At 71.0% G+C, this 113,223-nt stretch carries 103 protein-coding genes, 4 tRNA genes, 1 rRNA gene and 2 pseudogenes; 49 read left to right on the top strand and 61 right to left on the bottom strand.

Annotated elements, in window-relative coordinates:
• Nucleotides 1-514 precede the first annotated feature (514 nt).
• The 6 genes and pseudogenes from G011_RS0123760 to acs form a co-directional block, all read right to left on the bottom strand.
• Complete coding sequence (locus tag G011_RS0123760) at nt 515-988, bottom strand: histidine phosphatase family protein (RefSeq protein WP_019610647.1); 474 nt, start codon at nt 986-988, stop codon at nt 515-517.
• Nucleotides 989-1,189: 201 nt separating this feature from the next.
• Complete coding sequence (locus tag G011_RS0123750) at nt 1,190-3,610, bottom strand: sodium-translocating pyrophosphatase (RefSeq protein ID WP_019610646.1); 2,421 nt, start codon at nt 3,608-3,610, stop codon at nt 1,190-1,192.
• 607 nt (nt 3,611-4,217) lie between these two features.
• Nucleotides 4,218-4,751 (bottom strand): DUF309 domain-containing protein, encoded by a 534-nt coding sequence (locus tag G011_RS32665; RefSeq protein WP_231391574.1) that lies wholly within the window; start codon nt 4,749-4,751, stop codon nt 4,218-4,220.
• Nucleotides 4,752-4,847: 96 nt separating this feature from the next.
• Nucleotides 4,848-5,597: pseudogene (locus G011_RS32660) on the bottom strand (alpha/beta fold hydrolase); the annotation flags it as partial.
• Nucleotides 5,598-5,711: 114 nt separating this feature from the next.
• Nucleotides 5,712-6,188, bottom strand: a complete 477-nt coding sequence (locus G011_RS0123740; RefSeq protein WP_019610644.1) for a phage holin family protein — start codon at nt 6,186-6,188, stop codon at nt 5,712-5,714.
• A gap of 238 nt (nt 6,189-6,426) precedes the next feature.
• A complete protein-coding gene (acs, locus tag G011_RS0123735) occupies nt 6,427-8,394 on the bottom strand; it encodes an acetate--CoA ligase (protein WP_019610643.1) in 1,968 nt (655 codons plus the stop codon).
• Nucleotides 8,395-8,636: 242 nt separating this feature from the next.
• Between acs and G011_RS0123730 the strand changes: the two genes are divergently transcribed.
• The 5 genes from G011_RS0123730 (at nt 8,637) to G011_RS0123710 (ending at nt 14,561) form a co-directional block, all read left to right on the top strand.
• Nucleotides 8,637-9,449, top strand: coding sequence for a hypothetical protein (locus tag G011_RS0123730; RefSeq protein ID WP_026338589.1), 813 nt, complete (start codon nt 8,637-8,639; stop codon nt 9,447-9,449).
• A 1,058-nt stretch (nt 9,450-10,507) separates the two neighbouring features.
• Nucleotides 10,508-11,827 (top strand): septum site-determining protein Ssd, encoded by a 1,320-nt coding sequence (gene ssd, locus G011_RS0123725; RefSeq protein ID WP_019610641.1) that lies wholly within the window; start codon nt 10,508-10,510, stop codon nt 11,825-11,827.
• Nucleotides 11,824-12,975, top strand: coding sequence for a TadA family conjugal transfer-associated ATPase (locus G011_RS0123720; RefSeq protein WP_019610640.1), 1,152 nt, complete (start codon nt 11,824-11,826; stop codon nt 12,973-12,975). Before ssd ends, G011_RS0123720 begins: the two co-directional genes overlap by 4 nt.
• On the top strand, nt 12,960-13,640 hold the full coding sequence (locus tag G011_RS0123715) for a type II secretion system F family protein (RefSeq protein WP_019610639.1): 681 nt from the start codon (nt 12,960-12,962) through the stop codon (nt 13,638-13,640). The genes G011_RS0123720 and G011_RS0123715 overlap by 16 nt, the downstream gene beginning before the upstream one ends.
• Nucleotides 13,641-13,850: 210 nt before the next feature.
• A complete protein-coding gene (locus G011_RS0123710; RefSeq protein WP_019610638.1) occupies nt 13,851-14,561 on the top strand; it encodes a type II secretion system F family protein in 711 nt (236 codons plus the stop codon).
• A gap of 56 nt (nt 14,562-14,617) precedes the next feature.
• Here G011_RS0123710 and G011_RS0123705 read toward each other — a convergent pair whose 3' ends face one another.
• From G011_RS0123705 to G011_RS0123685, 5 genes are all read right to left on the bottom strand, one after another.
• The gene (locus G011_RS0123705) at nt 14,618-14,809 is read right to left on the bottom strand and encodes a hypothetical protein (RefSeq protein ID WP_019610637.1); all 192 of its coding nucleotides are present in this window, start codon (nt 14,807-14,809) and stop codon (nt 14,618-14,620) included.
• A gap of 461 nt (nt 14,810-15,270) precedes the next feature.
• On the bottom strand, nt 15,271-15,627 hold the full coding sequence (locus G011_RS0123700) for an Rv3654c family TadE-like protein (RefSeq protein ID WP_019610636.1): 357 nt from the start codon (nt 15,625-15,627) through the stop codon (nt 15,271-15,273).
• Between the two features lie 5 nt (nt 15,628-15,632).
• Nucleotides 15,633-15,983, bottom strand: coding sequence for a TadE family type IV pilus minor pilin (locus G011_RS0123695; RefSeq protein WP_081643025.1), 351 nt, complete (start codon nt 15,981-15,983; stop codon nt 15,633-15,635).
• Nucleotides 15,961-16,098 (bottom strand): DUF4244 domain-containing protein, encoded by a 138-nt coding sequence (locus G011_RS0123690; protein ID WP_071623111.1) that lies wholly within the window; start codon nt 16,096-16,098, stop codon nt 15,961-15,963. The genes G011_RS0123695 and G011_RS0123690 overlap by 23 nt, the downstream gene beginning before the upstream one ends.
• Before the next feature lie 227 nt (nt 16,099-16,325).
• Nucleotides 16,326-18,620, bottom strand: coding sequence for a DEAD/DEAH box helicase (locus G011_RS0123685; RefSeq protein WP_196808537.1), 2,295 nt, complete (start codon nt 18,618-18,620; stop codon nt 16,326-16,328).
• Between the two features lie 233 nt (nt 18,621-18,853).
• On the opposite strand from G011_RS0123685, the gene G011_RS0123680 reads away from it, so the two are divergent.
• Nucleotides 18,854-19,201 (top strand): STAS domain-containing protein, encoded by a 348-nt coding sequence (locus G011_RS0123680; RefSeq protein ID WP_013156307.1) that lies wholly within the window; start codon nt 18,854-18,856, stop codon nt 19,199-19,201.
• Nucleotides 19,202-19,214: 13 nt separating this feature from the next.
• Nucleotides 19,215-19,763: an ATP-binding protein gene (locus G011_RS0123675; RefSeq protein WP_019610632.1), complete on the top strand. Its 549-nt coding sequence runs from the start codon at nt 19,215-19,217 to the stop codon at nt 19,761-19,763.
• A gap of 306 nt (nt 19,764-20,069) precedes the next feature.
• Here G011_RS0123675 and G011_RS0123670 read toward each other — a convergent pair whose 3' ends face one another.
• The 3 genes from G011_RS0123670 to nth form a co-directional block, all read right to left on the bottom strand.
• Nucleotides 20,070-21,248 (bottom strand): MarP family serine protease, encoded by a 1,179-nt coding sequence (locus G011_RS0123670; RefSeq protein WP_019610631.1) that lies wholly within the window; start codon nt 21,246-21,248, stop codon nt 20,070-20,072.
• A 21-nt stretch (nt 21,249-21,269) separates the two neighbouring features.
• The gene (locus G011_RS0123665) at nt 21,270-21,923 is read right to left on the bottom strand and encodes a CoA pyrophosphatase (protein WP_019610630.1); all 654 of its coding nucleotides are present in this window, start codon (nt 21,921-21,923) and stop codon (nt 21,270-21,272) included.
• A gap of 368 nt (nt 21,924-22,291) precedes the next feature.
• Entirely contained in the window at nt 22,292-23,038 is a 747-nt protein-coding gene (gene nth / locus G011_RS0123660) for an endonuclease III (protein WP_013156303.1), read from the bottom strand.
• A 301-nt stretch (nt 23,039-23,339) separates the two neighbouring features.
• On the opposite strand from nth, the gene G011_RS0123655 reads away from it, so the two are divergent.
• Nucleotides 23,340-24,014, top strand: a complete 675-nt coding sequence (locus tag G011_RS0123655; protein ID WP_174545788.1) for a Crp/Fnr family transcriptional regulator — start codon at nt 23,340-23,342, stop codon at nt 24,012-24,014.
• Between the two features lie 206 nt (nt 24,015-24,220).
• Here the strand turns inward: G011_RS0123655 and G011_RS0123650 are convergent, their stop codons facing one another.
• From G011_RS0123650 to G011_RS31355, 4 genes are all read right to left on the bottom strand, one after another.
• On the bottom strand, nt 24,221-25,027 hold the full coding sequence (locus G011_RS0123650) for an MBL fold metallo-hydrolase (protein ID WP_019610629.1): 807 nt from the start codon (nt 25,025-25,027) through the stop codon (nt 24,221-24,223).
• 81 nt (nt 25,028-25,108) lie between these two features.
• Nucleotides 25,109-26,002: an NUDIX hydrolase gene (locus G011_RS0123645; protein ID WP_019610628.1), complete on the bottom strand. Its 894-nt coding sequence runs from the start codon at nt 26,000-26,002 to the stop codon at nt 25,109-25,111.
• 71 nt (nt 26,003-26,073) lie between these two features.
• The gene (locus tag G011_RS0123640) at nt 26,074-26,535 is read right to left on the bottom strand and encodes a RidA family protein (protein ID WP_019610627.1); all 462 of its coding nucleotides are present in this window, start codon (nt 26,533-26,535) and stop codon (nt 26,074-26,076) included.
• A complete protein-coding gene (locus tag G011_RS31355; protein ID WP_013156298.1) occupies nt 26,535-26,708 on the bottom strand; it encodes a DUF4177 domain-containing protein in 174 nt (57 codons plus the stop codon). The genes G011_RS0123640 and G011_RS31355 overlap by 1 nt, the downstream gene beginning before the upstream one ends.
• Nucleotides 26,709-26,859: 151 nt before the next feature.
• Between G011_RS31355 and G011_RS0123630 the strand changes: the two genes are divergently transcribed.
• Nucleotides 26,860-27,906, top strand: a complete 1,047-nt coding sequence (locus G011_RS0123630; protein WP_019610626.1) for an ArsA-related P-loop ATPase — start codon at nt 26,860-26,862, stop codon at nt 27,904-27,906.
• The gene (locus G011_RS0123625; RefSeq protein ID WP_013156296.1) at nt 27,903-29,048 is read left to right on the top strand and encodes an ArsA family ATPase; all 1,146 of its coding nucleotides are present in this window, start codon (nt 27,903-27,905) and stop codon (nt 29,046-29,048) included. The genes G011_RS0123630 and G011_RS0123625 overlap by 4 nt, the downstream gene beginning before the upstream one ends.
• Nucleotides 29,049-29,062: 14 nt before the next feature.
• On the opposite strand, the gene G011_RS0123620 is transcribed toward G011_RS0123625, so the two are convergent.
• Nucleotides 29,063-29,386, bottom strand: coding sequence for a WhiB family transcriptional regulator (locus G011_RS0123620; RefSeq protein WP_019610625.1), 324 nt, complete (start codon nt 29,384-29,386; stop codon nt 29,063-29,065).
• A gap of 439 nt (nt 29,387-29,825) precedes the next feature.
• Between G011_RS0123620 and G011_RS0123615 the strand changes: the two genes are divergently transcribed.
• Nucleotides 29,826-32,195, top strand: coding sequence for a penicillin-binding protein (locus tag G011_RS0123615; RefSeq protein ID WP_026338587.1), 2,370 nt, complete (start codon nt 29,826-29,828; stop codon nt 32,193-32,195).
• A gap of 108 nt (nt 32,196-32,303) precedes the next feature.
• Here the strand turns inward: G011_RS0123615 and G011_RS0123610 are convergent, their stop codons facing one another.
• Nucleotides 32,304-32,759: a GatB/YqeY domain-containing protein gene (locus G011_RS0123610; protein ID WP_013156293.1), complete on the bottom strand. Its 456-nt coding sequence runs from the start codon at nt 32,757-32,759 to the stop codon at nt 32,304-32,306.
• A gap of 159 nt (nt 32,760-32,918) precedes the next feature.
• Here G011_RS0123610 and G011_RS0123605 point away from each other — a divergent pair, with 159 nt between their 5' ends.
• On the top strand, nt 32,919-33,839 hold the full coding sequence (locus G011_RS0123605) for a metallophosphoesterase (protein ID WP_013156292.1): 921 nt from the start codon (nt 32,919-32,921) through the stop codon (nt 33,837-33,839).
• Nucleotides 33,840-33,912: 73 nt separating this feature from the next.
• Nucleotides 33,913-33,986, top strand: a tRNA-Pro gene (locus tag G011_RS0123600).
• Nucleotides 33,987-34,212: 226 nt separating this feature from the next.
• Here the strand turns inward: G011_RS0123600 and G011_RS0123595 are convergent.
• A complete protein-coding gene (locus G011_RS0123595; RefSeq protein WP_019610624.1) occupies nt 34,213-35,754 on the bottom strand; it encodes a serine hydrolase in 1,542 nt (513 codons plus the stop codon).
• A gap of 253 nt (nt 35,755-36,007) precedes the next feature.
• Nucleotides 36,008-36,526: a lytic polysaccharide monooxygenase auxiliary activity family 9 protein gene (locus G011_RS0123590; RefSeq protein WP_019610623.1), complete on the bottom strand. Its 519-nt coding sequence runs from the start codon at nt 36,524-36,526 to the stop codon at nt 36,008-36,010.
• 546 nt (nt 36,527-37,072) lie between these two features.
• Here G011_RS0123590 and G011_RS0123585 point away from each other — a divergent pair.
• Both G011_RS0123585 and G011_RS0123580 read left to right on the top strand, forming a co-directional pair.
• On the top strand, nt 37,073-38,128 hold the full coding sequence (locus G011_RS0123585) for a DUF4037 domain-containing protein (protein ID WP_019610622.1): 1,056 nt from the start codon (nt 37,073-37,075) through the stop codon (nt 38,126-38,128).
• Between the two features lie 200 nt (nt 38,129-38,328).
• On the top strand, nt 38,329-39,186 hold the full coding sequence (locus tag G011_RS0123580; RefSeq protein WP_020722864.1) for an oxygenase MpaB family protein: 858 nt from the start codon (nt 38,329-38,331) through the stop codon (nt 39,184-39,186).
• Between the two features lie 9 nt (nt 39,187-39,195).
• On the opposite strand, the gene G011_RS0123575 is transcribed toward G011_RS0123580, so the two are convergent.
• Both G011_RS0123575 and G011_RS32195 read right to left on the bottom strand, forming a co-directional pair.
• Nucleotides 39,196-42,186 carry a BTAD domain-containing putative transcriptional regulator gene (locus G011_RS0123575; protein WP_231391572.1) on the bottom strand — a complete coding sequence of 997 codons (2,991 nt, stop codon included), beginning with the start codon at nt 42,184-42,186 and terminating at the stop codon, nt 39,196-39,198.
• Between the two features lie 132 nt (nt 42,187-42,318).
• Nucleotides 42,319-42,495, bottom strand: a complete 177-nt coding sequence (locus tag G011_RS32195; protein ID WP_019610619.1) for a hypothetical protein — start codon at nt 42,493-42,495, stop codon at nt 42,319-42,321.
• An 864-nt stretch (nt 42,496-43,359) separates the two neighbouring features.
• On the opposite strand from G011_RS32195, the gene G011_RS0123565 reads away from it, so the two are divergent.
• From G011_RS0123565 to G011_RS0123555, 3 genes are all read left to right on the top strand, one after another.
• Complete coding sequence (locus G011_RS0123565) at nt 43,360-43,872, top strand: NUDIX hydrolase (RefSeq protein WP_036553010.1); 513 nt, start codon at nt 43,360-43,362, stop codon at nt 43,870-43,872.
• A gap of 193 nt (nt 43,873-44,065) precedes the next feature.
• On the top strand, nt 44,066-44,485 hold the full coding sequence (locus tag G011_RS0123560; RefSeq protein ID WP_019610617.1) for a hypothetical protein: 420 nt from the start codon (nt 44,066-44,068) through the stop codon (nt 44,483-44,485).
• Between the two features lie 87 nt (nt 44,486-44,572).
• Complete coding sequence (locus tag G011_RS0123555; RefSeq protein WP_019610616.1) at nt 44,573-45,376, top strand: DUF2786 domain-containing protein; 804 nt, start codon at nt 44,573-44,575, stop codon at nt 45,374-45,376.
• Between the two features lie 212 nt (nt 45,377-45,588).
• On the opposite strand, the gene dnaN is transcribed toward G011_RS0123555, so the two are convergent.
• Both dnaN and G011_RS0123545 read right to left on the bottom strand, forming a co-directional pair.
• Complete coding sequence (gene dnaN / locus G011_RS0123550) at nt 45,589-46,731, bottom strand: DNA polymerase III subunit beta (protein ID WP_019610615.1); 1,143 nt, start codon at nt 46,729-46,731, stop codon at nt 45,589-45,591.
• Between the two features lie 260 nt (nt 46,732-46,991).
• Complete coding sequence (locus G011_RS0123545; protein ID WP_019610614.1) at nt 46,992-47,450, bottom strand: hotdog fold domain-containing protein; 459 nt, start codon at nt 47,448-47,450, stop codon at nt 46,992-46,994.
• Nucleotides 47,451-47,594: 144 nt separating this feature from the next.
• On the opposite strand from G011_RS0123545, the gene G011_RS0123540 reads away from it, so the two are divergent.
• Nucleotides 47,595-47,683 (top strand) — tRNA-Ser (locus G011_RS0123540).
• 123 nt (nt 47,684-47,806) lie between these two features.
• Here G011_RS0123540 and G011_RS30195 read toward each other — a convergent pair.
• From G011_RS30195 to G011_RS32655, 10 genes are all read right to left on the bottom strand, one after another.
• A complete protein-coding gene (locus G011_RS30195) occupies nt 47,807-49,006 on the bottom strand; it encodes a tyrosine-type recombinase/integrase (RefSeq protein WP_019610613.1) in 1,200 nt (399 codons plus the stop codon).
• Between the two features lie 22 nt (nt 49,007-49,028).
• Entirely contained in the window at nt 49,029-49,238 is a 210-nt protein-coding gene (locus tag G011_RS0123530; RefSeq protein ID WP_019610612.1) for an AlpA family transcriptional regulator, read from the bottom strand.
• Nucleotides 49,235-50,941 carry a replication initiator gene (locus G011_RS0123525; RefSeq protein WP_026338586.1) on the bottom strand — a complete coding sequence of 569 codons (1,707 nt, stop codon included), beginning with the start codon at nt 50,939-50,941 and terminating at the stop codon, nt 49,235-49,237. Before G011_RS0123525 ends, G011_RS0123530 begins: the two co-directional genes overlap by 4 nt.
• 235 nt (nt 50,942-51,176) lie before the next feature.
• On the bottom strand, nt 51,177-51,308 hold the full coding sequence (locus G011_RS32815; protein WP_255342155.1) for a hypothetical protein: 132 nt from the start codon (nt 51,306-51,308) through the stop codon (nt 51,177-51,179).
• Between the two features lie 505 nt (nt 51,309-51,813).
• Nucleotides 51,814-53,250 (bottom strand): FtsK/SpoIIIE domain-containing protein, encoded by a 1,437-nt coding sequence (locus G011_RS0123515; protein WP_019610609.1) that lies wholly within the window; start codon nt 53,248-53,250, stop codon nt 51,814-51,816.
• A complete protein-coding gene (locus tag G011_RS0123510) occupies nt 53,247-53,501 on the bottom strand; it encodes a hypothetical protein (RefSeq protein WP_019610608.1) in 255 nt (84 codons plus the stop codon). The genes G011_RS0123515 and G011_RS0123510 overlap by 4 nt, the downstream gene beginning before the upstream one ends.
• A 95-nt stretch (nt 53,502-53,596) precedes the next feature.
• Nucleotides 53,597-54,007, bottom strand: coding sequence for a hypothetical protein (locus G011_RS0123505; RefSeq protein ID WP_026338585.1), 411 nt, complete (start codon nt 54,005-54,007; stop codon nt 53,597-53,599).
• Between the two features lie 116 nt (nt 54,008-54,123).
• Nucleotides 54,124-54,864 carry a GntR family transcriptional regulator gene (locus G011_RS0123500; RefSeq protein WP_017568165.1) on the bottom strand — a complete coding sequence of 247 codons (741 nt, stop codon included), beginning with the start codon at nt 54,862-54,864 and terminating at the stop codon, nt 54,124-54,126.
• A gap of 225 nt (nt 54,865-55,089) precedes the next feature.
• Nucleotides 55,090-55,521 (bottom strand): hypothetical protein, encoded by a 432-nt coding sequence (locus G011_RS0123495; protein ID WP_019610606.1) that lies wholly within the window; start codon nt 55,519-55,521, stop codon nt 55,090-55,092.
• Nucleotides 55,518-55,841, bottom strand: a complete 324-nt coding sequence (locus tag G011_RS32655; protein ID WP_231391571.1) for a hypothetical protein — start codon at nt 55,839-55,841, stop codon at nt 55,518-55,520. Before G011_RS32655 ends, G011_RS0123495 begins: the two co-directional genes overlap by 4 nt.
• A 414-nt stretch (nt 55,842-56,255) precedes the next feature.
• On the opposite strand from G011_RS32655, the gene G011_RS0123485 reads away from it, so the two are divergent.
• From G011_RS0123485 to G011_RS0123475, 3 genes are all read left to right on the top strand, one after another.
• Nucleotides 56,256-57,668, top strand: coding sequence for a helix-turn-helix domain-containing protein (locus G011_RS0123485; RefSeq protein ID WP_019610604.1), 1,413 nt, complete (start codon nt 56,256-56,258; stop codon nt 57,666-57,668).
• The gene (locus G011_RS0123480) at nt 57,661-58,209 is read left to right on the top strand and encodes a flavoprotein (protein WP_019610603.1); all 549 of its coding nucleotides are present in this window, start codon (nt 57,661-57,663) and stop codon (nt 58,207-58,209) included. Before G011_RS0123485 ends, G011_RS0123480 begins: the two co-directional genes overlap by 8 nt.
• Before the next feature lie 116 nt (nt 58,210-58,325).
• Nucleotides 58,326-58,712, top strand: coding sequence for an NUDIX domain-containing protein (locus G011_RS0123475; RefSeq protein WP_231391570.1), 387 nt, complete (start codon nt 58,326-58,328; stop codon nt 58,710-58,712).
• 24 nt (nt 58,713-58,736) lie between these two features.
• Here the strand turns inward: G011_RS0123475 and G011_RS31350 are convergent, their stop codons facing one another.
• Nucleotides 58,737-60,503: an ATP-binding protein gene (locus G011_RS31350; protein WP_081643026.1), complete on the bottom strand. Its 1,767-nt coding sequence runs from the start codon at nt 60,501-60,503 to the stop codon at nt 58,737-58,739.
• The gene (locus tag G011_RS31880; RefSeq protein ID WP_155979827.1) at nt 60,503-61,726 is read right to left on the bottom strand and encodes a hypothetical protein; all 1,224 of its coding nucleotides are present in this window, start codon (nt 61,724-61,726) and stop codon (nt 60,503-60,505) included. The genes G011_RS31350 and G011_RS31880 overlap by 1 nt, the downstream gene beginning before the upstream one ends.
• A 964-nt stretch (nt 61,727-62,690) precedes the next feature.
• Here G011_RS31880 and G011_RS0123470 point away from each other — a divergent pair.
• Nucleotides 62,691-62,936: a hypothetical protein gene (locus G011_RS0123470; protein ID WP_019610601.1), complete on the top strand. Its 246-nt coding sequence runs from the start codon at nt 62,691-62,693 to the stop codon at nt 62,934-62,936.
• A gap of 544 nt (nt 62,937-63,480) precedes the next feature.
• On the opposite strand, the gene G011_RS31345 is transcribed toward G011_RS0123470, so the two are convergent.
• Nucleotides 63,481-63,708 (bottom strand): hypothetical protein, encoded by a 228-nt coding sequence (locus G011_RS31345; protein ID WP_081643024.1) that lies wholly within the window; start codon nt 63,706-63,708, stop codon nt 63,481-63,483.
• A 2-nt stretch (nt 63,709-63,710) separates the two neighbouring features.
• A complete protein-coding gene (locus G011_RS30185; protein ID WP_019610599.1) occupies nt 63,711-64,016 on the bottom strand; it encodes a hypothetical protein in 306 nt (101 codons plus the stop codon).
• A gap of 208 nt (nt 64,017-64,224) precedes the next feature.
• Between G011_RS30185 and G011_RS0123460 the strand changes: the two genes are divergently transcribed.
• From G011_RS0123460 to G011_RS0123450, 3 genes are all read left to right on the top strand, one after another.
• A complete protein-coding gene (locus tag G011_RS0123460) occupies nt 64,225-64,470 on the top strand; it encodes a winged helix-turn-helix domain-containing protein (protein WP_026338583.1) in 246 nt (81 codons plus the stop codon).
• Nucleotides 64,471-64,497: 27 nt separating this feature from the next.
• Nucleotides 64,498-64,701 carry a hypothetical protein gene (locus tag G011_RS0123455; RefSeq protein WP_019610597.1) on the top strand — a complete coding sequence of 68 codons (204 nt, stop codon included), beginning with the start codon at nt 64,498-64,500 and terminating at the stop codon, nt 64,699-64,701.
• Nucleotides 64,702-64,776: 75 nt separating this feature from the next.
• Nucleotides 64,777-65,151: a VOC family protein gene (locus tag G011_RS0123450; protein WP_019610596.1), complete on the top strand. Its 375-nt coding sequence runs from the start codon at nt 64,777-64,779 to the stop codon at nt 65,149-65,151.
• Nucleotides 65,152-65,203: 52 nt separating this feature from the next.
• Here the strand turns inward: G011_RS0123450 and G011_RS0123445 are convergent, their stop codons facing one another.
• The 3 genes from G011_RS0123445 to G011_RS31340 all read right to left on the bottom strand — a co-directional run bounded on the left by G011_RS0123445 (nt 65,204) and on the right by G011_RS31340 (nt 69,372).
• Entirely contained in the window at nt 65,204-66,130 is a 927-nt protein-coding gene (locus tag G011_RS0123445) for a universal stress protein (protein ID WP_013156264.1), read from the bottom strand.
• A 148-nt stretch (nt 66,131-66,278) separates the two neighbouring features.
• Nucleotides 66,279-67,187 (bottom strand): universal stress protein, encoded by a 909-nt coding sequence (locus G011_RS0123440; protein ID WP_019610594.1) that lies wholly within the window; start codon nt 67,185-67,187, stop codon nt 66,279-66,281.
• A 94-nt stretch (nt 67,188-67,281) separates the two neighbouring features.
• Nucleotides 67,282-69,372, bottom strand: coding sequence for a MinD/ParA family protein (locus G011_RS31340; RefSeq protein WP_081643023.1), 2,091 nt, complete (start codon nt 69,370-69,372; stop codon nt 67,282-67,284).
• Nucleotides 69,373-69,552: 180 nt separating this feature from the next.
• Between G011_RS31340 and G011_RS0123430 the strand changes: the two genes are divergently transcribed.
• Nucleotides 69,553-70,527 (top strand): NAD(P)H-quinone oxidoreductase, encoded by a 975-nt coding sequence (locus G011_RS0123430; RefSeq protein WP_019610592.1) that lies wholly within the window; start codon nt 69,553-69,555, stop codon nt 70,525-70,527.
• A gap of 33 nt (nt 70,528-70,560) precedes the next feature.
• Nucleotides 70,561-71,106, top strand: coding sequence for a bacterial proteasome activator family protein (locus tag G011_RS0123425; protein WP_013156260.1), 546 nt, complete (start codon nt 70,561-70,563; stop codon nt 71,104-71,106).
• A 129-nt stretch (nt 71,107-71,235) separates the two neighbouring features.
• On the opposite strand, the gene serS is transcribed toward G011_RS0123425, so the two are convergent.
• Nucleotides 71,236-72,507 (bottom strand): serine--tRNA ligase, encoded by a 1,272-nt coding sequence (gene serS / locus G011_RS0123420; RefSeq protein WP_019610591.1) that lies wholly within the window; start codon nt 72,505-72,507, stop codon nt 71,236-71,238.
• Nucleotides 72,508-72,612: 105 nt separating this feature from the next.
• On the opposite strand from serS, the gene G011_RS0123415 reads away from it, so the two are divergent.
• The gene (locus tag G011_RS0123415; protein ID WP_019610590.1) at nt 72,613-72,792 is read left to right on the top strand and encodes a hypothetical protein; all 180 of its coding nucleotides are present in this window, start codon (nt 72,613-72,615) and stop codon (nt 72,790-72,792) included.
• Nucleotides 72,793-72,937: 145 nt separating this feature from the next.
• Here the strand turns inward: G011_RS0123415 and pheA are convergent, their stop codons facing one another.
• The 7 genes from pheA to G011_RS0123380 all read right to left on the bottom strand — a co-directional run bounded on the left by pheA (nt 72,938) and on the right by G011_RS0123380 (nt 79,704).
• Nucleotides 72,938-73,885, bottom strand: a complete 948-nt coding sequence (gene pheA / locus G011_RS0123410; protein ID WP_013156257.1) for a prephenate dehydratase — start codon at nt 73,883-73,885, stop codon at nt 72,938-72,940.
• A gap of 101 nt (nt 73,886-73,986) precedes the next feature.
• Entirely contained in the window at nt 73,987-75,210 is a 1,224-nt protein-coding gene (locus tag G011_RS0123405) for a DUF4446 family protein (RefSeq protein ID WP_231391569.1), read from the bottom strand.
• A gap of 36 nt (nt 75,211-75,246) precedes the next feature.
• Nucleotides 75,247-76,095, bottom strand: a complete 849-nt coding sequence (locus G011_RS0123400) for a glycosyltransferase (RefSeq protein WP_019610588.1) — start codon at nt 76,093-76,095, stop codon at nt 75,247-75,249.
• A gap of 11 nt (nt 76,096-76,106) precedes the next feature.
• On the bottom strand, nt 76,107-76,463 hold the full coding sequence (locus G011_RS0123395) for an STAS domain-containing protein (RefSeq protein ID WP_013156254.1): 357 nt from the start codon (nt 76,461-76,463) through the stop codon (nt 76,107-76,109).
• Between the two features lie 109 nt (nt 76,464-76,572).
• On the bottom strand, nt 76,573-77,187 hold the full coding sequence (locus G011_RS0123390) for an ATP-binding protein (RefSeq protein ID WP_019610586.1): 615 nt from the start codon (nt 77,185-77,187) through the stop codon (nt 76,573-76,575).
• A 124-nt stretch (nt 77,188-77,311) separates the two neighbouring features.
• Nucleotides 77,312-79,297, bottom strand: a complete 1,986-nt coding sequence (locus tag G011_RS0123385; protein ID WP_020722863.1) for a PAS domain S-box protein — start codon at nt 79,295-79,297, stop codon at nt 77,312-77,314.
• Between the two features lie 74 nt (nt 79,298-79,371).
• The gene (locus G011_RS0123380) at nt 79,372-79,704 is read right to left on the bottom strand and encodes a rhodanese-like domain-containing protein (RefSeq protein ID WP_013156251.1); all 333 of its coding nucleotides are present in this window, start codon (nt 79,702-79,704) and stop codon (nt 79,372-79,374) included.
• A gap of 78 nt (nt 79,705-79,782) precedes the next feature.
• Here G011_RS0123380 and G011_RS0123375 point away from each other — a divergent pair, with 78 nt between their 5' ends.
• Nucleotides 79,783-80,316: an SSI family serine proteinase inhibitor gene (locus G011_RS0123375; RefSeq protein ID WP_019610585.1), complete on the top strand. Its 534-nt coding sequence runs from the start codon at nt 79,783-79,785 to the stop codon at nt 80,314-80,316.
• 261 nt (nt 80,317-80,577) lie between these two features.
• On the opposite strand, the gene G011_RS0123370 is transcribed toward G011_RS0123375, so the two are convergent.
• Nucleotides 80,578-81,201, bottom strand: coding sequence for a TenA family protein (locus tag G011_RS0123370; protein WP_019610584.1), 624 nt, complete (start codon nt 81,199-81,201; stop codon nt 80,578-80,580).
• A gap of 350 nt (nt 81,202-81,551) precedes the next feature.
• Here G011_RS0123370 and G011_RS0123365 point away from each other — a divergent pair, with 350 nt between their 5' ends.
• The 9 genes from G011_RS0123365 (at nt 81,552) to G011_RS0123325 (ending at nt 93,486) form a co-directional block, all read left to right on the top strand.
• Nucleotides 81,552-83,972, top strand: coding sequence for a glycoside hydrolase family 3 N-terminal domain-containing protein (locus tag G011_RS0123365; RefSeq protein WP_019610583.1), 2,421 nt, complete (start codon nt 81,552-81,554; stop codon nt 83,970-83,972).
• A 135-nt stretch (nt 83,973-84,107) separates the two neighbouring features.
• The gene (locus tag G011_RS0123360; RefSeq protein ID WP_019610582.1) at nt 84,108-85,223 is read left to right on the top strand and encodes a Gfo/Idh/MocA family protein; all 1,116 of its coding nucleotides are present in this window, start codon (nt 84,108-84,110) and stop codon (nt 85,221-85,223) included.
• Nucleotides 85,224-85,299: 76 nt separating this feature from the next.
• Nucleotides 85,300-86,301 carry an ABC transporter permease gene (locus tag G011_RS0123355; protein WP_019610581.1) on the top strand — a complete coding sequence of 334 codons (1,002 nt, stop codon included), beginning with the start codon at nt 85,300-85,302 and terminating at the stop codon, nt 86,299-86,301.
• Between the two features lie 3 nt (nt 86,302-86,304).
• Nucleotides 86,305-87,483, top strand: coding sequence for an ABC transporter permease (locus G011_RS0123350; protein WP_019610580.1), 1,179 nt, complete (start codon nt 86,305-86,307; stop codon nt 87,481-87,483).
• A gap of 5 nt (nt 87,484-87,488) precedes the next feature.
• Complete coding sequence (locus G011_RS0123345) at nt 87,489-88,574, top strand: ABC transporter ATP-binding protein (protein ID WP_019610579.1); 1,086 nt, start codon at nt 87,489-87,491, stop codon at nt 88,572-88,574.
• Nucleotides 88,564-89,721 (top strand): ABC transporter ATP-binding protein, encoded by a 1,158-nt coding sequence (locus G011_RS0123340; RefSeq protein ID WP_019610578.1) that lies wholly within the window; start codon nt 88,564-88,566, stop codon nt 89,719-89,721. The genes G011_RS0123345 and G011_RS0123340 overlap by 11 nt, the downstream gene beginning before the upstream one ends.
• A 65-nt stretch (nt 89,722-89,786) precedes the next feature.
• A complete protein-coding gene (locus tag G011_RS0123335) occupies nt 89,787-91,673 on the top strand; it encodes an ABC transporter substrate-binding protein (RefSeq protein WP_026338581.1) in 1,887 nt (628 codons plus the stop codon).
• Between the two features lie 50 nt (nt 91,674-91,723).
• Nucleotides 91,724-92,746, top strand: coding sequence for a PmoA family protein (locus G011_RS0123330; protein WP_019610576.1), 1,023 nt, complete (start codon nt 91,724-91,726; stop codon nt 92,744-92,746).
• Nucleotides 92,743-93,486, top strand: a complete 744-nt coding sequence (locus G011_RS0123325) for a cupin domain-containing protein (protein ID WP_019610575.1) — start codon at nt 92,743-92,745, stop codon at nt 93,484-93,486. Before G011_RS0123330 ends, G011_RS0123325 begins: the two co-directional genes overlap by 4 nt.
• A gap of 539 nt (nt 93,487-94,025) precedes the next feature.
• Here the strand turns inward: G011_RS0123325 and G011_RS0123320 are convergent.
• Nucleotides 94,026-94,108, bottom strand: a tRNA-Leu gene (locus G011_RS0123320).
• A 235-nt stretch (nt 94,109-94,343) separates the two neighbouring features.
• On the opposite strand from G011_RS0123320, the gene G011_RS0123315 reads away from it, so the two are divergent.
• From G011_RS0123315 to G011_RS0123280, 8 genes are all read left to right on the top strand, one after another.
• Nucleotides 94,344-95,105, top strand: coding sequence for a DUF3662 and FHA domain-containing protein (locus G011_RS0123315; RefSeq protein ID WP_026338580.1), 762 nt, complete (start codon nt 94,344-94,346; stop codon nt 95,103-95,105).
• A gap of 209 nt (nt 95,106-95,314) precedes the next feature.
• Nucleotides 95,315-95,869, top strand: coding sequence for an FHA domain-containing protein (locus G011_RS0123310; protein WP_026338579.1), 555 nt, complete (start codon nt 95,315-95,317; stop codon nt 95,867-95,869).
• The gene (locus G011_RS0123305; RefSeq protein WP_019610573.1) at nt 95,866-97,215 is read left to right on the top strand and encodes a Stp1/IreP family PP2C-type Ser/Thr phosphatase; all 1,350 of its coding nucleotides are present in this window, start codon (nt 95,866-95,868) and stop codon (nt 97,213-97,215) included. Before G011_RS0123310 ends, G011_RS0123305 begins: the two co-directional genes overlap by 4 nt.
• Before the next feature lie 6 nt (nt 97,216-97,221).
• Nucleotides 97,222-98,634 carry an FtsW/RodA/SpoVE family cell cycle protein gene (locus G011_RS0123300; RefSeq protein ID WP_019610572.1) on the top strand — a complete coding sequence of 471 codons (1,413 nt, stop codon included), beginning with the start codon at nt 97,222-97,224 and terminating at the stop codon, nt 98,632-98,634.
• Nucleotides 98,631-100,085 carry a penicillin-binding protein 2 gene (locus G011_RS0123295; RefSeq protein ID WP_019610571.1) on the top strand — a complete coding sequence of 485 codons (1,455 nt, stop codon included), beginning with the start codon at nt 98,631-98,633 and terminating at the stop codon, nt 100,083-100,085. The genes G011_RS0123300 and G011_RS0123295 overlap by 4 nt, the downstream gene beginning before the upstream one ends.
• Nucleotides 100,085-101,593 (top strand): serine/threonine-protein kinase, encoded by a 1,509-nt coding sequence (locus G011_RS0123290; protein WP_026338578.1) that lies wholly within the window; start codon nt 100,085-100,087, stop codon nt 101,591-101,593. Before G011_RS0123295 ends, G011_RS0123290 begins: the two co-directional genes overlap by 1 nt.
• Nucleotides 101,594-101,671: 78 nt before the next feature.
• Complete coding sequence (gene pknB / locus G011_RS0123285) at nt 101,672-103,510, top strand: Stk1 family PASTA domain-containing Ser/Thr kinase (RefSeq protein ID WP_019610570.1); 1,839 nt, start codon at nt 101,672-101,674, stop codon at nt 103,508-103,510.
• A gap of 374 nt (nt 103,511-103,884) precedes the next feature.
• Nucleotides 103,885-104,139: a cell division protein CrgA gene (locus G011_RS0123280; protein WP_013156232.1), complete on the top strand. Its 255-nt coding sequence runs from the start codon at nt 103,885-103,887 to the stop codon at nt 104,137-104,139.
• A 290-nt stretch (nt 104,140-104,429) separates the two neighbouring features.
• On the opposite strand, the gene G011_RS0123275 is transcribed toward G011_RS0123280, so the two are convergent.
• Both G011_RS0123275 and G011_RS0123270 read right to left on the bottom strand, forming a co-directional pair.
• Nucleotides 104,430-105,350: a rhomboid family intramembrane serine protease gene (locus G011_RS0123275; protein WP_231391567.1), complete on the bottom strand. Its 921-nt coding sequence runs from the start codon at nt 105,348-105,350 to the stop codon at nt 104,430-104,432.
• A 37-nt stretch (nt 105,351-105,387) separates the two neighbouring features.
• On the bottom strand, nt 105,388-105,912 hold the full coding sequence (locus G011_RS0123270) for a peptidylprolyl isomerase (protein WP_013156230.1): 525 nt from the start codon (nt 105,910-105,912) through the stop codon (nt 105,388-105,390).
• 405 nt (nt 105,913-106,317) lie between these two features.
• Between G011_RS0123270 and G011_RS0123265 the strand changes: the two genes are divergently transcribed.
• On the top strand, nt 106,318-106,950 hold the full coding sequence (locus G011_RS0123265) for a hypothetical protein (RefSeq protein ID WP_026338576.1): 633 nt from the start codon (nt 106,318-106,320) through the stop codon (nt 106,948-106,950).
• A 248-nt stretch (nt 106,951-107,198) separates the two neighbouring features.
• Here the strand turns inward: G011_RS0123265 and G011_RS0123260 are convergent, their stop codons facing one another.
• The 5 genes and pseudogenes from G011_RS0123260 to G011_RS0123240 form a co-directional block, all read right to left on the bottom strand.
• The gene (locus tag G011_RS0123260) at nt 107,199-107,840 is read right to left on the bottom strand and encodes a DUF1707 and DUF4870 domain-containing protein (RefSeq protein ID WP_019610566.1); all 642 of its coding nucleotides are present in this window, start codon (nt 107,838-107,840) and stop codon (nt 107,199-107,201) included.
• Nucleotides 107,841-108,202: 362 nt separating this feature from the next.
• Nucleotides 108,203-108,523, bottom strand: a pseudogene (locus G011_RS32650) (WhiB family transcriptional regulator); the annotation flags it as partial.
• Between the two features lie 892 nt (nt 108,524-109,415).
• Nucleotides 109,416-109,488: transfer RNA gene (locus G011_RS0123250), tRNA-Ala, on the bottom strand.
• A gap of 260 nt (nt 109,489-109,748) precedes the next feature.
• Nucleotides 109,749-109,871, bottom strand: coding sequence for a DLW-39 family protein (locus G011_RS32645; RefSeq protein ID WP_014912962.1), 123 nt, complete (start codon nt 109,869-109,871; stop codon nt 109,749-109,751).
• A 183-nt stretch (nt 109,872-110,054) separates the two neighbouring features.
• Entirely contained in the window at nt 110,055-110,912 is an 858-nt protein-coding gene (locus G011_RS0123240) for a helix-turn-helix transcriptional regulator (RefSeq protein ID WP_081643022.1), read from the bottom strand.
• 773 nt (nt 110,913-111,685) lie between these two features.
• Here G011_RS0123240 and G011_RS0123235 point away from each other — a divergent pair.
• Complete coding sequence (locus tag G011_RS0123235; protein ID WP_013156224.1) at nt 111,686-111,994, top strand: hypothetical protein; 309 nt, start codon at nt 111,686-111,688, stop codon at nt 111,992-111,994.
• A gap of 965 nt (nt 111,995-112,959) precedes the next feature.
• Here the strand turns inward: G011_RS0123235 and rrf are convergent.
• Nucleotides 112,960-113,075 (bottom strand): 5S ribosomal RNA (gene rrf, locus G011_RS0123220).
• Nucleotides 113,076-113,223 lie beyond the last annotated feature (148 nt).

Raw genomic sequence — 113,223 nt, 5'->3', positions numbered from 1 at the left:
TGACCAACCGGGTTACCCCGGCTAATCAAAGGAACCTCCGCACACGAACCGGATGGTTCTGTGTGACGGGGCCAAAACAAACATGGCTTAAAGAAAATCAAACACGCGCTGTTGAGTTCTCAAGAAACAACCGCTCTTCGCTTACAAGCTGCTGTGAGCTTTTCCGCCGAAGGCGTTGTGCGTTTCCGCTTTGTTGTGTCTTTACTTTATCAGGTGTTCCGCGCCCCGCCAAATCGGCGGTTCGGGGTGTTTCTGATCGGGGTAAAGCCCGTTTCCTGTTTCGCTTCCGTGTTTCCTTGGAAGCGCCCTCCGAGCCTACCCGCACCGAAGCAGTGCTCGGAACGGTGATTCGGAGGAAGGAGGGGTATCCGGCACGCCCGCAGAAAATCGCGTTCGTTTCGCTCGGAAGGGTGTCGCAGCCCCTCGCGGCCCTGGGCCGTTCGGTGGCGACTCGGAGTACATTACCCGCGGGCCGGGGGTCTGGCAACTCGAAGTTGGCGTGTCGCGGGTCACACTAGTTCAGCAGTGTGCCGGAACCCGTTCCCGGGGCGGCGTAGAGCCACTCCACCTCCAGCTCGACGGCCGCGACCGTGGCCGGCGGATAGGCAACCGGGTTCCCCAGGAAGGCACCGGCCAGCTGGGCCACCGTCGGGTTGTGCGCGACGACCAGGAGCGTCCCCGCGTCGGGATCCACCTGGTTCACCAGCTCCAGGAGTGTGTCCACCCCCGCCGAGTACGCCGCCTCGGAGTAGTCCACCTCCGGGCGGGCGCCCGCTTCCATGGCCCCGAGCACACCGTCCAGCGTCTGCCGCGTTCGCCTGGCCGCGGAGCAGATGACGTGGTCGGGCACGTACCCCCGCTCGGCGAGCAGGCGGCCGACCGCCTCGGCCTGGCTCCGGCCCCGGTCGGTGAGACCGCGTTCGAAGTCCTCGAACCCGTTCTCGGCCTGGGCGTGCCGCATCAGCAGCAGCCTCCGCGCGCCGCTCACGGGGAGACCGCCGTCGCGACGACGGAGAGGGCCACGATGAACGCCACCATGGCACCCACGATGACGAACAGTCCCTTCATCCCGGACACCGGGAACCACCCCTTCGCTCGCTCGGCTGTGTTCCCAGGTTAGGCCCCCCTCCAACACGGGCGCGGCCGCCCGGGGGCTACCCGGGCGGCCGCGCAGGTCGGTGCTCCCTACCTACTTCCCCTCTCCGGCGCGGGCCTCCTCCTTGCGGTCGTCGGCGCCGTCCGCGGAGTCCCCGCCGACACCGCCGTCCCCGGCAGGGGAGACCTCACCCTTCGGCGAGGCCCCGCCTCCGGTCTCCGGGGCGCCCTTGGGCGCGGACCGGCCGCCGGTCTCGGCGAGGTCGGTCTCGGTGCCTCCTCCGCGGCGCTTGGACCACAGGATCGCGCCGACGAGCACGGCGACGGCCGCCACCGCGATCCCCGCCCGCAGGACGACGTTGTCGGCGTAGATCACCACGCTGGGCGCCACGATCAGGGCGACGAGGTTCATCACCTTGAGCAGGGGGTTGATGGCGGGGCCAGCGGTGTCCTTGAAGGGGTCGCCGACCGTGTCTCCGATGACCGTGGCGGCGTGGGCCTCCGAGCCCTTGCCGCCGTGGTGGCCGTCCTCGACGAGCTTCTTGGCGTTGTCCCAGGCCCCGCCCGAGTTGGACAGGAAGACGGCCATGAGCACGCCCGCGGCGATGGCGCCGCCCAGGAACGCGCCCAGCGGGGCGTAGCCGAGGGCGAAGCCGACCGCGATCGGCGCGAGGACGGCCAGCAGGCCCGGGGTGACCAGCTCCCGCAGCGAGTCCTTGGTGCAGATGTCGACCACGCGCGCGTACTCGGGCTTCTCCGTGCCGTCCATGATCCCCGGACGGGTGCGGAACTGGTCGCGCACCTCCATGACCACGCGGCCCGCCGCCCGGCCGACCGCCATGATGGCGAGCCCGGAGAAGAAGAACACCACGCTGGCGCCGATGATGACGCCGACGAGCACGTCGGGCTGGTCCAGTGAGAGCGAGAACGCCTCGTCGGCGTCGCCGAGCTGGGCCTGCACCGAGGTCCGGAAGGCGCCGAAGAGCGCGGTCGCGGCCAGGACCGCGGTCGCGATCGCGATGCCCTTGGTGATGGCCTTGGTGGTGTTGCCGACGGCGTCGAGCCCGGTGAGGATCTCCGCGCCCGGGCCCTCCACGTCGCCGGACATCTCCGCGATGCCCTGGGCGTTGTCGGAGACGGGTCCGAAGGTGTCCATCGCCACGATGATGCCGACGGTGGTGAGGAGGCCGGTTCCGGCGAGGGCGACGGCGAACAGGCTCAGGGTGATGGAGCCGCCGCCGAGCAGGAACGCGGCGTAGACGGCTCCGGCGATGAGGAGGGCGGAGTAGACGGCCGACTCCAGGCCGACGGAGATGCCGGAGAGGATGACGGTCGCCGCGCCGGTCTCGGAGCTGTCGCCGATCTCGCGGACGGGGCGCCGGTCGGTCTCGGTGAAGTAGCCGGTGAGCAGCTGGATGGCGGCGGCGAGCACGAGGCCGATGAGGACCGCCGCGACCGCGAGGATCCTCGGGTCCGGGTTGGTCCCGGCCTCCTCGATCTCGGCCAGGACCTGCGGGCTGACGCCGGAGAGCTGGTCGAAGCTGGAGGGCAGGTACCAGAAGGCGGTGCCGACGACGAGCACGGCGGAGATCGCCGCGGAGATGAAGAACCCGCGGTTGATCGCCGACATCGCCGTCTTGTCCCTGGCGCGGGGGGCGACCAGGAAGATGCCGACGATGGCGGTGAGCACGCCGATCATGGGGACGAGGAGCGGGAACACCAGTCCCTCGGTGCCGAAGGCGACGCGGCCGAGGATCAGCGAGGCGACGAGCACGACCGCGTAGGACTCGAACAGGTCCGCGGCCATGCCGGCGCAGTCACCCACGTTGTCGCCGACGTTGTCGGCGATGGTGGCGGCGTTGCGGGGGTCATCCTCGGGGATGCCCTGCTCGACCTTGCCGACGAGGTCGGCGCCGACGTCGGCGGCCTTGGTGAAGATGCCGCCACCCACGCGCATGAACATGGCGAGGAGGGCCGCGCCGAAGCCGAAGCCCTCCAGGACGATGGGGGCGTCGCCCCGGTAGAGGAGGACGACGACGGCCGCGCCGAACAGGCCGAGGCCGACGGTGATCATGCCCGCCACTCCGCCGGTCCGGAAGGCGATGCGCATGGCGGTGCGGTTGGAGGCCTCGTCACCGCCCCGGGCGGCCGCGGCGACCCGGACGTTGCCGCGCACGGCGAGCCACATGCCGATGAATCCGGTCGCCGCCGACAGCAGGGCGCCGAGGGCGAAGAAGACCGACCGGCCGATCGCGATGGCCCACGAGTCGGCGGGGAGCAGGAGCAGCAGGAGCGGGATGAGGACGACGAAGACCGCGAGGGTGCGGAACTGTCGTTTGAGGTAGGCCGCCGCTCCTTCCTGCACCGCGAGCGCGATGCCGCGCATTCGCTCTGTGCCCTGCCCTGCGGCGAGGACCTCACGTACCAGCACGCCCGCGACGGCGAGTGCCAGAAGGGCCACCACCATGACGATGATGACGAGGGTGAAGTCGGTGCCTGCCAGTGATAGGGCCATGCCGCCTTCAGCGGCGAGGTTGAGCCCAGACAATCCGTCCTCCTTGAGACGGGCACGACCTTTTCGGCCCCGTCCACGGGAGAACGCGCGGAACGGCTCGCCCTGTGGGCGCCGGTCCTCGCGGTCGTGGACGTACCGCCGTCCGGAAGGAGCCTGAGCTGGCTCGACGGCACGCTTGGCGGGGTCGAAGCGGTGCCACCTTTGGTTGTGGTGCGTACCGCCCGTGCCACGTGTTCACGGGCGGTGATCCGGGGAGTCTACGCACGGCGGCAAAGAAAGGTGAGAGCCGAACCCGCCATTCCTCAAGAAAATCCGAAGATGTGATCTTCCGGTGATCTCAAGAAAAGGATAAATGCCTTTTTCGGTGATATGCAGCTTATATAAGATCTCATAATGACGTAATACGATGTTAACGTTAAAGCGTGCATAAGCCCACAAAAAGGGAATCGGCCCCGCAGGCCACACAGACCTCACTGGTCACAGGAAGCGCTGGTGCCACGGGGCCCTCCGCGGGGTCCGTCACCGGTCCGCGGCGGGAGTCGAGGGCGCGTGCGCCGACGACCGGAGAACACCTGCCGCGTCGGCCGGAGGACACGCTTCCCGGCGGCTACCCGCCGAGCAGGCGCATCCCCGAAGGGTCGATCCCGTCACCCGGACGGGCGCGCCCGGCGTCGAGGTCGTCGGCCAGGGCGCGGGCGAACGCCGCCACCCCCGCCACATCCACCCCGTGGGGGGCGTCCGGTCCGAACGGCTCCACGCGGTCCGCGCCCCGCCTCAGCAGACGTGCCGCGCCGACCATGTTGCCGCGCTGCGCGTGGGTGACCCCCACGGCCGTCTGGGCGAGGCCGCGCCACAGTTCCCGCTCGGGGTCGGGCGCGGACTTCCACACGGCTTCGAGGACTTCGTGGGCGGTGAAAGCGTACCCCTGGTCGAGCAGCCGCTGGGCCTCCTCCAGACCTTCCTCCGCGGAGAACTCCGCGTCGTCGGGGACCCGCTCCACCTCGCCCCGGCTCCCGTGCGGCATCGGGCGCCCGTACCGGTCCCGGGGGCGCTGGTTCTGCGCCTGCCCGGTCTCGTTGCGGTCCCGCCCGCCTTCTCGGCCCCCGGACTCCCGGTGCCCGTCCGCGGTCTCCGTCGCCATCAGTGCCTCACCGCCGTTCCCCCTCGCCTGCGAGGACTCCGTCCGCCTCACCGCCGAGACCTCCGCGAGCCACTCGACGAGCGCGCGGGAGACCTCCTCCGGTCGTTCCTCGTGCGGGAAGTGTCCCGCGCCGTGGACCTGCCTCCAACGGTAGGGCCCCGTCACCACGCCCCGTGAGGCGCGTGCCGGTCCGGGCGGGCACACCGGGTCGAGGGTCCCGTGGAGCTGGAGGACGGGGACGCGCACGGGAGCACGGCGCATCCGCGCGTTGTAGCGGAGTCCGTCCGTGCGCCACCGCGACCGGAAGATCCAGCGGTGGCTCTCCAGGGAGCAGTGGGAGACCTTGGGGATGGCGAAGGCGCGGCGGTAGTGCTCCTCGGCCCCGGTGTCGGGCCAGCCGGGGCCCGACCACGCCCGGAGCAGGTCGCCCACGCGTTCGCACCCGTCGCTCAGGAGCCGGTGCTCGGGGAGGATCGGCAGCTGGGCCCGGAGCATGTGGCGGACGCCGGGACCGCCGGAGGCCAGGACGCGGGCCGCTCGCAGCGGGTGCGGCGACGACACCGCGGCCAGGGCGCGCACGGTACCGGGGTGGTAGGCGGTCATCGTCCAGGCGACGAGGCCGCCCAGGCCGTGCCCGACCACGGCCGCGTCCCGTGAGCCGAGGGCGCGGACCAGTCCGGCGGCGTCCTGGGCGAGGGTGACGAGGTCGTAGCCGCGGGGGGTCTTGTCGCTGGCGCCGTAGCCGCGCAGGTCTGCGGCGACCGCGCGGTAACCGGCGTCGGCGAGCGCGGTCAGTTGGGCGCGCCAGGCCCACCAGAACTGGGGGAAGCCGTGGAGGAGGAGCACCAGCGGCCCGTCACCGGCCTCGGCGACGTGGAACCGGGCCCCCGCCGCGCTGACGGTCCTGTGGGTCCAGGGGCCGTCGACGTAGGCGGCCGAGTCGTCCAACAACGCGCGGGCCTACCGGGCCGCGGGAGCGGACGCCTCGGCGGTCTCGACGGCGTTCGAGGGCGGGCGGATGTCGCCGCGCAGGATGCCGGCGAAGCGCGAGGTGGTCAGCGCGGTGCGCTGGAGGCCCTCCCGCTTGCGCAGGGTGGCGATCGCGTACAGCGCGACGGCCGCGGCGAGCAGCAGGTAGACGAGGGTGACGATGCCGAAGCTGGCCCAGCCGGGGAGCCCGGCGACCTCGTACAGGACGAAGGCCCCGGTCACCGAGAGGAGGATGACGAAGATGTGGGCGAGGACCCCGACCACCGCGAAACCGGCCACGCCCTTGCCGATCTTGGCCGCATCGGCCTTGGCCTCCAGCTTGGCCAGCTTGATCTCCAGGCTGACCAGACGGGAGATGTTGCCCGTGGCGTCTGAGACCAGTTCGCTGATCGAACGGTCGGTGTCCCTGGTGGCGCCAGGTTCACCGGTACCCGGCTTCTCCGCCATCGTGGAGGTTCCCTTCTCTCGGTCCGAACGCACGGATGATCCTCCGCATCCTCGCACATACCCGGTCTCGGACGTCTCTCACGGCACGCACAACGGCGCCGCCGCCTTCGGTCACACGGGCGGCGGGCGCGGGTCCCCGGACCGGGGAAGGCGGGGGAAGAGAGGGGAGACAGCGAACGGCGCCCCGGACCGGGGCGCCGTTCACCGGTGGGCGAGGGGCCCCGCGCGGGCCCCCGGCTCAGTCCTCCTTGGCGGAGGGCAGCTGCTTGGCGATGACCTCCATGATCGAGGAGTCGGTGAGCGTGGAGGTGTCGCCGACGGCCCGGTTCTCGGCGATGTCGCGCAGCAGGCGCCGCATGATCTTGCCCGAGCGGGTCTTGGGCAGCTCGGGCACCGCCAGGAGGCGGGCGGGCTTGGCGATCGGGCCGAGCGAGGTGCCGACGTGGTTGCGCAGTTCCTGGACCAGGTCCTCGGGGACCTCCTCCTCGCCGCCGCGCAGGATCACGAAGCCGACGATGGCCTGACCGGTGACCTTGTCCGTGGCGCCGACGACCGCGGCCTCCGCCACGCGCGGGTGGGAGACCAGCGCGGACTCGACCTCGGTGGTGGAGATGTTGTGGCCGGAGACGAGCATGACGTCGTCCACGCGGCCCAGCAGCCACAGGTCGCCGTCCGCGTCCTTCTTGGCGCCGTCACCGGGGAAGTACAGGCCCTCGAAGCGCGACCAGTAGGTGTCCTTGTAGCGCTGGGGGTCGCCCCAGATCCCGCGGAGCATGGACGGCCACGGCTCCCGGATGACGATGAAGCCGCCCTCGCCGTCGGGGACGGACTCGCCCCGCTCGTCCACGACGTCGGCGACGACGCCGGGGATGGCGCGCATGGCCGCGCCGGGCTTGCCGGAGGTCACGCCCGGCAGGGGGCTGACCATGACGGCGCCGGTCTCGGTCTGCCACCAGGTGTCCACGACCGGAGTGCGGTCGCCGCCGATGTTCTTGCGGTACCAGACGTAGGCCTCGGGGTTGATGGGCTCGCCCACCGAGCCGATGACGCGCAGGCTGGACAGGTCGAACTTGGCGGGGATGTCGTCGCCCCACTTCATGAAGGTGCGGATCGCCGTGGGGGCCATGTAGGCGATGGTGACCTTGTACTTCTCGATGATCTCCCAGAAGCGGCCCTTGTGCGGGGTGTCCGGGGTGCCCTCGTACAGGACGGTGGTGGCCGCGTTGGCGAGCGGGCCGTAGACGATGTAGGAGTGGCCGGTGACCCAGCCGATGTCGGCGGCGCACCAGTAGACGTCGGTCTCGGGCTTGAGGTCGAAGACCGCCCAGTGGGTGTAGGCGACCTGGGTGAGGTAGCCGCCGGTGGTGTGCAGGATGCCCTTGGGCTTGGCCGTGGTGCCGCTGGTGTACATGATGTACAGCGGGTCCTCGGCGTCGTGCGCCTCGGGCGTGTGCTCGGTGCTCTGGGACTCCACGACGTCGTGCCACCACACGTCGCGGTCGGTCCACTCGACGTCCTGGCCGGTGCGCCGGACGACGAGGACGTTCTCGACCGCGGGGCGGTCGGCGACGGCGGCGTCCACGGCGGGCTTGAGGGCGCTGGCCTTGCCGCGGCGGTAACCGCCGTCGGCGGTGACCACGAGCTTGGCCTGGCTGTCGTCGAGGCGCTGGCCCAGGGCGTCCACGGAGAAGCCGCCGAACACGACCATGTGGACGGCGCCGAGCCGGGCGCAGGCGAGCATGGCCACGACGGTCTCGGGGATCATCGGCATGTAGATGGCGACGCGGTCGCCCTTGCGCACGCCGAGTCCGGTCATGGCGTTGGCCGCCTGGGAGACCAGGTCCTTGAGCTCGGCGTAGGTGATGGTGCGGGTGTCGCCGGGCTCGCCCTCCCAGTGGTAGGCGACCCGGTCGCCGAGGCCGTTGGCCACGTGGCGGTCCACGCAGTTGACGGAGGCGTTGATCTTCCCCCCGACGAACCACTTGGCGAAGGGCGGGTTCCACTCCAGGGCGGTGTCCCAGGGCTGTTCCCACTGGAGCCTGCGGGCCTGCTCCTCCCAGAAGCCGAGACGGTCCTCGTCGGCCCTGGCGTAGGCGTCGGCCTTGACGTTGGCGTCGGCGGCGAGCGCCTCCGGGGGAGGGAAGCTGCGCGTCTCGTGGAGAAGGTTGGACAGTGTCTCCTGGCTCGCGGGAGTGCTGTCGGCCACTGTGATTCTCCTTACGTAGGCTGGTTCACACCCAATTAATCATGTCGTGCGATACCCCGTGAACAGGCGGGGTGGCGTCCAGCGGCGGGGAAGGCCGGGCGCGCGACGAACGGGCGGCGAACGGTCGCCCTGCCGCGACGAGCGGTCGCGGGGACCGGTTCGCGCGCTGTCGTCGGCGCGGGCCGCCGACCCGGCCCGCCGGTGTGGGCCGCCCGGGTTACCGGCGCGTAGTGTTGTTTTCCGTGAGCGAACCGACTTCTTCCCCCGTGTCCGACCCGCTGGCCCGGATCGCCGAGCTGCCCGGTGTGGCCGACGCGGTCGCCGAGACGCGGACCCTGGTCGACCGTCTGTTGGGCCACCGCGTGCTGCGCCGCCGCAGCAGCGACGTGTCCATGGAGTCCGCGCTGCGCGGCGCGGTCGCGTCGGCGGCGCTGGAGGGCGCCGAGGTCTCGATGGAGGAGATCCGCGAGGGGCACGTGTACGACACGCGCGTCAAGGGCGCGCTGCGGGTGTCCGGAGAGCTGGGGAGCCTGGTGGACACCTGGCCGAGGGCGCCGCGCCAGGCCCTGGCCCGGCTGCACACGCTGGCCGCGGCGGACGCGGTGTCCGCGGACGCGCTGGGCCGTCCCCGCAGGACCGGGGAACGCGTCGAGGACCCCCTGGGGCTGGGCCCGGCACCGGCTCCGGAGGCGGCGATGGCCCGACTGGAGGGGCTGTACTCGCTGCTGGGCGCGCGCACGTCGGTGCCCGCGCTGGTGATGTCGGCCCTGGTGCACGGGGAGCTGATGGCGGTCCGGCCGTTCGGGTGGGGCGACGGCCTGGTGGCGCGCGCGGCCGAACGGTTGACGCTGGTGGAGCGGGGTCTGGACCCCAAGTCGCTGGTGCCCTCCGAGCTCGGCCACCGGACGCTGCGGGACGAGTACGCGCCGGCGCTGCGCGGCTACATGGGCGGCACCCCGGAGGGCGTCGCCGGGTGGGTGGCCTACTGCTGCCGCGCGGTCCGCGCGGGGGCGCAGGACTCGCTGGCCACCTGTGAGGCCCTCAAGCGCGGCTGAGCGCGGGGCGCCGGCTTCCGGGCCGGAGGTCTCGAAAGCGCCCGGGGGTGCGCGAGGCGCACGGACGGGCCGGAGGCCTCGGTGGTACGCGGGGGTGTGCGAGGCGCACGGAGAAGCCGGGAAAGGGCAACAACTTTTGACGGTCGGCAACTGTGCGCGACCGAAATGTTGAACACTAATCGGTTATTTACCGACCGGTAGGTTCAGGAAGAGTATCGGTTCGATCACGCTTGCCGGTTCCACAAGGGGGCGGGGGCGGCACGGCCCTTGCGTGCGCACAGGACGAACGGCGCCCCGTCCTGTCTCCCGGGGCGCCGCCTCCGACACGTTCCGCCGGGTTAGCAGGCGTCCATTTCCCTAGTCTGATCAGGCAGGACATCAGCCTGTCCGATCTAGACGGGCCTCACGGGGCCAAGTGGCGCGTGGGTTCCCGGTTGTCGTGTCGGGGTGGTTCTCAGCCACCGACTGCTTTCTTTCTACGCCGATGTTCCGGCGACGAAAAGGCGGTTGACCCGAATTTTTGCCCTTGATTCCAGAACCGATACGGAACTCTGCGTGGTAACGTCTGTCCCGTCGTTCCCAAGAGGGCGGGCCACCCGCTTCGCACCTCCACCGTACGCGCCCCATTTCGCGTTCCGGTGGTATCCCTCTTCGCCGAATGGCGTCCGTGTGCCTTCCGGTGGTCGCGAGAGCACGTCTCTTCGCCGACCCTCACCAGAGAGCGGATCCGGTCCTCACCCCCCGGGACCGGCAGCCCCGCGTGGCGGCCTTCTCCCCCTGTGAAGGCGAGTCCCCGCGTCCGCTCATCTCGCCTGTCGGGCGGGGGTGCGTATCCGCCCCCGTATACGCATCCCGCCCGCCAGGTGAACCGGACCGCGAACGGACCCGAACCCGGCTGATCCGGGCCGTCGCCGCACCGGAGCGCCCACCTGCGCGACGCCCGGCCTCCCCGCGCCGATCCGAGCCCCGCCGACGTTGTCCACAGCTCCGAATCGGGGCTTCCGCCGTCGTGCCCGGTCGGCGAAGGTCGAGGAAAGCCCCTCGACCCGGGAGGTCCCATGGACGACCAGCACCGGCCCCTGCTCGCGACCGCCGACCCCCTCCTCCTCGACGACCTCCTCAGGCTGGCCACCGCCGCCTCCACCGAGGTCACCGTCGCCCACACGCTCGACCGGGCGCTGAGCCTGTGGCCGCGCGCCCCGCTCGTCGTGGTCGGCACCGACCTGCGCGCGCTCCTGCGGGCCGCCGACCCTCCGCCGGGCCGCCACGTGGTCGTGACCCGGGATCCCCGGGAGGCCGCCGTCGGCGGGGACCCGTCGGGGGAGGGGGAAGCGCCGCCGGTCGCCGCGGTGCCCCGGCCGCGCGTCCCCCCGGAGCGGTACCGACCGGTCGCCCACGCGCAGGGCTCCCCTCCGGACGGTCCGGAGGAGGCGTACCGGCCGGGCCCCGCCGCGGAGCACCCGACCTCGGACATGCGCGTGGCCGGGCACCGGTCGGGCGTTCCCCTGGAGGCCCCGGCTCCGGACGTCGCCGGGGAGGGGTCCCCGCGGGGGTTCCGGGAGGCACGCGTGCTCCTGCTGCCCCGGGACGAGGCGCTGCTGGTCGACCTGCTCGCGAGGGCGTCCTCCCCCGGCCGGGCTCCGGCGCCCACGGTGTCGGTGGTCGGCGGCCGGGGCGGTGCCGGGGCCAGCCTGCTCGCGGTGGCCCTCGCCCTGGCCGGTGAGCGCGCCGGGCGCTCCACCGCCCTGCTGGACGCCGACCCGTTCGGATGCGGCCCCGACGTCTACCTCGGGTGCGACCGGGGTCCCTCCCCCGGTCCCGAGCGGTGGACCGGCTGGGGCGACCTGCTGCGCAGGCGCGGCCGGGTGCGCTGGCGCGACCTGCGCGCCGGACTGCCGGGGACCTCCCGGGTGTCGGTGCTGACCTGGACGCGCGGCCGGGAGCCGACCGGCCCCCTGCCGGTGGGTGCCGTGCGCGCGGTCCTGTCCTCGGCCAGGGACGGTACCGACCTGGTGGTGGCCGACCTGCCGCGCTCCTTCGACCCGGCCACCACGGTGTTCTTGAACCGGTCCGACCTGGTGCTGCTGGTCGTCCCGGCGGACGTGCCCTCGGTGGTGGCGGCGACCAGGACGGTCGCCCGGCTGCGTGAGGAGACGCGGACCGTGCGGCTGGTGGTGCGCGGCGCCCGGGGCGAACTGAGCGCGGACGTGGTGTCCAGGGCCTTGAAGGTGGACCTGGGCGCGGACCTGCCGTCCGAGCCGGGGCTGGCCCGGTCGCTGGCCGCGGGGGACGTGCCCGCCCGCCACCCCCGTTCGCCCCTGGCCCGGTACGCCGACCGGGTCGTTGCGGGCCTGCCCGCACTGGAGGAGGTCCGGTGAGCCCCCTGGTGGAGGCCGTGCGCAACCGCCTGGTGGCGTCCGGGGTGCCGGTGAGCCCGTCGAGCGTCGCGGCGGCGCTGCGCGCCGAGGGAGGTCTGCTGGGCGACACCGAGGTGCTGTCCATGACCCGCCGTCTGGCCGCCGACCTGTCCGGGGCCGGGCCGCTGGAGGAGCTCATGACGTCGGGGGTCACCGACATCCTCGTCAACGGTCCCGACGAGGTGTGGGTGGACGACGGCGGAGGCCTGCGCCGGGCCGGGGTGCGCTTCGAGTCGGCGGACGCGGTACGCCGACTGGCCCAGCGGCTGGCGGCGCAGGCGGGGAGACGGTTGGACGCGGCCGTGCCCTACGTGGACGCCCGGCTCCCCAACGGCGCGCGGCTGCACGCGGTGCTGCCGCCGGTGGCGCCCGCCGGGGCGTGCGTGTCGCTGCGGCTGCCTCCCCGGCGGGTGTTCACCCTGGAGCGGTTGGCCCGGAGGGGGACGGTCACCCCGTGCGGGGCCGAGCTGCTGCGGTCCCTGGTGTCCTCGCGGGTGCCGTTCCTGGTCAGCGGGGGCACCGGCACGGGCAAGACCACGCTGCTGTCGTGCCTGCTCTCCCTGGTGGACCCGGGGGAGCGGATCGTCCTGGCCGAGGACTCCCCCGAGCTGCGGCCCGAGCATCCGCACGTGGTGCGCCTCCAGACCCGGCCGCCCAACATCGAGGGCAGCGGCGAGGTGTCGCTGGAGACCCTGGTCCGACAGGCGCTGCGGATGCGTCCGGACCGGCTGGTGGTCGGCGAGGCGCGCGGGCCGGAGATCGTGTCCTTGCTGGGCGCTCTGAACACCGGGCACGAGGGCGGCGCGGGGACCCTGCACGCCAACGGCGCAGGCGACGTGCCCGCCCGGGTGGAGGCGCTGGGGTGCGCGGCCGGACTGGACCGGGCCGCCGTGCACAGCCAGCTGGCCGCCACCAGGGTCATGGTCGTGCACCTGGTCCGGGACTCCGGCGGGCGGCGCCTGGCCGAGCTGCGGGTGCTCAGACGCGGTTCGGACGGGCTGGTGGACGCGGTGCCGGCGGTGTCCTTCGGTCCCGACGGCAGCCGCCGGGAACACGCGGGAGCGGACGAGGTGGCCGCCCGGTTGGGCGGGGGGTGGCGCCGGTGGTGACCGCGCTGGCGGCCTGTTCGGGAGGCCTGGTGCTGCTGTGCCTGGTTCCCGGGGCGCGGCGCAGCCGGTTGGCGTCCCTCCTTCCCCGGTCCCGGCGGCCGGTGCCGTGGTCCGTGGACTGGCGGGCGCTGGCGGCCCGTGCCGGTGAGGGCGCCCGGCGCCGCGCCGCGGTGGTGGTGCTGTGCCGGGTGCTGGCCGCCGAACTGCGCGCCGGGCAGCCGCCGGAGGAGGCCCTGCGGATCTCCGCCGCCGAGGCGGGCCCGCTGGTGGGTGCCCCGACCGACGCGGCGTCGTTGCGCCGCGAGGCCGAGCGCGAACCGGACCTGTGGGCACTGGCCTACCTGGCGGTGTGCTGGGAGGTGGCCGCGGACACCGGGGCGGGTCTGGCCGAGGTGGTGGACGCCCTGGCCGCGAACCTCACCGAGCAGGAGGAGCAGCGCACGGAGGCCGCCGCGCGCACCACCGGTCCGCGCACCACCGCGATCGTGCTGGCCGCCCTGCCCGCCGTCGGACTGCTGTTGTCCTCGGGCCTGGGCGGATCGCCGCTGGTGTTCCTGTTCACCACGCCGCTGGGGTTGGCCTGCCTGGTGGGCGGGGTGGCCCTGGACGCTCTCGGGACCTGGTGGACGCTGCGCATGGTGCGTTCGGCGACCGCCTTTCCCTGACAGGGCCAGGGCAACGGGACTCGGACGGCAGACCCCGTCCGAGAAGCTGGCCGGAGGCCCGTCAGGGGGCCTCGGCCGGGAATCCGGCCCGGCTTCGGGTCCAGGGCCTGGGCGTCGGCCGTCGAGCCGGCCCCGGCGAGGGACGGCTGGCCACGGTCGGCATCGCTCCGGCCGCGGTGGCGGAGCGCGAGGAAGGAAGAGGGAGGACGGATGTTCCTGACGGTCGCCGCGGTTCTGGGAGCCGCGTGTGTGTGGGTACTGCTGGGCGGGGGGACGGCGCGCGAACTGCGTCCGCCCTCCCGTGCTCCGGCCGGGCCGGGGCTGCCTGTCCGGCTGCTGGGGCCGACCCTGGCGGGGGCGTTCGCGCTGACCGTCGCGGTGGCCCTGTTCGGCGCGGTCGGGGGCCTCATCGTGGCCGGGGTGTGCGCCGCCCTGTGGGTACGCGCCCGCAGGAGCGCCGGTTCCCGTTCTCAACGGCTGCCGGTGACCGCCGACCTGCCCGTGGTGATCGGTCTGCTCGCCTCGGGCATCCGCGCCGGGGCGACGGTGCCCGCCTGCCTCACTGCGGTGTCCCGGGCGACGCGGGGAAGGCTGGGGGAGGAACTGGCCGCGGTGGCCGAACAACTGCGCCTGGGCGCCGCTCCCGCCGAGGCGTGGCGGCGCCCGGCGCTGCCCGAGCCCCTCGTCCCGGTGGGGCGCGACCTGGCCCGGGCCGCCGACACCGGGGCACCGGTGGCCGACCTCCTGGACCGGCACGCGGTCGATCTGCGCCGGACCCTGCGGGCCCGGGGAACAGCACGGGTGGAGCGGCTGGGCGTGCTGGTGGTGGCGCCCCTGGGTCTGTGCTTCCTGCCAGCGTTCGTGCTGATCGGCATCGTGCCGATGGCCGCCGAGCTGCTGTCCCGGGCCCTGGACGGTTGAGGTCCCGGGCCCGGTCGCGTGTGCGGCGGCGCGGTGACGCGGTGACGCGGTGACGGTCAGGGTTGCTCGTCCCGGGAGCCGCGCCGCCGCTGGCCCTCGTAGGGGACGGGGAAGCGGGGCCAGCCCACGGACAGGCGCAGCACCGGCACCACGACGCACAGCAGCGCCAGGATTCCGGTCGAGACGTTGCCGACGATCCGCAACGCCGTACCGGTCGGGGTCGGGGCGGCGGCCGTGCGGTACACCACCGGTTCACTGAGGGGCGAGGGCGCGTCCGTCGCGTCGCGTGGGCTCTCCCGCTCGGGGCGGGACGGTTCCGGGGAGGCGGGGACCGGTGACGGTTCGGCGCACCGCTCGGGACCGGCGGAAGGGGCCGTTCGGCCGGAGTTCCCGAGGGCTCCGAAGCCGACGGGTTCGTCGGAGCGGAGGGGGTCATCGGAGCGCGCGGCCTCGGTGGGCCCGTTGGGGGAGGCCGAATCCTCTACACCGGTAGCGCCCGTTCTGTCTTGAGGTCCAAGGGCGTGGGTGAGACCGGCGGAACCAGGGGCGTGCGCGGAGTTCTCGGGAGTGATGGAAACACCGGAGTGGTCGACACCGAGGGGATCTGTGATCTGTGGCGCGGGCGAGGCGGGGCAGGGCGGTGCGCCCCCGGGCTGGGCGGGGGCTCCCAGCAGGAGGGCGCACATCAGCACGGAGACGGGGGCAGGACTCATTCCACTTCCTCGGAGGAGACGGCGGCCGGTCCGGCCAGGGAGCGCGCCCGGACAGGCCGTTCGATGAGGGACGAGGAGACCGCGACCACCACCTCGACGGTGGAGCCGGTGAGGACGCAGGATTCGAGGGAGGCGCGGTTGGCCTCGGCGGTGTCGCGGGCCTGCGCGCAGGCCCGCTCCGTTCCGTGGACGGCCCCGGCGGCGGCAGCGAGTGCGGCCAGGTCGGCCGCGGTGGTGGCGCGGTCGCGGTCGAGCCGCGCCGCGGAGGTCGCGAGGACGGCGAGGGTGACGAACCAGAGCAGCGCCCCCAGGGCGACCCACCAGACGGTGGCGGAACCGGAGTCGGAGCGCACCGGGGTCAACTCCCGGGTTCGAGGGGGACGGCGGCACTGCCGTCCACCGGCAGGGAGACCCCCGGACCGAACAGGAGTCGGGCCCGTACGGTGACGCGGGCCATGCCCCCGTCCTCGGACAGGTGCACGTCCGCTCCGTCGGGAGCGGCGGTCAGCGCCAGGGAGCGGGCACGGTCGTGGGCTTCGCCGCGGGCCAGCGCCCGGGCGCCCACGCGCGCCGCGTCGGCACAGGAGAGCTGGGCCGACGCGGCCTGGACGGCACCGAGGGCCACGGCCAGGACGAGCAGCAGGGAGGGCAGCACCATCGCCGCCTCCGCGGTGGCCGAGCCCCGGTCAAAAACCCGAGCCGAGCGCATTGACCACGAGATCGGTGAGGACGTCCTCGACCGCACCGCTGGTGAGCACGGCGTAGAGGACCCCGGCGAAGGCGACCGCCGCGATGGTGCAGAAGGCGTATTCGGAGGTCGTCATCCCGGCGTCCGCCGGGGACGGCGCGGCGGTGGGAGGGGACACGGGAGGGGACGTGGGCACGGGAGCGGACATGGCGGCCTTCCTGGTGGGGGGCCGTCTGCTGCGGCCCTCTTCCTCCAGGTTCGGCGGGCCGGAGCCGACGCGAAAGCCCCTTCCTCAGCCTGTGGATAACTCCCTCCGCGCCCCCGCGCTTCGTCCACAGGCTGTGGACGGCCTCGTCCCGGCCGTCAGTCCTCGCCGTCCGCGAGGACCTCGTCGAGCAGGCGCAGCGCACCGGCCTTGCTCAACGGCTCGTTGCCGTTACCGCACTTGGGCGACTGGATGCATGACGGGCAGCCCTGGTCGCACTCGCAGTCGGCGATGGCCGCGCGGGTCGCGGACAGCCACTCGCGCGCCGCCGCGTACCCCCGTTCGGCGAAGCCCGCGCCGCCCTCGTACCCGTCGTAGACGAACACCGTCAGCCTGCCGGTGTCGCCGTGCATGGACGTGGACACCCCTCCGATGTCCCAGCGGTCGCAGGTCGCCAGCAGCGGCAGCAGCCCGATCGCGGCGTGCTCGGCGGCGTGGGCGGCGCCCAGCAGCCCCACGTCCTCCCGGCGCAGCCGCTCCTCGCCCTCGGCGGGCAGCGTCCACCACACCGCGCGGGTGTCGAGGGTGCGCTCGGGCAGGTCCAGCGACTGCTCCCCCAGGACCGAACCGGTGCGCACGTCCCTGCGCAGGAACCCGACCACCTGGCGCACCACCTGCACCTCGCCGAAGTACACGGTGGCCCCGCTCGACCACTCCTCCTGGCGCAGCACCGACCGGACCGTGATGTCGGTGGTGTCGCGCGCCCAGGTGCTGTAGGGCGGCTCCGCCGGGTGGACCAGGGCGACGCCCTCGTCGAGGTCGAGGTCGTCGACCAGGTACGTGTACCCCTGGTGCAGGTACACCGCGCCGGGGTGGACGGTGCCGTGGGCGGCGGGCTCGTTGACCTCGCCGAGCAGCTGGCCGCTCCCGGTATCGACGATCTGCACGGGAGGCCCGCCCGACCCGCGGATATCGGCCAGGTCGCTGGCCCGTTCGTTACTCGTCCAGAACCAGCCCCGTGGACGCCTTCGCAGCAGGCGGCGTTCGACGAGTTCGGCGAGCCGCTCCTCGGTCGTCGCTCCGAAGAGGTCGAAGTCGTCCTTGGTGATCGGCAGCTCCTGGGCCGCCGCGCACAGGTGCGGCCCCAGGATGTGCGGGTTTTCCGGATCGAGGACGGTCGCTTCTACGGACCGGCCGAAAATGGCCTCCGGGTGGTGTGCCAGGTAGGTGTCCAAAGGGTCGTCACGGGCGATGAACACCGCCAGCGCGTCCTCCCCGCGCCGTCCGGCACGGCCCGCCTGCTGCCACAGTGACGCGAGGGTTCCCGGCCACCCGGCGATGAGCACCGCGTCCAGACCACTGATGTCCACCCCCAGTTCCAGGGCGTTGGTGCTGGCCAGGCCGAGGATCTCCCCCGAGCGCAGGGCCTCCTCCAGCTCCCGGCGCTCCGAGGCCAGGTATCCGCCCCGGTAGGCGGCCACCCTCCCGGCCAGGGCGTGGTCGCCGCGCTCGGCCAGCAGGCGCTGAGTGGTCAGCGCGACCACCTCCGCACCCTGCCGGGAGCGGACGAACACCAGGGTGCGCACACCGTCGCGGACCAGGTCGGCGAGCATCTCGGCGGCCTGCGAGGGCGCCGTCCTGCGGATCGGCGCTCCGTGCTCGCCGGTCAGGTCGGTCAACTCCGGCTCCACCAGTGCCACGGACATCCCCGGACGCGGGGAACCGTCCCGGCTGACCGCCGTGACGGGCACGCCGGTCAGCCGGGTGGCGCTCTCGGCGGGGCTGCCGGAGGTGGCCGAGGCGAGCACGAACACCGGACGCGACCGGTAGCGGGCGCACACGCGGCGCAGCCGACGCAGGATCTGCGCGACGTGCGAGCCGAAAACCCCCCGGTATCGGTGCGCCTCGTCGATCACCACGTAACGCAGCCGACGCAGGAAGCGCGCCCACGCACCGTGGCGGGGCAGGATGCCGTGGTGCAGCATGTCCGGGTTGGTGAGCACGTAGTTGCCGTGCTCGCGCACCCAGGAGCGCTCCTCGGTCGGTGTGTCGCCGTCATAGACGGCTGTCCGCATTCCCGGCAGGGAGAGGTCCGTTATCCACCGCAGCTGGTCCTGGGCGAGCGCCTTGGTCGGAGAGAGGTAGAGCACGGTTCCGCCCGCGTCAATCGCGTCCACAGCGGGTAGGAGGAAGGCGAGTGACTTCCCCGAGGCGGTACCCGTGGCTATGATCACATCACGGCCCGAACGTGCGAGGTCGGCGGCTTCGGCCTGGTGGGACCACGGTCCCGTGATCCCCCTGTCGGCGAGCCGTTCGACCAGGTGGGGCGCGGTCCACACCGGCCACTCCCCGCTCACCCCGTCGTTGCGGGCCACGTGCTCGATGTGGGTCACCTGTGGGTACCGGGTATCGTCACGCCACACACCGGGAAGCACGGGCTCCGGTCGCCTCATCCGAGACCCCTCCTCACTGGTACGCGTTCGAGGCCCGCAGGCGCCTCTCACCCAAGGGTGGAGCACTGGGACATTGGTTTCAGTGTGACATCCGAGGGAACAGTGGCGCGGTGTCACGGTTTTTCTGTGCATCACAGGAAGACGCACTCGACACGCGTGGTTGAATGCGTGCTGGTGGGGTAACGCCCGGCAGAGATCATTCGCGTTTTTCGCGGTTCGGCGCTGGAGGACTAGTGGACTTGAAGCTTGATCATTACACCGAGGGCGACACCGAGATCGTCGTCGTTGAGGGTGAGATCGATGTCTATACCGCGCCCCGGCTCCGCGAGCTGCTGATCGACCTGGTCAACAAGGGCAACTTCCACCTCGTGGTCAACATGGAGAAGGTGGAGTTCCTGGACTCGACGGGCCTCGGTGTGCTCGTGGGCGGGCTCAAGCGCGTCCGGGCCCACGACGGGACCCTCGACCTGGTCTGCACCCAGGAGCGCATCCTGAAGATCTTCCGGATCACCGGTCTGACCAAGGTCTTCGGCATCCACGACTCGGTGCAGGAAGCCATCGACAAGCGTTCCGCGAAGTAGCCCCGAGCGAGCGATGGCAACCATCACGCTCACGATCAGCGCGCTCCCCGCTCACGTGCGCACGGCGCGGCTCATGGCCGCCACCGTCGCACGGCGGGCGGGTATCGCCGCCTCAGCGATCGACGAGATCAGGCTGGCGGTCGGTGAGGCGTGTTCCCGGGCGGTGGCGGCACACAAGCTGCACTGCCCCACACAGCCGATCCTGCTCCAGTTGATCGACGGCAGCGGGCCTGATCCGACGTCGGAGTCCCGCACCGACGCCACGAGCAGCATCCTGCGCGCCAACGGGAGCGCGACGCAACGTTTCGAGGTCGTCGTCTCCGACCGTGCCCCGGCCAAGGACACGGAGGAGCCCACCAACCCGTCCCTGCTCGACGGGCTCTTCCTGGACGGTGAGGACACCCCTCCCGGCGGGATCTCCGGGTTCTCCCCGGGGCTGGGCCTGGCGGTCATCACGGGTCTGGCCGACGAGGTGAAGATCGACCCCAGCGACCGGGGGACCGTGGTGCGGATGAGCTGGCCGCTGGCCACGGAGCCCTCGCCCGACCCGAGTTCCAACTAGGGTCGGCCGGGCCGGTATCCGAACGCTCACGAGGGCGCCTCCCCGCGGGGAGGCGCCCTCGGTGTGTCACGGGCCGCCCGTCACGCCGGGAGACCCGGCGCGGCCGCGAGGCCTGCGCCGACACAGGCGCGGGTTCCGGGTGGATGCGGGACCGCGGGGCGTACGCCGACGCGGGCGCGGGGCCCGGAGCGAAGGCGGGCAGCACGGTGCCGACCGTGCCCCTGGGCCCCCTGTACATCCAGTCAACCGCCTCCCGCGCGCCCCCGAAAGCCCCGGATCCGGCCTGTGGACAACGCAGCCACGCGATCAGTCGCAGGCCTGGGAGGAGACCTGCTCGTTGTTCTCCAGGCCGCTCTGGGCGTTCTCCGCGACCTCGTCGGCGGTGAGCACGTAGCCCGTCTCGGGCTCGTTCGTGGCGGCGGCGAAGACCACCCCGTACACGGTGCCGTCCGGCGACAGCAGCGGGCCGCCGGAGTTGCCCGGGCGCACCACGGCGCGCACCTGGTAGATCTCCCGGCTCACCTGCTGGGAGTGGTAGAAGTCCGGCCCCTGCGCCGTCTGGCGGGCACGGACGCGCGCCGGGACGGCCGTGAAGCCGCTGTTGCGCGGGAAGCCCGCCACGACCGCGTCACCGCCCTGCGGGGCCTCGTGGGTGAACTCCAGCGGTTCCAGGTCCAGGCCCGGCACGTGCAGCACGGCCAGGTCCTGCTGGGCGTCGAAGAGCACCAGCGTGGCGTCGAGCTGGTAGCCCTCCCGGGTGACCACCCGCAGGTCGTCGGTGACCCCGGCGACCACGTGCGCGTTGGTCATGATCCGGTCCTCCCCGTAGGCGAAGCCGGTCCCCTCCACGCGGCGCTGGCACGAGGGCGCGGTGCCCAGCACCTTCACCACGCTGCGGCTCGACTCGATCAGTTCCGGGGTGGTGAGCACGTCGGGGTCCGGCGGCGCCACCTCGGCCAGCTCACCGGTGCCCAGGCCGCTGAACACCTGCGGGAAGGCGCTCTGGTCCACGATCCGGCGGAACGTGGAGAACCCGCTGTGGGCGGCCTCGGGCATCAGCGTGTCCACCGAGTGGAGGATGCGCGAGTCCCTGACCTGGCCCGCGACGAACGGCAGCGCCGAGTTGGCCACCGTGCTGCCGATGAACCAGGCCACGAGCAGCACCGAGAGCCCGCTGATCAGGGCGCCGCCGATGGCGTCCAGGACCCGCGCCGAGTCCCACGTCACCTTGTTGCGGACGAAGGTGCCCAGGTAGGAGAGCAGGAACTGGCCGAGCGCCGCGGACAGGAACACCACGGCGATCGCCAGCAGCGCCTGCCTGCCGGGGTCCTCCACCCACGCCTGGATGGGTGCCGGGGCCGTCAGGGCGGCGAGGACACCCCCTCCGACGAAGCCCGCGAAGCTGAAGACACCGACGATGAAACCCTGTCGGTACCCCGTCACCGCGAACAGCAGCAGCAGGACGACCAGGATCACGTCGAGCACATTGCCCTCCAAGAGTGAGCGCTAACCGACCGGCCGCAGGCCCTGCGGGGTTGCTTCGAACACTTCGGTGAGACCCTCGTCGCGCCAGGGAAGTTCCCAGCCGCCCAGGGCGAGCAGGCTGTCGATCACCGCGCCGGTGAAGCCCCACACGAGCATCCCCTCCACCCGGAAGCCGGGCCCCCAGCGGGGCCCGCCCCCGTAGCGCACCTTGACCCGGTTGGCCGGGTCGGCGAGGTCGGCGACGGGCACGCGGGAGACCGCGGCGACCTCGCCCAGGTCGGTCGGCCGCACCTCGCTGGGCTCGCGCCACCAGCCCAGGACGGGCGCCACCCGGAAGTCGCTGAAGCTCAGGTACAGCTCGGGGAGGCGGCCGACGACGTCGACCCCCTCGGGGAGGAGGCCGGTCTCCTCGGCGGCCTCGCGCAGCGCCGCGGCCTCCGGGGAGGCGTCGGAGGGCTCGATCCGGCCGCCGGGGAAGGCGGGCTGTCCGGCGTGGCGGCGCAGCCCCTCGCTGCGCTGGATGAGGAGGAGGTCGGGGCCCCTGGGCCCCTCTCCGAAGAGGATGAGGACGGCGGACTCGCGCCCTCCCTCGGCGGGCGGCCGCATGGGCGGCGGCACGGTCATCGTCTCGGCGGCGTCCGCGAGCGCGGCCAGCCAGAGCGGGATCGAGTTCATGCGGGGAACCTGTTCCGGGAGTCGTCGCGCCGTCGGTGGGTCGAAGGGGCCGTGCGCCGGGCTCCTCGCGGGGCCGCGGGGCCCGCGCCCGGGGGAGCGCCGCGCGAGGGAGCGCGTCGTTCCCGGGGAGTCGTCACGTCGTCGGACCTCCCCCGGCGCCGGCGGGCGGGGGTACCGCCGTCACACGGGGCGCCGCGAACCGGGACGCCCGCGACGGGGACGATGTGCGCACACTCACGTGATCAGGGTACAAACCTCCGGCGCCTGCTCCCGATGCGCGCCCGGCCGCCCCTGTGCGACCGGGCGCCGGGACGGGGCGCCCGCCCGGGTCCGCACCCCGCACACGCGGGCGGCCGGCCCCGTGGGTCTCAGGAGAAGGAGCGCATCCGCAGCAGCTTGGTCGCGGTTGCGGTGTCCGTGGGCCCCTCGCCGAAGGAGGGGCACAGACGGGCCAGGCCGCAGGCCCCGCACGCGGGCTTGCGGGAGTGGCAGACCCGGCGGCCGTGCCAGATGACGCGGTGGGAGAGCATCGTCCAGTCCCGGCGCGGGAAGAGCGCGCCGATCTCGTGCTCGACCTTGACCGGGTCCTCCTCGTCGGTCCACCCGAAACGACGGACGAGCCGCCCGAAATGGGTGTCAACAGTGATACCGGGCACATCAAAGGCGTTACCGAGCAGTACGTTTGCGGTCTTTCGCCCTACACCGGGTAGTTTGACCAGGTCGGAGAGTTTCCTCGGAACCTCTCCACCGTGCCGTTCGCACAGTTCCTGCCCGAGCCCGATGAGGCTGTTGGCCTTGGCCCGGAAGAAGCCGGTCGAGCGGATCATCTCCTCCAACTCCTCCCGCCGCGCCGAGGCGTAGCCCTCCGCGTCGGGGTAACGGGCGAAGAGGGCGGGGGTGACCTGGTTGACCCGCTTGTCCGTGCACTGGGCGGACAGGATCGTCGCGACCAGCAGTTCCAGGGGGGTCGTGAAGTTCAGTTCGCAGTGGGCGTCCGGGTACAGCTCGATGAGTTCCCGGTACATCCTGCGGGCGCGGCGGACCAGCGCGAGCCGGCTCTCACCGGTGGGCGTGGTCGTCGGCTCGGTCGCGTCTGGTGTGTCACGGGGCATCATCACAGGGTAGGCGTCCCGGTGACGGGGCGGACCGCGGCCCGGCGGCCGTGCTCGCGCGGCCGTCGCGAGCGGGTCCGCGCCACCGTCGGCGGACGGGGCTATGTAACCAATGTCCGGTGGCGCGGCGCGGACAGCCCTGGTACAGAACTGATGACGGCTAGGATCGCAGGGGCTGACGTCGGCTGTTGTGGGCAGTTGTCTCTCGGCGGACAAGCCGGGATCACGACCTGGTTTCACACCCGGGTGCGATATACGTCACACTGTTGGCGGTCAGGTTTTAGGAGGACGTGTGGTGGACGAGATCAACGAGGTGCTGCGGAAGGCCCCTCTGTTCGAGGCGCTGGACGAGGAGGACACGGCCGCACTCCGCTCCTCGGTGAACGAGGTGCGTCTCGGCCGCGGCCAGACCCTGTTCAGCGAGGGCGACGAGGGCGACCGCCTGTACGTCATCCTCAGCGGGAAGGTGAAGCTGACCCGCACGGCCGTGGACGGCCGCGAGAACCTGCTCGGGGTGCTCGGCCCCAGCGAGATGTTCGGCGAGCTGTCGCTGTTCGACCCGCGCCCGCGCACCGCGAGCGCCGTCGCGGTCACCGACTCGGTGCTCGCGGGACTGGGCCACGACGACCTGCGCCCGTTCCTGTCCAGCCGCCCGCAGGTGTCGCTCCAGCTGCTCAAGGCGCTGGCCGCCCGCCTGCGCCGGACCAACGACGTGATGGCCGACCTCGTCTTCACCGACGTGCCCGGCCGCGTCGCCAAGGCTCTGCTGGAGCTGGCCGACAAGTTCGGCAAGGAGGGCGAGGACGGACTGCACGTCCACCACGACCTCACCCAGGAGGAGCTCGCCCAGCTGGTCGGCGCCTCCCGTGAGACGGTCAACAAGGCCCTCGCCGAGTTCGCCCTGCGCGGCTGGCTGCGGATCGAGGCCAAGGCCGTCGTCCTGCTCGACGTCGAGCGGATGCGCCGTCGCGCCCGCTAGACCGTGCCCCTCGGGCGGGGACTCCCGGGGGCGCTGACGTTCGCGCCCCGCGCCGGGGCTCCCCGGGCCTGAACGCTGTGTGGCCGCTCCCCCCTGCGGGGTGGGCGGCCACAGCCGTGTCCGGAGCCGTCCGCGCCCGATTCCCGGTGCCCCTGGGTCCGGGGGGCCGCCGCGCCCCGGACCCGGGTCGGGGGAGCGCTCGCCGACTAGGTCTCGACACCCTCGGGGAGTTCGCCGCGCGCCGAGAGGTAGCGCAGCTGGGCGCGCACCGACGAGGCGGCCGCGAACCGGATCTGCTCGGTGACGTCGGGGTAGACGCGGTCGACGATCTGCTCGACCCCCGTCGCCCCCGCGCGCACCGCGTCCAGGACCTGCCCCAGGCGCGACTCGCGGTGGTCGACGTAGGAGTCCAGCACCGTCGCCGGGGCCGTGATGATCGGGCCGTGGCCGGGCAGCAGGGTGCGCACGTCGTGCTCGCGCACGAGGGAGCGCAGCCGGTACAGCGACTCCATGTAGGGGCCCAGCCCGTCGTCGCCGTCGATCACCGTGGTGCCGTGGCCCAGGACGGTGTCGCCGGTCAGGATGGTGTTGTCCGCCTCCACCATCAGGCAGACGGAGTCCTCGGTGTGGCCGGGGGTGGCGATCACCCGTACCCGAAGGCCGTCGGCCTCCAGGACCTCTCCGTCGGACAGGCCGCGTCCGCCGACCCTGGTCCCCGGATCGACCGCGTGCACGGGGGCGCCGGTCAGCTCCGAGAAGTACCGGGCGCCCTCCCCGTGGTCGGGGTGGCGGTGGGTCACCACGGCCATCAGCACCTGGGCGCCCTGCTCCTGCACGGTCCGCGCCACGCGCTCCAGGTGGCGCTCGTCGTGGGGGCCGGGGTCGACGACCACGACCCCGCGCGCGCCCGGCTCCCGCAGGATCCAGGTGTTGGTGCCCTCCAGCGTCATCGGGCCGGGATTGGGGCACAGCACGCAGCTGGCGCGCAGTGTCCCGGAACCGTCGATCCTCATCGCACCTCGCTTCGCTCGCCGAACCGGACCGGGGAGCGGCCGGGGCCTCCGGCACGCGCGGCCCCGCTGCCCGGCGGCCCCTCAGGGAGTCGCGTCGGGTTTCGGGAGGGGGTAGTCCACCCCGTTCGGCGCGACGACGCGCAACTGGCCGCCGACCTCCCGGACAACCGGCTCAATGGGGACGATATCCCGTCGGGCCTCCCGTACTCCCCGGAGGGTCCGGCAGTCCGCGAGTTCGGCGCAGTTCACGACCGTGGGCGGCAGCATCGGCATCCGGCCCGCCTCCCACTCGCCGTGGACGGCGGCGGGGTCGGTCCACCGGGTGAGGTCGGCCTCGCCGCCCACGTCGCGCGAGGCCTGCCCCGGAGGCAACTCGGCCGCGAAGAACCAGGTGTCGTAGCGGCGCGGCTCGGCCCTCGGGGTGATCCAGCGCGACCACGCGCGCAGCCACTCCGAGCGGAGCACGAGGCCGCGCCGGGCCAGGACCCCGGTGAAGGAGTGGGAGCGGTCGATCAGTCCCAGCCGGTCCCGCTCCCACTCCTCGGAGGAGGTGTCGAGGGTGATGGCCTCCCCACCCGCACGCCCGGGTTCGCCGGCCAGCAGGACGCCGGTCTCCTCGAAGGTCTCGCGGACCGCGGCGCACACCAGCGCCCGGGCCATGCGCACGTCGGTGCCCAGCGTGCGCGCCCACTCCTCGGGGCCGGGGCCGGTCCAGGGCAGGTCGCCGTCGGCGTCGCGCGCGTCCACCCCGCCGCCGGGGAAGACGTAGGCGCCCGGGGCGAACCCCATGGAGCGGACCCTGCGCATGAGCAGGACCTCCATGGGGCCGTCCGCGCCCCCGTCCCGGACACCGCCGCGGGGACGCAGGAGCATGACCGTGGCGGCCGGGCGGGGCTCGACGGCGCCGCCCGGCGCGGAGCCGCCCGGCGCCGCGCCCCCGTTCCCGGTGCCTTCGCCTGCCGGGACGTCGCGCATCGGCGTACCCTCCTCCTCGGGGACAGAGCGCCGCGAAACGGGGGTCACCGCACCGGAAGAGGGCGACCCGCTCAGCGGACCTCGACGATCATCTCAACCTCGACCGGCGCGTCCAACGGCAGGGCGGCCACGCCCACGGCGGCACGCGCGTGCACACCGGCGTCGCCGAAGATCTCGGCCAGCAGGTCGCTGGCCCCGTTCACCACGCCGGGCTGTCCCGTGAAGTCGGGGGTGCTGGCCACGAAGCCGCCCACCTTGACCACGCGGACCACGCCGGACAGCTCGCCGATCTCGGCGCGCACCGCGGCCACCGCGTTCAGCGCGCACCGCGCGGCCAGCTCCTTGGCCGTCTCCGGGGTGACCTCGGCGCCGACCTTGCCCGTGGTGGGGAGCTTCCCGTCCACGAACGGCAGCTGGCCGGACACGTAGACGTGGTCGCCGCTGCGCACCGCGGGCGTGTACGACGCGACCGGCGCGGCCACCTCGGGCAGGGTCAGACCCAGCTCGGCGATCCGCTCCTCGGGGGTGGCCATCACAGCTCCCGCTTCATGTACGCGACGTACTGCTGGTTGCGGGGGTCGGTGCCCTCCGGCAGCGGAGCGGGCACGACGGAGACGAGCTCCCAGCCGTCGGCGCCCCAGTTGTCCAGGATCTGCTTGGTGGCGTGCGACAGCAGCGCCACCGTCTGGTACTCCCACTTGCTCATGCGTCCCTCACCCTTGCTCGCTCACCGGCGGACCGCCCCACGGCGGGGCGCCGCACGTCAACGCCGCCACCTTACTCATCCGCGTGCCCTCCCGCGCCCACCGCGGCACCGCTCCCGACCCCGCTTGGAACGCCCGCATAGACTGCCTGGAGTGAGCGAGAGCGAGCACGGACCGAAGCCTCCGGGGGAGGCCTGCGCGGGAGCACGACTGCACATCGTCACCGGCAAGGGCGGGACCGGCAAGACCACGGCCGCCGCCGCGCTGGCGCTGGCGCTGGCCTCCGGCGGCGCGAGAGTGCTCCTGGTCGAGGTGGAGGGCCGCCAGGGCGTCGCCACCCTCCTCGGCAGCCCGCCGCTGCCCTACGAGGAGCGGGAGATGATGGCCGCGCCCGGCGGCGGCAGCGTGAGCGTGCTGGCGGCCGACGCCGAGGCGGCACTGCTGGAGTACCTGGAGATGTTCTACGGGATGCGCCGGGCGGGCCAGGCGCTGAACCGGCTGGGCGCCGTGGACTTCGCCACCACCATCGCCCCCGGGCTGCGCGACGTCCTGCTCACCGGCAAGGCCACCGAGGCGGTGCGGCGCCGCCGGGGCGGCCGCCGCAGGTCCGCCGAGAGCGCGCCGACGGCCCCCTTCCACTACGACGCGGTGGTGATGGACGCGCCGCCCACCGGCCGGATCGCCCAGTTCCTCAACGTGAACTCCGAAGTGGCCGGGCTGGCCCGCGTGGGGCCGATCCGCAACCACGCCGACCGGGTCATGGAGGTCATCCGCTCGGGGCAGACCCGGGTGCACTTCGTGTCTCTGCTGGAGGAGATGCCCGTCCAGGAGACCCGGGACGGGATCGCCGAGGTCGGGGGGCTGGGGCTCAACGTGGGCGCGGTGCTGGTGAACATGGTGCGGCGACCGCTGCTGGACGAGGCCGACCTGGCCGCCGCGGCGGAGGGGGAGACGGACCTGGAAGCGCTGGCCGCCGGGCTGAAGGAGGCGCGTCTGGAGGACGCGCGGGAACTCGCGGCGGCACTGGCCGGAGAACTGCGCGCCCACGCCCTGCGGGTGCGGCTGGAGCGCCGGATGCGTTCGGACCTGGAGGGGCTGGGCCGCCCGCTGCTGGAGCTGCCGCTGCTGGAGGGCGGTGTGGACCGCGCCGCGCTGGACTCCCTGGCGCGGCGGCTGGTCGGGCAGGGGGTGCGGTTGTGAGCGCGGCGGTGGGGGCCGGACGCCTGGACGTGGACGCCCTCGTGGACGACCCCGGTACGCGGATCATCGTGTGCTGCGGCGCGGGCGGGGTCGGCAAGACCACGACGGCCGCGGCGCTGGGGCTGCGCGCCGCCGAACGCGGGCGGCGGGCCGTGGTGATCACCGTGGACCCGGCGCGGCGGCTGGCCCAGTCCCTCGGGCTGGAGTCGTTGGACGACACACCGCGGCCGGTCCCGCTGCCGGAGGGGTCGGGCGGCAGCCTGCACGCGATGATGCTCGACATGAAGCGGACCTTCGACGAGGTCGTCAGGGAGCACGCGGACCCCGAGCGGGCCCGGCAGATCCTGGCCAACCCCTTCTACCAGACCCTCTCCACGAGCTTCTCGGGCACGCAGGAGTACATGGCCATGGAGAAGCTGGGCCAGCTGCGCCAGTCGGGGGACTGGGACCTGATCGTGGTGGACACCCCGCCCAGCCGGTCCGCGCTGGACTTCCTGGACGCGCCCAAGCGGCTCGGCCGCTTCCTGGACGGGCGGCTGATCCGCTTCCTGAGCGCCCCGGCCAGCACGGGGGCCTTCCGGCTGCTCGGCGCCGGATTCAACCTGGTGACCTCGGCGATCAGCAAGGTCGTGGGAGCCCAGCTCCTCGACGACCTGCGGTCCTTCGTCGCCGCGTTCGACACGGTGTTCGGCGGTTTCCAGAAGCGCGCGGAGCGCACCTACCGGTTGCTCCAGGCTCCGGGGACGGCCTTCGTGGTGGTGGCCGTGCCGGACACGGACGCGATGCGCGAGGCGGCCTACTTCGTGGAGCGGCTGGCCACCGACGCCATGCCGCTGGCCGGGCTGGTGGTCAACCGGACGCATCCGCTGCCCGAGGGGGCGGGCGGGTCCCTGGACGTGCGCGAGGCGGTCGCCGCCGCGGAGGCGCTGGAGCGCTCGGGCACGCGGACGCCGGCCTCGGCGGCCCTGCGGCTGCACGCGGAGAGGGTCCGCACGCGCGGGCGCGAGGTCCGGCTGCGGGACGCCCTGCTGGCGGAGCACGGCGGCGTGCGCGTGGCCGAGGTGGCCGCCCTGCCGGAGGACGTGCACGACCTGGCGGGGCTGCGCGACGTCGGCGAGGAGCTGGCGGGCCGGGGCCGGTAGGGCGCTGTCAGCGCTCAGGCCGCAGAGGTGCGCTCGGCGTGCTCGGCCGCGTAGCTGGCGAGGTCGACGTCACCCTCCCTGCGGGCCTCCTCCAGGAGCGGACCCCAGCTGGTGACGCCGGGGTGCTTGCGCAGCAGGGCGCGGCGCTCGCGTTCGGTCATGCCGCCCCAGACGCCGAACTCGACCCGGTTGTCGAGGGCGTCGGTCAGGCAGTCGGTGCGTACCGGGCACTCCTGGCAGATGAGTTTGGCGCGGTGCTGCGCCGCGCCCTGGACGAACAGCGCGTCGGGGTCCACCCGCCGGCACAGCGCCCTGGTCGTCCACTGGTCGGTCCACATGCCTCTACTCCCCTGTGCGCACCCGGTCCCCGCGCCAGCGGATCCGGTGTCCGGGGCACGCGCGTGCCCCGGCCGGAGGGGAACACCGTGGGCTCCCGCTGCCGCGTGGGGTGCGGTGGTCGACGCCCACCCCTGTTGCCTAGAAGTTACGGATTCGTTCGCCGCGCCAACAGAACCTGATGGACCCCCCTCACGTCTCACCAATATGGCCCGCTCGGGCCATTGCGTGGGGGTCTGGTGGCTCTCCGCATCGGACGGGGTGGGCGTGCCGCGCCGCCGAACCGGTCAGTGCCCGGCCGGCGATAGGCATGAAAAGATGGCATGGGGGCACAGCCCGCGGTACGCGGGTCATTTCCGCGCGTTCGCGCACTATCCGTTCCACATCGGACCACTTCGCACGTACGTGGTCACCTAGTCTGATGGGGTGGGTCAGGGGACATTGCTTCAAAGAATCAGCCAACTGGTCGGCGTCGGCGTCGTCGCTGGACTCCTCGTCGCCGCTCTCGCGCTCCCCGCCGTCGGGGGACTGGGCATCACGGCGCGCAACGTGGCCAGCGGCTTCCTGGAGATGCCCAGCAATCTGGAGACTCCGCCGCCTCCTCAGAGATCGACGATCTATGACAGCGAGGGCGGCGTCATCGCGGAGATCTTCGACCAGAACCGCGAACTCGTCGAGATCGAGGACGTCTCGCCGGTCATGATCGACGCGATCCTCGCCATCGAGGACGCCCACTTCTACGAGCACGGCGGCATGGACGTGTCGGGCACGCTGCGCGCCGCGCTCCGCACACTCAGCGGCGACACCCAGGGCGCGTCCTCCATCACCCAGCAGTACGTCAAGAACGTCCAGATCGAGGCGGCCACCACCCAGGAGGAGCTGGAGGAGGCCTCCGAGACGACGATCGCCCGCAAGATCCGGGAGCTGCGCTACGCCGTCGCCCTGGAACAGCGGATGACCAAGGACGAGATCCTCGAGGGCTACCTCAACATCGCCTACTTCAGCGACGGCGCCTACGGGGTCGAGTCCGCCGCGCAGCACTTCTTCCAGGTGCCCGCCAGCGACCTGGAGCTGCACCAGGCCGCCACCATCGCGGGCCTGGTGCGCTACCCCTACCTCTACAATCCCCGCTTCTTCCCCGAGCAGACCACCGACCGCCGCAACGTCGTGCTCGACCGCATGGTGGCCACCGGCGCGATCACCGAGGCGGAGGCCGAGGAGGCCAAGCAGGTCCCGATGGAGGTGGAGATCTCCACCCCGCCCAACGGCTGCGTGCCCAGCGACCAGCCGTTCTTCTGCGACTACGTGGTCCAGGAGATCGAGAAGGACGAGCGCTTCGGCCAGAACGAGACCGAGCGGGCGCGCTGGCTGCGCACCGCCGGACTCCAGATCCACACCACGCTCGACCCGCAGACCCAGGTGTCGGCGCAGGAGGCCGTGGACGAGTGGGTCCCGCGCGAGAACGAGTCCCGCAAGGTGGCCGCCGAGGTGGTCATCCAGCCGGGCACCGGCCACATCCTGGGCATGGTGCAGAGCCGCAACTACGGACCCGACGAGAGCAAGCTCGGCGAGACCTCCATCAACTTCGCCACCGACGCGGACCGGGGCGGCAGCAGCGGCTTCCAGGCGGGTTCCACGTTCAAGGCGTTCACCCTGGCGGCGGCGCTGGCCGAGGGGATGCCGTTCGGCACCTCGTTCAACTCACCGGCCAGCGTGACCGTCTCCGGGCAGCGCAGCTGTAACGGCGGCACCCTGAGTCCCTGGTCCCCCAGCAACTCCGGCGACACCAACTCCAACACCACGCACAACATGATGACCGGGACGAGGGCCTCGTCCAACACCTACTTCGCCCAGCTCCAGGCGCGGGTGGGCTTCTGCGACGTGATGGAGATGGCCGAGGACCTGGGGCTGCGGCGCGCGGACGGCACGCTGTTCACCGAGAACGAGCGCTCGCTGGCCAACAGCAGCTTCACGCTGGGCAGCGAGGAGGTCTCCCCGCTGCGCGTGGCCAACGCCTACTCGGTCTTCGCCTCGGGCGGGATCCTGTGCGAGCCGCAGGCCATCACCAAGATCATCGACCAGCACGCGCACGAGACGATCGAGATCGAGCCCGAGTGCGAGCGGGTGATCGACGAGGAGGTGGCCGACGGGGTCAGCTACCTGCTGGAGCAGCCCTTCAACGGCGGCACCGCGGCCTCCCTGGGCATCGGCCGTCCGGCGGCGGGCAAGACCGGTACCACCGACGGCTCGGCCGCGGCCTGGTTCGCCGGGTTCACCCCGCAGATGGCCGGTGCGGTCTTCGTCGGCGACCCGCGCGGCCCGCAGCAGTACCCGCTGCGCAACGTCACCATTGGCGACCGGTACTACGGGGTGGTGTACGGGGCGACGATCCCGGGCCCGATCTGGCAGGAGACCATGCGCGGCGCCCACGAGGGCCTGGACGTCGAGCAGCTGCCGTCGCCGCCGTCGCAGTTCGGCTCCACGTCGGCTCCGCGCACGGAGGAGGAGGCCAGCCCGGCCAGCGACGACGGCGGCGTGCCGGACGTGATCGGCCAGTCCGAGCAGGAGGCGGTGAGCGTCCTGGAGGCCGCGGGCTACACGGTGAACGTGTCCGCGACCCGGGTCCGCTCCCCCGAGCCCGAGGGCACTGTGGCCGCGGTCAACCCGGACCCGGGGACGCGGCTGCCGGAGGGGGCCACGGTCAACGTGTTCCTCAGCAGCGGCGGCGGGACCGCCAGCGGGCCGGAGGACGACGAGGACTGGTTCCCGGTCGCGCCCGCGTCGAACTCCCCCGGCCGGGAGGACGACTGAGGCCCGACACGTGAGAGGGGCGGCGGTGCGTACACCGCCGCCCCTTCGCGTTCCCCGCCGTTTCCGGGTGGCGCGCAGTCGGGCCGGGCCCGGTCTGACCGGGTCAGGTCATCCGGCGAGCTGGCGCTTGACCTCGGCGGCCACGCGGGCGCCCTCGGCCCGGCCGGCGATCTTGGGGTTGACGACCTTCATGACCTGGCCCATGGCGCGGGGGCCCTCGGCTCCGGTCTCGGTGACGGCCTCGGCCACCAGCGACGACAGCTCCTCGTCGGTGAGCTGCTTGGGCAGGTAGTCGGAGATGACCTCGCTCTCGGCCCGCTCGGCCGCGGCCTGCTCGGGCCGGTCACCCTTGTCGAACGCCTCGGCGGCCTCGCGGCGCTTCTTGGCCTCCCGGGTGAGCAGACGGGTGATCTCGTCGTCTCCGAGGGAACGCGAGGTGCTGCCGGCGGCCTCCTCGGTGGAGATGGCGGCCAGGACCATGCGCAGGGTGCCGGTACGCACCTTGTCGCGCGCCTTGATGGCGGTGGTCAGGTCGTTCTTGAGGCGGGCTTTGAGTTCGGACATGAGCCGATCCTACGGCGGGCCGCCACGGGGTCACCAACGGTTTGCGCGCGCGGACGCCGCGCGGACGCGGCTCACACCGGCCCGGCGGCCCGCGACGGGGGATTCGCGCACGCGTGCTCCGTGGATCTGCGACGATCTCTGTGACGACGAAGGAGGGCGATGGGCGCCGACAACAGACGAATCCTGCGCCGGGTGGGGCGCGCGGCCGCGATCACGGGCGCCGTCGGAGCGGCGGGACTGGTCTACGCCTCGGTCATCGAGCGCAACTGGTTCCGGCTGCGCCGCTACGAGCTGCCCCTGCTGCCCCCGGGCAGCCCGCGGCTGCGGATCCTGCACCTGTCCGACGCGCACCTGACACCCGACCGGAAGATGCTCATCGAGTGGATCCGGGGGCTGGAGGCCCACGAGCCGGACCTCGTGGTCAACACGGGCGACTCGCTGGCGCACCCGGACGCGGTGGGGCCGTTCACGAAGGCCCTGGGGCCCCTGCTGGACCGGCCGGGCGCGTTCGTGTACGGGTCCAACGACCTGTTCTCGCCGCAGCCGAAGAACCCGGCCCGCTACCTGTGGCGGACCAGCAAGAACGACTACAACAAGCGCCGGACCCCGGACCTGCCCTGGCGCGAGCTGGGCGAGGCCATGTCCGCGTCCGGGTGGCTGGACCTGAACAACCGCAGGGGCGGGCTGAAGGCGGGCGGACTCGACGTCGCCCTGGCCGGGGTGCACGACTCGCACATCAAGCTGGACAGGTACGAGGAGGTCGCCGGACCGGCCGACCCGTCGGCGGACCTGCGTCTGGGCGTGCTGCACTCGCCGGAGCCGTCCAACCTGGACCGGTTCGCGGCCGACGGCTACCAGCTGCTCCTGGCCGGGCACACGCACGGCGGCCAGCTGTGCCTGCCGTTCTACGGGACCCTGGTCACCAACTGCGGGATCGACCGCAGGCGGGCCTGGGGGCTGCACGAGTACGGGGACGCGTGGCTGCACGTGTCCGGCGGCCTGGGCACCTCCCCGTACGCCCCGGTGCGGTTCTGCTGCCGCCCGGAGGCCTCCCTGCTGGACCTCGTGGCCTCCTCCTGACCCCCCTCGGCGCTCCGATCGGAAATCGTGCACGAGCACTCCCGGGCGTCCGCTAGACTTGTGGACGTTGCTTCGGGGTGTAGCGCAGCTTGGCAGCGCGCTTCGTTCGGGACGAAGAGGTCGTGGGTTCAAATCCCGCCACCCCGACAAAGGAACGGGTGTCCACGCAGGTGGGCACCCGTTCTTCGTTTTCGCGGGTCCGGGGCTTCCCCCTGCCGCTCCGCACCCTCGGAGCGCACGGCCGGAACCGTCGGCTTGTCGGCTTCCGTGCGTCACCGGTGCGTCGGAAGCTATCCGCCCGGTTCGCGCGGCGAGCGCCTTCGGCCCTCCGGTCCCCACGACCCGGCCGGGCCGACCGCCGCCCCGGCCTCCGCTAGACCGAGGCCAGCAGGACCAGGAGGACCGCGCTCCCCGCGGCGACGGGAGCCGCCAGCGACCACCGGACCCACGGCCGTGCGCCTCTCGCGGTCGGGAGTAGTGGCCACCGGTACGCCCCCACCAGGACGGCGGCGGTCAGGAGGAGCACACCCGCGACCCACGCCCACGGGGTCACCAGATGCCAGAATCCGGCGAGGAACGCGTACGTGAGCGCCGCGGCGCCGCCGACCCAGTGGGACACCAGTCCCAGGCGGTCGGTGGGACGGCGCCACCAGCGGCCGGGGCGCCGCCGTGAGGCGAACCCCAGGGCGAGGAGACCGGGGGTGAGAGCGAGCAGGACCGTCGCGGTCGCGTAGATCCTCTCGCCCGCCGCGTTGTCGGGGCTCGGTTCGTCGACGCCGAGCAGGCGGATGCCGATGTCCTCGCTGAACCGGTGCGTGTTGGACAGGACCACGGCTCCCCGGTCACCGGTGTAGCCGATCCACGCCGTGTGGCCGTTGGTCGTGGCGTTGCCGCCGTGGCCGGTGATCGGCACCCCTCCCAGCGTCTCCACGTACCAGCCGAGGCCCTGTTCGCGGCGCTCGACGTCCCCCGGCGCCACGGGACGAACGGCCGCGGCCCCCGGGGCGGTGCCCTCCATCACCGACGCCAGGAGCAGGCCGAGGTCGCCCGCGGTCGTGACCAGCCCTCCCGACGGACCGGAGGCCTCCGAGCCCTCCGGGACGAGGGGACGCCCGAGATCGGCGTTGTGCACCTCGAAGGGGGCGCCGTCACCGGTGGTCCGGATCGCGCTGTCCTCCATCCCCAACGGGTCGAGGATCCGTTCCCGGACGAGCTGGGCGTAACTGGTCCCGGCGTGCGCCGCCAGGGCGTGCCCGAGCAGGTCGATCCCGGTGTTGGAGTAGTGGTTGCCGCCTCGCAGCGCGGGATCGACCCGCACGTCCTCCGCCACGGTCCGCAGGAACTCCTCGACCGAGCCGGGCGGGTCCGGGTGGCGTTTGGCCGCGAACTGCCACAACGTCTGGAGCAGGCTGGTCTCCTCCCTGGAGAGGCCCGCGGTGTGCGTCGCCAGCTCCTCCACCGTGACGTCGGCGAGTACGGGATCGGCGAAGTCGACGCCTTCCAGGAGATCGCCGACCCGGGCGTGCGGAGCGAGTTCACCGCGGTCCACCATGTCGGCGAGCAGCATGCCGGGCAGCACCTTGGCGACCGACGCGGAGCCGAACCGAGTGTGTTCCCCCACCGGTTCCCGGTCGGCCCCGGTGCTGCCCAGCCCCGCCGTGCGCACGCGGAGTCCCCCGTCTCCGTCCGTCTCCACGAGCGCGACCGACAGGCCGTGGTACCCCGTGGTGTCGGTGATCCCCCCGCGCACGCGCTCGACCAGCTCCGTGTCCCCGTCGGACTCCGCGCCGAGCTCGTAGGGGCGCGGAGCGACGGCGGCCGCGCCGACGGTGACGAGGACGGCGGTCAGTGCCGTGATCGCCCACCGCCACGGTCCGCGCGGACGGTGTCGGGCAGAGGGGTCGGACGCAGTCACTCGGGTCTCCTCGTCTCCGGCCGGGTCGTCGGTGATCCGGGCTCGCCCGAACCTACGGCCGCGGACCACGGCGGAGCACTACGGGTGGGCCCCGTTCCGGAGGTGGGGCGGGGCCCACCCCGACCAGCACGAAGGCCGGTCCCACGGGACCGGCCTTCGTCGTGTCCGGGGGCGGACAGGGGCCTTGCGGGCCGGGAACGCCGCGACCCCGGCCCGGGTGCGGGGGACCGGGCCGGGGGAGGCGTCGGGCTGCCTAGCGGATGTTCACGTCCACGCAGGCGTAGAAGGCGTTGCCGGTGTCGGCGACGTTCCAGCGGGCCAGGATCGTGTGGCGGCCGTTGTAGCCGGACAGGTCCACGTTGTGCTGGACGGTCGAGTCCGGCCGCGCCCCGCCGTCGTCGAAGTTGGCGACGCGGTGTCCGCCGATGAAGTACTCCCAGTTGGCGGTGGCGTGCGTGACGGTCAGGGTCCAGGTGAAGTTCACCGAGGTGCCGACCTGGGTGACGTGCCAGCCGTGGTTGTCGTCGTCGAGCTCGGAGAACCGGGAGTTGCCGCCGGAACAGCTCATCAGGCCCTTGGGGCCCTCCACGCTCTGCGGCTCCCACTGGATGCCGCCGCACTCGACCATGCCCGCGGCGCACTGCGCCTGGCGGCTCATGGGCGCCGAGACGTAGCCGTGCGCGCTGGCCGCGCTGGCGGGCATGAGGGTGAAGATCAGAGCGGTGGCCGCGGCGACGGCTGAGGCGGAGCGGATCCTTCTGCGGGTCTTCATTGAACGGGGCCCTTCTCTTCGGGTCACGATCCCGTCCGGCCTCGCGGCGCGGTGCGGGGGATTCGTAGCGGGGTGACCCGGACCGTTTCCGGCCCAGGAAGTGGAGTGCGTCCGTGGGGGCTCGGATATTTCCCCCGCGGACACCGGACGTCGTTGTCCCGGCCATTCCGGGCGTCCCCGGAATTTCCTTCCACCTGTTGTCGGTAGACCGTAAAGACCCTGTCACTACACGTCAATACCCCTGCTGCACGGGGGGACGGCGTACCACCGCGCCGAAGGCTCGACCGGACGAACGTATTCCGGCACTGGTACTGACGGCACTTCCTCCGTCATTTGCGCCGCGAACTGGAAAGACACCTTACAGTAGCGATCCCTGGTCTGTCGTAAAACGTTGTGGACCATCGGCCCTTCGACCCGCCCCTGGAGCGGTTCTAACCAGATGGATAGATTTTCCTTACCCCCGCTCCGACGCGGCCCAGCGGCGGCGGGTCCCCGCGCCGGAAAACGCGTGGCCGCGTGCGGAGGTCGGACCCTAGGCTCTCGGGCGTGACCCCGGTCTTCCTCCCCGGCCTGGAACTGTCCCGGGCCCTGTACACGGACGCGGTCGCGCCCCTGCTCGCCCGCGGGCCCAGGCCGGTCGCGCACGCCGCCGCGCTGCTCGGCGCCGGGTCCGAGGTCCTCGGGCTGGACACCGAGCGCTCCACCGACCACGGCTGGGGCCCCCGGCTCCAGGTCTTCGTGGACGAACCCGATGAGCGCGACCGCGCGCTGGCGCTGCTCGCCGAGGGCCTGCCCGAGCGGATGCGCGGCTGGCCGGTCCGGTTCGGCCCGAACGACGGCCCTCCCCAGACCTGGCGGCCCGACGCCGACGCGCCCGACGGCCGCCACCGGGTGGAGGTCAGCGGATCCGGCGAATGGCTGCGGGGCCGACTCGGCTTCGACCCGGGGGAGGGGACGGGAACCGCCGACTGGCTCGCCACACCCACCCAGCGGCTGGCCGAGGTAGTGGGCGGAGCCGTCTTCCACGACGGCGTCGGCGCGCTCACACGGGCCAGGGAGCGCCTGGCCTGGTACCCGGACGACGTGTGGCGGTACGTGCTGGCCTGCCAGTGGCAGCGCGTGTCCCAGGAGGAGGCGTTCGTCGGCCGCTGCGCGGAGGTGGGCGACCGCCTGGGCGCGCGGGTGGTCGCGGCCCGGGTGGTCCGCGACCTCATGCGCCTGGCGCTGCTGCTGGAGCGCCGCTACCCGCCCTACTCCAAGTGGCTGGGAAGCGCCTTCGCCCACCTGCCCGGGGCTGCGGAGCTGACCCCGCTCCTGGAGCGGGCGCTGGACGCGGACGCCGCGGCTCTGGCCGAGGCGTCCTCCCTGGTGGCCGACCGGCAGAACCGGACCGGTCTCGCCGCCGCCCAGGACACCCGGCCCCGGCCGTTCCACGAGCGCCCCTGGCCGGTGCTGGACGCGGCCAGGTTCGCCCGTGCCCTGCTGGCGGGGATCACCGACCCCGGACTGGCCGCGCGGCCGCCGGTGGGCGCGGTCGACCAGTTCGCGGACAACACCGACGCGCTGACCCGGCCGGAGGTGTTCCGCGCTCTGGGGCCGTGAGCCACGTCCCAGCCGAAGGAGCACCCCCGTCCACGTCCGTGACCGTCGCGGCGCGGACGGGTGGGGATCATCCCGTGGACGGGTTCCCTCCCGTCCCCCCTTCGGGCCCCGCACACGCCCGACCCGTCCCGTCACCGCGGGCACGCCCGCGAGGGCGCGGCCCTCCCGCCCGCACGGGCGGGTGCCGTACGATCCCAGGCATGGGCAGACCGTCCGACCGATCACCTCTGCGACGGATCAGCGCGGAGGCCTGCGTCCTCGGCGGCGCGGGGTACGCCGTCCTGCTCCAGATCGCCCATCCCAGCGTCGCCCGCGGGGTGCACGACCACAGCGACTTCTCCTCCCGGCCGTTCGACCGGCTGCTCGGCACCCTCTACTTCGTGTACGGCACGGTCTACGGCACCGAGGAGGAGAGAAGGCGCCTGCACGCCGTCGTGCGGGCGCTGCACCGCAAGGTGAACGGCCCCGGGTACCGGGCCCTGGACGACGACCTCCTGCTGTGGGTGGCCGCCACCCTGTTCCAGGCCGCCTCGCGACTGCACGCGATGGTGTTCGGTGAACTCGGCGAGGAGGAGCGCGCCCTGCACCTGCGCGAGGCGTCGGCGTTCGCCACCGCCCTGGGCCTGCCCGAGGAGAAGTGGCCGGCGTCCCCCGAGGAGTTCACCGCCTACTGGGACGGCGCCCTGGCCCGGCTGGACGTGGGCGAGGAGGCCCGTGCCATCACCGGGCAGCTGTTCCACCCGGCGAGCGCGCCCCTGCGCCCGCTGATGCGGGTTCAGCTCCTGCTCACCGGCGGGCTGCTCCCGCCCGACCTGCGCGAGCGGTTCGCGATCCCGTGGTCGCCGGCGCGCCAGCGCCGCTTCGACCGGATCGTGCGGGCGACCCGCGCGGTGTACCCGTACGTTCCCCGGCCGGTGCGCGTCCTGCCCGCCACGCTGTGCCTGTGGACCATGCGGCGCGGAACCCTGGGGCCGCGCTGGCTGGGGCCGCCGCGGCGCCGTTCGGGACCCGGTGCGGCGCCGCGCCGCGGGGCGGGGGGAGCCGTCGGCCGGGACTGACCGCGGCCGTCAGCCGAGGGACGCGGGCGGGTGGTCCTTCAGGGCCTTCCTGGCCTGTTCCGCCTCGGCCAGCCCCAACTCGGTGAAGATCTCCTCGGCCTCGCCGAGGAACCCCCGCGCCCGGTCCGCGGCCATGACCGGTGCGGGCAGGCGTCCGAGGGCGAGCGCGGCGCGGGCGACCATGTGGCGCTCGCCGCGCTCCACCGCGATGGCGTGGGCCCTCTCCAGCTCGGACAGTGCCTCGCGGTGGCGTCCGGCGGCCGCGTAGGTCGTCCCCAGGTCTACGCGGATCTCGGCGTCACCACTGCGGCGCCCGTGCTGCTCGGCCAGGTCCAGTGCCGTGGTGTGGGACTCGATCGCCCGCTCCCACTGCTCCGCGGCCCGGTGGGCCAGCCCCAGGGAGTTGTGGATGTAGACCTGGTTGCCCACCAGGCGCAGCTCGTGTGACAGCTCCAGGGCCTCGTTCAGGTCGGCGAAGGCCGCGTCCAGCTCTCCGAGCCCGGTGCGGGCCTCCCCCATGACCCGTTTGGCGTGGGACCGGGTCACCTTCTGGCCCTCGCCCACGGCCTTCTCCATGGACTGCTGGGCACAGTGGAGAGCCTCCTCGTACGCGCCGAGCGTCTGTTTCAGGACGGCGAGGTTGCCCCACTGCAACGCCTCCAGGCGGGTGTCGCCCAGCTGGACCGCGTAGTCCAGCACACCCTGGATGGACTCCGCCGCGTCCGCGAGACGGCCGACGCGCTCGTAGACCATCCCCAGGTTGGCCAGGGCCCGGATGATCCCCCTGCTGTCGTGGATCGCGGTCAGCAGTTCCCGGGCCTCGGTGAGGAAGGCGAGCGACTCGTCGAAGCGCCCCGAGAGGCAGTGGGCGATGCCCAGCCCGATGAGGGTCACCGCGCGCCCGCGCCGGTTCCCCTGCTTGTCGCTGATCTGGAGCGCCCGCTGATGGGAACTGATCAGCAGGCCCATCTGGCCGTGGAGGGCGTAGAAACGCCACACCGCGTCCGCCATACGCCAGGCGTACTCGCCGTTGCCGTGCGAGGCGAAGTACTCGATCGTCTCCGCGAGGTTCTCCTGATGCAGGGTGAACCAGTTCTCGGCGTCCTCCCGCCCCGACAGTTCGGTGCGGTAACCCCGGCTCACGTCGATCTCGTCGTCGTGCGCGCGCGGACCCAGGAGGTCGGCGGCGTGCTGTGCCGTGGCCATGTACTGCTCCGCCAGACGGAGCTTCGCGGCGTCGATCTCCCCGGCGTCCAGGAGCATGGCCGCACGATCCCGGGAGAAGGCCCCGATGAGGTCGTGCAGGCGGTACACGTCCCCCTGGGGCTCCTCCAGCAGGCACACCCCGACCAGCTCCTGGAGGATGTCGTCCGCGTCCTCCACCGTCATGTCCAGGAGGGCGGCCGCGCCGCCGAGGTCGATCGTGCTGCCGATCATCAGACCCAGCAGGAGGAAGGTCCTGCTCTGGTCCCGGTTGAGGCTCTGGAAGGACAGGTCGATGGCGGCCTCGACGCTCTGCCCCTCGACCTGGAGTTCGCGGAACTTCCGGTTCTGCTCACCGAGTCGGCGGGCGACGTGCGCGAACGACCACCTGGGACGGCTGAGCATCCGCCCCGCCACCACGCGCAGGGCGAGGGGGAGGCCACCGCAGATCCGGATGATCTCCCGGGCCTGGTCCGGTTCGCGCTGTACGCGGTCCTCTCCCAGGACGCGTCCGAGCAGCTCCAGGGAGGAGCTCTCGTCGAACACTCCCAGGGAGAGGAAGCGGGCGCCGCTGAGCCCGGAGAGTTCGTTACGGGTCGTGATGAGGGTCATCGACCCCGGAGAGGAGGAGAGGAGCGGACTGACCTGGGCGTAGCTGAACGCGTTGTCGAGGATGACCAGGACCCTGCGCCCCATGAGGGTGGCCCGCCACAGCGCCGCGCGCTCTTCGAGGGACTCGGGCACGGCCTCGGGCTCGACGCCGACCGCCCGGAGCAGGGCGCCGAGCGCGGACATGGCGTCGAGAGGCTCCCTGTCGGTCGTGTACCCGTACAGGTCGATGAACAGCTGTCCGTCGGGGTAGCGCCCGGCCGCCTCATAGCCGAAGCGGACCGCGGTGGTCGTCTTGCCCTCGCCGCCGCTGCCCGTGATGACGCAGACCTGGGCGCGGTCGTCTCCGGTACGGGCCACCTCGTCCAACCGCCGCAGGGACTCCTGGCGTCCGGTGAAGTCCGGCAGGTCCCGCGGGAGGTCGTTGCGGACCACGAAACGCGTTCCCGGCTCCCCGGACGACGGGTCCTGCGTCCCCTCCTCCGAGAAGTCCTCCTGGAGGATCCGGGTGTGCAGGGCGACCAGTTCCGGACCGGGGTCGACACCCAGCTCGTCGGCCAGCCTGGCTCGGAACTCCTCGTAGACGGAGAGCGCCCTGGCCCGTTCGTTGTCGCGCCACAGGGCCGTGATGAGCAGGTGGTGCAGCCGTTCCCTGAAGGGCTCCTCGCTGACCAGGGACGTCAGCCGGGAGACCACGTCGGAGTGCCTGCCCAGTTCCAGCGCGTGGGTGGCCCAGGCCACGACGCAGGACCAGCGCTCCTCCCGGAGGGGGGCGACGACGGTGTAGTCCAGGTACTCGGAGCCGACACCGGAGAAGGGGACTCCGCGCCAGCACTCCAGCGCCTGTTCCAGCATGTCGACCGCGGTCTTGGGCTCGGCCGCGGCGGCCCGGTCCCGGAGCCCGCGGAAGCGGTGCAGGTCGACGGAGTCGGCGTCGACGTCGAGGGTGTACCCGCCGGGGGTGGTGGCGATGGTGCCGGGGAAACTGCGGCGCAGGTGGGATATCTGGACCTGGATCACCGACCGGGCGGTGCGGGGCGGATCGTCGCTCCAGAGGTAACCGATGAGTTGGTCGATGGTGACTTCGCGCCCCAGGTGCACCAGCAGCGCGCCCAGCACACAGCGCTGGCGCGGACCGCCGACCGGAACAGGTCGGCCGTCGGACCAGACGGTAATGGGGCCAAGCACGCCGAATTCCACAATCAGCAACCCTAGCAAGGGCCATTGGCCGGAAATAGGGAATACGGACATGCCAACGGCTCCGAGTACCCCCCTCCACGCAGGTACTCGGAGTGACCGTTGGACTACCCGAAAAAGGAGTTACTTCTCCTCAACGGACTTCTTCTCGGCGGGCGCGCTCTCGACGGGCGGCGCGGCCGGGACCGGCTTCGAGGGGTCCGGCTCCTGGTAGGGCTGCATCTTGTCCGCGCGCACCTCGCGGAGGTCGCCGGCGACGATCGCCTCGAACTCCTCGTCCACGGTCAGCATCTTCGGCACTCGGACTCCCCTTCTCACGGCACTCGCGTAGAGCCGCAAGGTAGCCCTACGTCTACGAAGCATCAACGGACCCCGCCTTCCGGCGGACTGGCCACCCGTGGCGGGTTCCGCCTCAAAGCACACCACGGGTGGCATGTGTCCAACGAACGTCGCACTGTGTCGGACCCGCAAGCCGTCCTCTCGCGGGTCCGAACGCGTCGAACGTGTTCCACACTAGAGAGATCCTCTTCCACTCCGCTTTCAGTCTTCTTTCAGCGCTGAAACCGGTGTGGCGACGGCGGTTCGGGGGCCGCGCCATCATGGACCACCGGAGTCCGCCGGGGCCAGCGATTGGCCGGTTGCGGACGGTCAGATCCCGTGCACCTGGTGTGCGGCGGCCGTCACGCACCACACGCCCACCGCCCGGGGGCGAGCCTTCGATCGGGGAGAACACCCTCCGCGGGGCCGGATTGCGCTTCCTCTCCAACCTTCCGGAAAACGACGGGGATAAACCAAACGTTCCCCTCATCGCCGAAATCCGGAAAATCCCCGGACCCAGGAGGGCAAGCTTGTTCCCGTCCCCCGGCAGGCCCGCGCCCCGGACGCGACAGGTGTTCCCTTGCGAAGCTTTTCGCGCCTCTTGCGTTCTTTCTCCCCACCCGTGTGCCGGACGCCCCCGGACCGGCGCCCCTTCGGAGATCCCGACACGCCCGAACGGCCACGAGGCCCCGGGTGGGCGCGCCCTCCGCCGGGAACTCCCTGTGGCGCCGGGCACGTACACCGGGAGGAGGGCTGCGCGAGCCCGGTGTCGGGCCATAGGTTGCTAGGGAGCATGCCGATCGGACGGCAGCGGCGGTCCCGGAGGGCGCGAAGTTGGAGGACGTGATGCTGGAGGGCGACGGAAACGGCTGGGTGAGCCTGCCGGACGGAACCCGCAGGTGGGGGATCTACGGCGCGGCCGGACTGCTGCTGTACGCCACCGACGCCGCCGGAGCGGGCCACGTGCTGCTCCAGCACCGGGCGGGCTGGACCCACATGGGGGGCACCTGGGGCATCCCCGGGGGCGCCCGCAACCGGGACGAGACACCCCTGGAGGCCGCCGTGCGCGAGTTCGAGGAGGAGGTCGAGGGCGACCTGGACGGGTACAGCCTCCTCGGCGTCCACGAGGAGGACCTGACCGTGTGGCGCTACGACACGTTCATGGCGAGCCTGCCGGGGCTGACGCCGTTCCGGCCGGGCAACTCCGAGAGCAAGGAGGTGCGCTGGGTGCCGGTGGACTCCGCCGACTCGCTCCCGCTGCTGCCGCCGTTCCGCGCCGCGTGGCCGCACCTGCACGCGAACCTGGTCTCGGCCTTCTCGGAGAACGGCGGCGGTCCGGGCACTTCTGCGGCCGGTTGAGCGTTGGACCCTGCGCGGGGGCCTTCCGCGCACCCGTCTCCCCCGGACCGGGAGTCCGGGCGGGGTGCCGGAGGGCGGTCTCGGGGGAATGTCAGGGGCGGATCCCTGATGCGCTCCGGGCTCCGGCCCCGCATGCTGGAGGGGACGGCCCGGCGCAGAGCGGTCGTCACGCTATTCGACTGGAGCAGTGGACATGACGCTGGAGCGCGGTAACGCATTCACTCCCGTCGCCTCGGCGACGATGATCTGGCCCTGGACCACCTCGGTGCTGGGGGGTGCCGCCGGCGGTGCCCTCTTCTTCCTCCTCAACCTGGGCTCGGGCCTGGGCGCGATCGCCTCCGGTCTGACCGCGGCGGTGGTCTTCTTCTCACTGATCGGCGGTGTGGGCGGCGTGATGAGCCGCAAGGCCGACCGCCGGGGCAAGCGCTACGCCGCCACCTACCCGTTCCGGTACGCGGCCGTGCCCGCCGGAATCGGCGGCGCGGGGTACGCCCTCGTCAGCATCTTCACCGGCTCGATCATCGGCGGTCTGTTCGGCGGGTTGTTCGTCGCGGCGGCGATCTGGGTCACCGTTGGCCTCATCGCGATGGTGGTCGGCAACAAGAACGCCTAGGCTCGGTATCTTCCGCCGATGGTGGAAGGCAGATACTCACCTAGGGGAGACAACCGGGCGCCGATGACTGAATCTGCTCGTCAGAAGATGGTCGAGCGGGTCCGCGGGCTCCTCCGCATGGCGGAGGACCCCGCGGTTACTGATGCCGAGAGCCAGGCGTTCACCGCCAAGGCCGCCGAGCTGATGACCCGCCACGCGATCGCGGAGGCCGAGGCCCGCGCCGAGAGGGGCGAGGCGCCGGACGCGATCAGCCGCATGGACTACACCGTCTCGGGGGTGGGGGGCCACGGCAAGGCACGGGTGCGCGCGCTGGCCGACATCTCCGCGGCCTACGGCTGCCAGTCCGCGGTACGGGGCAACAACTCCGAGAACACCGAACGCGTCATGATCCTCGTGGGCACGGTGAGCGCGCTGGACGCGCTGCGGATGCTGCTGCCGTCGATCTCCATGCAGATGGAGGCCTCGGCGAAGTTCATGAGTTCGTCGCACGTGGCCGACATCCGGGAGCTGCGCAACTACACGCGCTCGGAGCTGGAGACCGAGCGCAAGCGCTACTACCGGTCGTTCGTGCGCGCCTACGGGCAGGCGGTGGCCGAGCGCATCCGCGAGTTCCGCGCGCGGTTGCAGGAGATGGCCTCGCCGGGCGGCTCGGACGGGCCGGGGGAGAGCGTGGACGCCTCCCGTGGCGCGGAGCTGGTGCTGCTCAACGACGTGCACCGGGTGAGTGAGGAGTTCCAGAAGCAGTTCCCGCAGTTGCGCAAGCACCGGCCCGAGCGCACGCACAGTGCCGCGGGGTACCGGGCGGGCTACCGGCGGGGGCGCCAGGCCGAACTGGGGTTGGACACGCCGGTGGGAAGCGGCGGTTCGTCCGTGCTGAACGAGGGCGAGTAGGCCCCTCTCCGCGAAGTTGTCCACAGGCTGTGCACAGAACCGCCCCGATTGTTGTTCTCGCATGTCAGAGGGGAAATGCGAGAGTTCAATCGGGGCGGTTCAGGTGTTCCTGGGGGCGATTACCCGGGGTTATCCACAGGAAGAACGGCATCCTGTGGATAACTCTGTGGATAAGGTGGCGGCCCGGTTGAGAATGGGTCCGTAACCTCTTATCAGGACACCCGCAAAGGCTGAACCAGGTAACGGAAGGAGGGGTTCTCCCCCTCCTTGACCGGCACATCGGTGAACACGGCGGGTTTGGTCGGCTCGGTGAAGTTGAGGTAGGCGGTGTCGGTCTCCACGCCCGCCAGCCCGTCCATGAGGTAGTCGGGACGGAAGGCCAGCCGCAGGGGCTCACCCTCGTAGCCGACCTCGATCGCCTCCACGGCCTGGGCGTCCTCTCCCGACCCCGCCTCCAGCACGACCTCGCCCTCGGAGAAGGCCAGCCGCAGCGGGGTGTTGCGGTCGGCGACCAGCGCCACGCGCTTGACCGCCTCCGCCAGGGGCGTCACGGCCACCTCGGCGCGCGCGGAGAACTCCTTGGGGAACCAGGCGGCGTACTTGACGAACTCGCTGTCGATCAGCCGGGTGGTGGTGCGGCGCTCACCGTTCTCGAAGCCGATCATGCCCTCGCCCGGGGAGAGGCTGACGCCCTCGCCGCCGCTGGCCGTGGACAGGGCGATGTCCACGTTGGACTTGGTGAGCAGACCGCGCACGGTGTCGCTCAACGTGCGCGCGGGCACCAGGGCGGCCGCGTCCAGGCCCTGGTCCTCGGGGCTCCACCACAGTTCGCGCACGGCGATGCGGTAGCGGTCGGTGGCGACCAGGCTCAGGGTGTCGCCGCTGAAGTCGAGGTAGGCGCCGGTGAGCATGGGCAGGGTGTCGTCGCGGCTGGCCGCCGGGGCCACCTGGCGCACGGCCGCCGCGAAGGCGTCCGCGGCGACGGAGCCGATGCGTCCGGGCATGCCGGGCAGGGTGGGGTAGTCCTCCAGCGGCATGGTGATGAGGGTGAAGCGCGCGGCGCCGCCGACGATGCGCAGTTTGGGGCCGTCGCTGTCGATGTGCACGGAGCCGGACGGCAGGTTGCGCACGATCTCGGCCAGGAGGCGGCCGGGGACGAGGGCGGCGCCGGACTCCTCGGAGAGGACGTCCACCGATGCGCGGGTGGAGACCTCGTAGTCGAACCCCGACAGGTGCAGGGAGGCGCCGTCCGGGGAGAGCTCCATGCGTATCCCCGAGAGCACCGGGACGGCGGGCCGTGTGGGGAGGGCCCGGGCCGTCCAGGCGACCGCCTCGGCGAACGCGTCGCGGTCCACTCGAAGTTTCACGGTGAGGCCTCCTCGTAGCGCTGTCGTTGCCGACAACGTACCCAGCGGTGACGACATTCGCCCCCCTTCGAACGCGACCGTGGGTGTGGTCCGACCTGGGAGAAGGCGTTGCGAAGCGCTGACCGGGAACGGCCCGCGGAGGGCAGGGGCCGGGGACGGGACGGGGCCGACAGCGGCGAGGGTTCCGGCCGGGCGCCGAACGCGAACGGGCCCGGCCGGGAACGTGACGGTTGTGGGCTCCAGTGGCTCTACTTGCGGTTGGGGCGCAGGGTCCAGGTGATGCTCATGCGACCGGTGACGGTGCCGTCCTCGGTGCGCAGCTCGACGTTGATGGGGAACTCGGGGCGCCTGCCCTCGTCCAGCTCGGCGATGATCTCCTCCCGCGGACGGCCCAGGACGGCCTCGGCGGTCAGGTCGCCCGTCGCGATCTTGAGGAAGTCGATCGTGGAGGTGGTCGGCAGGGGTACGGCGCGGTCGAGCTGATCGCCGAAGGTGCCGATGATGATGGCGCCGGAGGCGGACTCGGCCAGGGTGAACATGGCGCCCGCGTGGGGGCCGCCGACGTGGTTGTGGTGGTCGGCGTTGTCGGGCAGGCGCATGACGGCGCGTCCGTGGTCCAGCTCGGTAAAGGTCAGGCCGAGGGTCCGGACGAAGGGGACCGCGGCCAGGAAACCGGCCTTGACCGCCTCCGCCGCCTCGGGGTTCATGTGTGCCATGGCGCTCATGTTACTGCCGGGTAACCTATGGGCGCCACCCCCTGGACGCCGGTGGACGCAAACGTGTTCCCGGGCGGGCCGCGCGAGCGGAGGGGTGTGGGCTACCATGACGTGGCGGAGATTCGCTCTCCGCGGGGAGGGTTCGCATAGCGGCCGAGTGCAGTGCTCTTGAAAAGCACCAAGTCCTTGACGGGACTTCGTGGGTTCAAATCCCACACCCTCCGCAGAACGAGGGAGTTTCCCCAGGCGGGAGGCTTCCACGGAACACGGCGAAGGCCGGTGGTCCGGGCCCGTAGCACATTCATCGCACACGGCCCGGGGAGCCACCGGCCTTCGCCGTTCACCGGTCAGGCGGCGAGGACCCGCAGACGGGCGGCGTCCATGGCGTCGGCAACCTCGTCCAGGCGGTCGGGGAACAGGTGCCCGTACCGGTCCAGGGTCATCGTCGCCGTCTTGTGGCCGAGCATCGCCTGCACGACCTTGACGTCCGCACCGGCCGCGATGGCGAGCGACGCGGCGGTGTGCCGGAGCTTGTGGGGGGTCAGCCCCATGCCGTCGAGCCCGGCTGCCTTCACGGCCAGGGCGAACTCACGGTTGCGCCAGTTCCGGATACGCAGCGGGGCGCCCCGCCTGGTGGTGAAGACCAGCGCGTCAACCGGACGTCCCTCCACGAAGGACCGCAGTTCGGGGACGAGGGACCGGGGAACGGGCACGGTCCGGAACCTGCCGTTCTTCGGAGGCTGTTCGACGAGCCTGCCGTCCACCTCGGCGAAGGTCACGACGACCCGGACCCGCCGCCGGTCCAGGTCCACCCGCCCCACGCGCAGCGCGGCGGCCTCACTCCACCGCATGCCGGTGTAGGCCAGGAGCAGGACGAGCGCCCGGCTCACACGGGCCGAGGCGAGTTCCTGCCCGTACTTGGTGCGCAGCGTCAGGGAGGCGTCGGCCAGCGCCTCCACCTGGGCGTGGTCGAGGTAGACGTGTTCGGCCTCGCTGGGCTTGGGCAGCGGTACGCCCTTGGCCGGGTTGAAGGGGATGCGCCGGGGGACGCACCAGCCCAGGACCATCGACAGCACGACGTGCGCGTGCCGGGTCTGGGAAGCCCCCAGGTTGCTACCGCCCTCGTCCCGGGGCTTCTGGAGACGGGCCACCCACACGGCCACGTCCTCGGCGTGGACTGCCGAGAGGCGCAGGTCTCCCCAGCGCGGCAACACGTGGTTGTCCAGGACCGCCCGGTACTGCCACCACGTGGACCGTTTGATGTCCGTGCGGGTGATGAGCCACTTCTCGGCCATCTCCGCCACGGTGACCTTGGCGTCGTGGGGGTTGCGGTAGGAGCCCTCGTGAAGGCTGTTCTCGATCTCGGTCCGCTTCTTCTCCGCGTCCGGCTTCTTCTGGAAGACGCCGCCGCTCTTGATCCTCCCGGAGGGGTCGTAGTAGCGGACCCACCACCGGCCGGGTGGAGTGCGCTTGGACGCCTTGGCCTTGCTCACCGCCTCCGCGTACGCCTTGTCCTTGGTGCGGTCGTAGACCCACGCGCGAGCCATGGGGGTGTCTCCTTTCCGTGGGTTACTGGGCCAGGACCCAGGCGTGGACCTCGGCGGGCACGTAGCGCACGTACCGGCCGATCCGGTGGGAGGGCGGACCGTCGCCCCTGTAGCGCCACTCGTAGAGCGTCTTGGGCGGCACGCGCAGAAAGGAGGCCGTGTCCTTGACCGACCACAGGCCGTGGTCCCGACGCTGTTCCGGAACGGCCGGGGTCGCCGTCGTCGCACTCATGCCGTCCTGCTTCCGTGGATTGCCGAAAGATCGTTCCGCCGTGCCGCGTCGAGCTGTGTGCGGCGTTTGAGGGCTTCGCCCACCGCGCGGAGAAGGCGTTGCTCCCGAGGGGCCACGTCGGGGTCGGTGGGTCTGGCCAACTCCCATTCGAAGGAGCCCGAGGAGACCGAGGTCAGCGCCGGGGGACGCGGGTTGACCTCGTCGCCCTGGTCCTCGTTGGCGGGGTCGCTATTAACGCCGTTAATTCCGAGGGCGTTGAGGACCCAGGCGAGCCGGTCCGCCTTGTGATCGGCCAGGGTCTTGCCGGACCACTTGCGCGAGACCAGGACGCGGCGGCCCGCGTAGCCCAGGTGTTCGCGGCGGTGGGCTTTGGAGCGGCAGAAGCCGGGGCGCTGTCCGGCCTTGGCCTCGTCCGGCTGGATGCCGTAGCGCAGCCAGTTGGAGCACCGGGGCGAGCACGGCTCGAAGCGCAGGGCGTCGAGGAGCCGGTCCACGTGCTGTTCCTGTCGGGTGGTCTCCACCTGGTGGCAGTCGGCGATGTCCTTGGTCAGGTACTTGGCCAGGTAGCGCACACACCGGGCAGCGTCCTCCGAGCCCGCGACCACACCCTTGGCATCCACCTGACGCCCGAACCGCACAACGTGATGAGGCTCCGCTTCCGCTTCCTCGTCGAGGGCGTCCAGCGCCTCGTCCCAGGTGGGCAGCACTTCCCCCGTAACCGGGTCAAGGTAGGTCCCCGCGTCCTCGTCCCAGACGGGCAGGTGGTCACCCTCGAAGACCACGCGATCAGCCTTGGGCCACCACACCTGGTGGTAGGTTGCGGCAGCGATCTGGCGCAACTCCGCCCGGGGAATCGTGCCGCGCGTGGCCATGTGCAGATGCGGGGCCAGGCGGCGTTGGGGTTCCACGGCCGCGAAGTACTGGACATCGAACCCGGCCACCCGTCGCAGGTTCTGCACGAACCGGTCCACGAGCTTGGAGAAGTGGAGCGTGTCCCGAGCCGCACGGCGGTAGTCGTACGTCGAGGGGTCGACCGGGGTTCCGTCCGAACGCACCCGCCCGTAGGAGTCCAGGGTGAGGGTGATGAACAGCGAAGGCCGAAACACCTTGCCCGAAGCGGGGTCAGTGAAGGCCCGCCCGACCGTCTTCCTCGTCATGGGTCGCTTGGGTAGGTCGGGCACGTCCTGACGCCGTTTGGTCGAGCGCACCCGACGCGACCCCGACGAGCCCGAGGAGTCAGCGGAGCGGGTGACCGAGCCGCGCAGGCCGGAGGCGGTGATCTCCTCGTCCAGATCCGCGATCGCCGCGTCCAGCGCGGACAGTTCCTCGGCCGAGGCCGCCCCCGTGGCGGCGAGACGATCCCGTTCGGCGGTGACCATCGCCCGCTGTTCCACCCAGGCCCGTTGCTGCTCGGTGGGCGGGTCGGGTTCCACCACGGGTTCGGCGGCCAGGTGCCAGCCCTCCTCGCACTGGGAGCGGCGAAGGCTGCGCTTCCTCTTGGCGCAGGCCGGACACCGCGATTCCAGAGTGGACCCGCACGGCACGTCGATGACCTCGGTGGCACCGGTGGCGATGTTGGTGCGTCGAAGGGACACGGGGCGGATGCACACGCCGTGGTCGGCGGCGACCTGTTCGGCCACCTCACGGGCAAGCGGTTGCGCGAGCCGTTCGGCCCGGGTTGTCTTACCGGTAGGCGTCGGCATCAGCCCACCCCCACAACTACAGAGCGGGAGACCCCCACCGCATGAACCCCCAAAGAAAACACCTGTTGGGCCTGGTCTTCTGGGTTCTGTCGACCGTAACTTTTGGTATAGCGGCTGTGGTCCGCCCAGGTGCCGTCATGCCTTGGGTGATGTGGTGGGCGTGCATCGTCTCGTTCGCGAACGTGGTTGTCACAGCCTCCGTTTACCGCACCGAACGGGAGCAGTGCCGAAAGCATCAGGCCACCTCTTCCAAGGACGATCCGACCCCGTAGCCGTTGGCCATGGCGGTGATGTCGTCCGCGACCTCACGGACGAGTGATTGCGCGAGGCGTTCGGCCCGGGTTGTCTTACCGGTAGGCGTCGGCATCAGCCCACCCCCACTACCGCAGAGCGGGAGACCCCCACCTGATGAACACACGAACGCCGCTGGAGTGCCTGATTGTCGGCAGTGGGCTGATCACGCTCGGTACCGCTGGGGCCGTCTTCGGTTTTCTGGCCCCTTTCCTCCAGTGGTTCGCGGTTGGGATGGGGGTGTTCAACATCGCGCTCGCTCTGACCCTCTACTGGGCGAAACGAAGTCGGCTCCGAAGGTGTCAGGCCACCTCTTCCGCCGACGAAGAGCCAGTCCCGTAGCCAACTACCAGCACAACTGAACGCACACACAGAGCGGGAGTCCCCCATCACATGGAACCCACAAGGCCGAAACCATGGTTCCTGCTGGGCAGCATCGCTTTGTTTGCGGTCCACATCATTGTTTTGGTGACGCCGCCGGTCATCGGCGGCAAGCCCTATGGGATGACGCTCTTCTATGCGCTCCCTGCGGTGTTCGCCGCCTACATGTATCGGTTCCAGTGGGCCCACTATCGAGCGCATCAGTCACGCCCCCCGTCCGAGGAGGAAGAGGAAGCTGGTCCGTAGACCTCCGCCATGGCGGTGATGTCCTCGTCCGAGACGTAGGCGGCCCGCACCCGCACCGGAGACGGTGAGCCCTCCAGGCGGACGTAGGCCACCCCGGGAAGGGCGGGATCGATCAGGTGGGCTTCCGCCCCGCGTTCGCGTGCTCCCTCTCCGAGGACCATGTCCACCTGCGATGCCTCATCCAGGCGCAGAGCCACCTTGTCCGGGAACAGGTTCCGAAGGTTCATGACCTCCTTGCGCGGGTCCTGCAACGCCGCCAGGACCGCGAAGCCGACCGAACGCCCTTGCGAGGTCAGCGTGGCTATGGCGTTCTCCGCGCGACGGCGCACGTCCCGGTCAGGGTGGTAGGCGGTCAGGAACGCCACCTCGTCGAGCAGCACGACCACGAACGGGTCATCGATCGTGGCCACGTGGGAGCGCTGTTTGCCCGCGTAGCGTTCAGCGCGTTCCTGCATCGAGGCCACCGCGCGTTCGAGCAGGGCCACCGCGGATTCGCCCGTGTCCGCGTAGTGGGTGAACAGGTCGCGGCCGTAGGCCAGCTCCATGCGCTTGGGGTCGATCGCCCACACCTGCGCCGTGCCGTCGGCCAGGGCGGGAAGCATGGCGCGGACGGTGGACCAGATCACCGACCCCTTGCCGGCCCCCGTCACGCCCACGACTAGGACGTGGGTTCCGTGCAACCGCAGCAACCAGGGTGAGCCGTCTTCACGTCGTCCTACGGGAAGGGCGTCGAGGTCTACGTGGTGGGTCATCGGGAAGGCGTCGAGAGGTTCGGCCAACGTGTCGCGGCGGGGAAACTCCAACGTGATGTCCCGAGGCCCGTTGACGACCACCCGGCAGGAGGGGGCGGCGAAGCCGTGCGCCAGCTCGGTGACGCGGTGTTCGAAGTCCGCCGGGGAGGTTCCGGCGACGAGGGAGACGCGGACGTAGTCGGCCCAGGAGTTGCACCGCACACGGCGGATGCGGGGCAGGTAGCGGCGTTCCTGGTAGGACTCGGCCAGCCCGGAGATCACCAGCACCGGCTGCCAGTGCCGCTTGTACACGAACAGGTGCCGCCACCACGCCAGCAGACGGAGCGTGACGCAGATGCGGTAGGAGCCGGGCCAGGTGCGCCACCAGATGAGGGAGACCACGGCAACGGTGCCCCACAGTCCGGCGAGGCCGGGCCAGTTCAGCCACCACCAGGCCCCGGCAGAGGCTGCCAGGCAGGCGACCATGACCGGGAACCGGAACGGCAGCGTGACCAGGAAGCGGACCAGCCGCCAGATCCACGAGGCCAGCACGACGATCCCGGGGGTTTCCACGATCGGTGTCGTCCACCGCACCCCCTGCGCGGGGGTGGGCAGGGTCGGGGAGGACTGAGCGGCCCCCACCTTGGGTTGGCGCATCATCGCTGGCCACCGCCGTTCTCGTTCTCGATCTGGGCCAGGAGCCGGTCACGGTCGGAGCGGGCACGGGCGGCGAAGGTCGCGGCGGTAGGGCTCTCGTCCCGATCCGCGATCGTGGCGAACACCCGGGCCTTGAAGTCGAAGAACTCCACGCGCTCGGTGTCGGTAGCAGGCGGGGGGTTGGTCGCGTCCAGCAGCAGACGGACCAGCTCCGGGCCGCTCAACCCGGACAGGTCACGGGGGTAATCGGACATACTTGGAGACACCTCTTCTGAGATTTCGCAGTCGCAGGAGGGATTCAGGGGCGGCCGAGGTGTTGGCGCACCAGGCCGCCCCGCTTACATGGGGGTCAGGCGGCATCCTTGGCCGCAGGAACGCGACGACCGCCAGCGGCACCGCCGGGAGCCTTCACGCCCCGGGCGCGCAGGGAGTACGCCACCCGGGGGCGACGGCCGGAGTCGTCGACGTAGGGCATGACCGCCATCGCCTCGAACTCGATCGGCCGGAACGGCAGCCCGGGCACCTCGTCCGGCAGGGTCGGGCACACCTCGGCGGCGACCTTGACCTTGACCGACTTGGCCTTGCCCCGCGCCTCGGGGTCGGCGTCGATCACGTCCACCGCCCACAACGGCGACCCGCTGTCCTTGTCGAGCTGGGGCCGCTTGGTCTCGAAGTCGGTGATCGCCTCCACCCCCAGCGCGAACGCACCGTGGGGGAACACCGTCCCGAACGCCACCGGCAACGCACCCTGAATAGCCATCTGATCAACCTTCCTCGTGATGTTCACTCAACTACTTGACCGGTCGAGTGGAGCCTAAGAATAACCGGCCACACTCGTCCGGACAAGTGGATATGTGGCCGGTCTTGGAGCCGCGTCTACACGGCCGGGTAGGAGTCCTCCAGTTCGTGCAGGTCACCGGGGAGCACCACCTCAGCGACCGCGATCACGTCCCCGGAGGCATCGAGTATCCGCGCGGTGATGCCCAGGACCGGAGTGCCCTCGTCCAGCCCCAGGGGTTCGCGTTCAACACTGGTGGCCAGGCGTGCGCAGAGCCGTTCGACGACCTTGGAGGGCCGGAGCTGCTTGACCATCTGCACGTGTTCGCGTGCGCCGATGCTGATCGGCTGCGTCTCGCCCAGGTCGGTGCCCTCGGCCACGTCCAGGGGGAACCACAGGGTGACCAGCTCACTCGGTTCGCCCTCGTCCAGGACCAGCCGTTGACGCATGATCGCCGGGGAGCCCTCGGGCACACCGATCGCCTCGGCCACGGCGGCGGAGGCCGGGGCGCGTCCGGCGGTCAGGATGCGGTTGCGCTTGGCCTCCTCGGAGGCGTCGAAGGCACTGGCCCCCGCGTGGGAGCGTTCGGAGCCCTGTTGCGGGACGCCGCGCACGAAGGACCCGCGTCCGTGTTCGCGGTCGATCCACCCCTGCATGCTCAGGATCTGCAAGGCCCGCACGACCGTGGAACGCCCGGCCCCGAACTCGCGCACCATCCGCGACTCGGAGGGAAGCATCTCCCCCACCGGATAGGTACCGTCCTCGATGCGCTCTTGAATCGCCCGCACGATCTGTACGTACTTGGGCGGAGCGAACTCCAGACTCGACATGATGTCCACCTGGTGACTCTAGTACTCGTATGGTCGAGTAGCTTACTGTTCTCGGTCGTCTCTGTCAGCAGGTGGGGGCACATATGAACCCCCACCACTGGTCAGATGACACGGCGGGAAGCACACCCCAGGCGTGCACGTCGCCGCGAAGAAGGGACCCGCGTGCCCTGGGCCCCGTGGTCTCGAAGAGACATCAGGGCACGCGGGGTCACAGAAGCGCCGGAGGAAGGCCCCTCAGAAGGGTTGCCAGTCCTGGGCGCGCTGCACGGTGTACACGGTCAGGTTGTCCACCGTCGCTCCGCACACCTCCCGGCGCTCGGACTCCACCAGCGCGGCAGCGACCAGCGCCACGTCATGCCGGGCGGCCGACTCGGAGGCCGAGAGCACAGGAGGCACGACCCGGCGGACATGGTTGCACGCCGCCCCGCCCGCGTCGTGGCAGAGCCCGACGACGTAGCTCAGCCGCAGACGTCGCAGCGCCAGGGACGCGGGCAGCACGCACCGGTACCGCTCCACCAGAGGGGTTCCGTCCGGGCCGGTGGAGAGGGCTTCGTAGGTGATGGAGTCCCAGTCCTCGGAGGAGATCCGCACCCGCACGCCCTGTTCCCTAGCCCACGCGGTCAGGGTCTCCCGGTCGGCGATCGGAGTGGAGGGTTCGGTGGTCATCGCCGCACCGCCCCGACCGCGATGGCCGTGCGCACCAGGTCACGCAACTCGGCCATGTCGTCGAGGGCGGGAGTCGAACGCGCGATCTGCACCAGCAGGTCGATCCCCCGCCGGTCCCGTTCGGCCCGCTGCGCGCGACGCCGGTGCTCCAGGTGGGCGTAGGGGCCGCGTTGGAGGGAGTAGGCGCGGGGGTCGCCCGTGTCCATCACGATGGGGTCCGGTGCGGGCCACAGCTCCGCCCGCGCGGGTGCGGGCAGGTAGTAGGCCCGGGGGCCGGTGCGGTGGTGCCTGCCGTGTCGTTTCGGTCGAATCAGAGTCACCCAAGCCCGAATCAGGGCGATAAGGTCGCTCACGTCAGCCTGCTTTCCTCAGGTTGGCCGCGCCCCCGGACGCCTTCCACCGCGTCGCGGGGGTCTGTCTTGTCATGGGTCAGCAGGCGAGACCACTGCCGTGGGATGGAGACGCCATGGTGGAGACCTGTCCCGTCCCCTTGCAGAAGGGGCACATCGCGGTACGCCTGGTCGGCTCCGTATCGGAGGGGACCCGAACGACGACCAAGCGCCGAGGGCGGACGGACTTCCAGCCCCGTCCGCGACATGACCTGCACGTGGTTGCGCTGCTGCTGTCCATGAGGCCAACAATCCCGATTCGGTTTCCCGAAACCCATTCCTCCTCGGGATGACAAGGGGGGATACTGGCCGTCCCCCCTGCACTCGCACCGCCGAGGAGTCACGATGCCGGGACACCCGACGAGCCGGATCAACATCCCGTCATGGGCATGGGAACGCGAGCACACGGCGGAGTTCCTGAGAAGGCGCGATGTCCAGGCACTTTTCCGGTTCGGGCGCCAGTACGGCGGTGCGAGCCAGATGGCGATCTCGGCGGCGACCGGCCTCTCACAGGGGCGGGTGAGCGAGGTACTGAACGGCCGCAAGACTGTCACGGCCTTCGAGGTGTACGAACGGATCGCCGACGGCTTCGGGATGCCCGACCGCGCGCGGATGCTGTTCGGCCTTGCACCGAAGAACCCCGGCACGTTCACTGGATCCGACAGCGCGGAGTCCTCGGCACCACCGAGGCGACCCGCACCCAGGAGCCCGGGCCCGGGGGAGGATGAGAAGGTGCGACGTCGCGCATTCGTCGGACTGGCCGGAACCGCCCTGTTCCAGGCCACCACAGGTTCAGTGCTGGACATGGACGAGATCGCCGCAGCACTCACCAGGTACGCGGGAGGTCGTCGGTCGGCTGTGCGAGCGGCGACGGGTCTCGGCGAGCTCGCCAAGCGGACGCACGCGGCCAAGGCCGGATACCAGGCGTGCCATTACACGGCGGTGGCCAAGCGGCTACCCGAACTGCTGCGCGGTCTGGATGACGCGGTGTCCGGTGTCGAAGACGACGACCTCTCCCGGGTGCACGCGCTTCGGGCGGAGGCGTACCACGTGGCGGCGAGCCTCCTGCTCAAGTGTGAGGAACGCGGCTTGTCCTACCTCGCGGCTGACCGAAGCATGCGCGCGGCCGAGGCGAGCGAGAGCCCCGCGGTCGTGGGTGCGAGTGCCAGGGCGTTCACCCGGGCACTGATGCGTGAGCGCCACTACAAGGCGGCGACGGAACTGGCGACGAGCACCGCCGAACGGGTGGACAGCGCCACGGACGAGGCCACACCGGAATCCCTGTCGGTGTACGGGTCGCTTCTGCTGAGCGGCGCGGTCTCTGCGGCCAAGCGCGAAAACCGGGGCCAGGCGCTCAGCCTGCTTGACGAGGCCAGTGACGCGGGTGAACGGCTCGGCGGGGATTTCAACTACCAGTGGACCGCCTTCGGGCCGACCAACGTCCTGCTGCACCGGGTGAGCGCGGCAGTCGAGTTGGGCGACGCGGGCAGCGCGATCGACTACGCGCGCCAGGTGCGGTTGGACAACATCGACGTGATGGAACGCCGGGTGACGCTGTTCATCGACGCGGCCCGTGCGTATCAGCAGTGGGGCAAGACCGAGCACGCCTACCACGCGTTGCGCAACGCCGAGGAGATGGCGAGCGAGGAACTGACCGCCCGTCCGGTGGTGCACCAGTTGATCAACGACATCCGTACTCGGGCGAGTGGTCACCTGTACGACAACGTCAGCGAACTAGCGGAAAGGGTCGGTGCCTGACTCAGTGAGTGAGCGGAAGACTCTCTACGTGGTGGTGTGCGCGGCAGGTCCGGCTTCGGATGTCGGCACGCTGGTCGATCTGGCCCAGGAGCAGGGTTGGACCGTTCAGGTCATGGCCACGCCAGCGGCGGTGGGTTTCATCGACGTCGAGGCGCTGGAGAAGCAGACCGGCAGGCCGGTGCGGAGCCAACACCGCGCTCCGGGAGACCCGCGCTCTCCCAAGGCGGACGCCATCATCATCGCCCCGGCCACCTTCAACACGATCAACAAGCTGGCCAACGGGATCGCCGACAACTACGTCCTGGACGTGGTGAACGAGGCCATCGGCCTCGGAGTGCCGACCGTCATCCTGCCGTTCGTGAACTTCGCCTACGCCAGCAGAGCCCCGTTCCGAGAGAGCGCCAGGAAGCTCCGGGCCGAAGAGGTGTCCGTGTTGATCGGACCAGAGGCGTTCATCCCTCACGAAGCCGGAAGCGGAACGGGCGCGTTCGATACCTTCCCATGGCGGCTTGCTCTAGACCAGGCGGAGAACTCTCTCTAGAGCAGTAGAACTGGAACTCAGGTCTGCGACACATGAACCGCGACAGCGACGGACGCTCATCAACCCCGCTGCACTCCGTGTCCGTGGCGGGAGCCGTCATCCGCGAGGACGGGCGGATGCTGGTGATCAAGCGCAGGGACAACGGCAACTGGGAGCCGCCGGGCGGCGTGCTGGAGTTGGACGAGACCCCGCAGGAGGGTGTTGTCCGCGAGGTCTTGGAGGAGACCGGCATCCACGTCGAGGTGGAACAGCTCACGGGCGTCTACAAGAACATGTCTCGCGGAATCGTCGCTCTCGTGTTCCGCTGCAGACCATTTGGAGGCGTTGAACTCCCAACTTCCGAGTCCGTTGACGTTGAGTGGATCACACCCGAACAGGTTTCAGAGCGAATGGCCGAGGTATACGCAGTTCGATTGCTGGATGCGCTAGATATTAGCCCTCCGCACGTTCGCAGCCACGACGGTGTACGACTGGCCTTCGCAAGGCAGAGATCTGCCTTATGAATCAGCAAAATAATTACCTTTATTCTACCAGCATTGCCAACGCTCAACAATATTGGACATGGCCACCTCCAGCCAATCTTCCTTCCACTCGGTATGGAAATTTATATCTTGCGAGTCGGGTCGATTTATAACCTGGTCAACCTTCAATATTGTAGGCAAGTTCACAGAGTCACCGATTACAATGGCTTCTTGTTGCTCCAATGAAGGCAGAGAGTCCGTAATGGCACTAAGGCTGTCAGGGATAAGGCGCTTGACATAGTTTTGGTCAATAGGATTTGTCAGGCGCATGGCAACAAAATTGTTACACTGAGAAAAAACAGTCTCGGAAATTTCAGAAGGCCTCTGACTAACAATCATTAGGGAAACTCCGTACTTTCTGCCCTCCTTGGCTATCCTTTCGATTGCCCTTTTTACTGAATTGTACTTTGCCCCCGACCCCTGGGGCACGTAGTTGTGAGCCTCTTCATAAACTAGCAAAAAAGGCAGCTCGCGCCCAGAACTTTTGCCTGACTTTCGGAAATGAAAGCTAAAATTGAACACGAGACGACTAACCAGAGATACCACAACACTGAGAACTTCGAATGGAATACCACTCAAATCCAAAATCGTAACATTGGATTTTTTCTTTCCATACCCCATGAACTGACTCAAAATTGAAGACATGTCATTAGTTAAATATGGGTCACCGTTTTCTTTCTCTGGGGACAGGAGAAAATCAAGCCTCCGATCACTCATTTTCGAATTTATGCGCATCAAAAACCTGCTGAACTCTCCGAAAAAAGGACCATTGCTGGCCCTCTTGTCCGCCTTCTGACTTGTTTCGACAAAGTCATGGCGTTTGAAAAAATAAAACTCGGACCGATCAGAGACAAGGGTTTCATTAGAAAGCTTAGGAAGATCATCACCCGGAACTTTACTGATCACCTCACGATTCAGATTATCAAGGTAATTCACGACCTCCTGCAAGCTAAAGTAACTCGGAGAGTCATAATTTATTTTTGAGACTCCAGCATCTTGAGCATGTCTAACTTTATTTTCTATGACCGCCCTTCTGAACTGAGATACTTGATTGTGAGAGTTATTCTCATTGCTCTCAATGAACATCTCCTCAAGTTCTTCAGAGTTCATCATCCAGCACGGGAGATGCAAATTGGAAGCACTAACCAAATTAGCGTCAGGGAACGCAGAAGCGTACTCTCCATGCAGATCAAATATGATGATATGAGAATTATTGAGGACAGCACGGCTTTTTTGATCGACAGATGATTCTGATCCGCTTTGTAGGATTTTAGCGACCGTGCAGGATTTTCCTGATCCTGTTGAACCAACCACTCCTATATGCTTGGCAAAAAATTTATCTCCATCAAGCACAGCTCTAACATCACTGTTCTGCGCCAAACTTCCAAAGCTGAATCTTTTATCCAAATCTACAGAGGCATATATCTCATTCAAAACTTCCGCTGAAGCAATTTCGATGTGTTGAGGAGGGATAGATATTTTCTTTCCCCCTCTCTTGAATTTCCCTCCCTCCATATGGCCGACCGGCTGCGTCTCCACAATAAACCTCGGAGTAGCTTCACGATACTCGCCCCCCGGATGAAGGTCGTCTTTGACTCGATAACTTTGGACGATTGCAATCAAGGTAGAGCCACTGTCATCATGGATCTTAATGTAGCTACCAATTTCTAGTTGCTCAGGAAGCTCTTCATATTCCTGAGTGTCATATATCTCGATATTGATAGCATCTGGGGATACACCGACTACCTTGGCAACTGAGGTTATATTTGTCACTAAACTCTCGCAATCAGACTTACAATTTTTTCGGCACTCAGTCCCGGAATGTGGACTACTGTTGCTTCGAAGTCCTGAAAAATATCTACAGACTTAGCCGTGTTTAGTATTGTATCTACCGCAAAACCTTCTTTCAGGTATTTAAGGAAATTTTCCTCCCTTAGCAAGCGAACATCATATGAAGTTTTTTGGATAGCATCTCCGCGACCGGATCTGACTTTGACAGGCATCCGGTGGAACAGCCTCGGATTGAACAGTACATCTTCATAACCGTCATAATAGGCGATCCCCTTATCCAGCAAGTCTCTTTTGAGCTTCATATACCAAGCGTCGGACGATCGGACAACTACCGTCCAAGGACGCGCTGTGTAAAGCTGGCCTTCTCCATAGTCATCAAGGGCCAGGAAAGTAACCAACCCAGCAGTATCAAGAAAGGAATCTTTCCTGATATCCAAAGGTTCCTCTAGGTACAGAACCCGATCTTTTTTAGGTAGCAGCACTCGCGCATCACGCAACCTGCGCGCTGTTGCCTTGATAAAATCCTCTACGGAAGTAACTTCCCTATGCCACAGGTTGTAAAGAAGTGGCCTCTTATCAAGATGATCCAGAAACTGTTTTCTAGTTACCCTGCGGGAAAAAATGTCTTTGTTGCAAGCCTTTTCTGCAACGAAGGTGAGCGCGTTCCCATAGTGGAGGCCGACAGTCTCCTCTCGACTGCAATCCATCGCCAATCTTAGCCCATCCAGCACCTCCCTTTTCTGCTCTTCCATCCCTCTCCCTCCTTTTATAGAGAGAAAGTTAACAAAATCTACCAAAATTTTTTCATCATATTTTTCATAATGTCGGATTATGGCTCCCGTCTTCCTTTGGTGCTCTGTCAGGCTATCTTTCAGTTCTTCAACTGTTAGCTTTTCTGGAACTCGAGAGGTCTCTTTTCCAAAATGTGCGTGCACGAAATATTTTGACCTCATGCCTCGTTCAAACGAGTCCAGCATTGGAATCAGCGAAGACCGGAGGCTTGCCAAGGAATACTCTTTAGAGGAGAGATACTTACATTGCACGAAAGAAGATTCATCAAGCCCCTCCTTGTCTATATCCTCAACGCCTTCTATTGTTAGGACCTCAGAAGGTTTAGCAGATAGGATCTCCAAAATCGTCAGATCAAATTGATACCTGTAGCCCGCGATCGTCGAACTGGCTGACCTGTTGGTAATCTCTGCCATATCCGTGTTCTTTGCTGAATTGGGCTGTATGAAATCAAGGCGACGGCGCAAGCGCCGTCGCAGCGGCCTTCGGCCGCCGCTCGGGCTGCGGGCTGCCGCCCGGTCCCGAGCGCGCCCGCAGGCCGCACACCAGAGGACTTCTCTCGGACAGGCCCGACAGAGCGGGGGCCAGAACTGACCGAGTCAGGCCATCGTGCCCGATGACCTGCGGGTATGTCAGAGCTTTTGGTCCCGAAACGGACGGATGTGCTCACCTGTCCCGAGGCACCCGCCAGCGGGCTACGACCGTCTTGGGGGACCCACTCCAGCGCTGACGGGCACCTCGGCCCGAAACCGTGGTACTTGGTTCCATATGGTTGCTGTAGTCGTGGTTGAGGTGAGCAAAATGAACACGGCCCCGCCCACGCACGATACGCCGACCAAGCCTTAAGGAACGAACGTCTGTGCCCGCCAGGGCCACAGCAGCGCACCCCACCGCGTAGCACATTCATCGCACACGGCTCCGAGAAGGGGCCGGAAGGGCTGAGAAGCCCTCGGAACATCCGTGCAGGTCACAAGGTGTTTCGTCGGTTTATCGACAGGTCGCCAGGACCCCTCGGCACAACGGGACTTCGTGGGCTCAAATCCCACACCCTCCGCAGTGACCGGGACCGGTGGGTTCGGGCCATGTCATGGCTCGGGCCCATCGGTCCTCGGCGTTTCAGGGGTAGGGGCCAGTCCAGGCGTTGTGTGAGCGGAAACGGACAGCGGGGACAGGGCGCGTCCCCGCGCCGGATCGGCGGTTCCGGTTTGGCCCGGAGCGAGACAGGTAGTTCTCGGGGAAAACGACCGGATACACACCCCCTTGTCGGCTCGCGGTCTGCTCCTCGGCTTCACCGGCCGGTGAAGCCGGGTTGCCTGCCCCGCTTCCACCGCCTGCTCGGGCCAGCACCGGACCGCACCAGCAGTGACCACGGAAGGTTCCGTGAGGACCATCGCTGACAGCTCCCCCAACAGGAACCAGGTGCGATGGACGCACCTGGTCAGCCCGTTTTTCACCATGCTGGCCATGGTCTTCGCCAGTACCGCCGCGTGGATGAACGAGAACTACGTCCTTCTCGTGTCGTGCGCCTCGGTCTTTCTGGCCGCGATGATGCTCGAGGTGGTCTGGCTGGTCCGGATGTACCGGGAACGGCACCGTGACTCCGCCCGCCCGTACGAAGAGTCGTAGTCATGCGTCGTCAGCCCGAGCGTCGGGGCCCAACCGGATGGATGAGACCCTTCCTCGTCTGGTGCAACCTGGTGACCGGCGGAGTGTGGGCGTTCCAGGCCGTGGGCCGTTTCGCGTTGGACGGGCCCACATGGGTGGCGTGGACCAATGCGGTGGCCGCGCTGTGCTTCGGCGTGACGGGCCTCGGTTACCTCCTCAGGTTCCGAAGGCAGGATCGCGAGGACACCCTTGCCGCACGGCGACGCGGGAATGGCGGCACCCCGGGTGACGACAGCCCGGAGTCACATCGGGGGTAGACCGCGCGCGTCAGCGAGGGCGCGACTCACTCCGCCATGTCGTCGCAGGAATGACGACCGCCACCGTGTCCACGCACCCATCCACCAGCCGATTCGTCGTTTTGTCGACAGGTGGTTAAGGCCCTCGGGACAGCAGGATTTCGTGGATTCGTATCCCATAACCCCGCGGCACCGAGGGCCTTCACCCCTTCTGTCAGTCCGCTGAGCAGCCCTTGTCAGCCGCAGGTGCTCTTCTTCGGGCTCGGTCGCTACCGTTCGCGGCGACCGCCTGCCGTGCGCCACGGCTCGGGCAGCGGCCCGCCCGCGCGCAGGTGCGCGTCCAGCAGCGACAGCAATCGATCAGCCTCGTGCAGCACCGCGTAGGCCTCACCGGCGTGACGCGGTCGCGTCCGGAGTGCCTCGGACAGGGTGTCGTACAGGTCCGTGGCGGTGCCCGGTACGGGTGCGGGCCTGAGGCGGTCCGGTGGAATCGGCACACTCACGAGACGAGCACCCCCGGACCCGCCAGAAGGTCCCCCACCGGCTGGCGCCGCGCCTCGTGTGCCAGGTAGTAGCCGCGTACGAGGGCCTCCGGCGGTTCGACCGGAGGCAGCGGGGCACGCCGGGTGGCGTCGGGAGCCGGGCGCGGAGCGGGGACCGGAGGGAAAGCCGGTGTGCTCGCGACCGGGCCGGGATCGGCGGCGTAGCGGCGCACCCGGGAGGCACGGCGCCTGCGGGCCTCGGCGCGCAGTTCTCCGGCGAGGACGCGCGGTGCCGCGTGGAGGCCCCGCGCCGGACGAAGCATTCGCAGAAACAGGGGCAACAGATCCATAAGGTGGTGCATGTCGGCGCTCCAGAAAGCGTTGACCACGGCCCCGGACGCGTTGGCGCGCGTCGCGGGGTCCCGCCGTGCGCGGGAGCTTCATAGTACCTTCTTGTATCTCCTTGTATCTAGACGTGCGCAGACGTATCTCTTGAAGTGGTCTTGACTCGACACGAATAGCTTCGTGTCCATGGAGTTCGACCCTGACGCAGAAATCGACCCGGAAGCGCCGCTCACGGAGTACAAGCAGCTCGCTGGCATCCTGCGTGCGCGGATGGCGCGAGGGGACTGGGAGTCCGGCCGCCGCATGGCCAGTGAGACGGACCTGACCCAGCAGTACGGCCTGGCCCGCTCCACGGTGCGACGTGCCATCGCGGTGCTCGTGGAGGAGGGGCTGGTGTTCACCGTGCCCCAGAGAGGCACGTTCCGGAAGTAGCCCTGCAGCCCCCCGAGTCCCCACGACATGCGCCCTGAGCGGCCGCGCCCCTGGCTCCTGATTCTCAGCATCGCCCTCGTCGCGTGCAGCGCAGCGTGGATCGCGCTGGGCCCCGACCTGGGCGGCTGGCTGACCTTCCTCGCCTGGGACGTCCTCGTCACCTGGCTGATCTGTCTGGGGTTCGCCGTCCACGGCCGCACCAGACCGAGGAAGCCCCGCGGCGAACAGTGACCGGCGCCCGACCGCCCTGGTGACGTGTCGACATGTCGCCGCATCGTTCCGATGCTGCTGGGCAGGGTGCAAACCATGATCGGACGACTGCACACCATCGCCCTGGACTGCCCCGACCCCGGCGCGCTCGCGGACTTCTACGCCGAACTGCTCGGGCTCCCCGTCACCAAGCGCGAGGAGCACTGGGTTGTGGTCGGGGAGGAGTGGCCGCGGCTCGCCTTCCAGCACGCGCCCGACCACAAGGCCCCGGCGTGGCCGGACCCCGAGCGGCCCCAGCAGGCGCACCTCGACGTCTGGGTGGAGGACATCGAGGCGGCCGAGGAGCGCGTGCTGGCGCTCGGGGCGCGCAGGCTCGCGGTCGCCGAGGACGACCCCCGCGACCTGTTCCGGGTCTACGCCGACCCCGCCGGGCACCCGTTCTGCCTGGAGTACGCCGCCGAGGGCGTCTGAACCCGCGAAGGCGCCTGAACCCGTCCGGAGGTGCCCGGACGGGTGTCCCCGGCTACTCCTCCTCGGCGTGGTGCGGAAGGATCACCACCGGGATCTCGGAGTGGTGCAGCACGCCCTGGCTGACCGAGCCCAGGAGCAGTCCGCGCACGCTCCCCCGGCCCCGGGAGCCCACCACGATCGCGTCGGCCCCCTCGGCCGCCCCGATCAGCGCGTTGACCGGGCTGTCCTGGGTGCGCACCACGCTGACCTCGAAGTCGAGGTCCTCGCGCCGCCTGCCGGTGACGTCGAGCAGCATCTCGCCCACCAGCTCCTCGGACTTGCGGTCGAACAGCTTCTCCTGGGGCTCGTAGCCCATGGAGGTCATCGCGATCGGGTCGTAGGGGTAGGGCACCTCCCAGCTGTTGACCACGACGAGTTCGCCGCCGCTCTCCCGCACCAGGTCCACGGCCAGGCGCAGCGCCCGGCGGGCGTTCCTGGAACCGTCCACGCCGACCACGACCCGGCCGAGCGAGGTCGTCGCGGGGCTGCCCCCGTGCGAGGGCACCACCACGACCGGGCAGGCCGCCTGGGCGGCCACGCGGATGCTCACCGAGCCCACGAACACCGACGCGAACGTGCCCAGGCCCCGTGTGCCGAGCACGAGCACGTCGTGCGTCCGGCTGTGGCTCAGCAGCGCCAGCGGCGGCTCCTCCAGGGCGGTCTCGGTCTCCACCGTCACCGACGGCCGGACACGGCGCACGTGCTCCGCGGCCTTGGTGAGCACTTCGTCGGCCTGGTCCGAGATCTCCGCGGTGGGGTCGAAGCGGGCGGGCACGGAGCCGGCCGACACGATCAGCGGCATTCCCAGCGCGTGGACGGCCCGCAGCGGCACGCCCCTGCGCTCCGCCTCGGCGGCCGCCCACTCCAGCGCCGCCCGGGAGTGGTCGGAGCCGTCGACGCCGACCACGACCCTGGGCGAGTGCTCCTCGTTGCTTGGCATGGTTTCCCCCTTGGTAACGCTGTCCATCATCGCCGGGGAGGGCGGCCGTTCCCGGGAACGGCGCGGCCCCGCGTCGGGCCGCCCGCTCTTCCCGAACCGCTCTTCTCCCCCGGGCCCTTCCTCCCGCTCGTCCGCCCCGCCCCGCCGGTCACTCGTCCTCCGACAGCGGAGGCAGGACGGCCACGGGCACCGGCGCGTGCCGGAGCACCCCCTGGCTGACCGAACCCATCACCAGCCCCCGTACTCCTCCGCGTCCGCGCGAGCCCACCACCAGCAGGTCCGCGTCCCGCCCCGCCTCCAGGAGGGCGTCCACGGGGTTGGCCTGCGTACGGACCGCGCTGATCTCCAGATGCTCCGTCCTCTCGTCCACCACCTCCGCGAGCAGGCCCGCGACGATCTCCTCGGACTGGCGGTCGAACATCTCCTCGTGCAGGGCCCGGGCGTCGGCGGCCAGCGACTCGGTGTCCGCGGGGAGCGGCACCTCCCAGCTGTTGACCACCACGACCTCCGAGCCGCTCACCAGCGCCTCGTGGAGGGCGAAGCGCAGCGCGCGGCGGGAGGACTCGGACCCGTCCACGCCCACCACGACGCGGCCGCGCCGCGGCGGCGGCCTCTCCTGGTCGGGGACGACCACCACGGGACAGGGTGCGTGGGAGGAGGCGCGCACGCTGACCGAGCCCAGCATGATCGCCCGGACTCCGCCCAGGCCCCGCGACCCCACCACGACGACGTCCTCGGGCAGGGCGTCGTTGAGCAGGACCGCGGGCGCGTCCTCCGGCGCCAGGACGGTCACCACGTCCAGACCGGGCCGGGCCCGGTGCGCGTACGCGGCGCCCGCGGTGAGCAGGTCGTGCCCCGCCTCCCGCTGGTCCTCGACGGCCACGCGCCCGGCCGCCCCGTAGGCGCCGATCACCACCGGCATCCCGAGGCCGTGCACGATCCGCAGCTGTGTGCCGCGCCTGGCCGCCTCCTCGGTCGCCCAGACCAGGGCGGCGTGGGAGGCGGGCGTGCCGTCCACGCCGACCACGACCGCGGGCGGGCGTTCCTGTGTGTTCATCCCCAACCCCTTCCCCCTCGTCCTTCCCCTGTCCGAAAGCGGGCTCCGGAAAACGGGGCGGGGTGGAGGAAGGGGCCGCGCGCCGCGCCCGTGATCACCTCTGCCAGGCGAACGCCTCCCCGACCGACGCGGCCAGCTGGAGGTAGGCGTCCCGCGTGGCGGGGGCGAGCCGTTCGAGGTCCACCTCCGCGCCCTCCTCCAGGTGCCCGTCCCAGGGCACCCGCACCACGTCTCGGCACCGCCCGGCGAAGTGCTCCTCCAGCCGGTTCAGGTCCACGCTGCTCTTGCTGTCGGAGCGCACCATCGACAGCACCACCACGGCGTTGCGGACGAGGGAGCCGTGGCCGTGCGCCTCCAGCCAGTCCAGGGTGGCGCTGGCACTGCGGGCCCCGTCCACGGACGCCGAGCTGACCAGGACGACCTGGTCGGCCAGCCCCAGCACCCCGCGCATCGCCGAGTGCAGCAGACCGGTGCCGCAGTCGGTGATGCAGATGGAGTAGAAGTGCTCGACGATCCGGGCGACCTCCCGGTAGTCGGCGTCGCTGAAGGCCTCGGAGACCGCCGGGTCGCGGTCGGAGGCCAGGATCTCCAGTCGGCTGGGCGCCTGCGAGGTGAACCCGCGGATGTCGGCGTAGCGCGACACCAGGTGGCGCTCGTTGAGCAGGTCGCGGATGGTCGCCGCGGTCTCCAGCCGCACCTTGTCCGACAGCGTGCCGCGGTCGGGGTTGGCGTCCACCGCGAGCACCCGGTCGCCGCGCAGGGAGGCCAGCGTCGCGCCGAGGGCGACCGTGGTGGTCGTCTTGCCGACCCCGCCCTTGAGGCTGAGCACGGCCACCCGGTGGTGCCCGGCCGCCACGGGTGTGCTCGCGCGGGCCACCAGTTCGCGCTGGCGCAGCACCTTGGCCGACTCCCCCGGGTTGACCAGTCCCAGGGTGGCGGCGTGCACGGCCCGGCGCCACCCGCCGCTGGGGCCCTGGCGCCGGTTGCGCACGAGGGTGGCCGCGTTGAGCGCGTCGGAGGTCTGCCGCTCCTGTTCGGGGCGCCGGTCCGGTGAACCCTGGGGAGCGGGCGGGGGCGGTGGCGGCGCGAGGTCGGCCCGGGGCCCCGTGAGCGCGGACGGCGGCTCGGGGGTCCGGAGCGGTGCCGGACGGACGGGCTCGCCCGGTGGCGGCGCGGACCGGAACGGGCCGGAGTCCTCTCCCAGCCACGCGCCCAGCCCCGTGTCCCGCGCGGACCGGGGGCCGGATTCCGGGCCGGGGCCGTTGTCCCCCGGCCCCCGGACGGGGCTCGAACCGGGTCCCCGGAAGGAGAGCGGACCCGATCCCGTCGGACCAGGTCCCGTCTCCGTCCCCGTCGGAACCGGTCCCGTGGTCCGCGGTCCGACGTGCGCGTCGTCGCGCTCGTTCTCCAGGGGAGGCAGCTGCTCCGGTTCGGGCACGTCGGGGTCGCGGCGCAGCCTGCGGGGCGCCAGCGGGTCCTCGCCCGGACGGGTGGGGCGCTGGAGGCGCTGCCGCTGGGGGCGCTGCGGGCGTCTGCGCGCGGCCCCCGGCACCAGGCGGACCGTGCCCTCCTCCTCGCCGTCTTCGGTGTCGGCGGCGTCGTCCTCGGCAGCGGCGGCGCTCTCGGCAGCCTCCGAACCCGCCAGAAACTCCGAGGGCCCGGAGGCCCCGGAGGTCCGCGGGGGCAGCAGAGGCCTGGACGTTCCGGAAGGCCCGGGAGCGCCGGAGTCCTCAGGAGCCTCAGGAGGACCGAAAATCCCAGGAGCACCAGAAGAGGCCGGAGGAATATCAGCCTCGCGTTCCTCTGGCAGGCCCTCCGGCTCGGGGACAGCGGAAAGCCCCGAAGGCTCGGGATCACCGGAGGCCGACCGCTCCGGCTCCCCGCCGACCCCCTCCGCCCCACCCGCCCCGCCCGACGGAGACGGCGTATGGTGCCCCGCGCCCAGCAGCGGTGTGTCCTCGGGCAGCCTGGCGTAGGGCGGCGGAGGCGGTGCCTCGCCCTCGAAGCCGCCGAACCACTGGTCGTGGGGCGAGGGCTCGGGCGCGGTCGGCCCCGGCGCGGCGGCGTCCGGGTCGTACTCCTCCGGGTCACCCGCCGAGCGGTCCGGTTCGACGTGCTCCCCGGCCGCGGGTCCGGGGCCCGTCTCAGAGCTTCGACCCGACCCGTTGTGTTCCTGGTGTGCCACCGGAGTTCTCCTGCTTGAAGGGGGCGTGCTGTGGAGGGAGGGATACCCCAGCGGGGAAGAGACGGGATCCGCTCCCTGGGATCACTCTTACCCGCCCGGCCCCACCGAAGCATCCTTACGAGCAGGTGAACAGAGGAATCCGTTGCCTGCCGAGGAACCTCCCCGGGTACTGTCTGGCTCATGCACGCGATCCGTATCAGTGAACCGGGCGGGCCCGAGGTCCTGGCCTGGACCGAGGTTCCCGACCCCGTCCCCGGCGAGGGGGAGGTCCTGGTGGACGTGGCCGCGAGCGCGGCCAACCGGGCCGACGTCTCCCAGCGCCAGGGCAACTACCCGCCCCCGCCCGGCGCCTCCGAGTACCCCGGGCTGGAGTGCTCGGGCACCGTCGCCGCGCTCGGCCCCGGAACCGAGGACTCGGGCTGGTCCGTGGGCGACCGGGTGTGCGCCCTGCTGTCCGGGGGCGGCTACGCCGAGAAGGTCGCCGTCCCGGTGGGCCAGCTGCTGCCGGTCCCCGCGGGCGTGGACCTGGTGGAGGCCGCCGCGCTGCCCGAGGTGGCCTGCACCGTCTGGTCCAACCTGGTGATGGTCGGCGGCCTGCGCGCCGGGGAGACCGTCCTGGTCCACGGCGGCGGCAGCGGCATCGGCACCTTCGCGGTCCAGTTCGCCCGCGCCCTGGGCGCCCGGGTGGCGGTCACGGCGGGCAGCCGGGAGAAGCTGGAGCGCTGCCGTGAACTGGGCGCGGAGATCCTCATCAACTACAAGGAGGAGGACTTCACCGAGCGCATGCGCGAGGCGGGCGGCGCCGACCTCGTCCTCGACATCATGGGCGGCTCCTACCTGGACGCCAACCTGCGCTCACTGGCCACCAACGGCCGACTGGTGATCATCGCGCTGATGGGCGGGCGCCGCGCCGAGGCCGATCTGGGGCGTATGCTCGCAAAGAGGCTCTCCGTCCACGCGACGACCCTGCGTTCCCGCCCCCTGGAGGAGAAAGCGGCCATCGTCTCGGGAGTACTCGAGCAGGTGTGGCCGTTGGTAGAACAGGGAGTCGTCCGCCCCGTCGTCGACCGCTCGGTCCCGATGCGGAACGCGGCGGAGGCGCACCGCGTCATGGAAACGAGCGCGCACACCGGAAAGATCCTTCTTCCCCGTTGACGGCGTGCCGGTGACATCCACGTAAGGGGACTGATGAGCAGCGCAGAGAACCCGGACGAGCAGGCTCGGATCCTGGTCATGGGAACCGACCGCGACGGGGACGGCGAGGAGGGCGCGGAGGAGCCGCGCACCCTCGCCGACATGGTGGAGCAGCCCGCCAAGGTGATGCGGATCGGCAGCATGATCCGGCAGCTCCTGGAGGAGGTCAAGGCCGCTCCGCTGGACGAGGCGAGCCGGGCCAGGCTCAAGGAGATCCACACCTCGTCCATCAAGGAGCTGGAGGACGGTCTGGCCCCCGAGCTGATCGAGGAGCTGGAGCGGTTGACCCTGCCGTTCGCGGAGGGCGCGGCCCCCAGCGACGCCGAGCTGCGCATCGCGCAGGCGCAGCTGGTGGGCTGGCTGGAGGGGCTGTTCCACGGCATCCAGACCACGCTGTTCGCCCAGCAGATGGCGGCCCGCGCCCAGCTGGAGAACATGCGCAAGGCCCTGCCCCCCGGCATCGCGGGTCTTCAGGCCCAGGGGCCCGGCGCCCCCGGCGGCCTGGACGAGGAGCGGCACGGCTCCGGTCCGTACCTGTAGCACCGAGCGAGGAGCCCGCCCCCGGCCGGGGGCGGGCTCCTCGCGTGTCCGGTGCCGGGGTCCTCCGGCCCGGAGGCCGTGCTGACGGGTCCGCCGGCCCCGGGTGTCCGGATACCGGGACCCGGGCGCCTACCTGCCCTTGGCGACCGGCTCCAGGACGTCGCGGCCCAGGTAGGGGCGCAGCGCCTCGGGGACCACCACGGAGCCGTCCTCGCGCTGGTGGTTCTCCAGGATGGCGACGATCCAGCGGGTGGTGGCCAGCGTGCCGTTCAGGGTGGCGGCGAAGCGGGGCTTGCCGTCCTCGTCCCGGAACCGCACGTTGAGGCGGCGGGCCTGGAACTCGGTGCAGTTGGAGGTGGAGGTCAGCTCCCGGTAGGTCTCCTGGGTGGGGACCCACGCCTCGCAGTCGTACTTGCGGGCGGCGCTGGTGCCCAGGTCGCCGCCGGCGATGTCCACCACGCGGTAGGGCAGCTCCAGCTTGTCCAGCATCTCCCGCTCCCAGGCGAGCAGCCTCTTGTGCTCCTCGTGCGCCTGGTCGGGGTGGGTGTAGACGAACATCTCCACCTTGTTGAACTGGTGGACGCGGATGATGCCGCGGGTGTCCTTGCCGTAGGAGCCCGCCTCGCGGCGGAAGCACGGCGACCAGCCGATGTAGCGGTTGGGCAGGGCGTCGGCGGGCAGGATCTCCCCCGAGTGGTACCCGGCCAGCGGCACCTCGGAGGTGCCCACGAGGTAGAGGTCGTCGGCGGGCAGGTGGTAGACCTCGTCGGCGTGCGCGCCGAGGAAACCGGTGCCCTCCATGGTCTCGGGCCGCACCAGCACCGGCGGGATCATCGGCGTGAAGCCCGCCTGGACGGCCTGGTTCATGGCCATGTTGAGCAGCGCCAGCTCCAGCTGGGCGCCCACACCGGTGAGGAAGTAGAACCGGGCCCCGGAGACCTTGGCGCCCCGCTCCATGTCGATGGCGCCGAGCATCTCGCCCAGCTCCAGGTGGTCGCGCGGGGTGAAGTCGAACGAGCGCGGGGTGCCGACGGTCTCCAGAATCTCGAAGTCGTCCACGCCGCCCTCGGGCGCGCCCTCCTCCACGAGGTTGGGCACGCCGGACAGGAGGGCGTCCAGTTCGTCGGCGAGGCGGCCGGCCTCGGCCTCGGCCTCCTTGACCTCGGCGGCCAGCGCCTTGGCCCGGGTCAGGAGTTCCTCGCGCTCCTCTGGGGAGGCCTTGGAGACGGACCTGCCCACGCTCTTCTGCTCGGCGCGCAGGGTCTCGAACCGGGACAGCGCGGAACGGCGGTCGGCGTCGAGCCCGAGCAGGCGGTCGGCGACGGAGGGATCCTCCCCCCGTGCCCGCTGCGAGGCGCGGAGTCGTTCGGGGTCTTCTCGAAGAGCGCGAAGGTCGATCACGTCTTGCAGGTTACCGTCCGGGCTACATCCTCCCGACATCTTTTCCACAACCGCGTCATGGATGCCCGTTGACCTCGTCCTTCCTGTGAAAGACCGAGGAGGGGGATGATCGTGAAGCCGTTGAGCGAGATGACCGCGGAGGAGCTCAGCCGAGCGCTGGAGGTGCTGGGGGCGACGCGTCCTGAGGACTTCGCGCTGAGGCTGGCGCTGTGCCTGGAGCTGGACCGCGCGGACGCGGGGGAGGATGTCCGCCGGGGCGCCCCGAGGGAGGCGGCCCGGGTCTGAGGAGCGCCGGTCCCGGGGACCCGGAGGCCGCCGGGCCCGGGGAGCGGGAACCCGGGAATCGGGCAGGGCGGGCGGCCGGCGGCCGGGGCCGCCCGCGCCCACGCGCTACGGCGAGGGGAGCCGTTCGCGGAGCCGGGCCCCGGCCTCAGTCGACCTGACCGGCGCGGATGCGCGCCAGCCACTGCTCGGCCTCGGCGAAGTCGGCGTCGGTGGCCGGTCGGGGCCGCAGCGGCGGGTCGTTCTCGGTGGTCCGGCCGCTGCGCGGGTAGCTGCCCAGAAAGCGCACGTCCCGGCACACCCGCCGGATGCCCATGAGGGCCTCGCCGACCCGGGCCTCGGCCACGTGTCCCTCGGCGTCGATGCAGAAGCAGTAGCTGCCGAGCCGGTCGCCGGTGGGGCGCGACTCCAGCCGGGTGAGGTTGACCCCGCGCACGGCGAACTGGTTGAGCACCTCGATCAGGGCGCCGGGGTGGTCGTCGGCGATGAAGGCGACGAGCGAGGTCAAGTCGGCCCCGGTGGGCCCGGGCAGGACGCCGGGCCGGGACAGGTAGATGAAGCGGGTGGCCGCGTCGGAGCGGTCGCCGATACCGGAGGCCAGGGCGTGCAGGCCGTAGCGCTCCCCGGCGATCACGGCGCAGATGGCCGCGTCGTAGGGCGCGCCGGGCTCGGAGACGGCGCGCGCGGCGGCGGCCGTGGAGGAGACGGTGTGCGTGTCCGCGTCGGGCAGGTTGCGGGAGAGCCAGCCCCGGCACTGGGCGAGGGCGTGGGGGTGGGTGGCCACCCGCTTGACGTCCTCCAGCACCGTCCCGCCCCGCGCGAACAGGGAGAACTCGACCGGGACCGCGGTCTCGCCGGTGACGAGGAGCGGGTCGCCGTTGACGAGTTCGGCGATGGTCGCGGTGACACCGCCCTCGACCGAGTTCTCCAGGGGGACGACTCCGCCGTCGACCGCGCCGGAGCGGACCGCGTCGAAGACCGCGGCTACCCCCTCGCAGGGGACGCGGGCCTCGTCGGGCGCGTCCGGACGCAGGTTGCGCAGTGCGGCTTCGGTGAAGGTGCCCTCGGGGCCGAGGTAGGCGTAGCGGTTGGGCATAACACCAGGCTATACGGACCGGTGCGCCGGGGGCGGCGGTTCGGGACACGACGCGGGCCCGGGTCCGGGGTCGGACCGGAGTCCGGGCCGTGTGGGAGCGGTCACCCGCGGGCCTCCGGCGCGGGGGCCTCCGCCTCCCGGGTGCCCTCCCCGCCGGTCTCCCCGTCGGTCGGGGCCTCCGGGCGCGGCTCGGCGGCCGTCGCGGTCCCGGTGACCGAAGTCCCCGTGCTCCCCGCCGCGGCGGCGGAGGGCCCCGGCCGCACCGTGACGTTGGCGGAGACGATCGGCCTCGCCGCTCCGACACCCGACCGCACGGCCTGGACAGGGGGCCGACGGTCGGCGCCGGCGCGCCCGATGGTCCTGCGGATCACGGAGACGAGGCCGCGGGGCTCCTGCTCCTGCCGGTCGCCGCCCGGGACTGCCGGGTTGAACGAGGCTGTCGGAGCGGTTGAGGCGGGCCGGGCGGCCGGGGCTCCCGTGCCGGTTGAGGCTGGCATGACCTCGCAAGCCTCTCGGCTGTCATCCGCGACGGGTCCGGTGGCGCGGGCCGTCCGTGCTGACGGGCCCGCCGGAGCCGGTTCCACGTTCTCCCGGGTCGCGCCCGTGCCGTTCGGGACGGCTGAGGCTGCCGGAGCGTCTTCCACGTCCTCCCGACCGTCGTCTGCGGCGGACGGGACGGCTGAGGTTGTCGGAGCGGCTGAGGCGGTCCGGGCAGCCGAGTCGCCCGTACCGGTTGAGGCTGCCGGGGCGGCCTCACGCGGCTCCCGGTCCGAGCCCTCGTCAACCGCCTCCGCGCCCTCACGCGCGCCCCGCTCCTCGCCCCGGGCTGACGGGAACCCGGGCTCCTCCCGAGACGCGGCCGGAGCCACCGGCCGGCCCCCGGCGGAGGAAGCCGCCCGTGCCGGGGGACCTCCCGCGGCCGCGGCGGCGCCGACGCCCTCCCCCAGGCGTGCCGACCGGACGACCCGGTACTCCTCCGGGCTGAGCAGGGTGTCGCACTCCCCGCCCACCACCGCCTTGGCGTAGGTGCGCGACTCGGTGCGCCCGTTGATGGAGGTGACGACGACACCGTCACCCTCGCTGTTGAGCAGCGCCAGGGAGAAGGAGCGGGCGCCCGACATCTCCTCCAGGGCGTCGTAGTGGAGCACCGCCACGTCGCGCACGGCGAAGGGGTCCACGCCCGAGGCGCTGACCGCGGCCGCCCGCTGGGCGAGTGCCTGGGACTCGCTGCCTACCACACGGGTCCTGGACAGCGCGTGCCAGCCGAGGGCGAGCGCGCCCAGTCCCGAGAGCATTCCCGTCAAAGCCAGGATCGTAGTGAACACGGAGCGAGCGTATAGCTACACACTGCACCCATGTGGCTACTTCGGGCGGTTTCTCCAAGTCATGTGCCCGATTTTGCGGGACAGTTGCCGTCCCGCCGTGCGTGTGCGCTCACGGGTCCGTTCCCACCCGCGCCGCACGGTGGGCCGCAGTTCGCGCGCCGCCAGGGCCCGGGCCACGTCCGCGAACTGGTGGGCACGGTGCAGCTGTGCGCGCAGGTCGGTGCCGGTGGCCCGGTGCTCCAGCGGCACCTCCACCTCCAGCACCCGGTAGCCCGCCCGCAGCACGTCGATGGTCAGGCCGGTCTCCACGCCGAAGCCGGGGGCCAGCGGCCTGGCCGCCTCGAAGGCCGCGCGCGTGAGGCAGCGCTGGCCGTTGAGGGGCTGCTCGGGCTCCCACCCGGTGGCCTTGCGGACGCCGCCGCGCGCGAGGCGCACCACGAACCCGTGGCCGCCCAGGCGCATGCGGGTCGCGGGGAAGAGGGCGATGGTCATGTCGGCCTTGCCGTCGCGGACCGGTTCGACGAGCGGTGCCGCCTCCGCGGCGGTCGCCTCCAGGTCGGCGTCCAGGAACAGCAGGTGTCGGGGGGAGCGCGGGGGCCCGTCCCCCGCCTCGTGCTCCTCGATGAGCCGGACGCCCTCCGCGCCCGTCTCCATCGCGGCCCCCTTGCCGCGGTTGCGGCTGTGCCTGATCACCCGGGCCCCGGCGTCGAGCGCGAGTTCGGCCGTGCGGTCGGCGGAGCCGTCGTCGACCACGACGACCAGGTCCACCCCGGGCAGTGCGCGGGCGGCCTCGACGGTGCTGCCCACGCGCACCGCCTCGTCCTTGGCGGCGATGACCACGGCGATCGCGGTCCCCTCGGGACCGGAGCCCTCCCCACGAAGCACGCGTGTCCCGTCTACTGGGCGGTGCCGGTTCCCGCGGCCACCGGCAACGCGTCGAGGTCGGGGTGGATGACGAACACCGCGTCGAGCCCGGTGACCTCCAGGACCTTGGTCACCGCGGGCCTCGGAGCCACGAGTTCCAGGTCGCCGTCCTTGTCACGGGAGCGCTTCATGGCGGAGAGCAGCACGCTGATGCCGGTCGAGTCGCAGAACTCCACCCGCGACATGTCGACGACCAGCCGTCGCGCCCCGTCCTCCAGGGCTCCGATGAGCTCGTCACGCAACTGGGGCGCCGTGTACAGGTCGATCTCACCGCCAACGGTTACCACCGCGACGTCTTGCTGAGACCGGCTTGATATCTTCAACTCCACAGTCGTGACTGTAGCGGCCCCACCAGCGCCGGGCCACCTCGTTGGCGGTGTTTCGCGACATCGGTGACGTTCCTCCGCCGGTGGCGGCGTCGCCGCGCGGCGGCCTCCCTCAGAGCAGGGCGCTGCGGGCCCTGGTGTTCTCCGCGACGCCCAGCCGCAGCTCGACGACGTCGGCGGCGTCCGGGTACGAGCTCGCCCCGAAACCCTCCGGGAGTCCCCGGGCCGTGTCCTCCTCCTCGGCGGCGGAGCCCTCGGCGGGGATCTCCAGGACCGCCCACACCGTGGTGGTGGTCGCGTCCATCTCGGTGCCCCAGCGGCCGGACAGGGACTGGACGATGCCCAGGCCCCGGCCGCCCAGGCCGGAGACCGAGGGCCGCGCCACCCGGGGCATGGTGCTGGATCCGCCGTCGCGGACGGCGATCTCCACCCAGCCGCACGCCCCCGAGCCGCGGTCCACCTCGGCCCGCCAGGACACGCCGACGCTGTCCTCGGGGTTCTCGGGAGCGGGCAGGGGGCGGGCGTGGCGGAGGGCGTTGCTGATGAGTTCGCTGAGGACGAGGGCCGCGTCGTCCACGCACTCCTCGCTGATCCGCATGGCGCGGAGGTCGCGGCAGAGCCGCTGCCTGGCACCGGCCACGGTGGCGGGGGTGTGGGGGAGCGTGACGCTCCGCTCGACCTTGTGCGGGCTGTCCCCCGCGTCGAGTGGGGTGTGGTCTCCTGACACGTCGAAATCCCTGCGCGTTGGTGCTTTCTCGGGCCGTCCGGAACCCGCCCGATGTGTGCCAGCGAATTCCACCAGGGGTGGAAATGCCCCGTTCACCTCGGAAGGAAACCCACCGCGGGGTGAATCACGGCGTACGGCTCGCACGTCGGCGCGGGGATCGCTGACGGGACAGGGGTTCAGGGGTTGATGAGGTTTTTGTTGTTTCCTGGGACTCAGGTTGCCTGTGGAGCGGTTCGCCGCGTGGAGAGGGCTCCGGGTCCTCCCCGGGGTGCAGCGGCACGGTGAACCGCATGCGCGTCCCGCGCTCCAGGCGCTGCGCGGTGACGTCGCCGCCCTGGTCCCTGGCCAGCTGGCGCACGATGTAGAGGCCGAGCCCGAGTCCGCCGAAGCGGGACTCCTCACCGCGCACCCCGGACTGCACGAAGCGGTCGAAGATCCGCTCCTCGTCGCCCCGACGCAGCCCCACGCCCTCGTCGTCGACCATGACCGCGACGGCGTCGCCCTCCTCCCGCGCGCTCACGCGCACGGCCCCGCCCCGGGGCGAGAACTTGAGGGCGTTGTCCAGCAGCTGGTCCATGATCACGCCCGTGGCCAGCGGGTCGCCCGCCGTGTGCGGGAGGTCGGGCAGGTCGTCCAGGGTGACGTCGTGGCGGTCGGACAGAGGGCGGAAGGCGCTGACCGCCTGCCGCAGCACCTCGGGCAGGTCGAACCGGTCGCGGCCGACCCGCATCTCGCCTCGGGCGACGTCCGAGCCCAGCTGGAGCCGGTCCACCAGCGCGGCCAGGGCCGAGGAGCGCTCCGCGATGGTGCCGACGGCCTGGTACTGCGCGTCCGGGCTGAGCCGGGACCACTTGCGCAGGAGCGTGGTGGCGTAGCCGTGGATGACGGTGATGGGGGTACGCAGTTCGTGCCCGCTCGTGGCCAGGAACTCCTCCCGCTCGTCCTCCATGGCCTTCTGCGCGGTGATGTCGCGAAAGTCCACCACCCACTCGTGGGTGCGCGGGATCTGCGCCATCAGGATCTCCAGCCAGCGGCCGTCGCGGAGCTTGTGCTTGACGGGCTGGCCGTGGCAGGCGGGCAGCGGGAAGGGCGGGTGGCGCCCCTCCATCACCTCGGCCGTGTAACCGGTGAGCTCCACCGCCGACCGGTTCCACTTGCGCACCCGGCCGCCGAAGTCGAGCACGGCGATCCCGTCGGCGCTGGAGTCGGCCACGGCCTGCTCGTGGACGCGCTGGCGGTTGAGCTCCTCGTAGGCCAGCGCGTTGCCGATCGCCACCCCGGCGTGCGCGGCGAGCAGTTCGAGCAGCTCCAGCTCCACGTGCCCGACCTTGCGCTGGCTGTAGAGCGCGTACAGGGCGCCGTAGGGGCGGCCGTGCACGTTGGACACGCCCAGCGCGATGGTGTGCAGCCCGGGCAGGTCGGCCCAGACCAGGTCCTGGAGGCCGCGGGTGTCCTCGTTGGCCAGCAGCACGGACTTGCCGCTGCGCAGCAGCTCGCCGAACAGGCTGTCGTCCAGCGCCGAGCTGAACCCCTGGAGGTCCTCCGACAGCTCCGAGATACTGACCAGCTCCACGCGGTCCTCGTTGAGCAGGACGAAGCCGCCCGCGTCCGCCCCGGTGAGCTCGGTGATGCCGCGGGAGATGCGGTCGAGCACGGTCTTGAGGCTGAGGTCGGCGTTGATGTCGACGACCACGTCGGTGAGCCGCCGCACGAGACGGGCCCGCTCCATCGCCGAGGAGCGGGCCTGCACGTCGCTGTCGGAGGGGTAGAGGTTGAGCACCCACCCGGCCACGCCGCCGTCGGCGTCGGGCACCCGGTTGGTGTTGATCCGCACGTCGACGACCCCGCCGTCCCTGCGCACCCGGCGGGTGTGGATGGACAGCGGGGTTCCGGCGCGCACGTGTTCGAGCACCGCGCCGTGCTCGGCCCTCAGCTCGGCGGGGACGATCGGCAGCTCGCCCCCGAGCACCTCCTCCGCACGCCAACCGAACAACCGCTCGGCGGCCGGGTTCCAGAGGGTGACTCGGAGTTCGCTGTCGACGCAGACCACCGCGTCCGCTGAGGCGGCCAGCACGGCTTCGGCGCTGAGGGGCGCGCGCTCGGAACTCACGACGTCATAGTGCCACCCGGAAGCGGCCCGGGGGCAGGGCTTTGCGCAATCGGAGCCAAATCGGCTCCGGCGCGCTAGATCACCCGGGGCTCCACGCCACCCTCCGCGGCCATGTCGCGTCCGGCGTGCTGCCAGGCCTGCATGCCGCCGGAGACGTTGACCGCGTCCCACCCGGCCTGGTTCATCGCCGCGACGGCCTGCGCCGAGCGGCCGCCCACACGGCAGACGACGTAGACCCGCTGGTCGCGCGGGATCTCACCCGCGCGCTGGTTGAGCTGGCCGAGCGGGATGTGCGTCGCGTCGGGCGCGTGGCCCGCGTTCCACTCGTCGTCCTCGCGGACGTCGAGGAGGTAGGCGCCCTCGGGCACCTCGGTGGCGTTGGCCTCCGGAACACCGCTGCCGAACATGTGACCCCCTGTATCCGTGTACTCCGAAAAACGTGAGAAGCGGGGGAACCCGTCGGGAACCCCCCGCGTCCGAACTGTATGGCTCAGCACACCTTCGCGACGGCCCTGCCGGTCCGCCTCGCCGCCCTCGCAGCCCTCGGCCTGCTCCTCACGGCCTGTGGCAACGAGCCCGCCGGGGTGAACGCACCCGAGTCCGCACCCGACGACACCAGCCCCTCCGCCTCCCCCTCCGACGCGGACTCCCCGTCCCCGGGGGAGTCCGGCGGCGGGGAGGCCGAGACCAGCCTCACCATCGAACGCACCCTCAGCGGGGACGAGGGCCTGGAGCCCGCGGAGGGCTACGAGGAGGGGGTGTGGACCCTCACCTGCTCCCCCGCGGGCGGCGACCACCCCGACCCCGAGGCGGCCTGCGCCGAGATCGAGGAGGTCGGCGCCGACCCCTTCAGCAGCGGCGACACCTCGGACATGATGTGCACGATGCAGGTGGGCGGCCCCGAGGTCGTCCACGTGACCGGGCACGTCGGCGGAACCGAGGTCGACACCGAGTTCAACAAGCGCAACGGCTGCGAGATCGAGCGCTTCGAGACCCTGTCCACGGTGCTCAACCCCTGACGGGGGCGGTACCCGACGGCAGAGCGGGGAGCCGGGCCGCGCCGCCCGGCTCCCCGTCGCGCGTGCGCCGTTTGTCCACAGGCTGCGGAGGGGGGTCGCCTCCGAAGAGCCGACCGGGAGACCATGGACACGGGGGCGTGCGAGGCGCCCGCCGGAGGAACCTGGTCCCCCCGCATCAAGGCTAGGCGCCCGCCGACAAGCGGCACCAGAACGTTCTCCGTGCTGTGGACAACCGCGGGCTCTCCGTCGCGTGTGCGCGGTTCATGCGGTGCGCGCGGTGTGGGGCGTGTCCCAGAAGGCGACCTCGTGGCGCATGCCCTCCAGGAAGAGGCGCTCGGCGCGCGCGGGCTCCGGGGCGGCCTCCTCCAGCATCCGCCCGTAGTGCTCGGTGAGGGTGGTGAACTCCGGGTCGGCGTAGGTGTCGACCCAGCGGCGGTAGCGCGGCTCCTCCGGACGGCTCGCGGCGAGCGCCAGCCCGAGCTGGTTGTAGCCCCACATGCACGGGTACACCGCGGCGAGCCCGTCGCGGTAGTCGGCGGCGGCGTCGAGCAGCCAGGCGGTGTAGGCCGCGCACGCCGGGCCCTTGTCCCGGGTGGTCAGGTCGGCGCCGAACTCCCCGGACAGGGAGCGGTGCAGCTCCAGCTCCTCGTTGAGGGTGCTGTGCGCGATGCCCACCAGGTCGGCGAGGTGCCCGTCGGGGGCCTGCCAGGCCAGCCGGGAGAAGGCCCGCGCGTAGTCGAGCAGGTAGAGGTGGTCCTGCTCCAGCCAGTACCGGAAGGCGCGCTCGTCCAGGTCACCCCGGGCGATCCCGGCGACGGTCGGGTGCGCCAGCTGCTCGGCGACCAGCGGCCGCCCGATCTCATGGAGTCGTTCGAGAATTCCCACGCCCGAAGTGTCCCATCCGCTCCTTCGCGGTCTCCGGGCGGCCCGGAAGACCCGAACGGCGGGCCTCGGTCGCTTTTCCGAAAGTTTCGAGCCTCTTCGGGTTCCCCTGGACGCGTCTGACGAAACCCCTTCTCCGCAGCTCGCGGACCCTCTTTTCGGCGGCGCAGGTCACCGCCTCCTTGTGACCTATATCTCCCACAGGGGTTGACCTGCCTATCGCGACTACGTACATTCTCCGTCAGTAAGTTTCGATATTAGTTTCGAAAGTTTCGGAGTTCCATGGCGCGCGGGCCACCATCCGGACACACCACGTCCCCGCATCCCCACTGAGCACAGAAAGGCCCACCCACATGACCGGACCCTCGGAACACGTCGCGGACCGGGAGGCCGCCGACGACGGTTGGCGCGACCCCTCCCTCCCCGACGCGACGCGCGTCGAGCGACTGCTGGGATCGATGACCCTGGAGGAGAAGGTCGCCCAGCTTCACGGTGTGTGGGTGAGCGCGGACGCCTCCGGCGAGGCCGTCGCACCGCACCAGCACGACCTCACCCAGGAACCCCCCGCCTGGGAGAAGGTCATCGAACACGGTCTCGGCCAGCTCACCCGGCCCTTCGGCACCGCCCCGGTCGACCCCGCCGCCGGCCGGGCGTCGCTGGCCCGCAGCCAGCGGGAGATCATGGCCGCCAACCGGTTCGGCGTCCCGGCCCTGGCCCACGAGGAGTGCCTGGCCGGGTTCGCCGCCTGGACCGCGACGATCTACCCGGTCCCCCTGGCCTGGGGCGCCAGCTTCGACCCCGACCTGGTCGAGCGGATGGCCGCGCAGATCGGCGCGAGCATGCGCCGGGTCGGCGTCCACCAGGGCCTGGCCCCCGTACTGGACGTGTCCCGCGACCCCCGCTGGGGCCGCACCGAGGAGACCATCGGCGAGGACCCCCACCTCGTGGCGACCGTGGGCACCGCCTACGTGCGCGGCCTCCAGTCCGCCGGGATCGTGGCCACCCTCAAGCACTTCACGGGCTACTCGGCCTCCCGAGGCGGCCGCAACCTCGCGCCGGTCTCGATCGGTCCGCGCGAGTTCGCCGACGTCCTGCTGCCCCCCTTCGAGATGGCCGTGCGCGACGGAGGCGCCGGGTCGGTCATGTCCGCCTACAACGACAACGACGGAGTGCCCGCCGCCGCGGACACGCGCCTGCTCACCGGCCTGCTGCGGGACCAGTGGGGCTTCGAGGGCACCGTGGTGGCCGACTACTTCGGCGTCGCCTTCCTCCAGACCCTGCACCGCGTCGCCGACTCCGCCGAGCGGGCCGGCGCCCTGGCCCTGACCGCGGGCGTGGACGTCGAACTGCCCACCGTGCACTGCTACGGCGACCGGCTCACCGCCCTGGTCCGCTCGGGCGAGGTGCCCGAGGAGCTGGTCGACCGGGCCGCCCGACGCGTGCTGACGCAGAAGTGCCAGCTGGGACTGCTCGACGCCGGCTGGTCCCCGGAGCCCGAGGACCCCGCCGTCCCCGTGGACCTGGACCCCGCCGAACACCGCGCGCTGGCCCGCGAGCTCGCCGAGCGCTCGGTGGTCCTGCTCTCCAACACCGACGACGCGCTCCCCCTGGCCGACACCGGGGACCTGGCCCTGGTCGGCCCGCTCGCCGACACCGCCGACGCCGTGCTCGGCTGCTACTCCTTCCCCGCCCACGTGGGCAGGCGCCACCCCGGCACCGCCGTCGGCGTGGAGATCCCCACCCTGCTGGAGTCCCTGGGCGCCGAACTGCCCGGCGTCCGCGTCGAGCACCGCGCCGGGTGCTCCGTGGACGGCGACTCCACCGAAGGCTTCGCCGAGGCCGTGTCGGCGGCCGGACGCGCCCGGGTGTGCGTGGCCGTGGTGGGCGACCGCTCCGACCTGTTCGGCCGGGGCACCTCCGGCGAGGGCTGCGACGTCGAGGACCTGCGCCTGCCCGGGGTCCAGCAGGAGCTCCTGGAGGCCCTGGCCGACACCGGCACCCCCGTGGTCGCGGTGGTGGTGTCCGGGCGGCCCTACGCGCTGGGCCCGGTCGCCGACCGGCTGGCCGCCGTCGTCCAGGCCTTCCTGCCCGGCGAGGAGGGCATGCCCGCCGTGGCGGGGGTGCTCTCGGGGCGGGTCAACCCCAGCGGGCGCCTGCCGGTGTCCGTGCCGCGCTCCTCCGGCGGCCAGCCCGTCACCTACCTCGGCCCCGACCTGGCCCACCGCAGCGAGGTCAGTTCGGTGGACCCCACCCCGCGCCACCCCTTCGGCCACGGCCTGTCCTACACCCGGTTCGTCTGGGAGGACCCGCGCGTGGACGCGGGCGCCGTCCGCCCGGAGGAGGCCACCCAGGTGGGCACCGACGGTGAGGTCACCGTCGGCTGCACCGTCCGCAACGTCGGCGGCGCCGCCGGGACCGAGGTCGTCCAGCTCTACCTGCACGACCCCGTCGCCCAGGTGGCCAGACCCCGCAGACAGCTGGTCGGCTACGCGCGGGTGCACCTGGAGGCCGGGGAGGCGCGGGCGGTGGACTTCTCCGTCCACGCCGACCTGGCCTCCTACACCGGTCCGGACGGGCGGCGCGTCGTCGAGCCCGGCCGCCTGGAGCTGCTGCTGTCCGCGTCCAGCGAGGACGTCCGGCACACCGTGCCGGTCCTGCTCACCGGGCCCACGCGCGTCGTGGACCACACCCGGCGCCTGGCCTGCGGGGTCCAGCTCGACCCCGTCGACCAGTCCGGCGGGGCCGACCGGGAGGAGGTCGCCGCACGCGGCTGAGCAGCGGGAGTCCGCGGCCCCGCCCGCGGCCTCCGCCCGCGCCCGTTGAGCAAGCGCTTACCACCACGGCCGCGTCCCCTCCCGGCCGAGCACTCCTCCACCCCCGTACCCCCCTGACAGAGGAGACGACCACACATGAGCACCCCCTCCCCGACCGCCGGTCCGCCCGCGGGCCCGGTCCGCGTCGCTCTCGTGGGAACCGGGAACATCGCCCGCTTCCACGCGGAGGCGCTGTTGTCCCTGCCGGACCGGGCCGAGGTCGTCGCCGCCGTCGACGTCGACACCCGCGCCCTGGACGCGTTCCGCTCCCGCTTCGCGCTCCCGGCCGGGTACACCGACCTGGCCGCGATGCTGGACCGGGAGCGTCCGGAACTGGTGCACGTGTGCACACCGCCCGGCCTGCACCGGTCCCAGGCGGAGGCCTGCCTGGGCGCGGGCGCCTCCGTGCTGGTGGAGAAGCCGCCGGCGCTGAGCCTGGCCGAGGCGGAGGCGATGGCGGCGGCCGAGGGGGGCGGTCGCGGTCCGTGGATGGCCACGGTGTTCCAGCACCGCTTCGGCTCGGGCGCCCGCCGGGTGCGGGCGCTGTCGGAGGCCGGTGTGCTCGGGCGGCCCCTGGTGGCGTCCTGCCACACGACGTGGTTCCGGCCCCAGGAGTACTTCGACGTGCCCTGGCGCGGCAGGTGGGAGACCGAGGGCGGCGGCCCGACCATGGGGCACGGCATCCACCAGATGGACCTGCTGCTCTTCCTGCTGGGCCCGTGGACGGAGGTGTCGGCGGTCGCCCGCCGCCAGGCGCGCGACGTCGAGACCGAGGACGTCTCCCTGGCCAGGGTGGACTTCGCCAACGGGGCGGTGGCCAGCGTGGTCAACAGCCTGGTCTCCCCGCGGGAGGAGAGCCGGATTCGGATCGACTTCGAACGGGCGACCGTCGAGCTGGTCCACCTGTACGGCTACGGCGACGGGAACTGGCGCGTCACCCCGGCCCCGGGGTTCGAGCAGGAGGTCACGGCCGCCTGGGAGGCGGGGGAGCACGGCACCGACAGCGGGCACCGCGCACAGATCGCCCGGGTGCTGGAGGCGCTGCGCGAGGGCACCGCCCCGCCCGTGTCCTCCGCCGAGTCGCTGCGGACGATGCGCTTGGTCGCCGGGGTCTACGCCTCCGCCTTCGAGGGGCGGCCCGTCGCCCCCGCCGACCTCGGACCGGAGTCGCCGTTCCACGCGCGCATGGACGGCGGGGCGGTCCGGTGGTGAGGCCGCGCCCGCAGGTGCGCGGCCCCGGGGACCGCCCGGACGGCCACCGCCCGCCGCCCGAGCCGAGGGGGACGCCGTGCGCCGCTACGTGATCCGCCGCCTGCTGTACATGGTCCCGACCCTGTTCGCGATCTCGCTGGTCGCGTTCCTGGTCATCCAGCTGCCCCCGGGCGACTTCCTCACCGCCTACATCGCCGAGCTGTCCGCACAGGGGCAGGGCGTGGACGGCGCCCAGATCCGCGCCCTGGAGGAGAGGTACGGGCTCGACGACCCCTTCCTCGTCCAGTACTGGAACTGGATCTCCGGGATCGTCCTGCGGGGCGACTTCGGCCAGTCCTTCCAGTACCACCGCGAGGTGGCCGACCTGATGTGGGACCGGATCGGCCTCACCCTGGCACTGGCCCTGGTCACCCTGTTGCTGAGCTGGGCGATCGCCTTCCCGATCGGGGTGTACTCGGCGGTCCGCCAGTACTCGCTGGGCGACTACGCGGTGACGTTCGTCGGGTTCGTCGGCCTGGCCACGCCGAACTTCATGCTCGCGCTGATCTTCGCCTGGGTGTCCTTCCGCTACTTCGGCCAGAGCGTGGGCGGCATCGTCTCGCGCGAGTACGCCGACGCGGCCTGGAACCTGGGCAAGGTCCTGGACGTGGTGTCCAACCTGTGGATACCGGTGCTCATCATCGGCACCGCGGGCACGGCCGCGCTCGTGCGCGTGCTGCGCGCCAACCTCCTGGACGAGCTGCGCAAGCCCTACGTCACCACGGCCCGCGCCAGGGGTCTGTCCGAGTGGCGGGTCATCCTCAAGTACCCCGTGCGCATGGCGCTCAGCCCCTTCATCAGCACCATCGGCTGGATCCTGCCCACGCTCGTGGGCGGAGAGGTGATGGTCTCCATCGTGCTGAGCCTGGAGACGACCGGCCCGCTGCTGGTGGAGGCCCTGCGCAACCAGGACATGTACCTGGCCGGGAGCTTCATCCTCGTCCTCGGCGTGCTGACGGTCGTCGGCACCCTGCTGTCCGACCTGCTGCTGGCCTGGTGGGACCCGCGCATCCGCCACCACCACGTCGAGAGGGTGTGACCCATGGCAGCCCTACCCGACCGCCCACCACCCCCCGAGGAGCCCCGGGGCGCCACCGCCGCCGGACCCGGGGACCCCGAGGCCCCGGCCGCCGCGGACCCGCGGGGCGAGGCGCCCCAGCGGGTGCTCGTCTGGCGGCGCTTCCGCCGCAACAAGCTGGCCGTCGCCGGCGCGCTCGTGCTGTGCGCGCTGATCCTGGTGTCGGTGTTCTCCGAGTTCGTCGCGCCCAGCACACCGGGCGCCTACAACGCCGAGCGCACCTACGCCCCGCCGCAGACGCTGCGCGTCGTGGACACCTCCGACGGGTTCGACCTGGGCATGTACGTGTACGGCTACCAGGTGGAACGCGACCCCGAGACGCTCGCCAACACCTACACCGTCGACGAGTCCGTGAAGATCCCCGTCGGCCTGTTCGTGCGCGGCGAGCCCTACGAGATGTGGGGCCTGATCCCCTCGGACGTCCACCTGATCGGCGCCAGCGACCCGGACCAGGAGGTCTACTTCCTGGGCGCCGACCGCAACGGCCGCGACATGGCCTCCCGGATCGTCTACGGCACCCGGGTGTCGATGTCCATCGGCCTGGCCGGGGTCGCGCTGTCCTTCGTCCTGGGACTCGTGCTCGGCGGCCTGTCCGGCTACCTGGGCGGGCGCGTGGACAACGCCATCCAGCGCGTGATCGAGTTCCTGATGTCCATCCCGACGATCCCGCTGTGGATGGGCCTGTCCGCCGCCGTCCCCCGCGAGTGGGGGTCGGTGCAGACCTACGTCGCCATCACCGTGCTCCTGTCGCTCATCGGCTGGACCGACCTGGCGCGCGTGGTGCGCGGCCGGTTCCTGTCGCTGCGCCAGGAGGACTTCGTGACGGCCGCCCGGCTGGACGGCTGCGGCACCGGGCGGGTCATCGCCCGCCACATGCTGCCGTCCTTCGCCAGCCACATCATCGCCTCGCTGACCCTGGCCGTGCCGTTCATGATCCTGGCCGAGACCTCGCTGTCCTTCCTGGGCCTGGGTCTACAGGCGCCGGTCGTGAGCTGGGGCGTCCTGCTCCAGGAGGCGCAGAACATCCACTCGATCGCGGGCGCCCCCTGGCTGCTGCTGCCCGGGGCCGCGGTGACGGTGGCGGTGCTGGTGCTCAACTTCGTCGGCGACGGCGTCCGCGACGCCGCCGACCCGTACAGGTGAGGGAGGTGGCCGCCGTGGCGGCCCAGACCCGCGACGACGTGGTCCTGGACATCCAGGGCCTTCGGACCCACTTCACCACCGACGACGCCGTGGTGCGCGCCGTGGACGGGGTGGACCTGGCGGTCCGCCGGGGCAGCACGCTGTGCGTGGTCGGCGAGAGCGGCTGCGGCAAGAGCGCCATGGCCCGCTCGGTGCTGCGACTGGTGGAGCCGCCCGGCGAGGTGGTGGGCGGCCGGATCCTGCTGCACCCGGAACAGGGGGGCGGGCAGCCCGTGGACCTGGCCGCCCTGCACCCCACCGGCAGGGAGATCCGCGCGGTGCGCGGCCGCGAGGTGGCCATGGTCTTCCAGGAGCCCATGTCCTCGCTGTCCCTGGTGCACACCGTCGGCAACCAGATCGGCGAGTCCCTGCGCGTGCACCACCGCGTGTCCCGCCGTGAGGCCCGCGAACGCTCCGTGGACCTGCTCGAACGCGTGCGGGTCCCCGGCGCCGGACGCGTCGTGGACTCCTACCCCTTCCAGCTCTCCGGGGGAATGCGCCAGCGGGTCATGATCGCGGCGGCCCTGGCGTGCGGGCCGCGCGTGCTCATCGCCGACGAGCCCACCACCGCGCTGGACGTGACCACCCAGGCACAGATCCTCGACCTGTTCGCCGACCTGCGCCGCGACACCGGCATGGGCCTGCTCTTCATCACCCACGACATGGGCGTGGTCGCCGAGATCGCCGACGAGGTCGCCGTCATGTACCTGGGCACGGTGGTCGAGCAGGGGCCGGTGGACGAGATCTTCCACGACCCCCGCCACCCCTACACCCGCGCCCTGCTGGAGGCGGTACCCCGGATCGGCGCGGCCCGCTCACGCCGCCTGCCCACCATCCGGGGCGCCATCCCCGACCCCGGGAACCAGCCCACCGGCTGCGTGTTCCGCACCCGCTGCCCCGAGGCCGTGGAGGGGCTGTGCGACACCACCGTCCCCCCGGTCACCGTCCCCGGCCCCGGCCGCCGGGTGCGCTGCCTCCTGGAGGGCGGCGCCCCGGCCCCCGGCGGCGCGGGCGCCGAACCGACCAGCGAGGAGACCGCCGATGCCGACTGAGACACCGGCCGCGACGCCGGACCCCGCGCCGCGCGGACCCGCGCCCGCCACCCCGGCCGAACCCGTCCTGAGCATCCGCGGCCTGCGGGTGGACTACCCCGTGCGCGGGCGCTCGCGACGCGGCCCCCGCCACGTGCGGGCCGTGGCCGGGGTGGACCTGGACGTGTACCCGGGCGAGACCCTCGGCCTGGTCGGGGAGTCCGGGTGCGGCAAGACCACCCTGGGTTCGAGCGTCATGCGGGCCCGCCCGGAGGCCTCGGGGGAGATCCGCTACCGCGCCTCCGACGGCCGCGTCCTGGAGGCCCTGGCGCTGCCCCGCGGCGACACCGCCGCCTACCGGCGGGAGGTGCGGATGGTCTTCCAGGACCCGCAGTCCTCCCTCAACCCCCGGATGACCCTGCGCGACATCGTCGGCGAGCCGCTGCGGATGCTGCTGGGGCTGCGCGGACAGGAGCTGGAGGCGCGCGTGCGCGAGGTCATGGAACGGGTGGGGCTGCACCCCGACCACCTGCGCCGCCACCCGCACGCGTTCTCCGGGGGCCAGCGCCAGCGGGTGGCCATCGCCCGCGCCCTGGTCCCGGGCCCGCGCCTGGTCGTGGCCGACGAGGCGGTCAGCGCCCTGGACACCTCCGTGCGCTCGCAGATCCTCAACCTCCTCCAGGACCTCCAGGACGACCTGGGCCTGACCTACCTGTTCGTCTCGCACGACCTGTCGGTGGTCGAGCACGTGTGCGACCGGGTCGCGGTGATGTACCTCGGCCGGATCGTGGAGGTCGCGCCCACCGACGAGCTGTTCGGGCGGCCGAGGCACCCCTACACCGAGGCGCTGATCTCCGCGGTGCCCGTCCCCGACCCGCGGCTGCGCGGCACCCGCGAGCGCGTCCGGCTCACCGGAGAGGTGCCCGACCCCTCGCGGCCGCCGTCCGGCTGCCCCTTCCACCCCCGGTGCCGGTACGCCACCGACCTGTGCGCCGCCGAGGAGCCCGCGCCGCGCACCGTCGCGCCGGGCCGCACGGTGGCGTGCCACCACGCCGGGGAACTCGACCTGGCCGGGATCACCGCGGACTCCGCGCCCGGCACCGCGACCACCGGTCCCCCGGCCCGCGCGACGCGGGAACCCCCCACGAGGCAGGAGCAGGAATCATGAGACGACGAACACCAGGCGGCGCGAGGCGGTGGCTGGGCGCCGCCGCGGGAGCGGCGGCGGTCGTGGTGACCGCCGGGTGCACCTTCTTCTCCCTCGATCCCGAGGTGGAGGAGGGCGAACGGGTGGAGGGCACCGGCGAGGCGCCGATGCTCACCGCCCTCGTGGAGTCGGGCGACCTGCCCCCGCTGGAGGAGCGGCTGCCCGACGAGCCGCTGGTGGTGGAGCCCCACGACCGCGTCGGCGTGTACGGCGGCGAGTGGAACAGCGCCATCCTCGGCGTGGGCGACTGGCCCTGGCTCGGCAGGACCGTGGGCTACGAGAACCTCACCCGCTGGGACCCGGAGTGGCAGGAGGTGATCCCCAACCTCGCCGAGTCCTGGGAGTACAACGAGGACGCCACCGAGCTGACCTTCACCCTGCGCGCGGGCCTGCGCTGGTCCGACGGCGAGCCGTTCACCTCCGACGACGTCGTGTTCGCCTTCAACGACATCTTCAACAACGAGGCGCTGACGCCGGTCGCGGCCGCCGATCCCGGCACCGCCGAGAAGGTGGACGAGCGGACCTTCACCATCACCTTCGACGAGCCCGACGCCCTGTGGGCCGGGTACGACCTCCTCCAGTACCAGGTGGTGACCAAGCCCAAGCACTACCTGGAGCGGTTCCACATCGATTACAACCCCGACGCCGACGAGCTGGCCGAGGAGGAGGGGTACGCCGACTGGGTCGAGATGTTCGAGGCCGAGGCGGGCGTGATCGACAGCTCCCGGTACTGGCAGAACCCCGACATCCCCACCATGTACCCGTGGCGGGTCGTGGAGCCGCTGGCCGACTCCGGGCGGATGGTGCTGGAGCGCAACCCCTACTACTGGAAGGTGGACACGGAGGGCAACCAGCTCCCCTACATCGACCGGGTCGTCTTCGACATCCTCCCGGACGAGGAGGTCATGCTGGTCAGGGCGCTCAACGGCGAGTTCGACATGCACTCGCGGCACTTCAACACCCTGGAGAACAGGCCCACCCTGGCCGAGGCGCGCGAGTCGGGCGGCTACGACTTCTTCGAGCTGCGGCCCGCCGAGATGAACACCGCGATGATCTCCCTCAACCTCACCCACGAGGACGAGGAGCTGCGCGAGACCTTCAACGACCGCGACTTCCGGGTAGCGCTCTCGCACGCGGTCAACCGCCAGGACATCATCGACGTCGTCTACCGCGAGCAGGGCGAGCCCTGGCAGGGCGCGCCCCGCGAGGACAGCCCCTTCCACAACGAGGAGCTGGCCAAGCAGTACACCGAGTACGACCCGGACCTGGCCAACGAGATCCTCGACGAGGCGGGCTACGACGAACGCGACTCCGACGGCTTCCGCACGAGCCCGCGCGGCGAGACGGTGCGCTTCACGCTGTCGGTGCCCACGGACTTCCGCCCCGACATCGTGGACTCGATGGAGATGGTCGTCGGCTTCTGGCAGGAGCTGGACATCGACGTGGAGCTCAACACCGAGGACCGCTCGCTGTGGCAGACCCGCCGGGAGAACAACGAGCACGACGCCAACGTGTGGTCGGGCGACAACGGCATGATGGACGCGATGTACGACCCCCGCTGGTACGCGCCCACCCAGAGCGGGGAGTCCAACTTCGCCATCCCGTGGGCCCAGTGGTACGTCTCCGACGGCGAGGACCCGCGCTCCCAGGAACCGCCCGCCGACGTGCGCGAACACCTGGCGCTGTACGACGCCGTCCAGGCCGAGCCCGACCCCGGGGCCCGCGAGGAGCTGATGCGCGAGTTCCTGTCGGTCTCCCAGGAGCGGTTCTACGCGATGGGCGTCAGCCTGAGCCCGACCGGCTACGGGATCGTCGCGGACGACTTCCACAACGTGCCCGGGTCGATGCCCTCCTCCGGCAACTACAACGACCCCGGGCCGACCAACCCCGAGCAGTACTTCATCGAGGAGTGACGGCCGCGCCCCTCCCCCGCGGCGACAGAGGCGACAGAAGGGACAAGGACATGTCCGCGCACACCACGGCGACCACGGCAGGCGGCGGAGAACCCGTCCGGAGCGGCCTGGGGCTGGTCCACGAACAGGGGCGCTCGCTGCGCCTGACCCACGACGGCGGCGAACTCGTCCGCTACGTGTACCGGCCCTGGGACGCGCAGCTGGAGTCGCCGCGCCCCTACCTCCACCCGGTCCGCACCCTGGGCGGGGACACCGTCAGCCTGTACCGGCCGCACGACCACGTGTGGCACAAGGGGATCGCGTGGTCCCTGCCCAACGTCGGGACGGCCAACTTCTGGGGCGGCCCGACCTACCTCCGGGACGCGGGGTACCGGCAGCTCGCCAACGACGGCTCGACAGAGCACCGCTCCTTCGATCGCATCGAGGCCTCACCGGAACGGGTCTCGATCGGCGAACGGCTGGAGTGGGTGACCGAGCAGGGCGAGACCTGGTTCTCCGAGCGGCGGGGGCTGCGGTTCACCGCGGCCCCCGACCGGGGGGCCTGGACGATGGTGTTCACGACCTCCTTCACCAACCTGACGGAGGAGGAGGTCCCCTTCGGCAGCCCCACCACGGAGGGGCGGCCCAACGCCGGGTACGGGGGCCTGTTCTGGCGCGGTCCCCGCTCCTTCAGCGGTGGCCGCGCCTACGCGGAGGGGCGGGAGGGCGACGACGACCTCATGGGGGCGCGGTCGCCCTGGTTGGCCTTCACCGGCCGCCACGACGGCACGGACGGGGCCTCGACCCTGGTCTTCGCCGACGCCCCCGACAACCCCGGCCACCCCGTGAAGTGGTTCGTGCGCAGCGGGATCTTCGCCTGCGTGTGCCCGGCGCCCTTCTTCGACGAGGTGGTGACCGTCCCCGCGGGGGGCTCCCTCGCCTACCGGTACGCGGTCGTCGTCGCCGACGGGGACCGGGGCGCGGAGGGGGCCGGGGCCCTGGCCGACCTCGGCCTGGGCGAACTGGAGGACGCGGCCGCCGAGGCGGGCTCCGGCGGCGGCACGGTCGGGGGCTCCGGCGGGGAGGAGCGGTGAACGCCCCGCGCGTGCCCGGGTTCCCCGGCGGCACCGCCGTCTCCCACCTGCGGGTCTACGCCTGGCCCGCCGTCGACGGTCGCGCCGGGGGTTCGCCCCACCTGCACACCGCGTCGGCGGAGGGCTACGTGGTGCTCCGGGGAGAGGGCGTGCTGGAGACCCTGAGCGGCGCGGGGTTCCAGCGGACCCCGCTGCGGCCCGGCAGCCTGCTGTGGTTCACGCCGGGGACCGTGCACCGGCTGGTCAACGACAGCGGCGACCTGGAGATCCTGGTCGTCATGCAGAACGCCGGTCTGCCGGAGTCGGGCGACGCCGTGCTCACCTATCCGGGCCGGGTCCTGGCCGACCCGGACGCCTACCGGCGGGCCACCGTGCTGCCCCGGGCCGTCACCTCGGCCGAGCGGGCGGCGCGGGAGCGGCGGGACCTCGCCGTGGAGGGCTACCTGGAGCTGCGGGAGCGGGTGGAGCGGGAGGGGCCGGACTCGCTGAAGGGGCTGTACCGGGCCGCCACGGAGCTGGTCCGGGACCGGGCCGCCGGATGGCGCCACCACGTCGACAGGGGCCCGGTCCACCAGGCGGGAACCACTGTGCGGCACCTGGAGGCGCTGGGCCGGGGTGACGGGGAACACCTCACCGATTCGGCCGTCTACACCGTCGACTCCCCTCCCGGGCCGCTGCGCAACGGCATGTGCGGGCACCTGCGGGTATGGGACCTCGACGGGGCGAGGAGGGCCGACTGAGGGGAGAGGGGAGGAACGGAGCTGACGACACGAACGCCGGGGCCGGGGGGATGACGCCGTCCGGTTCCGGTCCGTGGTGCGGTCCCGGTCCGTCCGCGGGACCGGGCCGGGAAGGCGGCTGAGGGCAGAACGCCTGCTCAGCGGCCCGGCCCCCTGCCGACGAAGCACGTGCCAGCGGCACCGCGACCGGGTTCGGCACCGCCTTCCACCAGGCGGGGAGCCGGAGCGCGGGAACCCGGTGGAGCGGTCGGTCGTACCCCGCCGGATATCCCGCCTCCACCGGGGTACGAAGGGTTTGTGCCACGAAAGACTGATCGCGGGCTGCCGCGAGCCGACCGGAGGCCGGTGAGCAGCGATCCGCGCCAGCCGGGGGTACGGGGGCCGTCCCCCGAAAAACAGATCGCGGGCTGCCGCGAGCTAGCCGAAGGCTAGCGAGCAGCAACCCGCGCCAGCCGGGGGTACGGGGGTCGTCCCCCGAAAAAGAAACCGCGGGCTGCCGCGAGCCGACCGAAGGTCGGCGAGCAGCAACCCGCGCAACGTGGGCGAGGAGGGATTTGAACCCTCACATCCTTTCGGACACACGGACCTGAACCGTGCGCGTCTACCGTTCCGCCACCCGCCCGAGTGACATGCCATTCAGTTGTGTTGCCAGGTGAACCGGGCTTTTCGGCCGTTTCCCCCTGGCGACATGCATAAGGCTAGCACGGTCTGAAGGTGGGTCGCACACGCTTTTCGGACCACCGGTCCGCGGCCCCGGGCGGCCGTCCCGGGGGTGCGCCTGAAACCAGGGGCACCTTTACCCGGTTACGATCGTCTACACATACGAAGTGGAGTACAAAGGGAGGTACCTCGTGGGAGTGCTCCAACGCTTCGAGCGCAGGCTTGAGGGCATGATCGAAGGCACCTTCGCGATGGCCTTCAAGTCCGAGCTCCAACCGGTCGAGGTGGCGAGCGCCGTCCAGCGTGAGATGGACGAGCGGGCGGCCATCGTCGCCCAGGGCCGCACCCTGGTCCCGAACGACTTCATCGTCGAGCTGGCCACCAGCGACAAGGAGCGCCTCGAAGTCTACGCCGACAGCCTGGGGCAGGAGCTGTCCAAGCTGGCACGCGACTACGCGACGGAGCAGGGCTACTCCTTCGTCGGGCCGGTCCGCGTGCACTTCAGGTCCGACGAAGGCCTCAAGACCGGCCGCTTCCGCATCCGCTCCGGCGTCGTGCGCGGCACCATGGTCGGCAAGGACGGCGAGGTCCGCCAGCCCGTCGGCGACCCCGGTCCGAGCGGGGGCCAGCAGCAGGCCGGGCGTCCGCGCCTGCTGATCTCCCCCGGCGGCGCCGCCGCCGAGGGCGCCATCGCCAGCCACGGGATGCAGCAGTCCTTCGAGCTGACCACCCCGGTCACCCTCCTGGGCCGCGGCACCGACTGCGACCTGCGCCTGGTCGACAACGGCGTCTCCCGCCACCACGTGGAGATCCGGCTGGACGGCGACGAGGCCATCCTCGTGGACAAGGGCTCGACGAACGGGACCTTCGTCAACGGACAGCAGGTCAGGCAGGCCCGCCTGGTGGACGGCAGCAGGATCAGCCTCGGCCGCACCACCATGACGTTCCGCCGCGACTGACGTCCCGCGGTGGAACCAGAAAACCAACGCGGTTCCGCGGGCGTCTGACAAGGGGCGGGCCGGGCTCAGGCCCGCTGTCGGATATCCGGCCGGGAGGGTAGTCTCCGCGAAGACCTGACCGATCGGGCACAATGGCCGCGGCCGCAGGCCGCGTCCAGCGACCTCGAGACTCACCGACCCGAAGGTGGGCAGACATGGTGGCGGCGCAGATGACCGCCATCCCGGCCGAAGCACGACAGGGGCTGAAGAGCAGTTCGATGTCCAACTTGACCCTCATACTGATCAAGATCGTGTATCTCGCGGGGCTTTGGCTGTTCGTCCTCACCGCGATCGGTGTGATCCGCACGGATCTCTTCGGCTCCAAGAAGAAGCCCCGGAGGAAACCGCGCCCGGCGGCGCCGCGCCGGGACCGGGACCCCTCCCCGTCGTACTCGTCGGCGCAGCCCGCCCGGCCGCCCCGCGCGCGCCGGAACGAGCCCACGGCGCTGGTCGTCACCCAGGGGTCGCTCAAGGGCACCAGCGTCGACCTGGCCTCGCAGCCCATCCTCATCGGACGCGCTCCGGACTCCACCCTCGTCATCACCGACGACTACGCGTCCGGCCGCCACGCACGCGTCTACTCCGACAACGGCCGCTGGTTCGTGGAGGACCTGAACTCGACGAACGGCACCTACCTCGGCCAGCAGAAGCTGAACCGCCCCCAGCCCATCACGGTGGGACAGCCCATCCGTATCGGCAAAACCGTCCTGGAACTGCGCAAATGACAATCGCTCTCCGATACGCGGCGTACTCCGACGTAGGATGCCTCCGCGAAGGCAACGAAGACTCCGGCTACGCCGGCCAGAACCTCCTCGCGGTCGCCGACGGCATGGGCGGTTACGCCGGCGGCGAGGTGGCCAGCTCCATCGCGATCTCCTCGATCCGCCGCCTCGACTCCGAGCCGCCCCGGTCCGACGAGATGGCCGAGGTGCTCCAGCGCGCCGTCGAGCAGGCCAACGCCTCCCTGTCGCGCAGGATCATGGAGGAGCCCCAGCTGGAGAACATGGGCACCACCCTGACGGCCATGCTCTGGGCCGGTCCGCGGGTGGCGCTCATCCACATCGGCGACTCCCGCGCCTACCTCATGCGCGGCCCCCGCTTCGAGCAGATCACCCACGACCACACCCTGGTGCAGACCCTGGTGGACGAGGGCAAGATCACCGAGGAGGAGGTCGCCACCCACCCGCAGCGCTCCCTCATCCTGCGCGCCCTGGACGGCAAGAGCCCGGTCGACCCCGACATCTCCATCAGCGAGGCCAAGGCGGGCGACCGCTACCTGCTCTGCTCCGACGGGCTCTCCGGCGTGGTCAGCAAGAAGACCATCCACGAGACCCTCGCCACCGAGGCCGACCCGCGCAGCGCGGCCAAGAAGCTCATCGAGCTGGCCATCCGCGGCGGCGGCCCGGACAACATCACCGCGGTCGTCGCCGACGTCATCGAGGCCGAGACCGACAGCGAGGGGCCCACCCGCACCTCCCAGGTGGTCGGCGCCGCGGACCAGCGCCGCGAGAACGTCGACCAGGGCAACGACACACCCGCCAGACGGGCGCAGGAACTGCGCGGGGGATCCGGCGACACCGCCGAGATGGACCCCGTCCGTGACGAGCCCGGCCCGGACGCCTACGCCGCGGGCGGCGCCTACCAGGAGTCCTACAACGGCGACTACGACGACTACGAGGCCCCGCCGGCCGACCGGCGGGGCCGTCCCGAACCCGAGTACCGCCGCAGGCGCTGGTGGCCGATGGTGCTGGTGTTCCTGGTCGTGGTCGCCGTCGTCGCGGGGGCCACGTACTACTTCGGCAGCCGCTACGTGAACAGCCAGTACTACGTGGGCCCCTCCCCCTCGGGGGACACCGTCAGCATCTACCAGGGCATCAACACCGACATCGCGGGCTTCAGCCTGTCGGAGGAGGTGGAGGAGACCGGGATCACCCTGGACTCGCTCTCGGAGGCCGACCGCGGATCGGTGGAGAACACCCTGCCCGCGGAGAGCCTGGACGACGCCCGGGCGAGCGTGGACGTGCTGAGCGAGGGTACGGCCGGGGCCCGGACCGAGGAAGGGTCCGGGTGAGCCCGAGTGAGTAAGGCTTCCGAACCCGAGGCGCCCACCGCGCTGCCACCCGTCAAGAGGCGCAACGCCGAACTGGTCCTCATCCTCTTCGCCATCGTCATCACCATGGCGGGCATCGCGATCGCGGGCGTCAACCTCAACGGCCAGGTACCCGGCGCGATGTGGACGGTGGGCCTGACCTTCGCGGCCCTGTCCGCCGCCGCGCACGTGGCGATGCGCTTCGTGGCGCCCTACGCCGACCCGCTGATCCTGCCCTGCGCGCTGTTCCTCAACGGCATCGGCGTGGCGATGATCTGGCGGATCCAGGCGGGCGAGGCCGAGGACATCGAGCGCGCCGGGGCCGGTTCGCAGGTGATGTGGACGGCGATCGGCCTGGTCCTGTGCTTCCTCATCATCATCTTCCTCAAGGACCCCAGGGTCCTCCAGCGCTACACCTACGTCAGCGGCCTGGTCGCGATCATCCTGCTCGCCCTGCCGATCGTTCCCGGCCTGGGCCAGGAGGTGTACGGCGCGCGGCTGTGGATCAGCCTCGGCCCGTTGGGCACCATGCAGCCGTCGGAGTTCGCCAAGATCGCCCTGGTGATCTTCCTGGCGTCCTATCTGATGAGCAAACGCCAGGTGCTCCAGATCGTCGGCAAGCCGATCAAGATCGGCCGCTTCACGCTCATCGAACTGCCCCGGGCGCGCGACCTGGCACCGATCCTGGTCGGCTGGGTGCTGGCCATCGGCATGCTGGTGCTCCTGCGCGACCTGGGCACCTCGCTGCTGCTCTTCGGCACGTTCCTGGCGATGCTGTACGTGGCCACCCAGCGCTCCTCGTGGGTGACCATCGGCCTGCTCCTGTTCGCTGCCGGGGCGTTCGTGGCCTACCTGCTCTTCTGGCACGTCCAGGCCCGCGTCAACATCTGGCTCAACGCCTTCGACCAGGAGGTGTACGAGGCGGTCGGCGGTAGCCAGCAGCTGGTGGAGGGGCTGGTGGGCATGGCCTACGGCGGCCTCTTCGGCACCGGCATCGGCGCGGGGGCCCTGTACGACACCTTCGCCGCCGACAGCGACCTCATCCTCGCCACGATCGGCGAGGAGCTGGGCCTGACCGGCCTGCTCGCCATCCTCATGGTGCTCGGCCTGTTGGTGGAGCGCGGCATGCGCATGGCGCTCGCGACCACCGGCGCGTTCAACAAGCTGCTGGCCAGCGGTGTCGCCTTCCTTCTCGCCTACCAGGTCTTCATCGTCCTGGGCGGCCTGACCCGGGTGATCCCGCTGACCGGCTCGACCACGCCCTTCATGGCGGCGGGCGGTTCCGCGCTGCTGGCGAACTGGATCATGATGGGGATCCTGCTCCGCATCAGCGACAACGCCAGGCGCCCAGCACCGCAGGCCATCCAGGACGAGGGCGCGACACAGGTGATCCGACGATGAACACACCGATCCGCAGACTCAGCATCTTCGCCTTCCTCCTGATCCTGATCCTGATGGCCAACGTCACCTGGCTCCAGGGCTTCCAGGCGCAGGCGATCAAGGACGACCCGCTCAACCGGCGCCAGTTCACCGAACGGCTCAGCGAGGCCCGCGGTCCCATCCTGGTCGCGGACGACAACGTGGCCTACTCGGACAACATCGCCGGCGAGGGCGAGCCCGCGGAGTTCCAGCGCATGTACGAGGGCGGCGGCCTGTACACGCCGATCGTCGGCTCCTTCCGCACCTACGGCGCCTCGGGCATCGAACTCACCGAGAACTCGCTGCTCGACGGCAGCGACGACCGGCTGGCGGTGCGCAACTTCCGCGACATCATCACCGGCCGCGAGCCCGAGGGCGCCCAGGTCCAGCTCACCCTGGACCCGGAGGTGCAGCAGGCGGGCTACGAGGCCTTCCAGGGCCTGGGCGACAAGAACGGCGCGGCCGTGGCGCTCGACCCCAGCACCGGGGCGATCCTGGGCGCGGTGTCCTACCCGTCCTACGACGCCAACGAGGTCGTCAGCATCACCGACATCGACTCGGCCGTCACCAACTACACGGAGCTGGAGGCCGACCCGCGCAAGCCGCTGCTCAACCGGGCCCTCCACGAGTTCTACCCGCCGGGCTCGACGTTCAAGGTGGTGACCGCCGCGGCGGCCATGGAGCACATGGGCGCCACCCCGGAGACCACCCAGGAGGCGCCCGACGTGCTGGAGCTGGGCGGCACGCTGCCCAACGCCACCCCGGGCGGGACCTGCAACGGCGGCCAGCCCGACACCCTGGCGCACTCGATCCAGATCTCCTGCAACACCTCGATGGCCAACTGGGCTATCGAGATGGGCGGCGAGGCCCTGTCGGAGCAGGCCACCGCCTTCGGGTTCAACCGCGAGGAGGAGCTGACGGTCCCGCTGTCGGTGATCCCGAGCAGCGCCCCGGTGGAGACCGACCGCAACATCCTGGGCCGCGCCGGCATCGGCCAGTCCAACGTGCAGGCGACCCCGCTCCAGATGGCGATGGTCGCCGCGGGCGTGGCCAACTCGGGTGAGGTCATGAAGCCCTACGCGGTGGACACCGTGCGCGACTCGGACCTGTCCGTGGTCACCCAGACCAGCCCGGAGAGCTACTCACAGGCGGTCAGCGCCAGCACGGCCGAGTCCCTCACCGAGATGATGACCCTGGTGACCGGCCCGGGCGGCTCGGGTACCAACGCGGCCATCTCCGGCATGGAGGTCGCGGGCAAGACCGGTACCGCCGAGACCGGTGACGGAAGCCCCACCCACAACTGGTTCATCGGCTTCGCCCCGGCTGACGACCCGCAGGTCGCGGTCGCGGTCGTGGTCGAGTACGGCGGCGGCAGCGGCAACGAGCTGGCCGCGCCGATCGCCCGGCAGATGATGGAGGCAGTGGTTCAGTAGTGAGCGCCTACGAACCGTCTTCCCAGAACGGTCCCGGTGACCTCACCGGGACCGTTCTGAGCGACCGTTACCGCCTGGAGGAGCAGGTGGGCTCCGGTGGCATGGGCACGGTCTGGAAGGCCACCGACACCCTGCTCAACCGGCCCGTGGCGGTCAAGCTGCTGCACCCCTCCCAGATGGCCGAGCCCACGGCCAGGGAACGGTTCCGCACCGAGGGCCGGATCACCGCCGGCCTCTCCCACCCCGGGATCGCCCAGGTCTACGACTACGGCGAGGAGAACGGCCGCGCCTTCCTGATCATGGAACTCGTGGTCGGCGAACCGCTCTCGCAGGTCCTGCGCGAGCAGGGCCACCTCAGCGCGGACCAGACCCTGGACTTCGTGTACCAGGCGGCCAAGGCCCTGGCCGCCGCGCACGCGCGCGGCGTGGTGCACCGCGACATCAAGCCGGGCAACCTGCTGGTCACCCCGGACGGCCAGCTCAAGCTGACCGACTTCGGCATCGCCCGCGGCGACATGTCGGTCACCCTCACCCAGACCGGCATGGTCATGGGCACCGCCCAGTACATCTCCCCCGAGCAGGCCTCGGGCAGGCCCGCGACCTCCTCCTCTGACCTGTACGCCCTCGGCGTGGTGGCCTACGAGTGCCTGGCCGGAACACCGCCGTTCACCGGCGACACCCCGGTGGCGCTGGCCCTGGCGCACACCCGCGACGAGCCGCCGGAACTGCCCGAGGACGTGCCCGACGACGTCAACCACCTGGTGTCCTCCCTCCTGCTGAAGGAGCCCGAGGAGCGGCCCGCGTCGGCCAGCGAGGTCGCGCACACGGCCGCGGTGATCCGCTCCAACGCCGGAACCGGTCCGCCCACACCCTCCACCGGGTTCCAGGGGATGGCGCAGACCGCCGTGGTGGGAGCGGTGACCGGACCCGGATCCGGCTCGATGACGTACCGGACCGGGGGGCAGCCGACCGCCGTCGCCGGTCAGGAGGACGCGTCGGCTAGGCTGGCCGGGGCACCGGAGCGGCGCCGCCGCGTCAGCGTGCCCGTGATCCTCGCGGCCGCGGCCGCGGCGATCATCATCGCGGCCGCGGTGGTGGCCGGATTCCTGTCCAACGGGAGGTCCGAGGTGGGCAACATGCGCGACACCGTCGATCCTCCTGCGGCGACCCCTTCCTCCTCCCCGGAGGAGACCGAGGAGCCCGTGGAGTCCGCCCCGGCGGACGTCCCCGTGGCCCCGGAGGGTGACACCGGTTGGAACACCGGGCCGCAGGACCCGGTGGGGAGTCCGAGCCCCTCTCCGGACGAGGACGCCGAGGAGAGCGACGCCCCCGAAGACGGTGAGGACGACGACTCCGAGGACGGCCAGAGCCCTCCGCCCGACCCCGGCACGGGTGAGACCCCGGAGCCCCCGCCGAACAACGGCGGCGGAAACAACGGCGGTGACGACGGCAGTGGCGGTAGCAACGGCGGCGGAAACGGCGGCGGAGAAGAAGTAGGCACCATCTAGAGACCGTGAGCGAGAGACGTTCAGGGTAGGCGGCGGCCCGCGGGCGGCCTCCGGAAGACACGAGGATCACTACACGACATGTCCCAGCCCCGGCTCCTCGGCGGACGCTACGAGCTCGACACCATCGTCGGGCGCGGCGGCATGGCCGAGGTCTACCGCGCACGCGACCTGCGTCTCGACCGGCTCGTCGCCATCAAGACCCTCCGACACGACATGGCTCGCGACCACGTCTTCCAGGCCAGGTTCAGACGGGAGGCGCAGTCCGCCGCCTCCCTGAACCACCCGGCCATCATCGCGGTGTACGACACCGGCGAGGACATGATCGACGGGGTGTCCATCCCCTACATCGTCATGGAGTACGTGGACGGGCGGACCCTGAAGGAGCTGCTGGACGACGACCGCCGCCTCCTGCCGGAGCGCTCGGCGGAGCTGGTCGACGGCATCCTCAAGGCGCTGGAGTACAGCCACGACAACGGGATCGTCCACCGCGACATCAAGCCCGCGAACGTGATGCTGACCCGCAACGCCGACGTCAAGGTGATGGACTTCGGCATCGCCCGGTCCATGGACGACAACCAGGCGACGATGACGCAGGCCTCCCAGGTGATCGGTACCGCCCAGTACCTGTCCCCGGAGCAGGCGCGCGGCGAGCGGGTGGACCCGCGCAGCGACATCTACTCCACCGGCTGCGTGCTCTACGAGCTGCTCACCGGCCGTCCGCCGTTCACGGGCGACTCGCCCGTCTCGATCGCCTACCAGCACGTGCGGGAGGAGCCGGTCCCGCCGAGCGAGATCGACCCCCAGATCCCCCACTGGCTGGAGGACGTCACCCTCCGGGCGATGACCAAGAACCGCGAGGAGCGGTACCAGAACGCGGCTGAGATGCGCGCCGACATCCAGCGCGGCCTGGCGGGGATGCCCACCCAGGCGGGCACCATGGCCATGGCCGCCGCCGGCGCCACGACGGCGATGCCGCCCGCGCCCGCCGAGCGGTACGACGACTACGACGATTACGACGACGACTACGACGACCGCTACGACGACCGCGGGAAGGACGGCCGCGGCAAGACCGCGCTGTGGGTCCTGCTGGGCGTCGGCGTGATCGCCTCCCTGATCCTGGTGTTCGTGCTGATGAACCTGGGCGGAGGGGATCCCGAGACGCAGACCGCCGCGGTGCCGGACGTGGCGGGGTCCACCGTCGCGGAGGCCCAGTCCTCCCTCAGCGAGGCGGGCTTCGAGAGCGTCACCCAGGAGCAGCAGGCGAGCCAGGACGTCGAGGAGGGCCAGGTCATCGAGACCGACCCGCCCGCCGGCGACGAGGTCCCGGTGGACGAGGAGATCGTCCTGTACGTCTCCAGCGGCCCGGACGCCCTGGAGATCCCGTCCGTGCAGGGCCAGTCCGAGTCCGACGCGACCGGCACCCTGAACGACGCGGGCTTCGAGAACGTCACCTCCGAGCAGAGGGCGGACGACAGCGTGCCCGAGGGCCAGGCGATCGGCACCGACCCGGCCGCCGGGGAGGCGGTCGCGCCGGACACCGACATCACGCTGCTGATCTCCTCCGGCCCCAACCAGGTGCAGGTGCCCGACCTGGTCGGCATGACCCGCGACGGCGCGGAGTCGGCGCTGGCGCAGAGGGACCTGAGCGCCTCCTTCTCCGAGGAGCCGAGCACGGAGGGCCCGGTCGGCACGGTCATCCGGCAGGACCCGGGGCCGGGGCAGAACGTGGCGCCCGGGAGCACGGTGAACGTCGTGCTCGCGGTCGAACCGGCCACGCAGGGGCCGCCGACCGGCGGTGACGACGGCGGCGAGTCCCCTCCGGATGGCGGCGAGACCCCTCCCGACGGTGATGACGGGGGCCAGACCCCGCCCGGCGGTGACGACGGCTTCGAGTTCCCGTCCATGCGCAGGGACTGAACGGACAGCGCGTGACGGCGGGCCGCTTCCGTGCGAGGGCACGGGGCGGCCCGCCGTCGTGTGCGGGGCACGTCCAGGGCGGAGGGCACCCGCCGTGGACGTGGGCCCCGGACCGTACGGGGTCGTCCCCGCACAGCCCGGGGGAGCGGCGGCCCGCATCGACGGAAGTCGGCTCCCTTCACCCGCGAGGCCGCGGGGCGGGCGTCGGCCCGCGCGCGGGTCGGCGGGGGGAGCGCCCGGCCGCCGGGGAGCACGACCCGGCGCCTCCGGAACCTGACGCGGATCCGGTACGTCCCGCCGGTGACGGGGGCTCCCCCCGGGGCGTAGACTGTGTTCTCGTTCAGGAACCCGCCCCACGTACTGGAGCAGCGACCGTGCCCAAGTCCCGCAGCGATCGCAAGAAGAAGGCCGTCTACACGCCGCCTCCTTCGAAGGAGAAGCCCAAGGTCAGTCCGCGCTGGCTGGCACCGGCGATGCTCGGCTTCTTCACGCTGGGCATCCTGTGGATCGCCGTCTACTACATCGCGGGCAGCCAGATCCCCTACATGCAGGACTGGCAGAACTGGAACCTGCTGATCGGCTTCAGCGGCATCATCGTGGCCGTCATCCTGTCCACGCGCTGGCACTGACCCCCCGACCGGGCGGTCGGATCGCCCGGCAACGGCGGCGGACCCTCCTCCGGGTGCTCTCCACTGGCATGTCCACACCCGGGTGAACAGCAACGACACGGGTTTTCCACAAAGTTATCCACAGGCTGTGGGTAGCTCTCTTCGGCATGCCCGCACACAGGGGTTCGGAGGCCGCGCGGGGATGTCCGCCGGGGCGGGGGGAGTCGTCGCACGGCCCCTTGGCGGCGCGGGGACGTCCGCGGACGCCGGGGCCCGGAGGAGGGCTCCTCCGGGCCCCGACCTCTCCGCCGTCAGCGGAGGATGATCAGCGGCGCCGTGACCACCAGGGCCACGAGCAGGGCGGCGAACGCCGCCGCCAGCAGGACGTGTGTGACCGTACGGGCACGGTTCCCGGCGGACCTGCCGGGCAGGTAGGCGAACACGGCGCCGAGCACGAGCCCGGCGACCAGCCCGCCGATGTGCGCGGTCCACGAGATGTTGGGGACCACGAAGGTCAGCACGAGGTTGACCACCAGCAGGACGCCGATCATGCGCAGGTCCAGGCGCAGCCGCCTGCCGATGACGAGCACCGCCCCGAACAGGGCGAAGACCGCTCCGGAGGCGCCGACCGAGAACTGGTTGGGTTCCGCCAGGAGGCTGAGCACCGATCCCGCGAGCGCGCCGAGCACCCACAGGGTCAGGAAGCGGACGTGTCCCAGCCAGCGCTCCAGCTGCGTTCCCAGCAGGTACATGGCGTACCCGTTGAACAGCAGGTGGAAGATACTGCCGTGCAGGAACGCGGCCGTGAGGAGCCGGTACCACTCGCCCGGGAGCACCCCGAGCAGGGTTCCGTCCTCGACCCGGCCGATGCCGAGCATGGCGAACTCCCAGACCAGCGGCGAGGCACCCGCCTGCCCGATCGGGGTGGACGTACCCAGCTGGGCGAGGAACCCGGCCACCATCATGCCGAGGATCGTCCAGGTGACGTACGGCTTGGCGACGGCCCTGCCCCCGAAGGCGGTCCTGGCCCGGCGCACCCCGCGGTTCCCCTCCGAGACGCACCCGGGGCACTGGAAGCCCACGGACGCCTCGACCATGCAGTCCGGGCAGATCGGCCGCTCGCACCTGCTGCAGCTGACCCCCGTCTCCCTGTCGGGGTGGCGGTAGCAGGTGCGCGGGGCCGGGCGCTCCGGCTCCGGAGCCGCTCCGGACGGCGGTGGGGATGCGGTCATGGGCGGGTTCCTCCTCGGAGCCGGGGCGCCGTCACCGCTATCGGGTGATCTCGACGCTGTTGATCACCACGTCCTCGCGGGGACGGTCCTGGGAGTCGGTCTCGACCTGGGAGATCGCGGTGACCACGTCGTCCCCCTCGACGACCTCGCCGAAGATGGTGTGGCGGCCGTCGAGCCAGTACGGCTTGTCCACGGTGACGAAGAACTGCGAGCCGTTGGTGCCGGGGCCCGCGTTGGCCATGGCCAGCAGGAACGGGCGGTCGAAGCGCAGGTTCGGGTGGATCTCGTCCTTGAACTTGTAGCCGGGGCCGCCGCGGCCGGTGCCGAGCGGGTCGCCGCCCTGGATCATGAAACCGTCGATGACACGGTGGAAGATCGTGCCCTCGTAGAGGCTGCTGTTGGAGGGCTTGCCCGTGGTGGGGTCCACCCACTGCTTCGAGCCCTCGGCCAGACCGATGAAGTTGGCGACCGTCTCCGGCGCCTCCTTCTCGAACAGCCTGATGACGATGGTTCCCTTGGAGGTGTTCAGCCGCGCGGTGGGCTGAGCCGTGGAGTCGGACACCTACGTGCCTTTCGGTCGACTTCGTTTACGTGCTCACGTTACCCGTCCGTCCCCCGGGCTCGTCCTGGATCCGCCGCGGTCGCGCGACGTCCGGGCAGCACGCCGGTCCCGCGCCCACCGCGCCCGGGACTCCGTCCGCTTCGGGACGGGCTCCTTTCACCCTGGGAACCCGACCGACCCCGGAGGGTGGTCACCCCTCCTCCGGGGCCCGCCGTTCGCGGCGGGGGGGGGGGGGGAAAACCCTCGGCCGGTGTCGAAACGAAGATCACACACGGAGAGGACGTATGTTGAGATAACACCCGGGTAACGGGTAAGGACGACGGAGAAACCATCCGTGTGGCGTCGAGCGTCGGCCGCACCGGGTGGAGACCGCAGAACCGGTGAACGACCGAAGGAGCTGACGACGTGCCTATCTCTTCCAAGCGACTCAAGGCACGCAAGAAAGAGACTGAGGCGAGCTTGGCTCGCCTGCAGGGCATGGCCCGGGAGAAAGCCCGGGAACAGGCCGAACGGTTTGGTCCGTACGCCGACCAGGCACGTGACCAGGCCGCTCTGAAGCTCCTCCAGGCGCGCGGCTGGACCGCACCCCGGCTGGAGAACGCCGCGCTGCGCGTGGAGGACACCGTGGCACCGCGGGTCGCCGAGGTGCTCACCGCGGCCGCCCACCGCGTGGACCCGAACCCGGGTCGCCGCGGGCTCAGGCTGCTCCGGCGGGGCAACCGCCGGGTTCCCCGGGGGGCCCTGATCGGCGGCGCCGCCGTGGTCGGCGGCATCGTCGTGTACTCGCTGGTCCGCATGCGCCAGGCGGCCCAGGACGCCGAGTGGCAGGAGCACCTGGACCAGGCGCGCGACCAGGTCCGCGAGACGCGGGAGAACCTGGAGGAGCGGGCCTCGGCGACGGCGGAGAAGGCCGCGGAGGCCGCGGAGGAGACCGCCAAGGCGGCCAAGACCGCGAAGAACAAGACCAAGGAGACCGTTCGCACCGCCGCGGGCGAGAACCGGGCCAAGGAGAACGGCAAGCCCGGCCACCAGGGCTGATCGCGGGAGCGACGAGAGACGGACAGCCGTGCCGTGCGGGGGAGACCCCGCCCCCGGACTGGCTACCCTCCCTCCGCCGGGACGGATTCCCTCCGTCCCGGCTTCGTCGTGTCGGGGGCGTGTCCGCGGGCGGGATGAGCGCGGACCGCCGCGCCCGGCTCCGGGGCGTCCGTGCGGTCCGCGGTGCGCGGCTCCGGGGCGTTCGGAGGCGGCTCCCCGACCGCCCCGCCCCGTCTCCGGCCGGGCCCTCAGGAGTCCTTGAGGACGCGCAGGATCAGGGGGTAGCGCCAGTCGTTGCCCAAGAGGCTGGAGATGCTGGCGACGACCGGGAGGATCGCCCAGCCCAGGGCGACCGCCAGCGTCACCAACAGGGGCGCGACGAGCCAGAACAGGGCCAGGCTCGTGAGTCCGGCGATGACGCAGAAGAGCTGGAAGTTGAGCGACTCCATGGCCTGGCGCCGCACGTAGGGCGAGATCCTGTCGCTCACGAGGAGGAGCAGGAGGGGCGCGATGACGGGGAGGAAGTAGTTCCCCGCGTGCCCGACCGCGGCCACGACCCGGTCGACCGGGGTGCTCGGCAGGGGCTCACGTGAGTCGGTCCTCTGGCGGCCCCCTTGGCCGGTGAACCGGCCGAACGGGCCGGGGGCCGCCTGGGGCGTCCCCGCCGGGGTGACGCCCAGGTCCTCGGTGAGGGGGACCAGGTCGGCCCCGAACTTGGCCCGCATGGCCCTGTCGGTGCGCTCGTCGAGCTCCTCCTCGTCGAGCTGGCCGCGGCCGAAGGCCTCCTGGAGAACCGTGATCGCGGCGTCGCGTTCGGCGTCGGTGAGGCGGATCTGCGGCCTGGCCTGCGGTTCCCAGGGGCGCCTCGCCGGATACTGAGGGTCCTGCACAGCCACTCCCACTCCCAACGGCGACGGGAGTACGGCACGGATCGGCCGTACTCCCCTCATGATGCGCCATAGGAACGGCCACGGCTATCGGGGCCGTCCCTGATCCTCCCCTGATCCGGTCCTCCCCCTTTCGGTGGAGGCCGCATCGACTTTCGTCTGTCGGGTTCCCGGCTGTCAGGCCGCCGGGCCTCCGGGGCCCAAGGCCCCGGGCCGCTGGGGCTCCCCTCCCCGGGAGCCCGTCGTCACCGGGCGGCGACGGCGGAGGGCATCCCGGTCGGGACCGGCGCGACGACCCTGGCCGGAGCCGTGACCGGGTCCGGAGCCGACGTCGGTTCCGGGTCGGGGGAGGAGGCCAGGGCCGGGGCCGCGGCCGGGTCCGGAGAGGTCGAGGGCTCCTGCTCCGCCTGCTCCCGCTCGTACTGGCGCTCGGCGCTGGTGAGCAGTTCGTACCAGTTGGTGACGTCCTTGCGCCGACGCAGCAGGGCGCGGCGCTCGCGCTCGGTCATGCCTCCCCAGACACCGAACTCGATACGGCTGTCCAACGCCTCCGCCAGGCATTGTGTCCGGACCGGACAGCCCCGGCAGATCAGTTTGGCGCGGTTCTGCGCAGCGCCCTGCACGAACAGCGCGTCCGGGTCGATCTCGCGGCATTTGGCACGGGCCGCCATCTTCTCATTCCACATGTTGCCCCACTCCCAAGATCAGCATGTGTGGTGATCGGAATCCGCCGACTGGCGCGACCGCCGGCGGGTGAGGAGAAGCGGGCCGATCCGAGGACGGTGTCACGAGGCCGGGCGGGGGCCGCCAGGCTCGTCTTCGGGGGTCGATCGTTTCGGCGCGCTGTCTTCCTCGTTGTCGCTGGTGTCGAAACTACGGTTCGTCCCAGTTCACCAACAGACCCCAAGAGGCCTATTTCTCATATGGCCCAGTAGGACCATTGCACTAAGGGGAAGTGTCATCATACACACACGCAGAGTAACTGCATATGGTAGAGGCGAGCCCGATGCGCGAAGACGTGAAGACACCACCCCGGCTTTCCATTACACGGGTGATGACCTGCGGATTCATAGTGCCTGACCGGTGGGACCGGGTACCCGGACGCGACCGGGCGAAGTGGACTCTGCGTCATCCATGTCACCCGAACGGGCTATACGGACCCCACGGTCGTACGTACCGTGCGACCACACCCGCGCCCCATTTCCCACCTTGACGGACGAACCGGAACTACCGAATAGTAACAAAAGCAGTTCCGTGGACTTCGGCGGTGGAAGAGCCTTTACGGGTTGACGCGAAACGCCCATTCCGCTTTTTCGTGACGTATCTTCCGAGAGCCGCGCAGCCCGCACGGGGGGCCGCAAGCCCCTCCGGCCAGAGCCCGGTGCGGACCCGGCCGGTTCCGCGAGCGGCTCGCCGCGCGGGCTCCCGGGAGCCCGCGGGAGGGGTGCCCCCGGGCCTCACCGAGACGACGGGGCCCGGCCACCACACGGCCCGCGTCCGGTCCGGCCACCCGCGACAGAAAACGGGGACCCCCGTAGGGAGTCCCCGTCACAGCGCCTGATCCGCGCTTTTCCTGGGTGGAGCCAAGGGGAGTCGAACCCCTGACCTCCGGTATGCAAAACCGGCGCTCTGCCAGCTGAGCTATGGCCCCATGAACCCGGGCGCGAGCCCTGGTCACTCTGGAGAGCATACCTTCATCGGAGGGCGGTCCCGCTCACCCGGCCGGGATCCCGCGCACGGAGCCACGGTTCGCAGCTCGGGAGCAGCACAAAGCCGTGGGTCGCACCTCGGGATCATCGGCCCACCCACGTCTTCGTGTCACTCACGAGCGGGCCGGGACGGCTCTCGCCGGTCCCCGGTTCGCCCTGTGGAAGCTCCACGGCCGCGCAGGGCGGCCAGGAGACCCGTCGGTCAGCTCTCGCTGGCCGCCGTGGCCTCGGTCCACAGGTCGAGCTCGGCGCGGTCCGCCTGGATCTTGCGGTAGACGGCGAAAGCCCCGAGGGCCACCAGCGCCAGAACGATGATCTTCTTCACTGTCTGGACCCTTTCGTTGATCCGGTGCGTCAACGCGGGCTCCCGTCCGGGACGGGGGCTCCGCGGAGAACTTTATGAGGTTGTCACCAAGCAGACTAGCAAGCCGTCGGGAGCGGTCCCCGCCACAGTGGACCGATTTCCACCAACTTCTGAGCCCGATACGTGAGGAGCGCGAGCGAGGCCTCAGGTCAGCAGCGCCATCCGACGGAGAATGCCCAGGCTGACCTGCGGAGAAGCAGCAATCCGCGTGAGTTCGGACCACACCCTCTTGCAGACCGCGACCGACTCCTCCGCCTCCACGATGGAGCCGCCCTGGGTGGCCTCGACGTAGGCCAGGGCGGCCTCGTCCTCGTCGAACTCCAGGACGGAGAAGGGTCCGGCGACGCCGGGGTGCGGGCCCGCCGAGGTCGGCAGCAGCTGGACCGTCACCCGATCGGACCCGGTGGCCAGCTCCACGATGCGGTTGGTCTGCGCGCGCAGCAGTTCCCGGTTTCCGGACACCCGCTGGAGGGCGTCCTCCTCGACGATGGCGTGGTAGCGGACGAGGCTTCCGGAGGAGCCGAGGTCGGGGCCGCCGTGGTCCAGGACCTCCTGGCGCTTGAGGTAGGCGGCCACCATGCGTTCGACGGTGCGCTCGCCGTGGCCCAGGGCCCGCGCCACCGCCGCGGTGTAGTCGGGCACCTGGAGGAGGTCGGGGACGAGTATGCCCGCGTAGGACTGCACGGAGACGGCGCCCGCCTCGTTGCCCACGTACGCGGAGGACAGGACGTCCTCGTACTCGGTCCACCAGGGGCGCAGGCGCGACTCCCGGACGAGGGTCAGGATGGCCTCCCGCTGCCCCCCGGTGACGCCGTACAGGCGCAGGAGGGCGGAGATCTCCATGACCGACGGCCACTTGCGGATGCCGGTCTCGATGTGTCCGAGCTTGGCCGGGGACCACTCCAGCTCGTCCGCGACGTCGCTGAGGGTCATACCCGCCCGTACGCGGTGGCGGCGGAGTTCGGCGGACAGCCGTCGACGACGGACCGTGGGGCTGGTCATAACGATGATCCCATGACGCAGAGTGGCGGAGGTGTACCACAAGCGAAACACGCCACCTAGCATCTAGCAATGAGTTTCTAGAAAACAGCTGCCGATTCGATGCATTACGGAGGGCGAAAACCCGGGCGGTGGAACGGCAAACCCGTCTTTCGTCATGAGGGCCGAGGACCGGGGAAGCCCTGGAGGGGGATTGGGTGGGAGAGCGAAGCGGTGTCGAAGGCGGACGAGGTCCCGGGGGTGACAGGGGCGCGGAGCTGGGGATGGAAACGGAACGGGAAGTGGCGGCGAAGGCGTGGGCAGAACAGGGGCGGGGGCGAAGACGAGTGGCGGGCAGGACGTGGAAAGCTGAAGGAGGGGATGTAAGGATGTTTCTCTAGGAACTTGAGAAACAGGAGCAACGGGAACCACAGGGGTACCAGTAATAACAAGCGCACCAGACAAGCGCACCAGGAATCACATCAGCCGCCGGTTCCTGGGACCTTCGCGAGATTCGGGTTCCCAGAACACGGCCGAAAATCCGGGGGAGGCCGTGACCGCTGGCGCCCCGGATCTGACCGCCTGGCCCAGGGCCGCGATCCGGCGGACCCGGTGTCCTCAGCGGAGCGGTGGCCTGAGAGCCGCGGCGTCCCAGAGGCTCGGTGATGCCAGGGACGGGAGCACCGCCTGCTTACTCCTGTCCTGTATGTCTCACCTTGATGCCAGCGTGGAGAAACCGCGTACGATGCTTGAGGTGCCTGCTTCGGCGGGCGTAACCATACACATAGAGGAAATCCATGAGCTACCCCATTGACGACGCCGAGCAGCTGATCGCGAACGCGGAGGCGGAGATGCCGCCGAGCACGCGCTCCCGTCTCATCGCGAAACTCCGGATGGGGAAGCACATCGACGAGGCCGCGGCCGAACTCGACGTCAGCCCGGCCCAGGTCTTCTCGACCGGCCGCATCCTCACGGCCTTCGGCGACCAGCTCGACTTCACGCTCACCGAGCAGCGTGACCCCTCCCTGCCGCACGGGACCGTCACCGGGTACAACAAGCGGTGCCGGTGCCCCGATTGCCGGGGAGCGCTCCAGCAGCGCGTCTGAGGCCCTGTCGGGGGTGTTCCGAGGCACCGCCGGAAGTGGAGAGCGGAGCCGGGGCGAACGCCCGGCTGACGTGGTGTCGAACGTGGTGTCGAACGCCCGACCGTTCCCGCGTCGCGTCCCGGTGTCCCGTACGTCCTGTCCGCCCCGCGGTGGGAGCGGTCGGGGACAGGTTTCGGTTTCTTTCGGCTGAGGCCGTGAGTGTGATCCGGTAGGTCCTTCAGGCGATCCGGCGGGAACCCCAAGTCTTCGGGGACCAAGCCGACCACCTGCGCTAACGCCTCGTTAACCGAGACTTCCCGAACCAATACGGCGAACACAGGCTTATCAGCCCCGGGTTGGGGAAAATCGCAGACCATGAACGAGTACGTGGACTGGTCGGCGATGAGCGAAGAAGACTTCTTTGCGCTGCTGCGGCAGCTCATCGACATTCCGGAAGCCGACGAGGACTGACCAGAGGCCGTCCCCGACGCGGGTCCCCCGCCCCTCTCACCCCCGGGCGCACGACGAGGCCGTGACCGCGGTGTTCAGCGTGCGCCGAGCAGGGGCCTCCGTGACTCGCGCCTCCGGGTTGCGCTCCCTGTCGTGCCTGTCGTCGGGTCCGGCGAGGAGGACGAGCACGCCCTGCGGCCGTCTGCGCCGTGACGAGAGTCCGCTCCTCGTCCTGGTCCGTGGCCCCGATAGCGGAAACGTGCCACGTCCCGTCTCCTGGGGCACAGTGTCAGCCCGTGCGTCTCCCAGCGGGGGACTGGTGTGGGTTGTCCACAGGACACAAGACGCTCTGGCCCCGCCACCCCCACACCCGGTTGACTAGAACACGGGGGGCCCACCCCCACCCCCGCACCCCCACACACCCCCGCGTTCACAAACGCACAAACACCACCACAAAAAAGAGGCCGCCCCCACCGACAACCCCACACAAAAAAGAAGAGGGGCCGCCCCACAAGGCGACCCCCCTCAACGAAAAACCGTGGCAGCGACCTACTCTCCCACCCCACCACAGGGCAGTACCATCAGCGCAAAGAGACTTAACGACCGGGTTCGGAAAGAGACCGGGTGTGACCCTCCAGCAATAACCACCACGGAAACCACACACCACCCACCCGACTCCACCCACCCCCAAGAGGCAGGGAATCACCGTGAGCAGCAAGCTCCGTGAAAAATGTGCGCGAACATCCAATTATCTGCAGCGGACAAGCCCTCGGCCTATTAGTACCGGTCAGCTCCACCCC

Origin of the sequence: Nocardiopsis sp. CNS-639, from assembly GCF_000381685.1 — a bacterium.
In the GTDB taxonomy this organism is placed as follows: Bacteria; Actinomycetota; Actinomycetes; order Streptosporangiales; family Streptosporangiaceae; genus Nocardiopsis; species Nocardiopsis dassonvillei.
The sequence above is the reverse complement of the archived record's forward strand: the minus strand, read 5'-3'. Positions and strand labels throughout refer to the sequence as shown.

Excerpts from the sequence above, each read along its gene's own strand:
- G011_RS0123750 (WP_019610646.1), bottom strand. The coding sequence starts at position 3,610 with ATGGCCCTATCACTGGCAGGCACCGACTTCACCCTCGTCATCATCGTC.
- G011_RS32665 (WP_231391574.1), bottom strand. The coding sequence starts at position 4,751 with ATGGCGACGGAGACCGCGGACGGGCACCGGGAGTCCGGGGGCCGAGAA.
- G011_RS0123740 (WP_019610644.1), bottom strand. The coding sequence starts at position 6,188 with ATGGCGGAGAAGCCGGGTACCGGTGAACCTGGCGCCACCAGGGACACC.
- ssd (WP_019610641.1), top strand. The coding sequence starts at position 10,508 with ATGGACGACCAGCACCGGCCCCTGCTCGCGACCGCCGACCCCCTCCTC.
- G011_RS0123710 (WP_019610638.1), top strand. The coding sequence starts at position 13,851 with ATGTTCCTGACGGTCGCCGCGGTTCTGGGAGCCGCGTGTGTGTGGGTA.
- G011_RS0123695 (WP_081643025.1), bottom strand. The coding sequence starts at position 15,983 with ATGCGCTCGGCTCGGGTTTTTGACCGGGGCTCGGCCACCGCGGAGGCG.
- G011_RS0123690 (WP_071623111.1), bottom strand. The coding sequence starts at position 16,098 with ATGACGACCTCCGAATACGCCTTCTGCACCATCGCGGCGGTCGCCTTC.
- G011_RS0123685 (WP_196808537.1), bottom strand. The coding sequence starts at position 18,620 with ATGAGGCGACCGGAGCCCGTGCTTCCCGGTGTGTGGCGTGACGATACC.
- G011_RS0123675 (WP_019610632.1), top strand. The coding sequence starts at position 19,215 with ATGGCAACCATCACGCTCACGATCAGCGCGCTCCCCGCTCACGTGCGC.
- G011_RS0123665 (WP_019610630.1), bottom strand. The coding sequence starts at position 21,923 with ATGAACTCGATCCCGCTCTGGCTGGCCGCGCTCGCGGACGCCGCCGAG.
- nth (WP_013156303.1), bottom strand. The coding sequence starts at position 23,038 with ATGATGCCCCGTGACACACCAGACGCGACCGAGCCGACGACCACGCCC.
- G011_RS0123650 (WP_019610629.1), bottom strand. The coding sequence starts at position 25,027 with ATGAGGATCGACGGTTCCGGGACACTGCGCGCCAGCTGCGTGCTGTGC.
- G011_RS0123645 (WP_019610628.1), bottom strand. The coding sequence starts at position 26,002 with ATGCGCGACGTCCCGGCAGGCGAAGGCACCGGGAACGGGGGCGCGGCG.
- G011_RS0123640 (WP_019610627.1), bottom strand. The coding sequence starts at position 26,535 with ATGGCCACCCCCGAGGAGCGGATCGCCGAGCTGGGTCTGACCCTGCCC.
- G011_RS31355 (WP_013156298.1), bottom strand. The coding sequence starts at position 26,708 with ATGAGCAAGTGGGAGTACCAGACGGTGGCGCTGCTGTCGCACGCCACC.
- G011_RS0123620 (WP_019610625.1), bottom strand. The coding sequence starts at position 29,386 with ATGTGGACCGACCAGTGGACGACCAGGGCGCTGTGCCGGCGGGTGGAC.
- G011_RS0123610 (WP_013156293.1), bottom strand. The coding sequence starts at position 32,759 with ATGTCCGAACTCAAAGCCCGCCTCAAGAACGACCTGACCACCGCCATC.
- G011_RS0123605 (WP_013156292.1), top strand. The coding sequence starts at position 32,919 with ATGGGCGCCGACAACAGACGAATCCTGCGCCGGGTGGGGCGCGCGGCC.
- G011_RS0123590 (WP_019610623.1), bottom strand. The coding sequence starts at position 36,526 with ATGAAGACCCGCAGAAGGATCCGCTCCGCCTCAGCCGTCGCCGCGGCC.
- G011_RS0123580 (WP_020722864.1), top strand. The coding sequence starts at position 38,329 with ATGGGCAGACCGTCCGACCGATCACCTCTGCGACGGATCAGCGCGGAG.
- G011_RS0123565 (WP_036553010.1), top strand. The coding sequence starts at position 43,360 with ATGCTGGAGGGCGACGGAAACGGCTGGGTGAGCCTGCCGGACGGAACC.
- G011_RS0123560 (WP_019610617.1), top strand. The coding sequence starts at position 44,066 with ATGACGCTGGAGCGCGGTAACGCATTCACTCCCGTCGCCTCGGCGACG.
- G011_RS0123555 (WP_019610616.1), top strand. The coding sequence starts at position 44,573 with ATGGTCGAGCGGGTCCGCGGGCTCCTCCGCATGGCGGAGGACCCCGCG.
- G011_RS0123545 (WP_019610614.1), bottom strand. The coding sequence starts at position 47,450 with ATGAACCCCGAGGCGGCGGAGGCGGTCAAGGCCGGTTTCCTGGCCGCG.
- G011_RS30195 (WP_019610613.1), bottom strand. The coding sequence starts at position 49,006 with ATGGCTCGCGCGTGGGTCTACGACCGCACCAAGGACAAGGCGTACGCG.
- G011_RS0123530 (WP_019610612.1), bottom strand. The coding sequence starts at position 49,238 with ATGAGTGCGACGACGGCGACCCCGGCCGTTCCGGAACAGCGTCGGGAC.
- G011_RS0123525 (WP_026338586.1), bottom strand. The coding sequence starts at position 50,941 with ATGCCGACGCCTACCGGTAAGACAACCCGGGCCGAACGGCTCGCGCAA.
- G011_RS32815 (WP_255342155.1), bottom strand. The coding sequence starts at position 51,308 with ATGCCGACGCCTACCGGTAAGACAACCCGGGCCGAACGCCTCGCGCAA.
- G011_RS0123515 (WP_019610609.1), bottom strand. The coding sequence starts at position 53,250 with ATGATGCGCCAACCCAAGGTGGGGGCCGCTCAGTCCTCCCCGACCCTG.
- G011_RS0123510 (WP_019610608.1), bottom strand. The coding sequence starts at position 53,501 with ATGTCCGATTACCCCCGTGACCTGTCCGGGTTGAGCGGCCCGGAGCTG.
- G011_RS0123505 (WP_026338585.1), bottom strand. The coding sequence starts at position 54,007 with ATGGCTATTCAGGGTGCGTTGCCGGTGGCGTTCGGGACGGTGTTCCCC.
- G011_RS0123495 (WP_019610606.1), bottom strand. The coding sequence starts at position 55,521 with ATGACCACCGAACCCTCCACTCCGATCGCCGACCGGGAGACCCTGACC.
- G011_RS0123485 (WP_019610604.1), top strand. The coding sequence starts at position 56,256 with ATGCCGGGACACCCGACGAGCCGGATCAACATCCCGTCATGGGCATGG.
- G011_RS0123475 (WP_231391570.1), top strand. The coding sequence starts at position 58,326 with ATGCTGGTGATCAAGCGCAGGGACAACGGCAACTGGGAGCCGCCGGGC.
- G011_RS31880 (WP_155979827.1), bottom strand. The coding sequence starts at position 61,726 with ATGGCAGAGATTACCAACAGGTCAGCCAGTTCGACGATCGCGGGCTAC.
- G011_RS30185 (WP_019610599.1), bottom strand. The coding sequence starts at position 64,016 with ATGCTTCGTCCGGCGCGGGGCCTCCACGCGGCACCGCGCGTCCTCGCC.
- G011_RS0123460 (WP_026338583.1), top strand. The coding sequence starts at position 64,225 with ATGGAGTTCGACCCTGACGCAGAAATCGACCCGGAAGCGCCGCTCACG.
- G011_RS0123455 (WP_019610597.1), top strand. The coding sequence starts at position 64,498 with ATGCGCCCTGAGCGGCCGCGCCCCTGGCTCCTGATTCTCAGCATCGCC.
- G011_RS0123450 (WP_019610596.1), top strand. The coding sequence starts at position 64,777 with ATGATCGGACGACTGCACACCATCGCCCTGGACTGCCCCGACCCCGGC.
- G011_RS0123445 (WP_013156264.1), bottom strand. The coding sequence starts at position 66,130 with ATGCCAAGCAACGAGGAGCACTCGCCCAGGGTCGTGGTCGGCGTCGAC.
- G011_RS0123440 (WP_019610594.1), bottom strand. The coding sequence starts at position 67,187 with ATGAACACACAGGAACGCCCGCCCGCGGTCGTGGTCGGCGTGGACGGC.
- G011_RS0123430 (WP_019610592.1), top strand. The coding sequence starts at position 69,553 with ATGCACGCGATCCGTATCAGTGAACCGGGCGGGCCCGAGGTCCTGGCC.
- G011_RS0123425 (WP_013156260.1), top strand. The coding sequence starts at position 70,561 with ATGAGCAGCGCAGAGAACCCGGACGAGCAGGCTCGGATCCTGGTCATG.
- G011_RS0123415 (WP_019610590.1), top strand. The coding sequence starts at position 72,613 with ATGATCGTGAAGCCGTTGAGCGAGATGACCGCGGAGGAGCTCAGCCGA.
- pheA (WP_013156257.1), bottom strand. The coding sequence starts at position 73,885 with ATGCCCAACCGCTACGCCTACCTCGGCCCCGAGGGCACCTTCACCGAA.
- G011_RS0123380 (WP_013156251.1), bottom strand. The coding sequence starts at position 79,704 with ATGTTCGGCAGCGGTGTTCCGGAGGCCAACGCCACCGAGGTGCCCGAG.
- G011_RS0123375 (WP_019610585.1), top strand. The coding sequence starts at position 79,783 with ATGGCTCAGCACACCTTCGCGACGGCCCTGCCGGTCCGCCTCGCCGCC.
- G011_RS0123365 (WP_019610583.1), top strand. The coding sequence starts at position 81,552 with ATGACCGGACCCTCGGAACACGTCGCGGACCGGGAGGCCGCCGACGAC.
- G011_RS0123360 (WP_019610582.1), top strand. The coding sequence starts at position 84,108 with ATGAGCACCCCCTCCCCGACCGCCGGTCCGCCCGCGGGCCCGGTCCGC.
- G011_RS0123350 (WP_019610580.1), top strand. The coding sequence starts at position 86,305 with ATGGCAGCCCTACCCGACCGCCCACCACCCCCCGAGGAGCCCCGGGGC.
- G011_RS0123340 (WP_019610578.1), top strand. The coding sequence starts at position 88,564 with ATGCCGACTGAGACACCGGCCGCGACGCCGGACCCCGCGCCGCGCGGA.
- G011_RS0123330 (WP_019610576.1), top strand. The coding sequence starts at position 91,724 with ATGTCCGCGCACACCACGGCGACCACGGCAGGCGGCGGAGAACCCGTC.
- G011_RS0123310 (WP_026338579.1), top strand. The coding sequence starts at position 95,315 with ATGACCGCCATCCCGGCCGAAGCACGACAGGGGCTGAAGAGCAGTTCG.
- G011_RS0123305 (WP_019610573.1), top strand. The coding sequence starts at position 95,866 with ATGACAATCGCTCTCCGATACGCGGCGTACTCCGACGTAGGATGCCTC.
- G011_RS0123295 (WP_019610571.1), top strand. The coding sequence starts at position 98,631 with ATGAACACACCGATCCGCAGACTCAGCATCTTCGCCTTCCTCCTGATC.
- pknB (WP_019610570.1), top strand. The coding sequence starts at position 101,672 with ATGTCCCAGCCCCGGCTCCTCGGCGGACGCTACGAGCTCGACACCATC.
- G011_RS0123275 (WP_231391567.1), bottom strand. The coding sequence starts at position 105,350 with ATGACCGCATCCCCACCGCCGTCCGGAGCGGCTCCGGAGCCGGAGCGC.
- G011_RS0123240 (WP_081643022.1), bottom strand. The coding sequence starts at position 110,912 with ATGACCAGCCCCACGGTCCGTCGTCGACGGCTGTCCGCCGAACTCCGC.
- G011_RS0123235 (WP_013156224.1), top strand. The coding sequence starts at position 111,686 with ATGAGCTACCCCATTGACGACGCCGAGCAGCTGATCGCGAACGCGGAG.